We start from the raw sequence: 102,724 nt of genomic DNA, 5'->3' as shown, positions 1-102,724 counted from the left end.
TTTTTCATAGGTTTATGGAGGTCGCTAGTGCAACTTACATGCAAAGTTCAGAATTATACTGTCATATGAATTCATAACTTTCCACTCATTTGTGGCTGGCAAATAGTTATTAAAATCCATAGAAATTATATGAATCATTATGACCATAAAACACGCAATAATTCTCAGAATATCTAAATAATATTGTCGAGAATTAAAATTTTCATCTACAGCATCTTTCATATTACATAACCTTTCAAAGTTATAATATATTTTTACATCTTTAATAAAGCTATATGATTGATAAAAGTAAAACAGCTAATGCTAATATATAAAACAGTAATATAATAAAAAGAAATAAAATTACAAATAAAATGAATAATAAGTTTAAAATGTACTTATTTTTTTGTTGCCCTCTTGAAACTATACTTTCCAAAAATATTAATCCAACAATCGTTAAAATAATCCCAATTCTCATACCAGGAGGAGTATATTTTAATTTAATGATATTATTTCCTTTAATCAAAGGAACGCAAATAAAAAAATCATCAAATCTTTGTAACCTTATTTTTTCTCCATTTAAAGTGCACTCCCACCCATCGTCGGCATAAACAGGCAAAAATAATTCCATATTATCCTGATCGCATTTTAGTTCAATGAATATATTACTTTTTCCAGTTTCAATATAGAAGGAATCTGCATAACTTGGTTCCACATTTTTAAAACCATTTAAATCAAGAGCCGCTATAGTATATAATACATCAACATTTTGCTCCTGAGGAACAATCTCTATCTTTACGTGACAATCTTGGAACGTCCCTAATGAAATAATTCCATTATTTAAGTCATTTGGATACCACGTATTTTGCAAATTAGAAAAGTTAGGAATTTCTATCTTTTTTCCATTCACTATTACCTCTATTTTCTCATTTGTATATCCATAAAAATATAATTCTTTTATGCCTTCAACTGCTAAAGTATTCGTCAACAAAGAAGATCTATCGACAACAAAACTAAATATATCAGTACCTAAAATACAAGAAGATATTTCATTTTGATTTATAAATGGATTATCAGAATGCGCTTTTAATTGAACCCTTTGCGTATTGTTTATCAATATTCCCTCATTTTTAAAGGTATTCTTGAGATTATATATTTTAAATTCGCCTAAATCCTTATCTTTCTCATACAAAGAGTTATTTATATCCGTTTCAGCAATAACTGAGTCCATCCCCATTAAAATATCACTGAAAAGTGTTCCGCCCGCATCACATAAACGAGTAAACGTCTGAGCATATCCTAAAGATTTCACCGTATTTATCTGTCTTTCATTTACCAAATGAATATAATTTGATAAAGCAGGAATTGCACATATATATGGATAATTACTTTCTAATGATGAATCAATATTCTTGATTCTTTTTAATGGGTTATTAACCGATTGAGTATTTGCATAGTTATAAACTATATTTCCTATCGGTATAAAATTGTGTGATGCATGTCCTTGATTTGGTACAATAAGTGCGACTGGAATTATTACTAGTTGACAAATGACTGCTATATAATTTATTTTAGTCATTAATTTATTTCTAAAATAAGAAAAAATAATATATGTTAAAAAAGTTTGGATAAACACACATAAAGCAATCCAAAACATTCCTTTATTATCAGTTAAAATCCAATATTGGAATGGAATCATTAAAATTTCAATACAAATTATTAATAAATATATAATATAACTTTTTATTTTACGTTTCGTCTTGAAAAAATCATAATTTACAACTCCAATAGCTCCTCCAATAACTGCCCAAAATACCAACATATATCCAAATCTCATAGGGAAATTTATATAAGAGCCCATATGCCAAAACAAATTTGTACTTTCTAAGATAATTGGTAAAGATAAAAAAAATCCAATTAATATGATCAGATAATTAAATTTTTTTTCTTCTTTCTTTTTTAACCCATATATTAAGACTCCTAATGGTCCTCCAATTCCAGTAATCATCAGCCATTTACTGCGTTCTGAAAAATTAACCGTTCTCAATATTTTTATAATTGAAGTATTATTATTCATTCGATATGAACTTAATATGTGAATAGCACCAGGTAAAATAATTATACCTGTACAACAAAGTGAAGTTACTGTACAAAAAAATAACTTGCAAATAACCGACTTTATATGTTCTATGTTTTTCCTATAAAAAATAAACAAATATATTCCTGTTAAAAGGACAATATAAATTATCACCATATAACTTTGCATTATACTAATTAATAATACATATGACAAAGATATTATGTATCCTATACTAATTTTATCATTTGTTAACAATATAAATAAAAAATAATTTAACAAAGGGAAAATAAAAACGATATCTAACCACATTGGAAAAATAAAATATTGCATTGTAAAACCATTAAAGACATATAATAAACACAATATAACTTTCCAGCCAGACGGGATTCTACTGAAACACTTATTCAGAAAAAAAAGCATCGATAGCCCTATAAATACTAACTTTATTGCAATAAAAAGAGTCATAAATGTTTCTATTTGCTCTCTTTTAATAAATAAAAATAGTAAATTAAAAGGACTTAAAAAGCCATAATGAGATACTAATCCGGCCATATTACTTCCAAGACCTGTATACCAATCGAAGAAAAGCGATTTCCTCCCATGAAGAAAATCATAGACATGATAGTAAAAAGGGACTATTTGTCCCTCAAAGTCTGAAGTATCAACAGTAAAGTTTCCAAAAGGAAATATTTTTTTTATATAACATGTTACTAAAAATATAAAAATAATGCCAATACATACAATAAAATTCTCTCTAAATATTTTTTTGTTTTTGATTGATATACTATTCCTCATAACATCATAACCCCTAATTACTATAACATATCCTAATATATTTTATTTTTACCTCTCAGTTTTGAAAAAAAAGATGATAACATTTGATATTTTTGTTCCTGATACAATTCCCTACTCCTAAACAAAACCGCCTTTCTTAACTCCGGATATTTTTGAGATGTGAATTTATTAATCCGCCAAAGAGCTCGCCGCAAAAGAAAATATTCAGCCAGTCCTGATATATGGCCATTCTCCCTTGTTGCACAAAAATAAACCTGCTCCTCTTTCGCAGGTAGCAAATATCCTCTTTCCTTAAGTACATACCTATGAATATCATCAAAACGCTGATCTCTTAAATTCCCCTCACAATTAGCACACTTTCTAGACAGACTTTCTTGAGTTACTCTATAATTTTGAAGGATATTAGATAGATTAATAAAATTATGATTTTTCACAAACCTTACCCAAAAATCATAATCTTCCAAATCCTTCTTTTCCTCATCATACCTTATTTGTTCTTCATCTATTACTCTTTTACGAAGCATTACACTTCCGTTGGCAATACAGTTTCTAAAAAGCAAAGTAGCCTTTATCATTTCTGGAGACTGTGCAGTCATTATCACTTTTTGAATAAACTCACCTTTTTCATTTATAATATTATAGGAACCTCCTACACCATCAATATTAAGATGACTGTCAAGGAAATTTACTTGTAACTCCAACCTATTAGGAGGTGCTGTATCATCTGCATCCATATAAGCTATATATTCTGCATTACACAATTCAAAGGCACGATTTCGTGTAAATGCAACCCCACGATTGTTATTGTTTTTATATAAATGAATTCTTTTGTCCTTAAGAATCATAGACTCTATTTTTTCAATACTATTGTCTTCTGAGCCGTCATCTATAACAATAATTTCGAAATTTTTATAGGTTTGATTCAGTAAACTCTGTAAAGTTTCTAAAATATAATTTTCAGCATTATAGCATGGTATACATACACTAACTCGAACTTCCATCAATTCCCCCACCAGACTGCAAAAATTTCAACGCTCTCTCCAAATCTTTATCAAAAATAAATTCACTTACTATATTCCGCAAATATATATGTTTCTCACTTCCAATCTCTATATTTTTCGTCGCGTTCTTTATAAAATTATTACATAAATGTAATTTACTTAAACCAAATTTTTTAACTAAAGTAAATAAACTATCTTTTTTATCAAAAAAATAACATCCCGTTACCTTTTTATAGTTTATAAATAAAGGAATTGCAATATCTGAAAAAATAAAAGAATCTACATTAATATGATCAAATAATTCAAATAATTCGGAACATTTTTTTATACATTTAATATTAATCTTATATGGTACACCATCCATATTTTTAACAGGCACTTCTATTACATCACGATCATTTCGTCCAATATTATAAATATTTACATATACAACATCATTATCAATTCTTTTATTAAGAATAGCCCAATAAAGCATTCGCTTTACATACCATTTATTAGGACATTCATTGCTGAAAATTATAATCTTTTTTCTAACTTTATTATCTACGTGATAATAATTTCTCCATTCTTGCCTAATCCACTCATTATTACTTATATTAGAAAGTGTATTTAGAATATCAAATAATCTATTACTTTCCTTTTCTTTTGCATATGCCTTATATCTTAATTTATATATATCTTCATTGCTATTTAAACTAACATTATTAACGTTCATTCCCAATTTATTAACATAGGCATGTATCTTTGAGGAATCCGAACATTGCATCCCAATTATCTGATTACTATAATTTCTATAATCGATAAATTTGAATCTACTACTATAATCTTCTATTTCATTCTCAGTTAAATATATAAGGCCTCCCCTTGAAACTGCAGTCAAGCGTGACTGCAGTTTAACACACAAATTTATGTTAGATTTATGAATATCATTCAAGGTTTCGGGCCGCCCGGCACCGGAAATATTCCCCGAAATCACTGCAAATCCATTCTGCCTATGAGATCCCGCAATTATATTGGCTAACAACCCATAGCTGCTATACTGCGACAATATCCTGAAATTACATTCAGAAATACAAAATAATTCTTCTACATCACCTAAATTCCCATCATAACTATTTATATAATGATATCTTAAATCATATCCGAAGGCCTGCTTTGTCCAACTCAAATCATTTGAAAAAAAATAAAATTCTGCATCTGGATGGCTATCTTTAATAAATTCAATGGCAGCATAATAAAAATTCACATCATCCTGCCATCCTAATGTTACAAAATCTCCTCTCCTTACATGCACAGCCACACTAATTTTGCCTTTTATTTCTTTCCGAAAATAATCTAAAAATACTGTTTTAACCCGAAAATTAAGATTACGTATTAAACTACTCTGTACGTTAACTAACAGATTCTGATGCTCTTTTAAAGCATCAGCAAAATCAGTTTCCTCACGATCTATATAATAATCATTTTTATTACTATAATTTATCAACATATCTGCAAAATCATTATTATTGCGGACATATTTTAACCTTTTAAAATCCTTTTTTTTAATCCCTGATGTAAATACTTTACAGTCAGGCAGAGCTAAATAACACAATGAAAGTGGCCTAAAATATCCCCTATAATAATCACTGATATCCAGCCCTAATTCTGCTCCCAGAAACTCAGCTATATTATAACCAAAAATATATTTGTTTAACTGACTTGCAAATCCGCCCATAATCTTAATAATAATCATAATAATTTATCACTTTCGGAATATCCACTAAAATAATTCATTCTTTTCTTTTACAATCATACTTCCTTTTTCAACCGACAAAATAAGATCAGCTTTCTTTATTGTAGTTAAACGGTGAGCAATTATTATCATTGTTTTTAATCCCTGGAGATTTTCAATTGATTCCATAACAGCCTGTTCTGTCTCATTATCTAATGCTGATGTAGCTTCATCCAACACGAGAATATCCGGATTATGATATAAAGCCCTTGCAATACCAATTCTTTGACGTTGCCCCCCGGAAAGTCTCACACCCCTATCTCCAACAAATGTATTTAAACCATCCGGTAAAGATTCCACATACTCAAGAAGCTGTGCCTTTCGTAAAGCTTCACGTACAGCTTCAATATCAATTTTATCTTCATCAATACCAAATGCAACATTATTAAGAATACTATCATCAGATAAATAAATTGATTGCGGAATATACCCCAACATTTTATGCCACTCATGCATATGTTCAAATATGTTCCATCCATCAACCGTTATTGTACCAGAAGTCGGAGGCAGCAATCCTAATATAATATCGGCCATTGTAGTTTTTCCTGCTCCGGAACTACCTATAAAAGCTACCGTTTTTCCTTTTGGAATTTTAAAACTTACATTATTTATGACATTTACTTCCGTATTAGGATATTTATATACTATATTGTTAATGCTTACTTCTTTTTCAAATCTATACTTATTTAATGTTGCATCTTCCTTTTCTTCAATAAATGTATGTCCCTCAACATCCTTAAAATCATTGTAAATTAACTCCAACGAAGGAAGACAATACATAATATTATTAATATAAGCATTAATTTTACCAATGGATGGTAATAGGCGAAAGGCAGCTAATGCAAAGGCTGTTAATTGTGGGATAAAAGTCGTTAATTCCCCATGTCCAAAATACAACTTGAAAATAATTGCAAACAATAATCCCGACATAACAACTGTTTCTGTTATATATTTAGGAACAGTTGCTAACATCTCATTCATTTTTGCTCCTTTAATTAATTTTTTATAATTTTCTTTATAGGCACTAACAAAATATTCTTCTCTTTCTAAGACTTTTACTTCTTTAATTCCTCCTAAAGATTGATTAATCCACTGCATCAGTTTTGAATTGTAATTTTGATTTTGTTCACCCAAACGCAAAGAAATTTTTTTTGATACCTCATAATAAAGACCTACACAAAATATGAGTAATCCTGCTACAATAACTGTTATTGAATGACTGGTATGAAACAGGAACAAACCAATTGCAATACATACAGTGATTTCAGCGATAAACTGTAAAGCACCATTAAGCAATAGCATAAATTGATTAGCATCAATTTGTAAGGAACGCTGCAACTCAGCCGCGTTTTTATTTAAATGAAAGGAATAGGGTTCTGACATGTAAGTTGCTAAAAGTTGTGTTGCAATCCTCATACGTGTCTTATATGAAAAATTTAATATACTATTCTGCATAAAGGATAAATAAATATTTTTAACTATATAAAAAATTATTATTAATATAGCTACAAATGCTATTTGTCCTTGTAATGATAATATTGGAAAAATAGTGAACATATTCTGCAAAAAACTATTTGTTTGGAGTGATTCATTATCAACAATAAGCTCAATAAAAGGCATAAAAACTGTTACTCCAATCATTTCAAAAAAGCTTCCAATAATTATCAACAGTAATAACCAAACCAACGTTATTTTAGAACTCTTATCAAAAATATAATCTAATTTTTTTAACATTCTAATCTCCACATATTATAACTTTATTTAGTTATAAACTTTTTAATAGCCTTTTTTGACGTTATATATCTCATATTAATTTTATCTTGCAAACATCTCGTTTTTATAAACGTATAAATATATGGAGGAATACTAAGCTTAATATTTCCTTTATTAATAACAGTCAAAATGTCTTCACAAAATTCTTCGCTGCTAAAAGGTCTTTGAATATTTGAATCTAATAATTTATCTATATTATTTAAATATTCATTATATCTAATTTCATCCATTAATAATAGATAATCTGCTAACTCAGAAACAGTAGAAAACTTTGAATAACTTATATAACAATTTTCCGGAACAAATTCATTTATGTTTTCAGCTCCCATATATATAGGAACAATCCCTGCTGTAAGACAATCAAATATTTTCTCAGTAATATATCCTTTGACTCCATATGTGTTTTCCAATGATAATGCAAATTTATAATTACCATAAGTTTTAAACTTATTATCCACAATTCCTTTATAGCAAGGATGCTTTTTTTTGTCCCATCCAGGTCCATATAAGTCAAAATGTTCCGGATATTTATCTTCAAAATAATCTATTACCTTTATGCGTTCACTATATAACTGTTTAGGATGCTTTGATGACTTATTCCCAGACATATTAACCAGCAATTTCCGTTCACCGAATGTTTTTTCACCATAATACTTTAAAAAATAATATGGTATATTTCTTTTAAAAATTCTATTATCATCTACCAAATCATCATTCCACGTCATAATATATGGAAAAATTTTTAATAATTTTATATATCCTTTGGCTGAATTAATAGGTTTTACAACCGCCGGTTCACTACTACAATATATCATTTTATTTTGCATTCCTGCTTGTATAACCTTATTCAACCAATAATAATTCAACGTGAAAAATAGGAAACAATCAACCTCTTCTATATTTTCATACATATCAATAGTATGAATATCATGGCCCCTATCTAAAAACGCCTTGCGTAGAAGAATATGCGAATCTAAATAGTCCGCACTTTTTGGAATAAATATAGTATCTTTTATAAGACTTTCATCCCACGGAATAATTGCTATATTCACTGCACACCTCACCCTTTATTTAACAATAAACTAATTTTATTATCCAGCCATTTCACTTTTTCTTCTATTACATAATTTTCTTTGGCATAATTTTGTAATAGCTGCCCTTTTATTATACGTTCTTCCCTATTGCAACACAACATTTTCATCGCAGCAGCCATATCTTCCTGTGTATCTACCACAATACACCCCGGCATAGTGGGAGCATGTCCAACCCTGGTAGATATAATAGGCAATCCTTCTGCAGCTGCCTCACAAAGCATAACTGGATATTCTTCTTTTATGCTTCCACACACAAAAACATCAGAATCTCTTAATAAATCAGGAATACTCTCTCTTGGCTGATTATATAAAAAATCTATCTGCCTCTTTCCGTACTCTCTTTCCAACTTAGAATTCAATTCAACTACTTCTTTATAATATGAATTTTTCTTACTGCCTACAAATATAAGCCTTGCATTCTTTATTTCTGACTGATAAAACGCTTCCAAAACAAATTTTTGATTTTTGTTGGAATCATAATTTGCCACGTAAATAAATTTAACTTCTTCTCTTGCAGATTCTACTTTTACACGTTCATAGGCCGTGTTCACAAAAAACATATTTTCAACCGCATTTACGAGAATTTCACCATTACAAAGATTATGCTTCTTTGCATACCAAACAGAAATATTATTTTCAGATAAATAAGTCACTAAATCAAATTGTGCTATATATTTATAAGCATTTTTATAATACCGCATCCAATGCCAATGATATTTCAAAGCTCTAGGGCGTAAATGAATTATATCTTTTATAATGGGATAATGTTTCATTAATCCTGAATATCCATGGGTATATAATATTTTAATACAATCCATATCGTTTAGTTTATGCATGACCCAGTCAAATGGCCAAGATTGTGTACATACAACTATTAAAACCTTAGGATTATAATCCTTAATAAAAGACAGATACTTATTTTTTTCCCCAGTAAATTTACCATCAAAACTATTTATTTTTATTCTCTCAATAGAAACATTATTATATATCTCTTTTCTAAGATAATTTTCTTTTAATTCGGTTATAACTTTAACCTCATGTTTTTTAGCTAATCCTTCCGCAATATATTGCGTAACCATCTGTACGCCATTTTTATCCGGATAATAAGTATGCACGCTTATTAATATCTTCATATTTCACCCTGAGAATCTATTTTTATCCAGCTCTCACATACAATATCATTAATTTCATGATTATTAAACCATTTTTTAGGCGCTATAACGAGTTTTTCTTGTTCTGAATTAAGCCATGCTCCCCACCAGCTAAACGTACTATTCGCAATAATATTGGCCTTACAGCTGCTCATAAGAAACATATCTAAATAGCTGTTATTTCCATTGTTACATTCAACTACTTCCATATCATTTTCTTTAAACTGCATTTTTGCCCATTCACTGTCATTTGTAAATATATAAAATTTAGGATTATCAATACTTTTTCTCATATATTCAATAGCTTTTTTATAATAACAGTTCGTACATATTCCACCATAAACCCTATAATTTTCTTTGTTCAAATAATCTCCCCTGCGGACATGAATGCTAACTGAATTATCTTCATTGATTCTCAACAAAAATTTCCTACTTTTTTCATTCATTTCTTTCGGTAATCTATAAATAGATAGAATCTGTTCCCTAATATCCTTAAAATATAATTCCGATTGCCAATACCCCGACAAATAAATATCATCCAATTCAAAGATCCGAGGCTGATATCCTAAATCTAAATTCTCCTCATATATCTTTTCTTTATCCCAGCCTAATTTCTGTTTTAATCTGCTTTTTAGAGAATTTCCTTTCCCAAAACGGCTCAATTCACTATTAGATGCCACAGGACAATCAAGGTCAAATATATCCAGCTCAAATTGCCTTAAAGTCTGCACTCTATCATTATAAAATGAAAGATCATATTTTACTTTTTTTCCCATGGAAATAAATTTCTGTCCCAAAGCATATTGGAACATCTGGTTTCCAAGACCGCCGCTTATTTCAATAATTATCATAAACAATATCCTTTTGTCTCTGCACAAATAACTTCTATAATTTTGATTGAGGCAACACAATCATCTCCCCTAATTTCCTTGAAAATTCCTCCGAAGAAAAATGGGCAAATCCAGCTTCCTGATAAAATGTTATTTCTCCAAAATATATTCTGTCATTAATAGAGTAAAAATCGGTTCTCAGGCTGACGGTTCCTTCAGCGAGCTTTCGCGAACACTCCAGCATCTCCCCAAGGCTCTCCGGCTTTTCAATTTGCACCGATGGGTCTTTAGGATATTCTATTTCTTCATCAATGTACTGCCAGTCTGTTGTATATAAATTTCGTTTATGCTCGACAAATCTGCCAAAATCAACCTGAATGAGATATGGCTCTCCGCCAAATGTATATATTTTATAATCTTTCAATTCCACATGGGATTCATCCGTCATATATTTTTCAGCTATGATCCTTGGATGTATATTCTTATATGGCCATTCTCTGCTTGGATAAAAGTAATTAGTCCTTAATGTTTTCTCTAATTTTTGCTTTGCTGACTGAATATCAAAGGTGTTCTTCTCTTTGCAGATAAGGACACTTCCTGAATCATGCGTACATTTTAACACATATTGTTCCGGAAGCATAGAGAAATCGATATCATCAACGCTGTCCCATACCCCCAGTAATGGAATAAGATAGCTCTCTCCCAGTTTTTCTTCTACATATTTTCTGACTTCATATTTATCAGCCATTATTGTATATTCCGGTTTTCTGTCATAGAGCTTCAGCCATTGCAGCTTTTCATCAAAATTGTTCGGGTTTTTCAGATCGAGTTTCTCTCCCATTCTCACCTGATAAAGCATCTCTAAATATAATTTATCCGGTAAAACCCTTTCTCCCAATGCACAAATTTTACGATATATTTTTCTTCTTACAGACAAACTTTCTTCCCGCATGAGTTTCTCCCTATTTATTTTCGTGCATTTTTCTTTTCATGATTTCTGCAGTCTGTTTTGCTAAAATTGGCAAATCACTGATGGAATCACAGATGGCCGGCAGCTTAAGCATAGTCTTCATTGATTTATTTCTTAAAATCCAAGTAAACAACATTTCTTTCAAAGTTTTTTCCATTAACTCTTTACTATAAATATTCTTTTTATCGTTGGCTTTGCAAAATACATGAATCAGTTCCTGGGCCCTGCAAAAGGTTTCTGCTTCGATATTCTTATCTTCTTTTACCCACAAAGTATATACTTTACGCATATTTTCATCCAGTACTACTCCTAACCGTTCCAACTGCCTTTCACGTATACGATCAGCATTTGCAAATTGTGTACTTCCCGATTTGCTGGATACCTGTTTTTTATGTGTGCGATAATTTAAAAGTACTTCCTGCACAATTCCTATAGGATAAAATTCACTTACCCGCTGTGCAAGGTCATAATCCTGTGCGGAACGAAAGCTTTCATCATAACAAAAATTCTTGTCAAATATAAGTTCTTTTCTCATCATAAATGTAGGATGTGCAAGTACCGGCCTGATTAACATCATTATCCTCAATTTTTCAGGATTATCTTTCAGACACCATGTCATATTTTGCTCACCGAACGTCCTTGTCTGACACCCTGTCAGCATATATTCAGGATGCAGCCTCATATATTCCACCTGCTTACGCAGCCGATCAGGCATGCAAATATCATCTCCATCCATCCTGGCTATAAATTCGCCTCGACACAGTTTCAAAGCTTTATTCAAATTCATAGTTAATCCCATATTTGTCTCATTAATAATTAATTTAATTCTGGGATCGTTAAAGCTTTTTATAATTTCTACCGTTCTATCTGTGGAACAATCATCAACAATAATTAGTTCATAATCCTCAATTGTCTGATTGAAAATGCTTTGCAGCGCTTCTTTCAAATATATCTCTTCGTTATATACTGACATAATTATACTTATCAAGGGCATGGCGGAAATCATCCTTTTCTATTTATTTTATTCAGCCTGTCCCTCCACTTTGAGGGATTATATTCCATATATTCCACATCAATCACCTCATATCCAAGTGTTCTGGTGTATGTATGGATTCCAATAATCTTTCCTGGCTTTTTACCTGAAAGCTGTATATCCTCAGGAGTTATTTCAGCTTTCATAATTACATTTCCGCTTTCCATTACTTCATTGCGATCAGACATAATGATGGAATAACCATAAATACCCTCACGGCTTCTTTGCAACGGAAGCAAATCCGAATAAGGATACCCTGCGCACCGTGAAAACCAAGTATATTGTTGCACACGGTTAAATTCCGTCTCTTCACTGGCCACAAACATACCCTCTTTATGCTTCAGGGAAAAGCGGCAGAACTTTGTCATAAGATCGTTATCCTTGCTGCATTCCGAGCCTAAAAATTGAATCTCATTTTCTTTTATTTCTTTTACAACTATATCAACTATTTTTCTGCCATCTAAAAATGTCTGTTGTTTTTCCCATTCCCCCGGGAATTTAATACAATGGTATAATACTACTTTCTCCGCTGTGGAAGTTTCGGGCATCATGTAAAGTTCCTGCTTATATTGAAATATCATAGGGTATGATAAATGAAAATTTTCTTTAATAATTATTTTAGGAGTTGTCCATTCCTTTTCCTTTCTTTCAGAAAATGCAATTCTCCCAAGTCCAGCCTTTCTGTCAAAAGCCTCCATAAATATGCATTCCTTTTCTCTGAAAGAGTAAAGAAGAGGATCCGCATACCAGAATTCTTTTGATTGTCCAAAAACATGGAACGGACTTTTCGTTTCAGGAATATCCTCCTTACTTGCTCTCTGTCGAACAGCACAAGTAAATACTGCATCATAACCAATTAACTTCAGGAAAGCAGTCGTCAATCCCATCCCCTTAATTTTTCTCAGAATAGTTTTTATACCCATATACTATTACCTTCATATTCCCTGTTTTACCCGAAGAATTCCCAATATCATAACCATAGGAATCAATCGGCGCCTGATCGCAAACCAAAAAAGCTTCTGTTTCATATGGAAGCCATCTGTATTCATATTGCGAATTACTTCCTTCACATATGAATGGTTACATATTTCCCTTATCATCTGATATGTTTTCCGCACTCCAGTTTCCCTGCTCCGCAGAATTTCCTGCTTAACACAATCCATTAGGGTAATCCACAAAACCATATTTATTCTTTCACTAACAAGTTCTTCAACCTTATAGTCACAGGCATACCGGCTAAGTGTATTGCAGAAATCAATTGTCAATTCAAGACGCTTTTCCTGATAGCCTTTTGTAAATGAATCAGCCTTCAGACAATAATGGTAAAAAGGATGCGAAAGTGTAACCACTTTTTTAATATATTTACAATAATCCAAGCAAAAAAGCGTATCCTCACTAAATACCTTGCGTTCTGACAGAAATCGAATCTTATTGTTATTAATAATTTCAGTCCTGAACATTGACATACAGGCAGAAACACCTCTTAAATCATCTAACAGGGGATCATCTCCGAAATAATGAAGCAAAAAGGATGTATATACCGCATTATTTTCATATAATCTTTCATCTACTTTAGCCTTGTAAACAATCTTTCCTTCTGTATCATGCTTCACATAGCTGTAACAGCACAAATCAGCTCTACTGCTTTCCATGGTATTCCATAAAACTTCAAACGTATCCGTATCAATATAGTCATCTGAATCCACAAAAGTAACATATTTGCCCGAAACACATGAAAGGCCGGAATTTCTTGCCAATCCCTGCCCCTCATTTTTTTTGCTTATGACCTTTATTCTGCTGTCCTTTTCCGCAAATTGCCGACAAAGCTCCCCGCTTCCATCTGAGGAGCCATCATCAACTAAAATAATCTGAATTTCCCTTAATGTTTGATCTGTCAGCGATTTAACGCACCTTTCCAGGTATTTTTCCACATTATATACCGGTACAATAACACTTACCCTTGTCTCCATTACAGCTCCCATTATCATGCCATATAGTAGTATAATTCAAAATATAATAAATTCCTACAATTTCTTATTTTCACAAATATCCATGATAAAATCATAAATCCCCACAGCCATATTTTTCTCATTAAATACTTCATAAATCGTACAGGCTGCCGTCTTTCCTATCTGTTCTGCTCTCTCCGGATGTTCCAGCAGGCTTTCAATGCTTTTCTTCAGCGCCATAACATTTTCCGGTTCATAGAGCAGCGCATCGCTTCCATCTCTTACGTATTCCCTGATACTGGGTACATCAGCAACAATAACCGCTTTCCCTAATGCCATCTGCTGCTGAAGCGTCATCTGTCCATAGGAATAATTAAAACTTTTCAGAGGAAGAATCCCAAATAAACTGCCTGAAATCAAACGGATAAGTTCGATTATATTTACTTTTGCAAACACTTTAATTCTGGGATCCGCACACTCTATATCTGCATTACCTATCATATAAAGCTTGACATCTGTCTGAATCAGCTTATAGGCCTCTATTAATGTATTCCAATCTCTTTTATTATAGCCAATGCAGATAATATATTTCTGCAGCCCGCCATTTTCCTGTTCCTGATATCTGAAAAAATCCGTATCGGTTCCAAATGGAATATATCTGCTTTTTTCTAACAGCCAGGGATGACACTTCCGGTAATATTCATTCTGACATTTTGTATGATAAATAACACCATCTAATGATTTACTTGCAAACTGCATGACCCGCAGCGCCTTGCCGCTTTCCTTCGCACTGTTAAAAGCCCCGATATCAAATACAATATGTTTATATTTTCCTTTGCCAAAGAGCTTCCGTAAAAGGCACAGAACAATTCCACTCTGCATTCCATGTGAAAGTACCACATCATATCGTCTTAATCTGGGCAATATCCTCAGTGTCTGCCAAATGTAAAACCTGAGTTTATTCTGTTCAATCCCTTCCCATGCCGGAAAGGAACGGATATCTACGACATCTACGGTAACATCTTCAGGAAAATACCTGAAAAACCAGTACCTCTCTCCGTTAACAACATAATCCGGAGGCTGCCTGTCTTCAGGGGCTTCAGAGGTATATTCCACCTTCCAGTTAACCAGCATCAGAATTTTCATTTACTTATCCTTTTTTGCCTCTTTAATAAATTTGTTCTCACTCAGGCTGTATTTTCCGCCTTTAAAAATCTTGTGCTTAACTACCCACCAGCCAGGCACCCAAATATATTTATGCATAGCCGGCGAGGCACTTCCAATCATCCAACAATTTCTTGTACAGTTTCTGGCGCAATCCCTCACTTTTTCTGCCTGCTGTGAGTTCCACAGCTCATCCCACGACTGTTCTTTTAAATTTCCCATAACAGCCTTTTTTTCCATACCGTTACAGGGAATAACATCGCAAAAAGGATCAATAAAAAATGCATTTTTAGACATATCACATGGAAGCAATCTCTTATTTCCATAAATATAATTAATGAGTCCGTGATTAAAATAAGCCCTGAACCATTTTTTAGGAGAATTGCTTTTCAGCAGTTCATTAATCAGTTTTTCAAAATTTTGTGATACTTTGTATTTATCATCTATTTTATTATCAGTTTTTCTAAAATAAAATGAATTATGAAGCGTAGCCGTAGCAAATTCCATTCCCAATTCGTTTGCCTTTTCATATAAAGGAACCAGATCTTCGCAGTTCATATCCTGAACTGTCATGCCAAACCCAACATCCGGATGTCCCATTTCTACGAGTTTCTTTAATGTACCATACCCTCTGTTGAATCCGTCCGGAATTCCTCTTATTTTATCATTGGTCTCCTGAAGTCCTTCTATGCTGATTCTAATTCCCACCTTGGGAAATTCTTTGCATAAGGCTATGATACGATCCGTAAAATACCCATTTGTTGAAATTACGATTCTGTCCGACTTTTTATAAAGTTCCCTTACTATTTCGGGAATATCCTTCCTGATAAATGGTTCACCGCCTGTAATATTTGTAAAAGCCATTTCCGGCAGTTTTTTTATTACATCAAGCGTTATTTCATCCTCTGGCCTTGTCGGATCCCTGAAACAATCACACATATTACAATGGGCATTACAGCGATAGGTCACGATTACCGTTCCATATAATGTTCTTCTTGCCATCTTATTTATCTCCATAAATTTTTAAAATTTTCTCACAATACTTCTCTGCAGTATCAAATGTGACATTCCTGCAATTTTCTATATATCTGTCTGTTTTTTCTTTATTATGCCACAGTTCATATATTTTTGCATACAATTCCTGCTCATTTTTACTTGTAAATAGTTCTCCGGTTTCCCCATCTGATATGAGTTCTGGTATCCCACCTAAATTCGCTCCCAATACAGGAGTTCCGTAAATCTGAGATTCCATTACTGAAAATGGACAGTTTTCATAACACTCCGAAGGTATCACTGAGAATCTTGCCTCCCCTATAATTTGCTGAAGCTTTTCCCCTGACAAAAATCCTTTATTTGTAATATTTTCTACCTTATTAATCTCTTCTACCATCGGACCACTGCCTACAAAAACAAAGGGAATTTCCGGCATTCTCCGGCATACCTTCAGCAAAGTCTGAATGCCTTTTTCTTCCGAGTATCGGCCGAAATATACAACATAATCTTTCTTTATGACAGCTTCTGTCTTTATAGACGGTCTGTCCACAAAATTATGCATAACTATCAATTTATTTCGAATAGCCTTATAGGTTTCCAGTTTCTTCTTCAGGAACTCGCTGGGGCAGATTACACAATCTATTTCTTCATAGGTATTAAGAATATGATATAACGCATGCTCAAATGCAGCTAACAGGCTTTTAGTCCCCGAACCATGAAGACATCGGTTTTTTATGCAATTACTAACTCCATTGTCAATACACTTCGTACATATATCCCCTGTCAGCGGATTTCTCATCAGATGATTTGGACACACAAACTGACTGTCATGTGCCGTATATATAATTTTAATCTTTCTGGCCGTCTTTTTTTCAAAAGCTCTTATTTCATAAATAATTGAGGGCGTAAGCTGAAAATTAAAATTGTTGAGATGTACCACATCAGGTGTAAAACGGTTAAGCACATTTCGTATCTTTTTTCTGGCCTCCACCGAATAAATAATTTGAAAAGGATACAATAGCTTCTTTATCCGGCCTGTGTGGAAATCCATATCTGATGTATAACTCTCCGCTTCATTTCCAACAATACGGCCCTCATGCTCCATCCCAAAATATTGTACTTCATGCCCTTTTTTTTCGAGAGTCTCACCCAGCTTAAAAATATAGGTTTCCGATCCCCCATTAGGATATAAAAATTTATTTACTATCAATACCTTCATTTTCTTACTCTCTTTTTATCCATCAAACCAAAATATATGCCACAAAGTATAATTGTCACACACCAGCCGGCTATAACGCCTGCAATACCCACCGTAACAGTTCCTCTTATAAGCTCCAGCCAAATAATATTTCCCTTTAAAACATACAAATCTGTATTACCATCTGCGGTCCCTATAATTTCTCCCTGAAAATCAGCAGGTAAATTGTTTCTGTCCAGTTTTACTTTTTCTCCGCCCCAATAATCACTGATTCCCGAATCTGCATATATCGCATCCGGTACATCTGCAGTTTTATAATAAAACACCCCTACACCAAGCCCAAAAATCAGGCCCGTAATCAGGCTCAATCTCCATCCTTTTTTTACAACTCCTGAAAATTTATCTTTTATCTTTCCTATCCCTTTTAAAGGCACTGTTACATAATTCTCGGCCCAGGGAAACAGACATAATTTTTTATTCCACCAGATATCCGGCTTTTTCTCCTGCAATTCCTTCAAAATAACATAATAACACTCTCCTATAAAAATCAGTGTCAAATTCTTAAATGACAAATTTGCCATAAAAGGCTCTGACATACCTGCCACCAGAAAACCCGTCATAATTGCCAGCTCTTTTCTACGCATGAGCTTTACTTCTCTTCTTATTGTCACAAAATATCCTATCGAAATAATTGCGAATAAAATAATGCCATAATACATTAAAATATAAACATAAGAACAATCTATATTATAATCCTTATCCGGCAAATCCGTAAACCTTGTCCCAAAAAGAGAAATCCGCTGTTCCGTCAAAAAATATCGGGAAAGATTCCACCTAGTATTCATCATCTTGTTAAATATATCAAACAGCTTTCCTTTAATGAGTACCGGTCCCAATACAGAAAGCAAAGCACATACCGGATAAATGCACTGAATTAATACTTTCTCTCCTCTGGTAAACTCCTTCCGCAAATTAAAATACAGGTTGGCAAGCAGATAAACCGTAGTAAGAATCAACCCGGTATAGCTTACAGAATACAGAAAAATATAGAAGTTGCCCCCATATAATAATGCTGTTGCAATTATCAACTGTTTCCTGTTCAGGTTGGCGAGATAGAAAAAGAAAGCCAGAAGAATAACATAAGAAATATGGAGCACATTGGGATGTGGATACCCAAGGCTCCATCTGATAATATGTCCTAAACCCAATTTGGAATGGACAAGCGCGAGATCCGGTATCTGCTTTAACAAAGCCAATACAATAGTTGATAAAAATGCCACTGTCCATACTGCAGCACCTACTTTAAAAACCCTTTTTACAGGAACATGTTTCATGCCTGCAACCACCAGCACATAGATAAAAGCAGCCATTTCTCCGGAATTACGGTAAGCCAGTACTCCAAAAGCCATCAGAACGAGCATCTGCACTAGTTCACCTACAGTATGCTCAGTCAGGCACACTTTTACCACAAAACAGAAAAAAGCGGCAATAATACACAGTCTAAAGGATTTCATCCCTTCATACAGGCCAATTCCTTTGGCAAACAACATTATAGCAAAGAATAAATAATAGAATATTTCTTCTGGCCTGAAACCTGTCCCGCGTTCGGACCCCATATTATATACGGCGTTCTTCTGTTCCATTTATCTATACCTGTCTTACTTTCCTTTTTCTTTCTGCATGTAAAGATAGATTGTTCTGTCCACCACATCATCCCAGTTAAAACGGCCGCAGATATAGTCTGCGCTCTCTTTTCTATACTTTTCCACAATATCCGGTCTTGTAAGAAGTTCTTCCAACTTTCGTTTAAGATCTTCTACATTTCCTTTTTGGAAGGAGCATGCTTTATCCTGGACAACTTCCATATTCTCATCAATATCACTAACCAGGCAGCAATTTCCATAGCTCATAGCTTCCAAAAGACTGACTGCCATTCCTTCCACATCGCTTGGCAATACGAAGATATAGGAATTGGAATACAATTCTTCCAATATTTCTCCCTGTACGAATCCAGTCATTACAATGCGGGAGTCCTCCTGTGACATCGTTGTTATCTGATCCATATAATCATGAGAATGACTGCTTCCACCGGCAATTACCAGCTTTTTGTCGGTCGCAATATCTTTAAATGCATCTATCAGATAATGCAGCCCCTTTTCTGGAACAATTCTAGCAAGGAACAGAATATATTCATCTTTCTCCAGTCCGTATTTCTCTTTAATACAGTTTATCTCTTTATGTTCCGGGCATATAATACCATTAGGAATATAGCTGGTTTCCCGTCCGTATTCTTTCTGGAAATAATCTTTCATGTTCTCAGACAAAACAATCAGTTCGTCCGCATGCTTTGCCGCCATTTTTTCTCCGAATCGCAATACCTTCGATGCAAAATTACCCCATTTAGATCTCTGCCAGTCCAGTCCGTGTATGGTTGCCACAACTCGTATACCAAATAATTTGGGAATCCAAATCATTGTGCAAGGCCCTTCTGCATGAAAATGGATGATATCATAGCGTCCGAACAATGAACGGATTGTTGCCAGAAAAGAATAGACTATTGCATTCAATGAACTGCTGCTTGGCGTGGGAATCGTAAAAATCCTCACACCATTATAATATCTTTCTCTCTTTTCGTCAAATTCCTTACCGGAAACATGATAACCAAACCGGTTGTAGGCATCCACCTCACACCCCAGTTTTACCATCCTGGTCGATAATTCGTCAACCACAATTTCCACGCCGCCTTCTCTGGAAGGTATTCTTTTATGGCCAATCATTGCAACCCGCAGAGGCCTGCCCTTTTTCCCACGCGGAATCTCTTTGTCGCATGCAGATATTGGCCCAGATACATAATGTTTCCTGTCGATCCCGTTTTTTCCTTTCAGCCATTCTCTGAACAGATAAAAAACGAAGGAAAAATTAGTATCCAGATATCTTGGAAAAAGCCTCTTAGGATCCTGCCCAATACGAAACAGCCACTCCATACAGAATTCCTGCATCCACAATGGTGCTCTTTTGATAGTACCGGCATGAAAATCAAAGCCGGCGCCAACACCAAGCATAACACCGCATACTCTGCCGTCATGCGCTGCCATCCACTTTTCCTGCTTGGGAGCCCCAAGACCTATCCAAATAAAATCAGGATTGCATTCATTGATATTACGGATTGCTTCCTCATCCTCTTCTTCCGTCATAGGACGGAACGGAGGTGAATACATGCCGACGACATTCATTTTGGGATATTCTTCTGCAAGCTTTACCTTTAAGGCATCCAGCGTTTCCTGCCGGCTTCCGTAAAAATAATGCCTGTACCCTTTTTTCTCGGACAATCTGAATATTTCAGGCATTAAATCCGGCCCGGGAACCCTGCCGGCTTCTTTAAATCCGGTATGGCGCTGTACAATGGATAACGGCTTGCCATCCGGAATATTCATTGCCGCGTTGTTTTGTACCTCTCTGTATTCACCATCCCGATAAGCCGTAACCGTAGTATGCACATTAGAGACACATATATAGTGTCCCTTAAGTTCATCCAAATGCTGTTCTATATAACTGACTGTCTTTTCCATATCAGTTATATTAATTTTTGTTCCCAATATACTGCTGTAGTTCAATTCTGTTGTCATTCATTTTACCCTTAACCTAAAGATGATATTATCAGCGATGAAGCCTGTTTACCACAGCATATGCCTTATCTCTGAAAATTGCAAATAAGTACCTGAACTCTGCGGTTCCTCCAAAAAAAATCAAGAAAATCCCATTGAAAACCAGAGTAATAATAACTATCATTACGGCAAAAGAGGCAATCGTTACCTCTTTCATAAATATATTGCTGCACAGCACGCAGCATGCGGCCGCCAGTATAATGACCGCTGCATATCTGACCGTATCATAAAAATAACTTGTCGCTTTTCTTTCAAAACAGACTCTGTATATAATAACAGGCCGGATTATATTGGCCAGCAGGCCGGATACAATTGTCCCGATATAAACCCCTATCAGTCCGATTTTAATTACCAGCACTACGGAAATAACAAGATTCACCGCTCCCTGTACTAATGGAAGGTATTTATCCTGCTCAAAGACACCTGCAGCAGTTTTATAATTAGATAATACTACCCGTTCGCCCTTAAAGTAGTAGTCAATCAAAATCGCTGCAATAACAGCCCCAGGTAAAATCCATTTATCTCCAAGCCACAGTTTTATTAAAGGAGTCAACAGTATATAAAAACCCACAGCAGAAAAACCGTATATCCAGGAAGCAAAAAAACGGTAAATACAAAACATGTTGTATTGTTTTTCCCTGGACTCCGTGGCAATCAGGTTGCCAAAGCTGGATATTACAGAATTAAAAATAATATTAACAAAGTTGGATACAGAGGATATCACCATATTATAGTTATCAACCATACCCGACATGGCAACGTTGATAAACCCTGATATTATAATGGAGTCTGTCTGAAGTCTGGCCACATCCCCGACCTTATGACAGACAAGCGCCCCTGTTTTTCTTTTAATATCAGAGGTTTCTTCTTTAGTAAGTTTTTCCACATTTTTCTCTTTTAAATATGGATACTTATAATTAAGGTAAATATTTGCAAATATTTTCTGTGCCAGCTCTATAACGGAAGCGGAGATTAAGTAGCCATAAAAACTTGAGGTAGCAAGAATCACTATTGTCTGAACCAAGGTAGTCACAATTTTAGTGATAGTTATAACATTCGACTGAATATAATTCTTCTGTTCAGCATTGGACAGGCTGTATTTATACGCCACAAAATAAGAGCTTACCGTATTAAAAAGAAATATCAGGTAAAAATTTATCAAATCCTGGGTACTGTCTATTCCAATAGGATCTTTAATTATATATTTTAAAAACGGTACCAAAATCAGACCTACTGCTGCAACAATAAAAGCAATCATACGATATGCCTTTTTGTAAAACTGCATGTAAGCCTTAACCTTTTCCCTGTCACCTTTCGCAACCGGAGCATAGAGACTGAAATTTATTGCAGTGCCAACCCCTAATTCAGCCAACGAAAGCACGGACAAAATATTGGTATATGTGCTGTTAATTCCAAGAAGTGTTTCATCCAGGCGCATTATAAATACATAACGCAGGATTGCATTTAACAGCAGTGTAATTATATTACTGACGTAGCCAAACATAATATTTCTGGCTGCATATTTTACTCGTCCCATTCACTGCTTCTTTCTTTTTCAGTAGTTTTAGTATTTTATCATATTATGACAGATTATTCCACCCAAACGAGCTAATTTCCTCTCCCTCTTAATATGCACATTTTTCCTTTTTCTATAATATAACATATTACCCTAGTAATTCCAACCATAGGAAATATTCAGATTACGATTAATATACTTGCAGATATCATACGTCCCAATCATACGAGATAATAAAAAAAGTATATTGTTATGACAGTTTGCCATTTTTCAACTAAGTTTTCAGACAATTCTGCCTTCTTCATCAATTATAACCCAATTTTCCCACAATTCATGCATTCGTTCCGGCTCAGCCTGCTGGCTGTTTTTATGCTTTGCCGGTCGTATTACAATTTTTTTCTCTGTCCTGTTAAGCCTTGCCCCCCAGAAGCTGAAGGTGCTGTTGGCACAGACATTATGCTTGCAGCAACTCATTAATTCCATGTCATAAAAGCTGTCAGCGCCGTGATTCCAATCAACAACGGTATATTCCTCCCCCTTATAATGTTCGCGCAGATAGGCCGGATCATCGGAAAATAAATAAAAATGAGGATTCGTTACTCTGTTACGTATATATCCCTCCGCCGACTTGTAATAACTGTCTGTACAGATTCCTCCAAACATGGCTGCATTTTCAGGGTCCAGATAATCTCCGCGTCGGATATGAATACTGACTGAATTTTCTGAATTCATTTTATTTTTTAACATATTATTCTGAATATTATCGGTTTTAGGAAATATTATTTTACTCTGAAGGAGCGGCATAATATCATGATAATATTTTTCGCAGGCCCAATGTCCCTCCAAATATACATTGTCTAACTTAAAAATTTCCGGATGAAACATTTCACTTTCATAAAAATGCTTGTTTTTGGAAGGAAACAGTTTTCGTTCCAATTTATTAAAAAACCCTTCTTTTCCCAAAAGAGCCTCTCTCTCCTGGGGAGTGCAGGCTTCATAAGTGAGATTATCAAAAAACCTCAGCTCCAGGCTGCGTCTGGCTAATACATTTTCCTGCATAGAAGCATTGTCAAACCATGATGTATCAAGCCGTGTTTCCTTTCCTAAAGCCTTAAACTTTTCATATAAAGCATACTGCTGCATCTGGTTTCCCAAACCGCCCATAACTCGTATTACTATCATCTACTTCATTCAATCCTTCCTGCACAAAATAGTATATAAAAGCATATATGTTCAGAATATTCTGACTGTTTGCAAATATACTAACAATTTTCGCATTTTAATATTTTTACTATTCTATTATTTGTAAGTTATATGATTTCTGTTATTAATCCACAATTTTCCAACAATATACATTTATTTCTGACTAATAATACTATTTCAAAAAACAATTATATTTTGTAGCACAACTTTCAAGATATCATAATATAGTTCTGAAAATATACAATCTCATACAAAATTTCAAAAATATTCCCGCTTTTCGGGCAATTATTATTAGCGTCAGTATATTCGCACATTTTCTGTTATCCATTAATCCTGTCATACAATTCAAAGATAATCTTTCCTGCTCCACAACGGAAAACAGAGGGCCTTCTCATTACCCAGATAAGAAGTTTATTTACATTATCCTCCGGACGAATTTTATACTTATCAGCTATTGTTTTCACATGTTCAGCTTTACAAATTTTTTTCGTTCTGTCTGTGAAGCCCTTTTTGCCGCCGCGCAGTTCATTTTTAACAGCCAGCATAAGAAGGAACAGGCTTTCCTTCTCCCATTGTTCTTGCCAATCTGTAATACTCTTAGAGCTGAATATTTCTTTAATCGCGTCTATCAGAAGGCATATTCCATCGTACATTCCCGCATCATATTTGTGTACCATAGAAGCATCGTTATAAAAATAGTGGTAATGCAGCGCTTCCTTTAATATTACCACCCTCCTGCTGTCCAATAACGCCGGAAGAACAATGTTTACATCCTCTCCCATTTTAATGCCGGGATTGCAGTAAATCATATTATCCACAATCAATTCCCGGGGAAAAAGCTTCATGCACCGTGACATTGATATGGTACGCCGCTCATTTCCCAATAAATTTCTTTTAATTGAATTCTCCAGCAGAGCACCTTCATATATACCCGGCGATAGCTCATGAAAATGGCTGGTTGAATGTCCGTCTTTCTCGATCACGAAGTTTCCACAGATAACTTCTCCCGGAATGCCCGCTGCCTCCTTAAGCATCTCCTCCATCATATTGGTTTCTACCCAGTCATCACTGTCAATAAAGCTCAGATAATCCCCGGCAGACACATTAACCCCTGCCATCCAGGCCGACATCAGGCCGCCGTTTTGTTTGTGAATTACACGGATTCTTTTGTCTCCAGCCGCATAAGAATCACATATTTGAGGTCCTCCATCTCTGGAACCATCGTCCACAAGAATAATCTCAAGATTACTGTATGTTTGATTAACTATACTGTTAAGACAGCGTTCAAGATAGTTCTCTGCATTATAAACCGGAACAATCACACTTATTAGCTTTTGCTTCATTGTACTTTCCACTCCAACCTGGGATAACAGACAGAATAACAAATTTGTATATGTTAATTTAATTTTAAAAGTTATTTGTCGCAATTATATAAAAATATTGTTTTATTTTCTGATAATTACAATTTTCACTTTAATATGACTGTATTCAAAATTGAAACTATTAATCTTATTGTCTTTAATATATGTTTTATAATGAATTCAGCTTATTGTTGGTAAAGCCTTTTTAAATCTTAATACACTTTTTATTTTTAATAATTTTCAGCAAAACATACATATCCTAATTATATTTACAAAGAATACAATATTTTCTTTTATTCGTAAGTAACTCGCCTTATTAAACAGCAAAATTATCTATTGCCTATATATTGTCAGATTTTTTTCAATATTTTATGTTTATTTCTGACAATTATTTTGTTAGCCCAATATATTTATGCCTCTTCCTGTATTATAGCATCTAACCCTATACTACTTCTTTAAATGCAGCACCCTCCCCGGTACCCCGGCTACAGTTGCTCCATTCTGGTTTATAGACCGTGTAACCACGCTCCCGGCACCAATCGTAACTCCATCTGCAATCCTGATATCCCCAATGACCGAACATCCCCATCCCGCAGTCACGTTTTTGCCAAGCACAGGGCTTTTTGTTCCGGCACCGGTATTTCCCACACAGAAATTGCCTGTAACATGGCAGTTTTCCCCGATCCTGGCGTCCTCATTCACTACAATTGGGGCTATATGATAAATCAGCAGACCTTTTTCAAAACAATTTTCCGGGATTTCAAAGCCCAGCCGGTTCCCCAGCACATATTTCCTGCGGTGGTACCAGATAAATGCCGCCTTATCCCAGAACGTATTCCTGTTTTTATGATACTCCGCATGCCTTAATGTCCACAGATACTGCCATATCCTGTAAAATTTGGAACGCAGAAGCCATGCCGGCAGCCAGGAACTGTTTTCTCCCCCGAAATACAACGCCCTCTCGTATGCAAGATATTCTTTTAAATCCTTTTTGTCCTGTATCATGATATCCCCTCATGGCATAATGGCCGCATCACCTGCATCCCAGGCTTCCAGAATTTGCAAACTTCCTGAATCACCACTGCAGACTTTCATTAATTACATCAAAAACCTTCCTGTTTACCTTCCGGTAATCAAACTGAAGGGATTTTTCATAGGCTGCCTTCGCATAACGTTCATAATCCGCCACGATTTTGTCCATTGCGGAATGAATGCTCTCCACGCTTCCATCCGTAACCTCAGAATCCTTTCCGTAAGTCAGCACTTCCTTAATCCCGCCGACATCCGTGGTAATCACCGGCAGTCCCCGGCTTATGGCTTCCAGGATAATCATGGGAATCCCTTCAAACGTTGAATTCATAACAAGCATATCGGCGGCCTTCATCGTTTCCTGTACTTCATCCGGCGATACGGCACCGGCAAAATGAATCCTCTCGTTTCCGTCTGCCAGCGTTTCCAGCTGCTTACGCTCTTCACCGTCACCCAGTATCGTAAAATCGCAGCTTCTGCCATAGCTTTTAACCGCTTTAATCATAGGTCCCACGTTTTTAACGGCCGAGAGCCTTCCCGCATATAAAAAGTGTATTTTATCCTCATGCAGTTTTCTTTCTTCATAAGGATGCACCACAATAGAATTTCCCACATGCACCGTATGTTTATTGTAAACGCTGTAATTTTCCAGTGTTTCCTGTTCCAAAACAAAGATAGCCGTGCTCTTCTTTATCACATGGACCAGAAAACCCTGAAAAGCTTTTCGTATAAAAGGCGCCTTTTTAAAAAAACGTACCCGCTGCCACATATCCAGATAGGTTCCATGGGAAAAAACATAGCAGATGGCGCCGGGCCTGAGAAAACGTACTGCGCCGAAGGCCTCCGGAGTATGGATATAATTGCAGTCCTCCCTGGTTAACCCTATCAGCTTCCGATATTTCCACAATCCTTTAACATATTCCAGTCGAAGGGATTTTTTCACCTTGCTTAAATCAGCTGATGCCTGAGTCACGGCCAGAAAAGAGTATTCGCCTCCACCGTTGGATATTCTTTTAACCTTACCAACTTCGCTGGCATCACATGACACCCCTACAAGAAGAACCTCTCCTGTATGCTCCGGATATTCCTGTGAAAGGAATCTGAGAAAATTTTTTATGCTTGTCACCTGTCCGCCTACGGGATAATCCCTGTAGTTGCAGGTATCATACAATATAAGACGCGGCTTTCCCATCTACACTTCCTCCATCATCCCAAACAACCGCAGCGCAGGCCCGTCCGCCCAGGGATAGCTTCCGTATCTTTGCGGATACTGGCTGAAGCCGTCGCACTCCGCCGAACACTGCTCCACCCTGCCGTTTTTCATATGTGCGAGCAAATATTCGCCTGCACGCAGCACATTTTCTTCATAGTGACCGTCCAGATTTTCAAACTGCATCCCCCGCAGCAACGCACAGGCAATCATGGCCGTGGCAGAGGAATCACTGGGGCCATCCTGTGCCTGCAGCTGCCAGGGGAAGCTTCCGTCTTCCTTCTGAAAACCCACCACAATAGCGGACAGCTTTTGAAAATGGTCCCGCAGGAAACTAAACTGCGGTGTTTTTTCCGGAAGATAGGCCAGACTCTCAGAGATTCCTGACATCAGCCAGCCTACGGCCCTGCCCCAGCCGATAATACCGTATTTTACGCCGGTATCGCTGTCAAAACCGTGGTATGGCAGTCCCGATGCCGCGTCCATCCCGCCCTCCAGGAAGTGCACCATTTGAACGACGCTAAGCTTAACCGCCGTCGTATCCTCTGTCAGGATACCGTAACGGCATAAAAAAGGGCAGACCATACCGATACCATCGGCATAAATATGGCTTCCATCCCTTAGCCTGTAAGGAAGATTTCCCCTGGAATCCGCCGGATACTTCAGCAGGTAGGCTGCAAGGCGCTGGGCGCCTGTCATGTATTTTTCATTACCGGTTCTTTCATACAAATCAAGTAAGGGAATGCCGTTCGTTATGTTATCCACATAGTATATCGGCATTTCCTGCTTTATCCACCTGTTAAAGTATCTCTCCAACGTATTAATACTCACATTGTCTGAGGTACCTCTGCAAACTTCCGACAGTCCTCTGGCAAGCAGCGCATTGGGCCAGTAAAACCGATCCACGGGCGGTATCTGCTGAAAAAGCAGATATTTTCTGATACGCCGCTTGGTCTTTTCTTTTTTCCCCAATATCGGATAGGTGAACAGCTGCTTCGCCACATTTTGCTGCAGCGCATTTACCTTCTGGATTGTTTCCGTTCTTTGTATCAGTTCCTGTAACCGCTCCATACAGTCACTCCCCTCATTCTGCCAGTTTTCCCAGTATTTTTCCCATTTGCCTGGCACGTTCCAGATAAGCCGGCATAACCTTTTCCAACCGTGTTTTTACAAACTGTTCCTGGTTTTTAAGCCATTCAAAGCCTTCAATCAGTTCCCCCTCCTGACGCAGGCTCTGCACCGGAAGCACATAATCCTCCCAGGTGCCGAACAGATCCTTGGCAATTCCCCTGGCTTTTACCGAGTACCCTACCACCAGGGTGGGAACCAGCGATGAATAGGCCGCTATCGTGGCATGGGTTCTGGCTCCTATAAAAAAACGGCACCTGGCGATATAGCCCTTCAGTTCCTCGCAGCCGCAGTCCTCAATGAGAACTATTCGTCCGGTTTCCTTAAAGTCTTCATACAGTCGTTTTAAAACCGTTCTGTCATCATTGTTTTTCCAGACCACATGGGGAATCAGCGCCACATTCATCTGCGTGGTATCAAGAATATGCCGGATTAGCGCCCTGTAATTTTCCATGGTAATCCCCGGCACCGCTTCATTTTCCACCACCAGCGGACTCACATTCAGCCCTACCATGCCGCCCTCCGTAAAATTCTCCGGCAAAGGCTTTTTTATTGTTTCAAGAAGAAATGCAGGATCTGGTACAAGGTAGGTATTGTCCTTCAGCCCTGCATCCTGCAATGCCTGCCAGGTAATGGACTCCCGTGCTATGATGCTGCTGTAGCGCCGCATATCATCAATAATATCAGGTTCAGCCAGCAGCTCCGGTTCTATGGAACAGCCAAGCAGGACCGTTTTCGCCCCCTGACTGTTGAACATCTGGTTGGCCAGCTTTAAATCCTTTAAAAGAAGATCATAGCAATAATTATCGCCGCCGATGGAGATGTTCAGCGCCCGCAGGTTCCTGCCGCATACCTCTCCGAACCGATAGCGCAGCGCAGCCTCCGGATCATGCAAATAACGTTCCTTCAGATAATAATATACATGAATGAAAAAATTTTCCCTGATTTTCTTTTCCTCAATCAGCGTACATAAACCCTTCAGAGAATACCTTTCATCCTCCGCAGCGCTGTTGGTTACGATGATTGCAGGCTTGGGCAGCATTTTGCATACGGTATTGGCAATTGCTTCGCATCCATGATTTCCGCTTCCCGCGTGCATATACAGAACAATTTTATCTTTTTTCAACGGAGTCTCACCTTCCTGTTTTGATAAAAATCCGGCTTACCGGCGCCCTTTCCAATGGTGGTACAGCCCCAGATACAAAGACGGTGCTAAAAGAAACAAAAGCCCCTTCAGCTTATATCCCGCCGGAAGTCCTCTTCTTACCATCCGGTCCCGGGCTGCTTCTCTGGCAGCTTTACGGCATACTTCTGTATAATCTGCCATCGCCCTTCTTTCCTCTGCCGGGAGCAGTGCCAGCTTTCCGGCCGTAAGAAGCGCCGCCTGAAAAAGGCTGATATCCGCTTTTGCCGTATAATCCGGATACAAAAGCTTTATTTTTTCCCGGGCCTGCTGCCAGCAGGTTATCTGATCCATGTATGCAGGCTTAAATCCTGAAAACATGGCGCCATCATCATTGATATAGTAACAGTATTCCCTTGTCTTTATCAGGGAAACCTTCTTCAATGCAGGGAGCAGGTCTATGAGGAACAGCAAATCCTCCCCGATTGTCAGCCCTTCCTGAAAACGCGCCTCCTGAAGTATTTCTTTTCGAAAAAGGATACTCCAGCATCGGGTATTTCCGGCCAGAAGATATTCTGCCACATAGGCTTCCACCGGCATGGAGATGTGCTCCGGATATGTTTCTTCCATACCCGCCGCTTCTCCGTCTCGTCTTTCCTTATCCGCATTTTCTTTATCCGGAGGCTTTTTATCTGAGAGCTTTTTATCCTGTCTCTTCAGAAGCTGTGTGCTCTCTCCTGTTCCACAGTCCCTGCGAAACTGCCTCCGTTCCGCTTCCCCTGCCTCCTGAAAACCGCACATAGCCATATCGCTGCCGTCTTTTTCCAGGCATTCCACCTGATGCTCCAGCATTTCCGGGCACAGCCAGTCATCCGCATCCACGAAGGCAATATAGTCACCGGAGGCCTCTTTCAGCCCCAGGTTTCTTGCAGAGGATACGCCGCCGTTTTCTTTCTGGAGCAGCCGGAAGCGGCTGTCCTTTTCACAAAAGCTTCGGCAGATGCCAGTGCTGTCATCCGTGGATCCGTCGTCTACCAGCAGCACCTCCAGATCAGTCCAGGTCTGCAAAGCAATGCTCTGCAGGCAGTCGGGCAGAGGCCCGGAGGCATTATAAACAGGTATGATCACCGAAATTTTAGCACTCACCTGGCCAACTCCTCCCAGTATGCCGTAATGCGGCTGTCCCAGCCGAACCGCTTCACATTCTCATAACCTTTTCTTATCAGCTGCTGTCTGAGTTCTTCCTCCGTCAGAATCCGGTTCAAGCATTTTACGCTCTGAGCATAGTTATCCGGATCTGTGAGAAGGCCGGCATCTCCCACCACCTCAGCCAATGCCGTCCTGTCGGAGCAGACTACCGGCACCCCCAGCTGCATGGCCTCCAGCGGAGGGAATCCAAATCCCTCTATCAGGGAAAGGAACAGGAAAACCCTTGCACCGGCCAAAAGGCTGTGCATATCCTCTGAACGTTCAATATATTTATAGCAGGTCACATGGGACGCCGCCTCACTGCTGATCTCATAGCCATCTGTATTGAGGATTCCCACCACTATCAGCCTGGCAGGATGCTGTGTCTGATGATAATAGGCATCATAGGTTTTCAGCACCCCCGCCGCATTTTTGTGAGGAAGCCCTGAGGCGGCTGCATAAATATAAGGTTCCTCCGGAATCAGGGCACATTTATTCCGGGAACATTTTACTTCATTCAATCCATTGTAAATAACCCTGACCCTTTTCCCGCTGCCCGGACACATGGCATCAATCTCTCTGCGTGAAAATTCAGAAATCGTTATAATCCGATCCGCATGCTTCATGGAAGCCTTCAGCCGGCTCATAATATAGGCATTTTCCACCCGGTTTAATACGCTGGGAAAATATTTATCATAAAAGAAAGGTATCAGATCGTGAATGATAACCGTATCCTTTCCCCTGTAAAACAGCGGACGGTATCCCCTGGGAAAAAGGATTCTGTCTGCCTTATATTTACGCGCCTGAAACGGAACGATAAAAAGCTCCCATACGAGGCAGGTCAGCTTGTTCAGCGGGTTTCCTTTCATCTGAACGAAACGGATGCCGGGTATATCAAAATCCTTCCGGTTATATTCGTTCCCCAGCACAATGATTTCCTCGCAGCGCTCTCCGTTCCGGTTCGTCTCAGTCAGATGCTGGGCCAGATTCTGCGCCAGGTTGTAAATACCAATACTTTTTCCTTTTCCCTTTACCAGCTTGAAGCAGTCAATTACCAACCTCATTCCCTATACCTCTCACGCTTCTTTTTAACAGCCCGGTTCCCCGGACGTTTCTTTCCGTCCCAGAAAACGCCAGCTCTGCCACCAGTATTCCTCCTGTATATCCTGCATCCCCTCTGCAGGCGGCTTCCGGAAGCAGAGCATATCACTCCAGTAAGCCCCCAGCAGAAACAGGGCATAGTTTCTGCCCAGATATACGGAAATAAAATGCGCTTCCAGCATGGTGTACAATGCAAAGCTGAGCACCATCATGAAGCCCATATAATTCTTCTTTTTATAGCACTGCCACATCAGCATTGCGTACAGAAGCACATAAAGCGCGCCGGGGATGATTCCATACCAATAGAACAGGCGCACATAGCCCATATCGAAATACTTGATGTTTTCCGGCCGGGAGAAAAGGCGCCAGTTGCGCAGTATTCCTCCTCCGCCCTCCAGGGTATTCATGCTTGTAATACGTCCCGTAAAAAAACGGTCATATGGATAAAAAGGCCCCTCATACGGCTCATAACAGGCAATCCATATGGACAGTCCCACACAGCCAAAGAAAAGCAGAATGCCGGCAATATAAAGCCATTTACTGTCCCGAGCCTTCCTGCCATAAGTAAGAAACAGGGAAAAGGCAAGTGTAAAAACAAGAATTAATACCCCTGTCCTGGAATCCGTCGGCAGAAATAAAATGAGGCCGGCAGCAAGGAGCAGGCCATACATCCATAGCTTCATCTTCCTCCAGTACAAATATATCCCCAGCGTAACCAGTACCCAGAACATGCAGAAAAAGGCGTTAGGATGCCCCAGCCCGAAGGTATACCTTATTCCCCTGTCCCCTGCATCCACAATATACATCTGGCCGAAAATACCTGTTAAAGCCAGCGATACAAGAAGCAGGCAGCCCGACAGTGTGACGAAAAAAGCCAACTGTAAAGACTTGCGTAAATCCACATTTTTGAAGGAAGCGCAGAAAACCACCAGCCTGACTGCTTCATCCCGTCCCGAAAACAAATAACAGGTTCCGGCAATTATAAGAAAAAACAGCATCCACAGCCATTCCCTGAATGAATAACGGGTAAGGCAGATTTTGCCCAGAAAAAGCAGGAAGGTTATACGAAACAACTGCCCCTCCCATGGATTGATGTATGCACTTTTGTCCGCAATAACAATCAGAAGCTCCAGTACCAGTCCGATATAAAATAAAATCTGCCCCAACTGGTACAGCCAATCCTCCGTACATTTTTCCTTGTCCATTCATTTCTCCCTGGGAACTGGTTCCCTATATGCTAAAACGGTATCTGTCACCCTTCTATTTTCCGGATCCCCAGCTTATGCATCGCCCCATTCCAATATCCCAGCACCGTATTTTCCCAGAACCAGGATATCCCCTGTTTCAAATATTCACCGCGGGAAATCCCGCACTGTCCAGCAGTTTCCCAGCCCTGTCTGAATTTCAGTATCTGCCTTAACATATATTCCCTGCAGGCCTGGCTTTCCCTGAGCTGATATTTTTCATACATATAAAGCGTATCATTAAATTTACGCAAATCCTTCTCTTCAAACATCCCGGTATACTGCGCCTCATGGATCCCGATGGAAATCAGAGGCTCCTGCGTACAGACGAAACGGGGATTCCTGCTGAGTATTTCAAAGTACAGAAACATATCGGAGGCCCAGTTGCTCTTCTCATCAAACATTGCCCCGCAGGCCCGGTAAAGGGTCGCGCTGGGAGCGCCGATTTCATTTCCCAGAAACAGGTTCCGGTAATCCGCCGCCAGCCTGTCCGTGTACCAATCCGCCGCCGCCCTGGCATAAGCCTTTTTCCCTGGCTGCCCGCTGCCGTCTGCCAAGTCGCCCTGTACAGCCTGCTCATCCTCCGGCAGCATCACCTGCATCGTTCCGCAGAATGCCAAAGAAGCCTCCGGTGTCCGATCCAGCAGGGAAACCATCTTTTCCAGGCTGTCAGGAGCGGTAAACCAGTCATCGCTGAACATGATTTTTATATACTCCCCCTGCGCTTCTGACAGACTTTTATTCCAGTTGAAAATGTGGCCCAAAGGTTTTTCATTATGGATATAGCGGATATCTTCCCACCCGGAACTTTTAACCAGCTCCGCAATCTCCTCATTGGTGGAATCATCCGTCAGTATGATTTCCAGGTCCCGGAAGGTCTGCATACGGATGGATTCCAGAAGCCTTTTTACCTCTGTCGCATTATTATAAGCAGGGATGCATATGGAAACTTTAGGTATGTCCATCGTCCTTCCTCCCGTTCCGTATTTTTTCAACCCTTGATTTTCCGCAAAACACGTTTCGCCAAATGGCCTGTCCTGAAAATAAACCTGCGTATTCCGCCAAGCATGTGGCGCAGCCCCTTTTTTACCGGCGGTTCTTCCTTCAGAATCAGAAAGGAATACTCCTCCTGATTCTCACGTAGATATTCCGGAAAGGTTTCGTCTATCTCAACCTGGACAAAGGACGCATTTCTGCCGAAAATGTCCTTTCCATCCTTAATCCTGTCCGCCACATCGGAAAGGACCTCCGCTTTGTTATATTCCTGATGCGCCGCGCTGCGGACCTTTTCCGCCACACGTTTTTTTACATCCTTTTCCCCGTGGCCGCCCATATAGCCAAAATGCCAGCCGCCGTCCTCCACGCGGATGCCACAGGCCTTTCTTTCCGGAAAACGCAGCTCGCCCAGCTGGAGCTTCTGCTCCTTTAAAAGCGAATAGCTGCACATTTTGGATCCAATCCATTTTTTTCTGCCGGGAATCCCATCTTTGGATCGTTCTGCTTCCGGGAATTCTCCCGCATAGGAGAGCAGATTGCCGGACACCTCTTCCATGTTCAGATAACAATAGAACAGCCTCTGGGCAAAATGATAGATTTTCGTCCTGTCAAAATTCTGCAGGATTTCCTTGATTTTCTCCGGATTGGGGATTTCGTCCAGATCACTGAAAATAATAATATCCTCATCCGTACAGTCCTTCAGTCCCCTGCCCACCGCATTTTTCTGGAAGGTATCCCTGTCATGGGTATAGCCCGGCGGCGTATCATCCACCACCACATGAATGATTTTGTCCGCAAATTCCGCGAACATTTCCTTATTTTCCTCATAATACAGCGGCTTTGGGTTCCCGGAAAAGGTTTCCGTGGCCTCGCTGATGACAAACCTGTCCACCACCGGGTTCATAATATGAAGCCGCAGCTTCAGAATATCCAGTTCATTAAAAAACTGGAAACAGTCATATACCATTTTAATTTCCTCCCTTCAGCCTGCCATGCAGCCTTCTTAAGGAGTTCAGAACCGTATGCTTTTTCCTGAAATCAGGATAACCCGCATTGGTTCCATACCATTTATGAAAAACAAAGGGAGTGATCCCTTCAATTTCGGGAATCATATTTTCGTGCCCGAAGTATTTCGCCACCTCCAGCGGCGCAATCCGCATTCCCTCCGCCTCAAGAAGATGGCGGATTTTACAGCAGATAAAGCCGTCCTCATTAAAATATCCTTTTTCCCCTACCCAGGGAATGCCAGCCTTTTTCGGATAGTCCATCAGCCTCTTGCTGCGTATTCCCACGCTGTTGCCCACGCGGCAGATATTGCCGTAAATATCCCGGTAGGTAGTGTCATCGCCCGGCTTTGGCAGCGGCCAGGGCGAACCGATATAATCATAGTCCAGGAATTCGTCCCGCCACATTTCCGGATGCACCACAAAGCCATCGTAGTGCACCAGCAGGGCAAAATCCGTATGAATATAGTCTCCCATATCATAGACGGTTTTGTAATTGAACGCATCGATATTTCCCAGCCGGTCAATATGGCTGTACCGGATTCCTTTGGGCAGGAAACGCGGCTTTTTATCCGTAATGATCACCGCATCGGCAAACTCAATGCCGCGGCAGCTGTATTCCATTGCTTTCAGGGTTTCCCTGACGTTAACGCTGGTCATGGCGCAGAGGGTAACCTGCGGGAGGACCAGCTTGCCCTGGGCATTGCGGTAGCTCCTGGGTTCTTTATTTTCTGTACTCATCGCCGATTCTACCTGCCTTTCAATGCCTTCAGCCTGCGCATAACTCCCCTGGAAATTTTCCGGACTCTTGCGTTGGTATAAATGCATTTACTTTGTATTGTATAAAAAAAGGTTCTCACCTTTCCCGGACGCATATTCAGCTTTTTGTATCTGGGCGATTTATCTTTATAGGCTTCCAGTTCTACCCTGCACTCTTCATCAGAAAAGACTCTTCCCCTGCGATCCATATAATGCCAGCCGGAATAAATATTCTGCTCACTTGCCCAATAGCCATCCGATACATTATGTCTCGCCCAATATTTGGGCGCAATAATATATTGCACCGTATCACTGGTAAATGCAGGAAAATATGCAAAAGATGAGTTTGCCAGCAGAAGATACTTCGCATTTTTTAGAATGGAATAATCCTTTGCAAGATCAAAATTATATGCAGGTACTCCGGGGAGGAATTTATTAGCCTCCTTCACATCATTCGTTATGATCATAAACTCCATATCCGGATTTATCCTGCGCATATTCTTCATACCGTCAAGCCAGTATCTTTTACGCAGATACAGTTCCGGCGAATCCATATAATCAGAACAACGCAGATGAAGAATACACAGGTTATCCCTGCTGAATTCATAGCAGTCATATTCCGGCTTTACTTTAAGCCACTGCTTAATTTGGTCACGATAGGCAATATAATATTCCTCTGCCTGCATATTTCCAAACAAGAGCATATTATCCTTTACATGGAACATCTCTTCATCCGCAGCCGTGACATAGCAGCCATGCGTCATATCATGGCGGGAGCTGCCGGTAAAGATCCGATCATCCCTCTCTGAATAAACTCCTGTAAAATCTTCTTTTCCGGCCTTAACACCGAAATCCAAATCCATAAAATAAAGCCCGCAGGAACTGTGGATATTATTGGCCAGTGTTTCACTTCCCAAAATCGAAAAATCCCTTCCCTGCTTCATTGCGATACATCTGGTCGTTACATAGCAGAACAACTGATTACCCAGTCCCTGCCCTTTAAGCAATTCCGTACCAATCATGTAAATGCTTCCTTTATCTTCGCAGCCATTCATTCCTCTGAACAGTTACTCATTTTCTTTTGTAACTGTTCAGCACCTTCACAGTTACTTTCCTTCATTCCTTATACGTTAACCAGACGGTCATTCCTTTGCCCTTCCTGTCGGCGGCTGTCAGGAACGCTGCCCCTCTGTCAACGGCAAAATATCAGATTATGGCAGTTTCGCCTCCACAATCTTCCCTTTATCCACATTGTAGATAATATCACAATTCTCTATTGTCCGCAATCTGTGGGCAATGATGATAAGCGTCTTACGCCCATGGAAGCTGTTAATCGCGTCCATAATCGCAGACTCGGTATCATTGTCCAGCGCCGATGTGGCCTCGTCAAAAACAAGTATTTCCGGATTATGGTACAGCGCCCTTGCGATACCGATTCTCTGGCGCTGGCCGCCGGAGAGGCGTACGCCGCGGTCGCCGACGCTTGTTTCCAGCTGCTGGGGCATCTGCTCTACGAATTCCTTCATCTGGGCTTCTTCCAATACCTTCCACACCCTGGCATCGTCAATCTGATCCTTATCCACACCAAAAGCGATATTTTCCCTCAGAGAATCATCTGTCAGGAAGATCGTCTGGGGAATATAACCGATATGGCTCAGCCAGGAGGGGTAATTGTCAAAAATATTCACTCCGCCGCATGTAATCGTTCCTTCCTGCACCTGAAGCAGACCCATAAGAATATCAATCGCCGTTGTTTTTCCGGCGCCGGAGGGTCCCATAACGCCTACAGATTTACCGATGGGAACCCGCATGCAGGCATCCTCCAGAATCTTTTTCGTAGTGTTCGGGTAAATGTAGGTAATATTGTCCAGGCAGATGGCATCCTTTACCGGAACCGGCGCCGCATTGGCATCGTCCCTGTTCTGGTATTCTCCATACTTAGTATAATCGCTGAAATCCACATTTTCATACACATAATCCAGAGACGGCTGGAAAAAAGCGATGTTGGTCACATGGCCGTTGATCCGGTTTACGCTGGGAAGCAGTCTGGTTGCCGCAAAGGCGAATGCGGTCATCTGGGGAATCATTTCCGTCAGATTGCCTCCCCTTAAGATATACACGGCCAGATACCCCAGAACGCCGCCCATGCACAGCGTCTCAATCAACAATCTGGGCACATTATTCAAAACCGTATACTTACTGGTTACTTCCCCTGCAATCTGGGAATACTTTCTGAAATTCCTGGCAAAAAAGGATTCCTTATGAAGGATTTTTACATCCTTGATTCCATAAATGGACTGCAGGCGCCATTTTCCCATCCGACTCTGTACGCTCTGGGATTTTAATCCCATGGTGTTGAGCTTCGGCTTCATCACCCGCATAATTAACAGAGTCATGACAACCAGGATGCCGCCCATGACCACCGTCATTTTGAAGTCCACAAGCAGAAGCGTAACGCACAGGAAAACGGCTACTACCGCTTCACTGGCCAGCTGGATATATTCCATCAATATGGTAAATACCTTGGGCACGTCGCTGTCCACCGTGCGGAATACAGTAGGAATATCCGCATTCAGGTAAAATTCATAGGGTCTGTTCAGGTACTCCTCCAGCATATAGCTTACCGTGCGGAACTGGTTTCCGTTTACAAACCTGGCCTGGGCATAGGTAAGAAGCAGCAGGAAAAGGTTTTTTACCACAATGACCACAATAACCAGTAACAGCAGCAGCAAAATCAGCTGGGTATAATTCTCCCTGCTTAATTCAAATCCAAAGAACCTGCACACCTGCTGAACCGTCTCGTTTTTCAGCATACGGTCCTGATCTATAATCGCGGTAATCAGCGGAAGGATTGCGGTTACGCCTACTGTTTCCAGCACGCCGCCAATCAATATTAGGATGCCTATCATCCCGACCTTTTTCTTCTGTGCCTTGCTTAAAATACGACTCAGCTTTTTAATATTTTCCATCATATGCGTATCATTCTCTCCGTATAAATATCCCGGCATTCCCTGCCGTTCAGCCATCTGGCCGGCGCCGTCACTTTTTTCTCCGGGTTGTCGTTCAGCCATGCGCCCCACCAGCTGAAGCTGCTGTTAGCGATGATGTTATGTTTACATTTGCTCATCAGGTACAGATCCAGATATCCCGTATCCTCCGTGCTACCTTCCACCAGTATCCGGTTTTCGCCTTTAAAGTGCTCCCTCGTCCAGTCCGGATCGTTGCTGAACAGGAAAAATTTTGCCCCCGGCACTTCCTTTTCCATCCGGGCAAAGGCCTCCTGATAATACTGTTCGGTACAGATTCCCGTATAGATCCCCCCGTGGCTTTCCTCCAGATAATCGCCTCTGCGGATGTGGACGCTTACTGATGGGCAGTCTGCGATTTCTTTTTCCAGCCTCCGGTAAGCCTCCGGAAGCGGATAAGCCCCGGATTCGATCCCACGGAAGCGGTAGGCTTCCCTCACCTGCTCCCTGCAGTCCTGAAAATACTTTTCACTCTGAAAGCATCCCTCCAGCAGCGCCGGATCACGTTCCATTACCTGCGGGTCAAAATTAATATCCTTTTCCCTGTATGCCTTTGTCTTACGCCCGGTGAGCTTTCGCCGGATACGTGAGACGGGATCCAGGGAAGAATCCGTCATTTCCGTCAGCTCCTGCTTTGTGGCCCGCTCATAGGAAACCCCAAATACATCCAGCTGCTTCGGCCTCGTTCCCGGTCCCTCATAGCAGGTGATATCATCTATTTTCACGACCTTCCCCTTCGCCTTCAGACTCAGGTAAAGGGCATATTCAAACATCTGATTGCCCAGCCCTCCTGATAATTGCACAATTACCATACTGTACTTGCTCCCATCTGCACCATCTTATCACAGGCCTTAAAAAGCCTGCACATTTTCTGTCTTCAATGCCGGCGAAGCCGCTGCTTCACCGGAATCAGAAACCGTTCATTCACCCTAATTACCGCCAGATACAGCTTCGGGCTTTTCAGGAAAATTTCCATCTTTTTCTTTTCCTTTGGGTTAGCCGCCCTGCATGCATATACCCTGTCCATTTCCCCGCGATCCGTTAGCAGCCTCTCCCGTATGACTCTCCTGTACTTTTCTTTCATATCCTTTTGGGATTTTCCCAGGGCAATATAGTACAGGAGCAGCCTTTTATAGAAAAAATACCTGTGTACATCCGCCAGATCCTCTCTTCCGATGGAACGCAAAAACGCTTCCTTTTCTTCATAGGCAGGGATCTGATCCGTAAAAATACGGCTTCCCAGCCCTTCGCCCATGATACTGCCCTCCCGCTCCAGCACATAATTATAAAGCGCCAGATCCAGATAAACCGTTTTTTGGGAACGTGCCAGCAGCATGGTGGTGTACACAATATCCTCATAATACTTTCCCGTGGGGAAACGCAGCTCCCCCATCAGCTCCCTGCGGTACAGCTTGTTCCAGGCAGCGTTCTGGATGCAGATATCATCCTCCTCCATAAGAAAGGATTCCAGGGCCTCCTGGCCGTCAAAAACCACAGCCGCACCGGTGGAAGCATCCATCTCCCGGTTCCGGTAAATCTTCCGGTATCTGCATACCGCCAGGGGCGCATCGAATTGTCTGGCAGCGGAAAGCAGCTTCTCATACATATCCGTCTCAATCCAGTCGTCCCCGTCTACAAAAGCGATATATTCTCCGTCCGCAGCAGCGGTTCCGGCATTCCTGGCGTCTGAGAGGCCGCCGTTTTTCTTATGGATGACCTGAATTCTGCCATCCTCTTCCGCCAGCCTGTCACAGATGGCCGGGCAGCCGTCCGTAGCGCCGTCATCCACCAGAATGATCTGCAGATTCCGATAGGTCTGGTTTCTGAGGGAACGGACACATTTTTCCAGATAGGCTTCTATATTATAGACTGCTACTATCACAGAAATTTTATCCGTCTGTTCCTCCTCTGGTATCGGCAAAGGCGTGAATTTTTCCAGTTTCCGCAAGGCTTCCACCTCCTTCAGACAGCCAGCTTGCGTTCCGCCATCCATGCCTGGAACATCAATATATACCAGATCTGGATGCGCCACACACCATTTTCCACGAAATCCTTCCAGATGGTCCATACCACCTCCGGATTCAGCATCCCCTGGCTCTCCAGCGTCCTGCGGTCAATCAGCGTTTCCGCCCAGGCCCGCAGGGACGGCTCCTTCAGCCATTTGGCAATGGGAATGGAAAATCCTTTTTTCGGCCTGTCCATCAGCTCCTTCGGCACATACTTATAAAGCACATCCCGCAGAACCAGCTTTCCCGTCTCTCCCTGACGTTCGTACTCCACAGGAAGGCTCCAGGCGAACTCCACCACATCCTTGTCCAGCATCGGCACCCTCGTTTCCAGCGAAACAGCCATGGCCGTTCGATCCACCTTCACAAGAATATCATCCGGATGGTACATGAGCATATCCATCAGCATGATCGTGTGATTGACCTCCTTCAGGTATCCCTCAGGCATCGTAGTATATTTATAGGGCAGGTTCCCCCGCTGCTTTGCAATTTCCATGGTGAGCGGATCTGTCAGGCGGGACTGGAGATAAATATCCGCCGGATCCTTTGCGCCCAAAAGCTTTCCTTTGATACGGAAGATTTCTTTTCTGGCAAGCGGGCTGTGAAGTACCAGGCCGCTGCAGGGCTTCCTCAGAAAATAGGGGACATTCTTCATTTTGTTCCAGATACGGCTCACCGAGGCATAGGACGTATAGCCGCAGAACAGCTCATCCCCGCCGTCGCCGCTTAAGGAAACGGTTACATGCTCCCTTGTCATTTTACTCACCAGATAGGTCGGGATCTGGGAGGAATCCGCAAAAGGCTCACCGAACATAAATGCAAGCCTGGGGATGACAGCCTTGGCATCCTCCTCCGTAATATAAAGCTCCGTATGTTCGGTTCCCAGTATTTTCGCTATTTCCCTGGCCGCCTCCGCCTCATTGTACTCTGCTTCTCCCATGCCTATGGTAAAGCTTTTCACCCTTCCGCTGTTCAATGACTGCATCAGCGCCACAATGGTACTGCTGTCAATGCCTGCCGATAAAAAGGCGCCTACCGGCACATCCGCCACCATCTGTTCCCGTATGGAATTCTTCAGAAGGCGCTCCAGCTCCTGCGCCGCTTCTTCCCGGCTGCCGGTAAACAGGTTTTCCTGCCCCTTCCTTGCCGCTTCCCTCACGGACCAATAAGCCTCAAGCTCCGGCTCTGCAAAGGGCTGACGCAGCGTAAGTATGCAGCCCGGCTCCAGCTTCCGGATATTCTCATAAATAGAATAAGGCGCCGGTATATAACCATGTACAAAGTAAATATCCAGGACATCCTTATTGATTCCATTATTGAATCCGTCCAGCGCGGCAATGGAACCGATATCCGAGGCAAACACAAAGCTGCCGTTGACAAATCCATAGTACAGGGGTTTTTCCCCGATGCGATCCCTGAGAAGATAAAGGACGCGTTCTTTCCTGTCATACAAAGCGATAGCAAACATCCCCTTGCACATGGAAATGGCTTCCTTCACCCCATAATGCTCCATAGCCTCCAGAAGCACCTCCGTATCCGAACCTCCCCGGAAATGATCCACCTTTTTTTCATCCAGAAGCCGTTTCGCAATCTGTTTATAATTATAAATTTCACCGTTAAATGCAATTTCAAACCTGCCGCTGTGGGACTGCATGGGCTGTGCGCCGTTCTCGGAAAGATCCACAATGGAAAGCCTCTGGTGGCCGAAAACAACCCTGCCGTCTTCACTGGCCCAGATCCCGGAGGCATCCGGCCCTCTGTGGCGCATACGGTCATTCATTTTCCTTATGTTTTTCTCCCAGTCTGTTTTCCAGTTGCAAAATCCTGCAATACCGCACATAGGCTCACCTGCTTTCTTACGGTCTGCGCTTTTTATGCGCTGACCTGGCGGAATAATTCTTCAAATAGTATCTGTTCGGGACGGCGCATCGTCCTGAACCGTTGCAAAAAATTACTCTTCTTCCTCAATTACCTTAAACTCTTTCCGGGCTATTTTATCAAGTATGGTCTGCTTTGCGCTCTCTGTCTGTTCTTCCCACAGTTCCGCCGCCTTATCCCAGCTTTCATAGCCTTCCCGTCCCCGTTTATCTTCAAAATCATAGTGGGTACTCAGATATTCCCCCAAAAAAGCGCTGCATTTTTCCATGCCGAAGGCATTGGTATGGCCGCCGTAATCATCAAAATCCGTTTCAAAATCAATTCCCAGCTCCTCATAATAATCATTCAGATTCAGGAACCCGTAGCCTGTAGGCGCAATGATATCCGCAATATAATTATACTGGCGCTGTTTTTCTTCCGTCATGGTATTGGGGGAAACGATGAAAAGCGCATTCAGCCCCTTTTCCTGCAGACAGGAAAGCAGCTCCCGCAGCACCTCCTCCTGATCCTCCGGTATGGCCTGCCGCTCCGTTACCCAGGAAAAATCCGCAATCTCACTGGGACCTACATCATCCCTGATGACAGCGCCCTTCAGCGAATCCGGCCACTCATACCGGAAGGTAACGATCTGGCTGGGCAGCACCATGGTTTTCCAGTTGGAATGATACTTGAAAATATCAAAATAATAGGTGTAACGCGGTTCCGGGCCATCCGGATCCACCAGCGCATTAATCGTCTTAATCCTGTTCCAGGAGTATTTCATATTATCGGTCACTCCCCTGGTATAGGCCATATTCTGGGTCAGCCGCTCATCCGGCCCCAGGTACATGCGCAGTTCAAAAATGTAAAGCCCCGGATCCTGCGTTTTCTCCGCCTCCTCCACCAGATGCACCGCCGCCTTGGGCCGCTGCATGTTTGAGGACAGCGGATAACAGGTAATCCCGGTATCCTTCCAGATTTTCGGTCCCGCATAATACGGGTACACCGGGCTGGATCCGATCATAACCACATCAATCGTATCTTCCTTCTCCGCATAAAATCCCACAAAAATATCCTTAATATCACCATTCGTACGGATAATATAAGTCAGCGGTATCAGAATCAGGAAAAACCCTGCTATGAAACAAATTGTCTTAATCCATTCTTTTTTCTTCATACTACCTGTTGCTTTCTGTCAGCTGCCGCTTCCGCCCTTTTCATCGGCGGCAGACAGCTTATCTTTCTCTGTAACGGAAACTTTTTCCGGCCCTGCCTTAACAACGGTGCAGTTTTATCCAATTTCCTTCATTTTGCCGGCGGCAGGAAGGAAAGAAGATAATCCATCCAGGTCCTGTCCACATGCTCCGGCCGATACTCCTCCAGCAGCTTCGACGCATTCCGGCCCATTTTCTCCGCTTTCTCCCTGTCGGAAAGAAGAATCCGCAGCCGTTCCTCCAGCGCCTTCCCATCACCAGGCGGAATCAGATACCCGTTCACGCCATCCTCAATCAGCTCCGCAGGCCCGCCGCAGGGACAGTCCGTGGAAATTACCGGCAGTCCCATACACATGGCCTCAATCAGCGTATTCGGCATCCCCTCACTGTAAGAGGACAACACGAAAGCGCTGCTTCTGTAAATTTTATCCGCCACATCCGACACCGTTCCCGGCAGGCTGATTCGTTCCGAAAGCCCCAGCTGCTCTGAAAGCTTTATCAAAGGCTCCCTGCACTCGCCGTTCCCATATATAACAAGCCTTACTTCCGGGAAATCCGCCGCCAGCGCAGCAAACGCCCGCAGTATCATTTCATGGTTTTTATTGGCATCCATACGGCCTACCGCATGGATACAACGCTCCCGTTCCCCCTCAAACCGCTCCCTGACAAAGGACGGATTCAACGGATTTTTCAATATCACCGCTTTCTTCCGGATCCTTTCCGGGAAAAACTGCATGGCCTCCTTTGTCTGAAGAACCACTCCCGCCGCCCTGGCAAAATAAGTTTTCGCAAAGAAACGCAGCACACCGGAATAATATTCCTCCTTCGGCTCTCCCCGGACGGAAATCACCACCGGAATACGAAGGAAGCTGCTGGTCAGCAGCGCCATCAGATTATTTTTCCCAATAAAGGACAAAATTACATCCGGCCGCTCCGCTTTCCAGATACCCCGCAGCTTGAAAAACCGCCGGAAAAAGTTCACCACCCGGCTCCTGCTCTTCTTCTCCTCCGTAATCTCGCTGAATACACGCCGGATACCGGGCGACAGAGAGTATTCCCCCTGCCCCTCATACTGGGTCACCACAGTGACCTCCACGCCGTTATCCTTCAGATACTCCGCCAGGTTCACCAGGACACGTTCCGAACCGCCCTTACGGAGCGCGCTGATAAAAAGAGCAATATGCGGTTGTTTCCTGTCCTTTTTCTCACGCTGTCCTTTTCCCAACTTCACCACTCCTTAAGCCTGTCTGATATAACAGGCATACCACTGCTGAAAGGTATAAAAAGCCCATACTATCCTGGAATAATTGGAACCGCTTCCCGGCCCTCCGTCTCCCTGCTCCAGATACCTGGCAACAAACCTGCTCACATAATCCTCATCAAAAATTCCCTGCCGTCCCAGAAATCCCTTTTCGGAATACGTCTCCAGACTCTCCCGCAGCGGTCCCCGCAGCCATTTATCCAACGGCACCGAAAACCCCTTCTTTTTCCGATCCAGCATTTCACGCGGTATATAATCATAAGCGATACTCTTCAGAATCCGCTTTTTTTCCTTCCCGTCATATTTAAAAGAATGAGGCAGCCGGAAGGAATACTCCATCACATCCTTATCCAGAATCGGACACCTTGCTTCCAGCGAATATTTCATGGAAGCCCTGTCCACCTTGCACAGGATATCCCCCGGCAGATACGTATCCATATCAAGAAGCATTCTGCGGATCTGCCAGTCCTTTACCTGATAGCCGCTTTCCTGCGGATACCTGCAGTCCAGCCCGCTTCCCGGGACAAAGGCCATGGCTGTCTTCAGATAAGCCGGCGGACACACCTGCGTTTTCAGCTCCGGATCCCGGTTCTCAGACACAGCGCGCACCTTCACCGGAAGCCTTTCCTCCAGCTTCGCCCCCTTAAGCCCCGGCAGCCCCAGAACTCCATGGACAAACGCTCCCGCCCCATCCAGCCGCTGCGCCTGCGCCAGCCTGTCATACATCTGATAACCGCAGAAAAACTCATCCCCGCCGTCACCGGACAACGCCACCGTCACCCGCTCCCTGGCAAGCGCCGACACCAACATGGTAGGAATCTGGGAACTGTCTGCAAAAGGCTCATCATAATACTTCGGAATGCTTTCCACAAGCTCAAACATCCCCTTCTCATCAATATAAGCCTCCGTATGATCCGTCCCCAGATACTCCGCCACCTGCCTGGCATACGCCGCCTCATCGTACCGCTCCTCCTCAAACCCGATGGAAAAGGTTTTCACCGGTTCCGCCGAATTCTCCTGAGCAATTGCCGTCATCAAAGAAGAATCATAACCCCCGCTCAAAAAACTGCCCAAAGGCACATCCGCAATCATCCTGGAAGCCACAGCGCTCTTCAAAAGCCCCTTCAGCTCTCCCTTCGCCTCATCAAAATCCTCAACCGGCCGCTCCTGCATCCTATGATACACCCGTCCGATATCCCAATATTTCCACTTCTTCACTTCGCCCTGATGAAACCGCAGCACACCTCCCGGCTCCAGCTTATAAACATCCTTAAAAATACTATCCGGCGCATTGATATACTGCTGATACAAAAACCTGGCAAGCACATCCCTGCGAATCTCCTTCCGGAATCCCGGACAAGCCATCAAAGGCTTCAGCTCCGACCCAAAGACCAGATTACCGCCCTCAATCCAATAATACAAAGGCTTCTTCCCGATCCTGTCCCTCACCAGAAAAACCTCTTCCGACCTCCTGTCATACAAAGCGATGGCAAACATCCCGTTCATCCTGTCAATACAGGAAATACCCCATTTCAGGTAAGCTGCGATAATCACCTCCGTATCACAGTTAGACTTAAAGGGGTAGTCCGAAAGTTCCTTCTTCAATTCACCGAAATTATAAATCTCACCATTAAAAACCACACTCACACACTGCCCTGCCACACCAAAAGCAGCCTCCGAATGCATAGGCTGATGCCCCAGCTCCGAAAGATCCATGATAGAAAGCCTGCGCTGCGCAAATCCAACCCGGTACCCATCTCCCCCGACATAAATCTCCGCCCCGGAATCATTAGGCCCCCGGTGATACATCGTATCATTCATCCCCCGCAAAGCCTCCAAAGAAATATCCCCCCGGCTAACAAACCCGCAAATCCCGCACATCCTCCATCACTCCCTTCCAAACCAAACTCCTCATCCCATATCAACCATTAAAACTCATAAACACCACTTCTACACCAACTAACCCCTTATCTTTTGCCCTTATCCCTTTTGTCCTTATCCTTTTGCCCTTCATCATAGCCCCAGGCTCCCCGTCCGTCCCCGGAGGCCCCGCTTCTGTTTATCTCCTGTCTGCCGTCTGTCTGGCCGGGGCGGGGATTTTTGCAGGTGAGTCCCGAGAAAATGGAGATATTTCTTACAGACTCCGCTTTCCCTGCGGCTGCCCGCCTAAAATGGCGATGTCTGACGAACGCAGTGAGGAGTTCCGCCATTTTGGCAGCCGCAGGGAAAACGGAGCCTGTTAGAAATATCCCATTTTTGAGGCCGAACCAGCAAAAACCCCCGCCCCGGCCAGACAGACGGCAGACAGGAGACAAACAGAAGCCGGGGCCTCCGGGGACGGACGGGGAGCCGCCGCCCTACAACGAATCGCGGATGCTGGCGAAGTGCTTACACTCGTTATCGATAGTATCCATCAGCTCTGCATTACGCTCCTGAAGCAGCGTCCTGAAATTCTCCAGATTATCATGCCCCTTCTTCGTCCAGGAATAAGGATGGGTCAGAATCTGTACCCTGTCATATCCCAGCAGCGTTTCTTCATCCGGCACCCCATAATTCCACCTGTGCTTGGCGTCGGAAATATATTTTACATGAAGCGGCGTATCCGCTGTTACATTTTCTGAAAAGGTGAAAAATTCATCCTGATAAGCATTGATGATACCGGGAAATTTGATATTCTCCCGAAGCACATCCGCCGAAGGCCTGTGGATGGAAAACTCTGTGATTTCAAAGCCCAGCATTTCACTGAGCACATGAATTTCCTGCAGTATCTTCCTGCGCACCAGTTCCATATCAGTCAGGCCGTTCAAAGCGAAGTGGAGGCCGATAACATGTCCTCTTTCATGCATATATTTAATCATATCCATATTTTTCTTGGACAGGATATTGTAGGAATTGTTCGTCCACTGGAAGAAATAAGTGGAAGTAAAATCCATGGAAAGCTCCAGCTTGGAAAGCGCAAAAGCACGATCCACACTGAATTCCACATCATGACGCATGATAATAAATTTATCCTTTTCCTGCGCCTGCCTGAAATTACAGGCCCTGCCGCTTTCTTTGATAATTCTTATGATCTCTTTATAATCCGCATAGGAAAACATACTTTCTTGCACCTCTCTGTCCGCCTTTACCGCAGGCGGGAATCTTTTCGTATCTCTCTTATGTCCGCAGCCATACCAGTTACAGCTGCCGCACAGGCAGCTGTCAGTGTCTGCATACCGATTCTATATAATCCTGCCACTGTTCAAAAACCGCCTTGCTGTTGGCAATTTTACGGATATCCCGGGCCTTGCTTCCAAGGCGTTCCGCCAGCTCGGGATTTTCTATCAGACGGCAGATCCCCTCCGCCATCGCGTCCTCGTCCTTAATTGGCACTAGAAGGCCGTTTACCCCATCCTGTATCACGGTCCTGGGACCGCCGCAGGGACAGTCAGTGGACACAATGGGAAGCCCCAGAGCCATCGCCTCCAGCAACGCATTGGGAAGCCCCTCCCAGTCAGAGGAAAACGCAAAAACAGAAGCGTTCACCAACTGCCTCTCCAGGGAATCACTGGCCCCCATCAGGAACACATAAGCTTCGGCTTTTCTTTCGGCAATCAGCTGCTCCAGAAGCTCCTTCGTGCCGTCCCTGGAATCGCCGCCGTATATTTTAAGTACATAGTCGGGATGCTTCTGATGCACTTTATCAAAAGCACGGATCAACATAAGCTGGTTTTTGAAATCCACCAGCCTGCCTGACTGCACCACTTCTTTTACCCTTGTTTCCGGTTTGGGAATATCCAGATATTTATTATTCAGCGGATTCAGTATGATACGTGATTTCCGCTGTACCTTGACCGGGAAAAAATCCCGCTGCCCTTCCGTCTGGAACACGCAACCTGCTGCCCTGGGAAACAGAAGAGGGATCTGGATTTTATCATCCCATTTGTCATAATGCCCAACAGGATCCGTTCTGACCGAAACAATGACCGGGATTCCCGTTCCCAATGCAGCCGTTATAGCGCGGTAATTCGCCTTATGGCAGAACGCCACCACCACATCCGGCCTCACCTTTTTTATAAAAGCCCGCAGCCTCTTCTCACGGATTCTCAGCTTGGCGATTCTGCCCTTGCCCTCTTCCTCCGCATTCAGGCCCACATGGACTCTTGTAATACTCTTATCAATACGAAATTCATTTTCCGCATACCATTCCGTAGCGATATAGACCTCGTAACCCTCAGCCGCAAACTGGTGGGCCAGATTGGTAATAACCCGCTCAGCCCCGCCCTGTTCCAGGCTGTTTATGTGAAAGATTATTTTACGCATATTTGCTCCCATCCGTGCACCGGCTGCTCCTACATTAACATTCCGGGAAGATCCTGCCCATCCTTCATGAGCAGAATTAACACTTCCTTAATTTGGGTACACAAATTCAACTTAGTTTACCACATTAGAAGGGAGGTTACAAGGGACTGTTTTCAAACAAACGCCTGTTTTGCCTCATTTCTGTGTGTATGAACAACAGCTCCTTTCAGGGCCTGATACCGGGTTATTACTGAAATGCCTGACGTTTCTTTGCCTCTGAAATCAACTAAAAAGCGGATACCGGCATGCTTCATGCTGTGGTATCCGCCTGCAGGCTGTCTCTATTCCATTCCGCCGTTTTATCTCCTGTGCAGCGGGGCTGAGTCAGTCATTGTTTTTATTGCTGTTTTCTCCGCCAGGGCCATCTTTCCTGGGCACCTCATCAGGAATGACATCCTGCGTACTGTCATCGGGCAGCGGCAAATCCACTTCGGGAATATTGCCGTCGTCATATACGCTTAAGTTCTTCGTTTTGGAACCGGATAAATTCTGTCCATTCTTGTCCATACTCTTTCCGCCTTTCTGTTTTGGGAATAGTATGTCCGGTTTGGTTTTCTTTATTCCGCACTGCCCACCCACATTTTCCGCAGGCTGCAATGGCTTCCCTCACGGACCGCCGACCCAATGCAGCCATATAAGTATGGATTATCATTATCTTCATACTCCAGCAAAACCTTACCATCTATTGCAGCCGTTATGTGATTTCCTTTTACCCGGACAGCCAGACGATACTCCTTCTCCTTTTCCCAGGGAAAGCATGCTTCACATAGCAACCGATACCCATTGTCATTTTTTAGGAGCCCCACTCTGCCCTCTGGAATCAGACCGAAGGCATAGGATCGCAACGCGCCCTGTACTCTGACCTGCAGCAAATGAATCTCACCTGTATGGGCGGTAAGAAATCCTTCCGCCATATAATCGGTCCAGTTCCATCCTCCCGTATAGGCCTCCCCGAAATCACTGCATGACAGGTGAAGCCTTCCCTGCTCCAGGGTAAGCCTTCCCTTCAGCCTGGTAAACTGGCTGATTTCCCGATGCAGCCCGGGCCATACTTCCACTCTCTCCGAAGCAAAATCAATCCCATAGGACGGCGTACCATCCCAATACAGATCGTCCAGATAACAGCAGAAATCGTCTCCCTCCTCTGCCGTTCCTGTGAGGAAACAGACTCCGGCTTCGTCCAGCAGCTCCCCATCCAGCCCGGGAATCGTCCAGCTTAAGGCCTCCCAACATCCCGGCGTAATTTCCTTCCAGCTTCCATAATAATACCTGCTGCCGTTATCACCATGCACATACAGACAAGCCTTTACACCATACTCCTCTCCGGTTACTCTCACCGCAGCATGCAGTGTCTGTCCCGGATATATCAGCGGTGAAAAAGCGGGATCATAACGACTGTCATGGAAATCAGCAGGACGGCAGTAGGTCTTTTTATAAACCATTACCTTTTCCCCTCTGGCCACCGGCTTTATAACACATTTCAAAGAACGACTTCCGGAAAATGCGGTCTCAATTGTATTTAGAAGAGTGCCTTCTCTCTGTGAAAAGCTCCCACCATCATCCATATTACATACTTTCATTCGGATGGCATGCGTGGATCCGGGATATTCAAAATGGCAGCTGTCCATACGTTCTTCAAAAATCTGTTTCCACGGCATTGGAACCTCTTCCCCGGCAAGCTTGTACGCCTGTCTGGCAATATAAGAGGCGCCATAAGGGATATCCATAATATTTAAAGAACCAATAACACTGGAGCATGCAAGAAAATCATGTACCGGTTGCCTCCATTTTCTGCTGTCTATTACATTAAGTCCTCCTCTGACTCCCATAATTGCCGCCACATTTCCCACATTACAGTCCGTATCCCATCCGCACATGGTACAGATATTGATCGTATCTGAAAAATCACCCTTCCCATACAGCAATGCAAGAATCATCACTGCAATGTTGGGTATGATATGACAGACTCCGGGATATTTATCATAGCCAAAATTGTTGAAAATATATTGGAAACATAATCTCCAGCCGTTCTTTTCCTTCTCCCAAAAGGCCATAACCGCCTTCACTGTTTCCGCATATTCACAGTCCTCCGGCAGAAAGGACAGACCCTTCCTGATAATTTTAACGATATCCTTCTCAACAAAAGCATAGCTGATGCACACCGCAACAAAAATCCCCCCATAAACACCATTGCCATCATGGGTGACGCTGGCGGCCTTCCGGGCCAGTGATGCCGCAAGCGCCGGATTTCCCGGCGCTGCCAATCCCCAGCTGTCGATAAAAATCTGTCCGCCTATCTGTTCTGCCGCCGTCCTCCCATTCTGCCTGGCACTACCGCTGCGGGGCGCAGTAATCCCGTGGCGCAGGTTCAGGTAGGCAGTATGCTCTGTTGAAACCCCATATCCGCCCCACCAGAAAAATCCATGTTCATAAGGCGCATAATTCAGCAGTGCTTCCGCCACATCCTGCGGCGTTATAGCCTCTTCCTCTGTTTTTCCGCAGTCCTCCAGGGCACGTATCAGAAAGATCGGGCCGTTACTGTCATCATCTGCCGCAAAATCCCGGTAATCTGCCAGATACCCGTTTACTTCTCCATAAACGGTACGTATTTTTTCGTAAGTCCAGCTTTCCACCGGTGCGCCCAGACGAATACCTATAATTTTTGCCAGCCAGCCCGCGTATATTTTTTCTATAAAATCCTGCTTCATCTATTTTCCCCTGTCTTCAAGGCAGCCCATTTTCAAAAAGGCATCCCTGAATATTCTGTCTCTGTTAACTTCCTTTATATTGCCAATCAGATGCCTCGTGTAATCTCTGCTCCAGGTCAGTTCATCCGTTATTATGGGTGCTGTGGTTATTTCCCTTATGCTCCAGTCCTTATCCATCAGGCATCCCACTGCACCGATATCCCAGATGGTCTTTCCCCAGGCAAAATGCTCCTTCCCATATGCCTTAACAATGGAAATCAGATAATCACACAGGTCATTCCTGTTTCCAAGACAGCTTTCCAGCTCCGGTACACTTGTCAGCATATGCGAAGTGACATAATTACATGGCACATGCAGGAGCGGTACTCCTGAATCAAAAATTACCTGCGCCGCTTTCACATCCTGATAAACATTATAGGTATTTGGCGATTCGGTAAAATCATTTCCGGCAAGCCATACTATAACAATACGTTCCCTGATCTCCGGGTTCAAAAGCAGCGCGGATGCGATATTGGTCCCGGCCCCGATTCCAATCACATACAGCGGATTGTCAGATGAGTAGCACATCGCGCGCTCCGCCAGGTCCAGAGCCGCTTTCGATTCCACAGGAATATCTTTCCCTGGCAGGTAAGAACAGGAGCCTCTTTTTACCTCGCAGCATCCCTGTTTCCCGCATAGCTTCATAATCCGCAGGATCTCCTGATAGCTCATTTCCATCCCTGCCGCAGGATCCTGTGTTCGTTCATTCATGGCAAAAGGCGCGGCATAGATTGCTTTTACCTGAAAACGTTCCGGAGACAAAAGCAGATAACTGACTGCAAAGGGATCATCCACCTCCGTTGCCGTATCCGTATCCAAAACGGTATCCAATATTCCTTCCCGCCATTCCAGCATCTGCAGACGTCTGCTGTCGCTTATACTCATACTTTTCATATATTTTCTCCTACTATTGCTGTGTTTTAAATCGTTCTTTCTGTCAAAAAAGCGCGGCCGGCTTACCGGCAGCGCTTTTTACTTAAGCTTTTATTCCGGAGCTCATTGCCCCCTTCACAAATTCCTTCTGTGTGCAAATAAAGAAAAGAATTACAGGGAAGGATAACAGGACAACGCCGGCCAGTGTCAGGTTCGTTTTTTGGAAATAAGTCATATTTACGGTCTGCAGCCCTACAACAAGCGTATATTTATCCACTTTGTTAATAAATGTGGCAGGAACCATATAGGAGTTCCAGGTTCCGGTAAAATTCAGAATCGCAATGGATGCAAACAACGGCTTTGATATGGGGCAGACAATTCTGGCAAATACTCCCGCATGGCTTAATCCGTCAATTCTGGCCGCCTCCAGCAGCTCTCCCGGCACAGCGAAGAAAAATTGTCTTGCCATGAATAAAAACATGGTCTGTGATAGAAACGGCAGTGTAATCGCCCAGATGGTATTATGCATGTTCAGCCTGGCAAGCTGTATATACATCTGTATCATTGTCAACTGAAACGGCACCATCATGGATATCAACAATGCGCCGAAAATTATCTTTTTCCCCGGAAATCTCAGCTTGGCCAGGGCGTATCCCGCCATGGTGGGGAATATCAGATTACCCGCCACCACAATCGCCGTAGAGGCAAAGGTATTCCAGTACCACCTCATTATGGGATATTTTGTAAACAGCTCTTTAAAGTTATCCAATGTCCATACACTCACAGGCGCCCATGTCTGCACATACCGGTACGGCAGCAGAGAGTTGTAAAACACATACAATATAGGAAGCAGGAATATCAGTGACAATCCGATAAGGACTGTATATAAAACAACCTTCAGCAGTTTCTTTTTCATGATATTCACTCTCCTTCCTTACTGATAAACATCCGGATTAAGGACAGCAGGAAGATGATAGCAAGAAGCACCATGGCCGCTGCACTGCCGTAACCCATGTCCATATAACTGAAAGACTGCTGGTAAAGGAAGGTAACCACCGTACTCGTAGAACCGGCGGGCGACCCCAGCGGGCTTTGTTTCGAAATTGCAGCAATCTGGTCAAAAATCTGAAATGCATTGATCATACCCAGGGTAATCACCAGATAAGTGGTCGGCTTAACCAGAGGCAGCGTAATATACCAAATCGCCTGCGCTTTGTTGGTTCCGTCTATTCTCCCGGCTTCGTAAAGCTCAGCCGAGATATTCTGGAGTCCGCTGATATACAGTATCATGTAAAAGCCAATTTGCTGCCATACGTAAATAATAATAACCAGAAGCAATGCGTATTTCGTACTCGTAAACCAGGTGGTGTTATCAAAACCAAACAGCGTAAACAGCCTGGTCCCAATCCCGTCCTTGATAAAAAAATACATAAAGAATATACTGACTGCCACGGAAGAGATTACATATGGCATATAATAAGTCGTGCGGAAAAAGGTTTTGCCTTTGATATTTCCGTCCAGCAATACTGCAATCAGGAAAGCGATCACTGCAATCAGCACAACGACAACCGCCGCCATCAGGAAGGTATGCTCCAGCGCCTTGATAAAATCTTTATCCTGGAACAGCCGGATAAAATTGTCAAGTCCGATAAATCTGGTGCGCTCCGGCGTTATAAAGCTGTAATCATAAAAGCTGAGCCGCATGGATTTTACCGCAGGTATAAAAAACCAGTAAATCCACATAAACACAGCTGGCAGAAGGAAGCATACCGCCGTAAGAACCTCCGGTTTTTTATACCTTTCCCGGTATTTCTTCTTATTTTTGTTCATTGTAAACACCCTCTTTACCGGGAAGCCATTTATTCTGCGCCATATTCTGCCGCCAGCTGTTCTACAATATCCTGTCCGGTCATCGTCGAGCTTTCGTCAAACATGGTTTCCTGCATCAGATTAATCAGGCTGTCTGCAAATTTCTTGCTCTGGGTCGGATAGCTGAAAGGCGTGGAAGAATCAAGATAGCTTACCAGGTCAGCCAGCGCCGGGACTTTTTCTTTATAAAGGTCAAAGTACTCTACCTTGGCCGGGATTACTTCCGTCACATCGACTACTGCTTCATATAATTTATCTCCGCCTACGGCATAGCTTATGGCCTTGGCAACCTCTTCCGGATGCTTGGAATTCTTAAGGGCAACCAGTGCCGCAGAATGACATGTTCCGCCGCCGTTCCCGTTTCCGCCTTTCGGTACGGGCAGATATTTCAGTTCAATATCCGGAGCTTCGGATGCAAAGCTGGCCTGATACCATGCGCCGCCGGTGGAAAACAAAGCGGACTGCTGGATCATAACCGCCCCGTCCCAGCTTAGGCCTAACTCGGTGGGAGTAACAATATAGCCTTCCTTATAGGCATCAATCAGGAACTGAAGCGCTTCCGCATTTTCCTTTGCACCGATATTTTTACCGTAATCCCAGCCGCCGCCGAAGGAAAGGGCAATATTGGTCAGATGGTATTCCTGAACATTCAGGCAAAGGGCAGGCATATTATGTTCTTCTTTAACCTTTTTGCAGATATCCAGAACCTCGTCCCATGTCGTGGGATAATTATCTCCCAGGCCGAACTCATTCCACATGCTGTTATTTACAATAAATACGCCGGGATTTAATGCATAGGGAATTCCATAAACTACATTATCAATTTTCCAGGCATCCATTGCCTTTTCCCAGGTTCCCTCAAGGCTGATAACGCCGGAATCCACATAATCTGTCAGGGGTTCAAACAGTCCCTGCTCAATATACTGCAGATAGTGTTCATTGGTACAGGATATGATATCCGGAGCTGTTCCCGCCGCTATCTGGGCAGGAATATTGTCCCAGAAATCAGAATCACTGGGGTATTTCAGAAATTCTATTTTAATGCCCAAATCATCTTCAATTCCTTCAAATGCCTTTTCCAGACGCTGGGATTCGTCATCCGACCATATTCCTATTGTAAGGGTAACCGCCTCCCCGGTATCATTCTTTGCTTCCACCACCGCTGCCTGTGTTGTCTGTTCCGTGCTTTCGGATTCCTGTACGGTATCCTTTGCTGTCTCTGCGGTTTTCCCGTCAGAAGCCCCACAACCAACTGTTCCTAAAAGCATTGCAGCGCATAATACGCTTCCCAATACTTTTGTTATGAGTTTTTTCTTCATAATCTGCTCCCTCCAATTATTTTTCTTTATCCTTAAGGTACCGGTCCTTATGCATTAATTATATTGTCGGCAACGCCATTTTCCTATTTCCATATTTATCAAATAGCAAAACATTTTGTTCCAGGGACGAAAAAAAGAAACTGTCGTCCGGCCCCTCCCTGCAAAATCTGCCGGCAGCAATTTCTTTTCTTCAAAATTTTGTCTTATTATTCTTTTTTTTGTTCAGCTTCCCTGATTTCTATATTCAATAGGAGTGATCCCCTCCTGCTTCTTGAATGCCATATGGAATGCGGTTGTAGAGGTATAGCCCACCTCTGTTGCAACCTCGTATATTTTCTTATTCGTGTTTTTCAGCAGTTCTCTGGCCTCTTCAATCCTCAGCTGGTTAATATAAGCCGGAATGTTTTTTCCCATATGTTTGTTAAAAATCCGGCTGGCATAGCTTTCACTCAGTTCAAGATATGCCGCAATATCGCTCAGCGAAATGTCCTGCCTGTAATGCTCCCTGATGTAATCACACGCCCTGCGGACCAGCCAGTTCGTACTCTGATCTGTTTTTTCAGGAATAACCGAATCCAGCCAGATATAAACCTGGGATTCCATCTCCTCCAGGCTTTCCTGTTTTTGCAGTATTTCCAGTATCTGTGCATCCTGCCAGTTACGTTCCTGCGCCTGCAGCAGCTTCACGATGTCCTGGCAGAACACCCTGATACGCTGCGGCTCCGCAATCTTTCCGTTACGGATCTCCTCAAAATACTCCTGCATCCTTTCACGGATTTCTTCTGTTTTTCCATCCACGACACATTCCTTCAGGCTGTTTTCGATTTCGGTTAATTTTCCATCAAACTCTCCGGCTTTCAGATAATAATCTCTTAAATCCTCATAAAAATATACCGTTTTTTTATCGAAAAAGCTCCTGTCAAGCATTCTGTATGCCTGATTCCATGCCTCTCTGATTTTCTCTTCACCATAATGTAAGCTGCTCACGCCGATAATCATATCCAGATCCAGATAATTCTGCACTATATTGTAAATATGGGGGATCAAACGTCTTACGCGCATATGAATCTCCTGCATGCTCCCGGTATCGGAAAAACTGATAAATATCCCCACTGTTTCCTTTGTATACTGAATCACATCATACTCCTGATAGTGCTGCAGCGCCTGCTCCAGAATGGAATAAAACGAGCGGTAAAATAATTCCATTCCCTTTTGTTCATAGCGTCTTTCTATCTTTTCCATATCCCTGATTTTTCCTGCTATGGCACAGAAACAGGAGGTACGAAACGTAAGCTCTTGCGTCTCTCCGAAGGAAAAGCCTTCTATTTTCTGCCGGAGATATTTTTCCGCCATCATTTTCCGGTTTCGCGGCTCTTCTTCTTCCGGCCGCCTGTTAAAATCCAGACGCAGAATTGCACTCAGTATGCTGCTTTCATTCAGATTTGATTTCAGCACATAATCGTCAGCGCCTCCGCGGAGGGCCTCCCTCACATATTCAAATTCTTCATAACACGTAAGCATAATGACTTTACCGGAATATCCCTCTTCCTTAAGCCGGTTCAGAACCTGCAGACCGTTCATCCCCGGCATATTAATATCCAGAACAATCAGATCAGGCTGATATTTCCGGGCCATCTGAAGACAGCTTTCACCATCGGAGGCCTCTCCTATGATTTCAAAACCGTTTTCTTCCCAGGCGACTGCATGAATGATCCCGATTCTGACCAGTACCTCATCATCTACGATTAAAACCCCTATTTTCCTTTTCATATGCTACCCGCCTTGCTGTTCATGACTTCTCCCTTGCCGGAATCCTCACTGTTACTTTGGTAAAACAGCCTTCTTTGCTGTCAATCCGAATGGCATACTCCTGTCCGTAAGTCAGTTTGATCCGTTGGTTTACATTGTATATGCCAATTTTATTCAGACGTTTTTCCGATTTTCTTTCGATGTTAAGTATTTCATCTATTTTTTCCCTGGAAAGCCCTTTTCCATCATCCGTCACGCAAAGGAAAAGATTTTTTTCCTCCAGATGGATGTCTATTTTAACCGTTGCACATATATCGTTATTGTCAAAGCCATGCAAAACTGCATTTTCAACCAGCGGCTGAAGAATAAAGCGCGGTATCTCATATTGCATGGTTTCTTCCCGTATATCGAAGATAAATGAAAAGCGTTCAAAATACCTGAAATTAAGTATTTTGATATAGTTTCTGATAAATTCCACTTCTCGTCCCACATTCACGAATTCACTGGTGTCCTCCGCCACATAATTCAGGACCTTTACCAGGGCGTCAATCATCTGCGTTACCTTATCGGCGCCCTGCAGCTCGGAAAGCCACCGTATGGAATTCAGCGGATTGTACATAAAATGCGGATTGATCTGGGACTGCAGCGCCAGCATTTCCATTTCCCTTTTTTCTTTTTCTTTTTCTTTTACCTCTTCAAACATGGCATTAATCCGCTTTACCATATGATTGAATTTCTGGGAAAGGATTTTCATTTCCCCATAAAATTCTTCTGTCTGCAAAGAAAGGTTTCCTGATTCTACCGATTCCATGGTGCCAATAAGGCGGAAAACAGGCTGTGTGATTGTATTTGAAATCTTGATGCTTACAAATACCAGAAAAATACCCAAAGCCAGCATTACAGCAACCGCCAATATAAAAGTATAGGCAATATTTCTGACCGCGTCTCCAATCGGGACAAGCTGGTATATCTTCCCATCCATATAATTAAGCTTCGTCATCGCCAGATAATAGGTCTGGTTTCCAAAATATACCTGGTACAGCTTGCCTTTTTCCTTGAATTTCTCAGAGTTCTTTTCAAGAAAATCCGTGATGCTTCCCTTATTTTCCTCACCGCCCGGAAGAATCAGCTTCCCGTTTTTATCCGATACCGCTATGATGCTTTCACTGTATTCAGAAGCATCCCATAATTTCGCAAAGTTATCTACAGAACAGTCTATCACAATCATTCCCAGATATTTTCCGGTATCCGGATCCAGAATTCCCCTTGCCACAGAAAGGACATCCCACTTCATTGCCACGGCTTTTTCCTCATGCACTCCAATGATGAATGGCTTTCCATTTCCTTCCTTAACCTCCTGAAACCAGCTTTCCTCCTCAACTCTGTACGCCCCTGCCGCCGATTGATTCGTTCTGTACGCGTAATAATTCATATTGGCAGGGAAAAGCCAGACAGCATCAATTTGATTATGCATATAGTAAACATGTTTATACAGCTTCGGTCCGATGGCATTCACATCATTAATCTGGCTCACTGTTCTTTTTTCCGTCTCAATGCCGTCATAGTCCTTCCGTAGTATTTCCATAATATCGGAATCCAGATAAGGAAATTCGGAAAGCTTTACCATGCTGTCAAAATAGTTGTCTATGCTCTTCTTTATTTGATAATTACTGCTGTAGATAGATTTGCTTATACTCTCCTTTATCAAATGCTTCCACAATGTACCCAGCAGCAGAAACATAACCATAAGTGTAATACAAATAATCAGCAGGTAACCCAGCAATATCTTCTTTTTAATCGAAAGATTTTTTATCCTGATCGATTTCATTTTCCTCACCCGTTTTTAATGATATCATTCGTTTTTTTATTATACATCATTCAGTGGTATCAATTCTACTTTTTTGTTCCCCCTTATCCTGCACCCTCCATGATAAAGTCCAGAATTTTCTGTTTGCCGCCAGGCATTCCTGTCACGTGGAGTTGAGGCTGAGGTGGTATATGAGAACAGAAAGGTAACCGCCTTCCTGGTTACCCTGAAACCTTCGTCTACAAAAAACACCGTCAGAAAATTGCAGAAAAGATAAAAAAAAGATTTGTATACATCCTGCAAGATAAAAATGAATGCCTGCCGGGTTACAAATTGCAAACCCGGCAGGCATTCTTCATTTAATTAATTGTTTGGCTGCTTCACAGCCACTGTAAAATCCACTCCAAATCGCTCCTGAAGACGGGTTTTGGTACACCTGAATTACTTCCCATAATCAGAACTTGCCGCACAGACATGTACAGCAAGTACGCTACCCTGATTGAATACCTGCTATTTATCTTCCGCAGTCTCCTCCGTCTCTTTCCCGGTATCCTCCACAGATATTTTCCCTCGCTGCGGCGCTTTTTTCCCCCGGGTATATTCCAGGATATCCCCCGGCTGGCAGTCCAGCACATCACAGATAGCATCCAGTGTTGAAAACCGCACCGCCTTAACCTTGCCTGTCTTCAGATTTGACAGGTTTACGTTGGAGATTCCCACACGGGAAGCAAGCTCGTTCAGAGATATCTTGCGATCCGCCATGACGCGATCCAGTCTTAGTATAATTGCCATAATTTCACTCCCATTTATTATATGGTCATATCAGAATTGCTTTGGTATTTATAACCATAGCGCATGAGGAGCGCCATGACAAGGATTAATAATCCGATAATTAAATAGTCTCCATTAGCCAAAAAATGTCCTTTGACAGAAAATATCTTAAAAGCAGCTTTATATCCTTTAAATCTTGGAAAGATAAATGCAGCAGCAGTAACTAAAACTCCTATAGCAACACCCAGTCTGTATAATGCACTATTAAAAGGTCTCTTACTAATAGCAATCGAAACAAGCATAATAAAACACAATAAAATTATAGAATAAAATAGCAAGTTATTTAATTTTTTTGTAAACTCAAATGGTTCTGTTATATTAGTTACCTCCTGACGCCAATGAACAATAAAATAAAAGAAAAAAACGGAATTAATACCAGACAAAAAAATACCAAGGCCCAGCAGTATCTTAAAGCCCAATGTTAATCGTACCGGTTTCTCTGCTTCTCTGTAAATAATAACAGAATCCTGACTGTTTATTTCGTCACTTTCAAAAGGTTCTATAATAACTCTCTTATTTTCCAGTTCATTAATTAATATTTTCTCATCCTTTTCTTCCTTCATCTTTTTTCCTCCGTTCCTATGTAAATAAACAGCGCCGATAAATGTTCCCTACGTGTCAAAGGCCGTGTATCCACACCACCGTTTTCATATCTGCTTTTTCTTTCTATCTCACTTAAACAATATCATACAGCATTACATTTTACAATAAATATTTAATGTTATTCATTAAATATATTATGATTTAAGTAAAACACTTTATATTTTTCTTCTCCACTCCCCGCTGAATAACTATGTAACCGCTTTTAATATCACCACTGTCATCTTTATCCACATTCATCGTAAAAGGCTTGTCTGTCAGAACTGTTACAATCCTTTTCCCTTTACCGCCATTTTTCTTTGCACTCCCCGCAATCCTGTGATAAAGTACAGATAACGCAGTTGTACACGCATCCCATGCAGTGACCAAAGGCCGTAAAATTGCCTTCGGGTTACAGAAAATATCCCGGACCTGTAATTAATAATTTGGGATTTCATGTATGGAGAAACCCAACATCTGCCCGATATCACAAAAAAGCTTTACAGAAAGGACCAAAAAACCCCATGAAAAATTCAGAAGACCTGCGTCGTGCGCTTCGTGCCATCGACCATAAAAGCTATCCTGCCTACAAGGACTTAAAAGGAAGCTATTCCTTCGGCAATTATGTCTTATCCATTGACCATGTCCAGGGGGATCCCTTTGCCTCTCCGTCCCGCCTGAGCATCCTTGTTGACGGAAAAACCGCGGGATTTCCTGCCGGGCTTTACGATACCCGCTATAAAAGGGTTGCGCTACAGGACTACCTGAACCGACTTTTTTACCAGGAGATCGAAAAGTATACCTTCAAGGCCAAAGGCTCCGGCAAAAGCGGGCTGATCAGTGTCAGCCGCTGCGGCCAGGAAATTCTGGAGCGGTCCGCCGTAACCATCAACCCGGAAAACGGCGGCCTGTTATTCCGTTTTGCCGCTGGTTTTCCGGCCAATGGAAGGACTATCAACGCGTCACAGCTGGAACGCATTCTCTTTGATTTCCTGCCGGCCTGTGTACAGACGGTCTGCTTTTACAAAAAGCTCTCCCCCGCCAGGGTACAAAGCGTCATCCATCTGGCTGAGGACCAGCATTATATCCGCACCCAGCTGCCTACCCTGGATTTGTGTGCGTTTGTAGCCAATGGTTCCATCCTTCCCAGGCAGTCCGGGGTATCGGACCGCCCCATGAAAGAAGGCATTCCCTTCACCTCCCCCTCTTCCATGGAAATCACACTGAATCTACCCCATCATGGGCCGATTACCGGCATGGGCATCAGGAAAGGAATCACCCTGATCGTAGGCGGCGGCTATCATGGGAAATCCACTCTCCTTGAGGCTCTGGAGCTTGGCGTATACAACCATATCGCAGGCGACGGCAGGGAATATGTCATCACTGATGACAGCGCCCTGAAAATACGCGCGGAGGATGGCCGCAGCATCAAAAAGACGGACATATCCATGTTCATCAATAACCTTCCCAACGGAAAGGATACCAAAGCCTTCTATACGGAGGATGCCAGCGGAAGCACCTCACAGGCCGCCAATGTCATAGAAGGCATGGAAAGCGGAACCTCACTTTTCCTGATAGACGAGGACACCTGCGCCACTAATTTCATGATACGCGACGAGCTGATGCAGCGCGTGGTCTGCCGGGAAGAGGAGCCTATCACTCCCTTCATTGAACGCGCCCGTTTCCTCTATGAAAAATGCGGCATTTCTTCCGTAATCGTTGCCGGAAGCTCCGGTTCCTATTTTTACATCGCAGATGCGGTAATCCAGATGGATCGCTATGTTCCCAAAGACATCACCGCTTTTGCCAAAAAAGAAGCCGCCCTCTACGCCTCCCGCAATCAGGAAACACCGGAAGCGGGAATGCCCCAGCTGCTCCCTGATCCCGAACTGCCCTCCTTCCGCCGCACTCCCGGCTATCGTCCGGAGCTTCGCAGGGATGAACGTCTGAAAACCAAGGTCCACGGCCGGGAAAACATTCAGATTGGACATGAGGACATCGACCTGCGCTACCTGGAACAGCTTGCCGATTCGGAACAGACCGCCGCCCTTTCCTATATGCTTGCCCTGGCGGAAAAAAGTATGTTTAACGGCCAGACCAGCCTGCGTATGCTTGTGGATTCCTTTCTTTCACTGATTGAAAAAAAAGGCCTGTCCGCACTGGCCGGCTCCGGCTATCTGCCCACGGATCTGGCGGTTCCCAGACGGCAGGAAATCTTTGCATGCTTTAACAGATACCGGGGATTGAAATTATAATTTTTTATAAAAATGTATTCAGGCAAATAATAAGAAAACTGCGGTATCCATCTTTTTCAGGTGGATACCGCAGTTTTTTCAGCCGCAAACAGCGGGAATTTACAAGCCATTACAATTGAATTTTACCTTTCACACATCCTCCGCCATCCCGCGGAGCTGTTCCACATAAGCTTCATTGGAAAAGCAGGCCGCCCTCTTAAGCGCCGCATCAGCATATTTTTTATGCAGCTTCTGATCCGTCAGCAGGCGCAGCATCTGTTCCGCCAGAAGTTCCTCTTCCTGCGTAATCACCCTGGCATCCAGATTTTTCTGCGTTTCCAGGTTGGGAATCAGAATACCGTAGTCTCCGTCCACATATTCTTCTTTTCCCACATAAGCCTCAAAATCATCCATGAGGATCTCCGCCGGCCCGGTCATGCAGTTGGTAGAAATCACCGGCTTGCCAAGGGCCATGGCCTCCACAAGCACATTGGGAAAGCCTTCGTTTAAGGAAGTCATCACATAAATACTTCCCAGCTTCAGCCACGGGAAGGGATTCTTCTTTACCCCCGGGAAGCTTACCGCATCCGAAATCCCCAGCGCCTCAGCCAGCTTCCAGTACTCCAGGAAATCACCCTCTCCCACAATCACCAGCCGGGAATCCGGCAGCCTGCGATGAACCAGGGAGAAGCTTTTTACCAGATGCCAGAAGCCCTTTACATCGTCCTCGCGCCCCATGGACACCACCACCGGCCCGCAGTCCTGAAAAGGAAGTCGGCTTTCCTCCTCCTGCGCCCGTTCCTCTTCCTCTTTGATATCAAAAGGATTATAAAGCGTAGAGGTAGTCTGACAGTCGAATTTTTCCCGTATTTCTTTCTCAATCGTACGGGAACAGCTGATTATCCGATCCGCTCTGCTACAGAAAAGCTTCAGAAGCCTGGGATTTCCCATATCCATATAGCTGCGGACACCGCACCAGGTCTTTCCACGGGATCTGGAAAACACATTTACCAGATTGGCTGTGGGGCCGAAGCTGTATGCAATATCGATTCCCAGATCCTTTTTCAGTGCGCTTACCCTCCGGCTCCTGCGGAATACATTGCGAATCTTAAGCAGCTTTCCCTCCGCCGCCCCCATATGCAGGTCGATCACATGGAGCCCCCTGATATCATAAGCAATATCCCTGGCACTGAAAATCACAATATAAACTTCATAAAATGGCTCCAGCAGGCGCGCAGTAGCTACGCAGACCCGTTCAAAGCCTCCCTGATGCAGCATAGGTACAATAAGCATAACTTTTTTCTTCATTAACATTTCTCCTGGCAGATGTTAAAATCCGGCTGCGGCAAAATCCTGGCCCGACCGCCGCAATCCCGGCCGCCTTTTCCTTGACGTCTATTTTTCCTGCAAATATATCTCTTCCAGCAGCTTTACCTGATCCGACACATCAAAGCCGGCCTCCCTGACTGCCTGCGCCATTTGCTCCCGCCTGTAATTCTTCCGTAAAAGCACATTTTCAGCCCAGTCTCCGGCTCCCATGGAAAGGGGCTTCGCCTCGGCCAGTTCTGTAATGAGCACCTCCGGCGTTACGCTGTCGGATATCAGGCACCGCAGCCCGCAGGCCTGGGCCTCAATTACCGATCCCGGAAGGCCTTCAAACAGGGAGGGAAACACAAAGAAATCCATCGCCTGATAATAATCGCTCACCTTCCCCTGGTTTCCTGTGAAAATCACCTGCTCCAAAACGCCCAGCGCCGCCGCCTTTTCCTTCACCTGTTCCATCAGGCCGCCCTCGCCCACCAGCAAAAGCCTTGCCCCCGGCAGTTTTTTATTCACCGCTGCAAAAACATCCAGAAGAAACAGGTGATTTTTCATATGGCCAAACCGTCCCACATGGCCTATCACGAAAGCATCCTCAGGGATCCTGAGGCTGCGCCGCATCCGCTCCCTGATCTTCTCATCATAGGCAAAGGCCGGCGCGTCGATGGCATTGGGAACCGTCTTCACCCGTCCCTCATCCCACATTTTTTTTCCAAACACCGCTTCTCCCGCCAGTTGGGAGCAGGTCAGACACATATCTGCCTTTTTCCCCAGATTTCTTCTCAGGAAACGGGTCAGCTTCCCCTTAAGCCCCGGATCCACTCCAGCGCTCCTTGCATGGGCAATCGTCAGCGGCACGCCGGATTTCTTTGCGATCGGCAGATAAATGGACGCCGTGCTTGTCATATGTCCGTGCACTGCCCTGTAGCCGGGATGTTCCCTGAAAAAATCCTTCCAGGCCCTGCGGTAGGCCGGCCAGTTTATCACCCGGAACCTGGGGAAACGGTAAATATGCCCTCCCAGACGCTCGATTTCCTCGTCAAAAAAACCTTTTTCCCCGGTGTGGACGGCAAAATCAAACTGTATTCTGTTTCTGTCCATGTGGCGGTAGCTGTCCATTACCCGGCTTTCCGCGCCGCCCAGGCTGGTTCCTCCCAGAACCTGAAGCACTCTCACTGTTTTCATTCCCGTTTTCTGCGCCTTTCCTACTTTCCTAATTTATATGTCTCTGGTACGTGTTCCTTCACGATGACACCCCTGCACTGTACACTTTTTACAGCAGCACCCTTTACAGCATCACTTTGCTGTGCCCCTCTTCACGTGTCTCTCTTTACAGTACCACCTTCATAGCCCCCTCTTCACAGCCTCACTCCGTTCAGGAAAGCAGCTTCACCAGGATCCGTTTGCAGGAAGCCTGTATATATTCTGCAAGATTTCCTGCAAAACCGCGTTTTGTGACAGGAAGCGCCAGCAGCTGACCATAGGAAATAAACCGATCCGGATACTCTGCAAGCATTCTTTCATACCAGCCGATTTCCGTCTCGCTCATTCCGTTGGCGTGGATTACAAGGGTAGTATAGCCTTCCCTGTCCTTAAAACAATCTTTTTTACGGCTGGATATGGGGAGGAAGGTCAGCCCCTCCCGGGAATAGGGTGCTTTTCCGAAACCATCGGTAAGGTATCTGAAACCGCATTCTCTCAGCGCCTTCAGCGTATTCCTGTCAAAGGTATGCCCCGGCGCCATAAAAATATCCGTCCGGATCCCCTTTTCCTCCAGTATTTTTTTCCCTTCCTCAATCATGCTTTTCTGTTTTTCATAAGGTACGCCTGCATACTCGGAAAAGCGGTTCAGGGGAAAGCATCCCCCTTTTTGGGTGGTATACCGGTGATACTGCCCATGCTGCGCAATTACCCAGCCCTGCCCGCGCAGCTTACCAAGATACTCCCAGAAGTCTTCCCTGGGAGGATCCATACGCAGATTTTCATCCCGGTTATCCGGCACCACGCCGATCAGAGGGCAGATACCGTGCCTGTCGAACAGCTCCTTCAGCGCCAGAAAATTTTTCCAGTTCATATCTGCCGTAATATCATCCATTCGAATCGCAATTTTCATACGTAACCCTTTCCTAACTGTTCAGTCGGGCCGGCCTTAAGAGGCCAGAAACAGTAACCGTTCAGACGGGGCTGGACCGTTACCTGAAACAGCCACGCCCTTATATGACCGCCTTACTCCAGCCTGTCTCCCGGAAGCAGCCTGCGGCCGCATTCATATTCCTCAATCAAAAGAGAACCGTCCACTGTGCGGACTATCAGCTTTCCGTCAATGCTGTCTATGATTTCTCCCGGCGCATAAGCGGAAAAATCCATGATTTCGTCAAAGGGATGGACACTCCATACCGTAACCCTGTCATCCCCGCACAGGCAAAAGGCTCCGGGGAAGGGGCGGGTCACGCCTCTGACCAGGTTATAGATATCCCTTGTTTTCCCATGAAAATCGATTTTCCCGTCCGCGGCAGTCCGTTTGTTGTACCAGCCGCTGAAATCCCTGGACTGTCTGTTTATGGTAATCCCATCCTTCCTGTACGCTTCCAGAAGCTTCTGAATCAGCCGCTTGGAGGCCAGGATGTTTTTGTACTGCAGCGTACGGATGGTATCATGAGGATTGATGGAAAACATTTCATTGGCAAACACATTCGGGCTGTCCGGGTCCGCATCATACTGAAACAGATTCAGGATAAACCGGGTGTCCCCGTTGATAACCGACCAGTTCAGCGGAGAACGCCCCCGGCCGTAGGGCAGATAACCGCAACTTCCGTGGAAGCCGAAAATACCGTGTGCAAACCGATCCAGCACGGACTGGGGAATCAGCCGCTGCCAGCCCATGGAAATACCGATTTCAAATTCATTCCCATCAAAGAACCGGACCGTTTCTTCATCCTTCAGTCCATAGGAATGGGTTTCGAATACAGGGATTCCATACTTTTCCGTTAAAAAACCCAGTCCCTGGTAGCCGGAAACCTGGTTTCCGGAAAGCACGTCGGGATGGATGGTCACCACCAGATCCACAGGACATATTTTTTCATGGATAAAGGTCACGATTTCCGCCGTGGTATCCTTTACGCCGAATATTACCACTTTATATTTCACTTATCCGTCCTCACCTTTCCAAAACAAACGGGACCAGACTGCCTTTCCAGGCAGCCAGTGGCCCCGGCTGTATTTATTTCAGATTCTCTTTATACCAGTCAATGGCAAGCTTGATTCCCGCTTCAAAATCATAGTCAGGGTCATATCCCAGATTGGTTCTTGCCTTGGTGATATCCGCATTGGAATCCCGCACATCCCCTTTTCTGGCCGGCCCGAATTTCGGTTCAATGTCCTTGCCCAGCGCCTTGCACAGATAATAATAAATGTCTATCAGGAATTCTCTTCCGCCGGAACCGATATTGTAAGCTTCCCCGGCAGCTTCACTGGAAGCCAGGCAGGCCTTCAGGTTGGCTTCGATAACATTATCAATGTAGGTAAAGTCACGGGACTGTCTGCCGTCCCCGTTAATCGTAGGCACTTCATCATGCAGCAGCTGCTTTAAGAACTTGGGGATAACGGCCGCATACATGCCGTCCGGGTTCTGTCTGCGTCCGAACACGTTGAAATAACGCATGCCGTAGGTATCCAGCCCGTACAGCTTCTTATAAAGCTTCCCATACTCCTCATTGGTGCGTTTAGTGAGCGCATAGGGAGAAAGCACCTCGCCCTCAATGCCTTCCTTTTTGGGAAGCGCGGGGTGGTCGCCGTATACGGAAGAGCTGGAAGCATATACGAATTTCTTTACGCCGCTTTCCCTGGCCGCTTCCATCATGTTCAGCGTTCCGCCGATGTTGTTCTGCTCATAGAAAATGGGCATTTCAATGCTCCTGGGAACACTTCCCCAGGCTGCCTGATTCAGCACGTAATCCACGCCGTCGCAGGCTCTGCGGCAGATCTCCAGATCCTTGATGTCACCCTTAATGAAAGTATAGCCCGGACGGTCAAGGAACATCTCCACGTTTTCCTGCTTTCCGGTGGATAAATCATCCAGGCATCTTACCTGATACCCCATATCCAGAATCGCTTCACAGAGGTTGGAACCGATAAAGCCCGCGCCTCCAGTTACAAGAAATACACTGTCTTTGTCAAACTGCAAATGTTTATAACCCATTTTCCTATCCTTTCCTTTTCCGGCAGCTGTCCGGTATCCTACAGTTACCTTTTGCCTCAGTATTCCTGCGGCCGTTCCGGCTTTCCTGCCGCTGCGGCTGCACTATATTCCATAAACCGGCGCCTTCTTAAAGTCTCCAGTAGATATAATCCTGTGTAAGATAATCCTTACGGTCCAGGATACCCTTGATATCAACAAGCACCTTCTTCGCATGCTCAGGTTTGAAATATCCGGCGATATCCTCCCTGGTCATGTGGCTGAATTCTTCATGGGCCACAGCGATGACAAGCGCATCCAAATCCTTCACTTCACTTCTGTCTGCCAGCTTCACGCCGTACAGTCTCTGCGCTTCCTGTGCATCCGCTGTTTCATCCACAATCACAGGCTCAATTCCGTATTCTCGAAGTTCTTTAACAATATCAATGACCTTGGTATTTCTCGTATCCGGGCAGTTTTCCTTGAAGGTAAAGCCAAGAATGGCTACTCTGGCAGTTTTTACCGCAATATCCGCCCTGATCAGGTTCTTCACCACGTTCTCCGCCACATATCTTCCCATATCGTCATTGATCCGGCGGCCGGACAGAATGATCTGGGAGTGGTATCCCATTTCCTCCGCCTTATAGGTAAGATAATAAGGATCCACGCCGATGCAGTGTCCGCCCACCAGGCCGGGGAAGAACTTCAGGAAATTCCATTTGGTTCCCGCCGCCTCCAGTACGGATTTGGTATCTATGCCCATCTTATTGAAAATTATGGAAAGCTCGTTCATGAAAGCGATATTGATATCCCGCTGGCTGTTCTCAATTACCTTGGCAGCCTCCGCAACCTTTATGGAATCTGCACGGTAAACTCCCGCCTCTACCACAAGCTCATATACCTTTGCAATCTGATCAAGTGTCTCTTCATCCATACCGGAAACGATCTTTACAATGGTTTCCAGACGGTGCACCTTATCGCCGGGGTTAATACGCTCGGGAGAATAACCCACCTTAAAATCAACGCCGCACTTCAGGCCGGATTCCTTCTCCATAATCGGTACACAAATATCCTCCGTAACTCCCGGATAAACGGTGGATTCAAATACGACAATGCTTCCTTTTGTCAGGTTACGGCCCACCGTACAGCTGGCTCCTTCAACGGGACGAAGATCCGGCGTATGATCGTCATTTACCGGCGTGGGAACCGCTACAATATGGAATTTTGCTTCCTTCAGCTTTGTTTCATCGGAAGTAAATTCCACGTTCGCCTGCTTAATCACATCATCCCCCACCTCTCTGGTAGGATCAAAGCCGGCCCTGTACTGCTCCACCTTCTTTGCATTCAAATCATAACCGATAACTTTGATTTTTCTGCCAAAGGCAACGGCAATGGGCATCCCCACATAGCCAAGCCCCACAAGAGAGAGCTTTTCTTCTCCGTTTACAAGTTTTTCATATAATTCCATCTGTGACCTCATTTCCCGAATCTGTTTCATTCGTATCTGTCTGTTTTATGGATAAAATTTATTGTAAAATCATTGATTACGGTCTATCCGCCATCCGCTGCAAAAGCTGCAACGTGTTTACTTCATCCCCGCGGTCAGCTCTTCCAGATAAGCAGCCACCACAAAATTCCTGTCGAACCTCTCCTCCACGAACCTGCGGCCGCACAGTCCCATTTCCCTGCGCTTTTCATAAGGAAGGCTGAGGAAATGCTCCAGCGCCTCTTCCAGGCTGTCCGCATCCTGCGGTGCAAAGGCCAGCCCGCTGCGGCCTTCCTCAAAGGTATCCAGGCATCCCTCCACCGCACTGGCAAGCACCGGTCTGGCGGTTGCCGCCGCTTCCAGAAGCACATTGGACATTCCCTCGTGATAGGAGGGATGCACCACTGCCTGGCATTCCTTTAAAAATTCAGGGACATCGTCCCGATAGCCGTAGTAGCGGATGGCGCCTTTCTCCTCCAGTGCTTTCACACGCGGCTCATAAAGCTGCCTGGTTTCCTCTTCATAGGCTCCCAGTATCTGAAACAGGGTGTCCGGATGCCTTTCATGTATCCTTTGCGCCGCTGTCAGCAATTCTTCAATTCCTTTATCCTTCATAAGCCGCATAATAGAAACAAACCGCACAGGCGTATCCGCCGGGTATTCCTGCGGCAGATGTTCCTTCAGGTTTACGCCGGAGCCCGGAATCACCCTCGTCTTTCCGGTGACGCAGCCCCTCTGAACCAGGAAATCCCGGTTGCCCTGATTCTGGAAAAAAACACAGGAAGCCTTTTTCAGGGCTGTCCTGTACATGAGGACAATCATTTTCTGCAGCACACCTCCATGCTCCAGCGTAGTGCCAAGCCCCGTCACATTGACCAGGTAGGGTGTTCCTGTGAGCCTTGCCGCAAGCCCTCCGTAAATATTCGGTTTTATCGTATAAGTCAGCACCGCCGCGGGGCTGTGCGTCTTTATCAGCCTCCGGTAAAACAGCAGCAGCTTCATGTCCTTAAACGGATTCATGCCGCGCCGCTCAAACGCGGTGGGGATGTATTCACAGCCCAGGGCCTTAATCCGCTCCACATATCCGGTATCCGGGACAGATACAAGGACATGGAACCCTTTCTCCATGAGCGCCTTCAGAACTTCCTTACGGAAATCATAAAGCCCCGAATCGCTGTTGGACAGTATCAGTATGGAAGAAGCCATGGCTTTCTCCTTATTTTCCTATTTTTTGTCTCCGTTCGGTTATCCGGACACCAAGCTTCACCCTTACGGCAAATGCGCCGGCCTGCCGGACAGTTACAATTTCCGAATCATGATCTCATTATATTTCATCATGCAGATATTTTCTTCGTAATCGCCGATATTCTCCTCATTGGCCGCTCCCTCCAGATTACGGATAATCTGCGCGGGCACATTGACGCCGCAGGCATACGCATGGGGATAGCCGCCGCCGAAGCGGGGATTGACCTCGGAAATATAGTACGTTCCGTCCACCTTAAAAATATCTATGTCAATAATACCACAAAATCCGACGGATTCAACGAATTTTTTTATAAGGCCAAACAGTTTCGCGTCTTTCACCGAAACGGATTTATCCGTTTCTCCTGCGCGCATTTTTACTTTTTCCTTGACAAAAATTGAAGTTACCTTTCCCGTAAGCATATCAACATACACATCCGCGCCATATTCCGTGCCGTCCATGTATTCCTGGATCATCATGTCCTCATTATGCCTGCAAAGCAGCTCCACTTCTTCCCGGCAGGTCACTTTATTGATATTGATGCTGGCGCTTCCTTTGGCTGGCTTCACGAAAACAGGATATGCTATCTCCCCCTTCTCCACCGCCCTCTCAAACTCCTGCAAATCCATAAAGCAGCGTCCTGTGGGGATTCCAAGCTCCGTCAGCTTTTCAAACATCCGGTATTTATCAAAGGATATGGCAACCGCCTCCGCCGGGGATATAATGGGCGTTGTTCCAACGGCTAAAAATTCCTCCCTGTGCTCCGCCAGCATTGTCAGCTCCGGATCTATCAGGGAAAAGACTCCTGTAATTTCCTTCTCCCGGCAGATATCCAGAATTTTCTCCAGATATCCCGGCTCTGTAATCCGGGGTACGAGGATTGCTTCGTCAGCCTCATATATCGCCGGGGCCAGCTCGCTGCAATCCGTGGCGTATACTCTGCCCTTTCCTTCCAGCTCCTTCCGGAAATACTGCACCACCTTATTTCTGGTTCCTGCGCTTAAAATTAATATATTAATCATGCCTGCTTTTCCCTTTCCTGCCTTTTGCTGCGGATTTCAGCCAGATTTCCTTCCGCTGCGGAGGTATCCTCCGCCACCTCGCTGTGATCAAATACCACCATTACCGTTTTCCACAGGACCTTTAAATCCATGGCCAGGGAAAGCTTCTTCACGTATTCCACATCCTTGGCCAGACGCTTATCCCAGTCCAGGAAATTCCGGCCCGATACCTGGGCCAGGCCAGTCAGGCCGGGCCGCACCGTATGGCGCAGCTTCTCCTCCTGTGTATACCAGGGAAGATAGGAAACCAGAAGCGGCCGGGGACCGATGATGCTCATGTCCCCCTTCCAGATATTAAAAAGCTCCGGCAGCTCGTCCAGGCTGGTGGCCCGCAGCATTTTACCGAATTTCGTAAGACGTTTGGCGTCAGGAAGCAGATTCCCCTGGGCGTCCCTCTTATCCGTCATGGTGCGGAACTTACAAAGGGTAAATATTTTTTCATCCTTTCCCGGCCTTTCCTGGTGAAAAAGCACGGGGCTTCCCAGCTTGATGCGCACAAGGACCGCCACCACAAGAAGGATGGGGCTCAGAAGTATGATCGCTATGGAAGAAAGAAAAAAATCCAGAAATCTTTTGCCGAATTTCCTGTAAAACATTGTTTCCTCATTTCTCTGCTGCCCGGATGCCGCATAGCTGCCGCCTTTTTTCAGAACACCACAGCCACTGCCGCGGTCCGTAAAATGCGACCTGCAAGCTTCGCATCCCTTTAAAACAGGTTTCTGATGGTATTTATAATGAGTTCCATATCCTCCGGCGTGTTCTTGATATCGCTGGGAAGACAGAAGCCCTTCTCAAAAATACGTTCTCCCACGCTGCCGTTCTCCTGCAGTGTAATAAAATCGGCATCGGCAAAGACCGGCTGCAGGTGCATGGGCTTCCAGATAGGCCGGGATTCAATATTTTCCGCCTCCAGCGCATCCATGGCCATGTTGGGCGTCACGCCGCTTTCCGGTGCAATCGTCATACAGGAGAGCCAGTTATTGGCGTCCCCGTCGGGATTCAGGGGGTTCATTGCAATTGCCGGGATGTCGGCAAATGCCTCTTTATATTGTCTGTAAATTTCCTGTTTTTTCTTTTTATGCTCCTCCAGATGAAGCAGCTGGCCTCTGCCGATACCCGCTACCACATTGGACATCCGGTAGTTAAAGCCAATCTGGGAATGCTGATAGTGCCTTGCCTTATCCCTGGCCTGGGTGGAAAGGAAGCGGGCTTTTTCTATTGCTTCACCGTCCCTGGAAACCAGCATGCCGCCGCCCGAGGTGGTGATAATCTTGTTTCCGTTAAATGAAAAAATGCCGTAATCCCCAAAGGTGCCGGTCATTTTCCCCCGGAAGGTAGAGCTTAAGGATTCCGCCGCATCCTCGATAAGCGGTACATGATGGGCATCACAGATTGCGCGGATTTCATCAATTTTCGCAGGCGTCCCGTAAAGATGGGCGCAAATCACCGCTTTTGCCCCGGGATATTTTTCAAAAGCCTTTTCCAGGGCCTTAGGGTCCATATTCCAGGTATCCTCCTCCGCATCGATGAAAACCGGAGTCCCTTTTTCATAGCATATGGGATTACAGGTGGCGGAAAAGGTGAGGTCGGAAGAAAATACCACATCCCCCGGCTGTATCCCTATCAGGCGCAGCGCCAGATGGATTGCCGCTGTTCCGGCGCTGAGCGCCGCCGCATATCCGCAGCCTGTGTACTCCTCCATTTCCTTTTCAAAAGCATTGACATTGGGGCCCAGCGGGGCTACCCAGTTGGTGTCGAAGGCTTCCTCCACAAATTTACGCTCTTCTCCATGCATGGTAGGAGAAGAGAGAAATATTTTTTTCTTCTGCATTACACTGTCTTTGTCCATATTTATTCCTCCTGGTAGTTTTGGGAAGCAAAATGCGAGCTCTCTGCGAGCGGAGGATTTTCCTCCTGACTATCACAGGTCTGCCTCGGGAAGCTTTATTATTCAGCAGCCTTCCAGCAGCTCTATCATTCCCAGCCGGCTGTTCATAAGGAATACAACCCTGCGGTTTCCAATGGCCGGCGCCGGCGTGGGCTGGTCAATCTGCACATAGCCGTTCGCCGCGAGCCGCTCCAGATCCTCCTGAAAATCGGTACATTCATAGCAAATATGGTAAGGCGCGTTCTTATAGGTCTTCAGCAGCCCGGAAACCACGCTGTCAGGGGCATTGGGGCTTACCAGCTCCACCACATACCCATCCTTTTCCAGGAACAGGATATCGATTTTACGATGTGGATCCGGGGTGATTTCCCCCAACCTGACATAGCCCAGCTTTTCAAATTCCTCCGCTGCCTTTTCCAGCTTTTTTACAAGATATCCAATATGGTGAACCTTCATTTATTTTTCCTTTCCATAGCGGTTCGGTTAAGTGGACCGTTACAGGCATCCGGCATTAAAACTATCGCGTGGCGGGTCGGATGCTTGCTGCCGCCAATGCACTGACCTGCTGGAAGTTACTGTTTCACTTCATTTTCCGCCGCATTCTGGCCATACACATAGGTAGGCACAATCTGCGCCACAAGCGGCCTGATGTCCGCGATTTCATCTTTGGAGGCATCCTCCAGCTGCTTGAGCTGAATAAAAAATTCCCTCTCATCCAGCTGTATCGGGCGGCCGATATGAATCAGCCGGTTGTCCGTATCCTGCATTCCTTCCTCATCCATAAGAAGCTCTTCATAGAGCTTTTCTCCCGGGCGCAGGCCGGTAAACTCGATTTGAATGTCCTCCCCCAGCTTATAGCCGGAGAGCCGGATCAGGTTCTTCGCCAGATCCAGGATTTTTACAGGCTCACCCATATCCAGGATGAATATTTCCCCGCCCTTGGCATAGGCGCCCGCCTGCAGCACCAGGGAAACCGCCTCCGGTATGGTCATAAAATAGCGGATGATATCAGGGTGGGTCACCGTTACCGGCCCTCCGGCCGCTATCTGCTTTTTAAACAGGGGAATCACGCTGCCGTTGCTGCCCAGCACATTGCCGAAGCGGACGGCCACGAACTCCGTGTCATAGTGCTTGTTAAAGGTCTGTATGATCATTTCGCAGATCCGCTTGCTGGCCCCCATGATATTAGTGGGGTTCACCGCTTTGTCCGTGGAAATCATGACAAATTTTTCCGCGCCGTTCAGAGCGGCGGCCTGCGCCGTTTTCCAGGTTCCGAATACGTTGTTCTTAATCGCCTCATTGGGGCTGACCTCCATGAGCGGCACATGCTTATGCGCTGCCGCATGGTAGATAATATCCGGCCGGTACGTCTCAAAAATGGAATTGATACGCTTCGTATTGCGGACCGAAGCAATGAGGACGGTCAGCTTCAGCTCAGGAAAATTCTGCAGCAGCTCCTGCTGAATATCATAGGCATTATTTTCATAAATATCCACAATTACCAGATGCGCCGGTTTATGGGATGCCACCTGACGGCAAAGCTCGCTGCCGATGGAACCGCCTCCGCCGGTTACCATAACCACCTTATTCTGCACATAGCTCAGGATGGAATCCAAATCCACGCGGATAGGCTCTCTTCCCAGGAGATCCTCCACCTCCACGTCGCGCAGCTTGCTCACGCTCACTTCACCGTTGACCAGCTGGTACATGCCAGGCAGGGAACGCAGCTTACAGCTTGTTTCCTTGCAGATGTCCAGGATATCCCTGATTTCCGTACGGGGCGCTGAGGGCATGGCGATAAAAATTTCATCAATATCATACAGATCGGCGGATTCGATGATTTTATCACGGCCGCCAACCACCTTGATTCCCTGGATGAACTGGCCCATTTTCTGTTTATCATCATCGATGATGCAGCGGATGACCATGGTGCTGTAATTGCTTGTGACAATTTCCTTGATCAGCGCGTTTCCGGCTTCCCCGGCGCCTATGATCATGACGGAAATGTTATTTTTCTTGTTCTGCAGCCTGTGCTTATGGCTTCTTAAAAACCGATAAGAAAAACGGCTGACAAAGGTAAAGCTGATAAGCATGAACAGATACATAAAATAGTAGCTGTCCGGCACCGGCTTGCCCGACACCTTGAAAAGATTCAGCCCCACGCCGGAAACCACGGCGGAAAGGAAGCAGGCCATGACCAGGCTCTGCATTTCATTTTCCCCGGCAAAGGCCCACAGGCTGTGATACAGGCGAAAGAGATAGAAAATCCCCATGGTCAGCAGGATATTCAGCGGAAGGAAATTCCTGATGGGCATCAGGAACTGATCCGGAATCTCATCCAGATGCATATCATACCGCAGCAGGATCGCCAGAAAGCTGGAAGCTGTCACGCTCAGGATATCATATATGATGAGCGCGGTCCTGCGGTAAAACAACTGATAATTAAAATGCTGTTTTGTCTTGTTCTCTTTATCCTTCATTATCGTTTACTCTTTTCTTTTTCTTAACTGTCAGGCAGCCTTTTAAGTTACTCTACACTTTCTTTTCTCTGCGGAATATAAGCAGCGGCGCCAGTACTGCCATGGTGGAAAAGCCCAATGGGTTGCAGGGATGGAACAGCCATTCCACCAGCCCCGCCACGGCAAATGCCAGGAATATGGCAAGGGGCAGGGCCGCGTAAGGGTCGGCGCTGTCTTCCCTTTTTTTCCTGCCTGCCCAATAAGCGTAACGGAACATCTGCATCAGGCTGACAGCCCCCAATATCAGATAGACCGCACCGGTAATCAAGCCGTGATCGTGGATTACCTGCAGATAAGTATTATGCGCATGGACACTGAGGGAGCCGTCCGCAAGCTCCACGCCCATTTCATCATGGCCGGTCAGGTTCCAATGGGAAATGTAACGTTTGAAAATCTCAAAGCGGCCGTTGGAGTAATCCTCCTCCGTTTCCTCCGGGCCGTTTTCCGAAGCGGCATCATCGGATGCTTCCGCCCCGACGGCGCCGTCTGCTGATGCCAGCATAGTTGATATCCGGCTGACCTCCAGGCGTCCGCCAGGCATGGATTTGCTCTCTTCTTCAGCGGATGCCATAAAGGTATCCACGAATTTCCTGACAATACTGTGCTCTTCCCCGAAAAGCTTCACATCCATGCAGTAGGCAAAACGGGGGAAGGTGATATAATTTTCAGAGTCAGCCGGATCGCCCTTATGCACCGCCCACTCTTCTTCATTTGCCTCCAGTTCAAAAATATAGGGATCGTCATACAGCGGCGGTATCAGGCGCACCGCCGAATAGGTAACCGGGAAGCAGGCAAGCACGAGGACGATCGCAAGCCCCGTTTTTGCCAGGAATACGGGTAACCGTTCCCGATAACAGACGAGGGATACAAAAAGGAGAACCACAATGCCCATTACCACCGCCGCCAGATATCCGGTACGGGAAAGCGTCATCAAAAGCAGCGAAACCGCCATGCCGAATAAAAGAGCCGTTGTCCAGCAGGTATAAAGCCTGCGTGATTTATGGTACTGCATCAGCAGCTTCACAAACAGCGCACAAATTATCAGCGTCAGATAAGCCGCTGTAACAGTAACCGTATGGAATACAAAATTGTAGCGGTAAAAGCCCCAGGCACGGATCGGCCTGCGCAGCACGGCAAATACCAGGGCACAGAAAAAATTCAGGATGATACCGTTACAGAAAATCCCCAGAAACCGCTCTCTTTTCTCCCAGGACAGATAAAAAACATAAAAAAGGCCGAAAGCTGCCGACAGATAAATCGGCCAGCCTCTTGTATTGCGGAAAATCACCAGCAAGGCGAAAAATACTGCAACAAGCCCCGCGTAAGGAAGGAACAGCTGCTTCCAGGCCGGCTTCTTTTTCCATAAAAGCAGGATGAGCTGAATGACCACCAGCCCCACAGTCACAAACAGAATGGCATTTAACCGGGCGAGCCTGTCCAGCTCCTCTACGCCGGCATACGGACGGTAATACAGCCAGCCTGCAATGGAGGAAAGCGCAATCCATATCAGATTCCCCCAATGGAACACATATTTTTTACTGCACATGGTAAGCAGGACAAGGCAGAAATAAATCAGAACCTTTCTGTAGGCATAGTCCTGATAGATATTATACATCGCATTTACATAATCAATACAGCCCCACAGCGCTCCGGCCCAGAAAAGGCACTGCAGCCAGTCCATTCCCCTGTCCAGAAGCGTTTCCCTGATGGGCGGAAGGAGAGGCGCTATACTGTCTCTCCTGGCATTGACCACGTAAAGAAGCAGCGCCGTCAACACAAGGATGCCAGCCGTATAAACCATTTTGTCAGCCCTGACGCCCCCATAATAATCCATAGGATAAACAGCAGCCAGCCCGGCTGCTGCGCCGATTATGAGCAGAGGGTTGAAAATCCTGCGGAAAACCCATTGTACGCGTACTTCTTTTCCCTTTTTCTTTTTTCTGGCGGAGTTCTCCACGAGAAGTATCAGGAAACCGGCAAGGAGTGCAATCATTGCCGCCGCAGCGGCTTTTTTCCCAGGGCTCCATTTATCTTCGTACTGGAAACGCATAATAATATTGTTTCCCACCTGCTCCTGATTAGACTGATCGCTTCCTACATAATAATAATTTCCGTAAATGCCCAGTCCGGACTCAGCCGTATTCTGACAGCCAAAGCTTATGGGCTTCTCCGGATGGCTGATCTGCCATACATAGGCCCTGCCCCGTACTGTCTGGAATTCTACGGGAACGGTAAAGAAGCCGGGTGCTTCATAAGCATCCAGCGCTACATTCCTGGAAAAGACCGTTTCTCCCAGTTCATCCGATATTGTGAGATTTATTACCTTCCGGGAGAGGTCTTCCATGGCATATATACTGATTTTCTCCAGATAGCCGCCGTCCGCTATGAATACCTGCTGAATTCTGGAATCCTGAGCAATGATCTGAGAGGTTCCTGCCGGAGTCTCATTCCCTGTAATTTGGCGGGTACCGTCAAATATTCCCAGAGGGCCTGCGAGCAGTATCAGAACTGCGGCATAACATAGTACAATGTATTCGATTGCACGGGATTTCTTTAACTTTCTGTTCATTTATTATACCTGATGGTTTATAGGTTAATTGGTAACTGTCCAGTAACTTCACAGTTACGATTTATTAATTCCTGTTAGTATAGCATAATTTCCCCGTACTTACAACATATGCCAGTACCGGGAGGGCCAGCCAGAATATGAGGACATAGCGTACCAGATAAGTCGGCCCAAGTATTACAGTCAGCCAGTTTAATATCGCCGGGAGGAAGGCCAGTACGGTTTTATATTGTTTCCGGCGCATGAGGAAAAGCAGACCGGACAGGTATACAAGGAATAGAAATCCCGGGGAGAAAAGCATGGAAACGACCGGGACCTTCTGCTGGAACAATTCCAGGCTCAGCCTGCGGAACCATTCGTTCAGCAGAGGGATTTTGCTGTCACGGGTGCCTGGCAGTTCCGTTTCAAAGCCAAAATACGAGCTGTCCTCATAAGTATAGGTAAACACAGTATTTCCCCGGTATACATCGATCACCGCATCCGGGTACCAGAAGCCGTAGGAGGTCAGCAGCCAGGCGTTCAGATAGACGGCAGGCGCTTTTTTGCCCACGGACCACCACAGCCTCCAGTACCGGGTCGGATCCGCCTTATACGCTGCATTGTTAAAATCAATCTTCACACTGTCAGACAGCTTCGGCGTATATCGTTCCAGCGCTTCCCGGGGCAGTACCTCCAGAAGCACGGACTTTTCTTCCTCTGTCATCACTTCCGGGCTGGTGGTATATACACGGGCCAGCTGCTGAATCGGCACAGTGAGCATTTCCTGGTTTTCCTGCACCTGCGCATGCAGCACAAACGCAAGTCCGTTTGATACAAGCAGATAAAGAAGCAGCGCTGTACAGGCAGTCGCCGCCGCTTTTACCCGGCAGTTTTTTCCGGCACAGAGGATAATTACAGGAATCATTAACAGCAGGATATAAAAACCGTTGTGACGCATGGCTGCCATGGAAAACAGGGACAGCAAAAGCAGCGCCGTTTTATTCTGATCCGAAAAGAACTCTGCTTTCTCCCTGAAAAGCCTAAGGAGCAGGACTATGGTTAAAAGCATCCCCGCAGAATACAGGGTATCCTTTGCGGAGCAGAGCACATACATCTGAATGACAGGGAAAAAAGCGAAATACAGCACGCCTGCCCTGCGAAGCCACACAGGCGCCCTGTTTTGTCTGAAATAAGACAGGATATACGTAAAACAGCCTGCCATCAGCAGCATCTGAAAAACCATGTAAAGCGCAATTCCCGCATTATAGGATGCAAATATTTTATTTCCCAGGCTGATAATACCTCCCAGAAGCACTACATGCAGCAGCGGATGATGGGTGGTGAACCGGCGCATGGCCACCTGATTAAACTCATCCTGGGCATCATATACGAAAAAGCCGGGATAAACGGCCAGCAGCACAATTCCCCATACCAGCAGGAAAAACAGGAATATATAAAGCGTTTCCCTTTTTATCCCTGCTGCTTCTTGTTCCTGTTTTCCATATCTTCCGGCATCTTCCAGGATTCCCCACAGCCCGTCCGTGAGCAGCATAAAAAATAAAAGCAGAAATGGCATGGCCGCCCACATATGCCAGTCCGTCAGCCAGACATAGCCCAAAGCTTCCAGCCGGCTGCCCAGACAGCATGCTGTCACCAGCACAAGTGACATGAGAAAGGACCAGATGCTCCTCGCTCCGTTCCAAAGCGACCTGTGGATTACCGGAAAGCAGAGCAGGAAAACAAGCACGGAAAGAAAGCTGTTGGAAAAATCCAGCCCTTTTCCCGAAGAAATCAGCATCTGCGGAAGACAGATCACTCCCGCCAGAGTAACTGCGGCAGATATGAATTTTTTCTTTCCTTCACTCATACTCATTTTCATTTTCCTCAGTCTGTGAGGCAGCCGCTTTTATTCCCGCGAGCAACGAGCCAAGTAGCCATGCTTGCATGGATATTTGGCGACTGCCGCGAGGGTCAAATACCCCGCTGCTCTGCAGCGCTGCAAGTTTGATACCCAGTTGCTTGCAGCGGGGTCTTTGATTTGCGCGGCTGCCGGATGCTGCTGCCTGTCCCCGCCGCGGGGTTCCTGCCCCGGTTAATTGTTTCCCGGCCTGGTCCGCCCCGGCCCGTTCTGTTCCTGTTCCTTCTGTCCTGGCCCCTGTCCCGGCCCGTTGCACAGGCCGTCCTCAGGCTTGTGCATCTCCTCGCCTACAATTTCCCGCACCACATACTGCGGCGCATTGTTCATACAGATATACATCCTGCCGATGTACTCGCCCACAAGCCCCACCATCAGCATCAGCATACCGCCGATAAACATGATCGCGGACATCAGCGAGCTGAAGCCGATGGGAACCAGCGGATTCACCAGCTTTTTGATAATGGTATACAAGCCGTACAAAAAGCCGAGAAACGCGCAGCCGGTGCCGATCATGGTGGCGAGCCGCAGCGGTTTTTCACTGAAGGCGGTAAAACCGTTAAACCACAGCCCAAGAAGCTTTCCCAGGGTATAGCCGGATTCGCCTGTTTTTCTGTCACGGTGCTCCACCGTAACATTTTTTATATTGCGTGTGGCGCGCAGGACAAGGCCGATCACATAAGGATAAGCATTCTGATAACGAAGCATCTCGTCCACAATAAACCTTCTGGCGGCAAAAAAGCTGGAGACATACAAATCCGACGGCTTACCCAGCATGAATTTCAACATCAGATCATTGACCCTGCTGCCGAAATTGCGGAACGCATTATGGTGCTTATGCTCATATCTGGCATACACCACATCACTGCCCTCCTCCAGCCCCTGCAGTAAATCCCCAATGGCATCGGCGGGCGTCTGGCCGTCATCGTCCATGCACACCAGATAGTCTCCCTTTACCTGATGGAAACCGGCCATCAACGCAGCATGCTGGCCGAAATTCCTCGCCAGGTTTACACCGCATATATTTTTATGCTTCTCGCAAAGCCTTCTGATTACCTCAAAGGTATTATCCGGAGAACAATCGTTGACAAGAATAAGCTCCCAGCGGTATTTGTCCTTCAGATTGTCCATCTCCCTGCCGATATCCGCCACAACACCCTCCAGCATTTCGGCCGAACGATAGCAGGGAATTACTATGCTTACCAGTTTATTCATGAAATCTTCCCATCCGCCCGCCATACGGCAGACTTTTTTGTTTTTATCTGTAACAGTCTAGCGGTCCGCACTGTTACTCTTATCTGTTTTCGGGATACAGACGGGCCATCAGTATCAAATCACGATAACCGTCCCCGGTTTTTATCTCATCCCTGAGCAGCGCCTCCTTTTCGAAGCCCGCCTTTTCATAGCTTCTCACCGCGGCCGTATTGTCCGCAAATACCCGCAGCATCAACTTGTGAAGCTTCAGGCTGCTGCCGGCATATTGAATCGCGGCCCGACCCGCAAGGGTTCCGTAGCCCTTCCCCGCCGCATCCTCTTCCCCGATAAAAATACCGTACTCCGCCTTTTTATTTCCGGTATCGATATCCCGGAAGTAGACGCTGCCCACAGGCCTGTCCCCTTCCGTCTCACACAGGATGAACTGTACCACCTCTCCGGCGGCCACCTTATCACGCATCCAGGCCAGGTGTCCCTCTTTGGTAAAAGGCTTCTGATAAATAAAATTCTTCCTCACCCGGTCCGTATTGCGCCATTTTACAATGTTTTCCGTATCCTCCAGCGTGATCGGCCGCAGATATACCGGCCCCAGATCTATTTTCAACTGTTCAGTCATTTACCTCTTCCTCCCTGTGCAGGCTGTATATCACCAGACCGGAATCCGCCGCCCCGATGACCTCCTTGGGTTCAGCCCGCAGTACGGTCCCTCTCCTGCCGAAATAATCCGTCAGCCAGTCAAGGCTCTGCCCCGTTTCCGCCACCAGATATACATTTTCCCCTTCCAGGAGCGCCTGTCCCAGGGAGGCATATCCAAAAGCCTTCAGCTTTTTCTCCGCCAGCGGGCTCTTGCAAAGCCAGCCGCCCAGCAGATCATAATTTCCGAGGACGCACTCACCATCCCGGAACATTTTCTCTGAGAATTTTACGGTGGAGTACACATCTGCAAGAAACAGGTTTTCCGGATGGCTCTGATAATACGCCCTGGCGGCGATATCCGTACGGTTAATTTCCTCCCGCGCCGCATATTCCTGTACCGTGCGGGCAAAAGTGCGGGGCAGGATGGAGAGCGCGGTGACAAGCAGAAGCGCCGCCGTTACAAAGACCGGATTCAGCCAGCGGTACGGATTACGCACTTTTTCCAGTTCCTCCTGCGCAGCTTCATCCGCCGCCCCATTTTTGGTAAGATACATAAAAAGCAGCGCCGCCAGCATCACGATTTCCACAGTATACAAAGGGTGGCTGATCCGCTCAGGCACCCGGTTGCGGAGTATCAGGTACATCCACAGAATACTGCGCACACCGCCGAACGCAAGCAGCTGCCAGATAACGCCGGCGCGCCTTTTCAGGAAAGCCGTGAGCAGCAAAAGCACTGCAAGTGCCGCCTCCGTAAGAAGGAATGGCATTTCCACAGCCGCATCGAAATCCAGACCCGGCATATTCTGGAGCCTGGCCTTATACAGCCAAATTCCTTCCTTTAGCGTCTTCCCGAAATAGCCTTCCTTTTCCCGGGAATACCCGCTTATTTTCTCCATAAGAGCCGCATCAATGCTGTCATCTATCCCGTAATTATAATTTTCCAGCAGCGCGCCCTGCGTCTCGTCCAGTCCCAGAGAGGTATAAAATTCCTGATTTTCTTCAAACTTCAGGATTGTTTCTGTTTTGAAGTCATAAACCTCCGTCCTGGCATCAAACAGCCGGAAAAATTCTTTCCATTCCCCGCTGCCATAGGCAGCCGTATTGCTCACCTCGCCCAGAAGCAGCCCGATAAGGATCAGGAAAAAAACACCCACATAACAAAACGCATTATATCTTGTAAAAACAGGACGTTCCATCCCCCATTTCCAAAGGCCGGCCACACTGGCCAGCGGCAGAAGCAGCATCATCATTTCCGGGCGCAGCAAAAACGCCAGCACACACAACAGGACCGCCGGCAGATTCCTTTTAACAAAACAGCCCCAGCCGTTCTCTTTCCCGGAGCGCGCCTGCATGCCCGGACACGCCGCCGCTTCCCCGGTCAGGAACCAGAAAATCCCCGCGGCTCCCAGCAGGCCGCTGGTCACCGTATACTGCACAAAAACCAGATGAGGAAGCAGAAGGCCGGCAAAAAGCAGGCTCTCCAAAAGGCACAGAAGGACTTTTCCCACTGTTTTCTTCCCATACCTCATGCTCCGGTACAAAATCAGATACAGACTGCCAAACTGACAGAGGCATAAAAAGATGCCATATACATAGGAGGTATGAAACACCTTCACAAGCAGGCTCAAAAGCAGACTGAGCGGATAGAGCATCTGCACATTGCGGCTTTCCGGGACGCCTGTGTACACACCCGCAAGGATATCCTTCATCAGCACATCGTCATTCAGCGAATAATAGTAATCAAACCGAAGGCTGGTAAAAAGAAGAAGCGCCAGGGTAAACAGCAACGGCAATATCCAGTTTTCCCATTTACGGTAAAATTTTACCTGTTTTTCAGAAACCATAGAATTCCTTTACTTTTCCGGCAATAAAGCTCACCTGATCCTCCTTCAGCCCATAGTACATGGGCAGGCGGAGAAGCCTTTCGCTTTCCCTGGTGGTGTAACGGTCTTCCCCGTGGAAACGGCCGTATTTCAGTCCCGCAGGCGCGGAATGAAGGGGAATATAATGGAACACCGCAAGAATGTCATTTTCCTTCAGGAAATCAATAAGTGCGGCACGTTCTTCCAGATCCGCATTTTTGATATAGAACATATGGCCGTTCTGCACACAATAATCAGGGATGAAGGGCAGCTCAATTCTGCCCGCCTCTGCCAGAGGTTCCAGCTCCCGCCAATATTGGTTCCATAGGTTCAGACGTTCCTCATTGATAGCATCGGCCATTTCCAGCTGGGCATACAGATAAGCCGCATTCAGTTCGCTGGGAAGATAGCTGGAGCCGTAATTCTGCCAACGGTATTTGTCCACCTGTCCTCTGTAATACTTGCTCCTGTCCGTTCCCTTTTCCCGGAAAATTTCAGCATCCTCAATGTCCTTTTCATGCTGGATCAGAAGCGCGCCGCCCTCTCCCATGCTGTAATTCTTGGTTTCATGGAAGCTGAAGCAGCCGAAATCACCGATGGCTCCCAGCGGCTTTCCCTTATAGGAAGCCATGATTCCCTGGGCCGCATCCTCAATCACATACAGGTGATGACGCGCCGCGATGTCCATTATGGTGTCCATTTCACAGCCCACGCCCGCATAATGCACGGGAACGACAGCCTTCGTTTTTTCAGTTACAGCCGCTTCGATCAGCGTTTCATCAATATTCATGGTATCGGGACGGATATCCACAAATACAGGCACGGCTCCCCTGAGCACAAAGGCGTCCGCCGTGGATACAAAGGTATAGGAGGGCATGATAACCTCGTCTCCAGGCTGAATGCGGGCAAGCAGCGCCGCAAGCTCCGTGGCATGGGTGCAGGAGGTAGTAAGCAGGCACTTGCGTGTGCCCGTCCTTTCCTCAATCCACTCACTGCATTTTCTGGTAAATTCCCCGTCGCCGCAGATTTTCTGGTTTTCCACGGCCTGCCGGATATAGTCCATTTCTTTTCCCGTAAAGGGCGGTACGTTGAACCGAATCATAGCTGTCGCCTTTCTTTTTTTTATTCTGAATCAATATTATAAATCAGATAGCCTTCATTTTCAAAAACCGGAATATAATTTTCTTTATCAAGCCAGCCCATAAGCGCCTGCATTTTTTCACTGTTCCCGGGAAGCTCTCCATTTTCCTTATAGAAGATGACCACAGTCCCTTCGCCAAGCTGCTCCAGCTCCTCTTTCATCTGTTCTGCCGGATAGGTGTCCAGATCCGGCCAGGCATGGGTGAGTCCCGGCGGCATATCCAGAAGGAAATGCAGTCCCGGCGCATTGCCAAAGGTAATAAGCGGCCGGCCTGAAAGACCGTTCTGTCCTGCATATCCTAACAGACCTGTCAGCTGGTCCGCATTGAGGCTGCGTGTCTTCATCCCCTTCAGTATATAGGAATTTTCAATTTTTGCATCCCTTTTTTCACCATAAATGCCGTCGCCGAAGGCAAAATGGCTGTGAAAGCCCATTCCCTGGATCAGAACCATTCCCGCCACCATAACGGACATGGCTGTCACAGGAAAAGCCTCAGGCTTTCTTCTCATCCGCCTGATATATTTTCCCAGCATCCAGAGTGTAAAAGGGGCTGCCAGAAACAGGCAGTTCAGATTCGGCATGGTATCGTTATTGCTTCCTATGGGGAGCACCGCCACCGACAGCAGGATAATCAGCGCCAGCAGCCTGTCCCTCCGGAAAAAACGGCTGTTTCCGATACATACGACACAGCTGATAAGCACAAGGTACAGAAAGAGCATTCCCCATTCATAGATGCTGCGGTAATTATAATAGGTAAAGGTAAACATCCCCCTGCCCCAAAACAACCGGATCAGCACCGGAATGCACAGGCAGTATATAATCTTTCCCGCCGTGTGAAAACGTTTGGGAAGAATATGGAAAAAAATCCAGCCCGCCAGCACACACACGGCAATTACCATCAGCCACACCATGGTTTTGCCATAGGCCGCGAAAATAGAGGTAATCATGGAAAACGGCGAATAGCTCTCATCCGTCGCCGTATACCCGGCCAGGCTGCCGAACATTCCGAAATAGGCCCCCGGGCCATATTGGATGCATATGACAAGGAAAACACCAAGGAAGCCCGCCAAAAAGCCCGCGACACAAAAGCCTGCCTGTTTCCACATCTCCTGCGCGCTTTTACCGCAAAGCTTTCCATAGAAAAATACGGCAACAATCAGAAGCGCTTCCGCAATGTTCGGAGTGCGCACCATCACATTCAGCCCCAGACAAACGCCCGCCCAGATGAGCAGGCCCGGCCTGTTCCAGATAAGCCCCCTGTATAATAAAATACATACCGCCAAAAACAGGAAATAGGTAAGATAATTATATAAAATCGTCGTCGGACACCAGCAGAAGCTGATGGCAATGATCTCCCCTGTAAAAACCACCCAGGCCGGCATTTTCCCCTTCAGGAAATAATAGGAAAGCAGCGCCATGGCACTGATAACCAACCTTGTATAAAAGCTAATGCCCAAAAGTGTGCCGCCGAAAGGAAGCTTCATTAACAGCCAGCCAGCCACATTGGCAAGATAGGTTGCAATCGCCCAACTGCCCTTAAGCTCCGGGAAAAACCGGAAGTTGGTGAGGCTGTACATCGGATCCGACACATCAATCCCCTGATTTACCCACAGCAGCGGGTAGATCAGCAGCAGACAGGGAAATATGAATTTTTCCAGAATTTTTGTCAGTTTTTTTCTTTTATCCATTGGTATTTCTATCCCCATATCAATCCTGTTACCGTGAATCACCCTTTCTGCCTTCCCATGCTGTCATCAATGCGGCGGATGGCCTCCCCGCATTTTTTCCCGAAGGAGGTCTTTGCAAGCAGGCGCTCCGCAAGCAAAAAGCATTTGCCCCGAACCAGGTCAATTGCCACTGCAAGAAGGAACACAAGCAGTACGCTCTCCGTCATCTGCATCAGATAACCGCCCAGATGCTCCGATGGCGTCCCGATAATCCAGCCGGTCCACCTTGCGCTGATATCCATGTGCTCATGGATCAGGTATACGCCGAACATCCCCGGAGACAGGCGGCAAATACAGCGTTCCAGCTTTTCCGAACGGATGCGCAGACCGCCAAAGGCCATGAACAGCCCCAACGCCCCGGTAAGGCAGAAAATGAAATTATAGTGAAAGGGTACCGTTACATAATATTCCAGCGCCCCGGTCCTTGCACATACCACAAGCGCAGCCAGGGTGATTCCCGCCACGGCCGCGCAGGAGCCGAAATAGACAAGCGCACCTCTCTTTTTTTCCTGAAAAAAACGGATTCCGTACCTCCGTATATAGGCCGCCGTCAGATAAAGGAAAATGAACCAGCCGAAATCGTAGCCGTACCGGTCCGATGAAAATAAAAGGATGCTCACGCTTTTCCCAAGGCTGAAATAAATCAGCAGTCCCATGAGCGTAATCCGCAGCTGCTTCTGCGTCATGGCCCCGGCCGCTGCATTCAGCACCGGGGAAAACAGATACATGACCACATAAGCAGTCACAAACCAGTAATGCCCCGCCTCCACCGGAAACAGGCACTGCCAGATATGGTATATCTGAAAAGCCTCCCCGGCAGGCAGTACCCCGGCGAGCACCAGCACTGGAGGAATCAGCAGTGTATAAAAGAGCACCTGGAACAGCAGCCTGAGAAGCCGCTTCAGGGAAAAGCCGCTTTCCGATAAAAAATAGCCGCTGATAAGGACATAAACATTGACCGCAACAATACAGAAGGACTCCACAAGAACCGCCGCCGTACCTCTTGCCCCCGGCATCTGCCCCGCTTCAGGAAGCCCTCCCGTATGGGAAAGGAAATGCATGGCAACCACCATGAGCATGGCTGTCATACGCAGTAATTCAAAATTAGCCTGTCTCTTTTTCCCTGCTGCCACCGCTTTCTCCTTTCCGCCCTGAACAGTAACGTTATCTCTCCCTGCCGATCTGTCCGTTTTCCACCCGGTAAACCATATCGCATTTTTCAATCGTCTGCAGACGATGCGCTATAATAATGAGGGTTTTCCTGCCATGGAGACGGTTGATGGAGTCCATAATCGCCGCTTCCGTCTCATTATCCAGCGCAGAGGTGGCTTCATCCAGCACCAGTACCTCAGGATCCTCAAACAGTGCCCTGGCAATACCGATACGCTGCCTCTGCCCGCCGGAAAGACGGATTCCCCGCTCCCCGATTCCCGTATCCAGCCCCTCCGGAAGCCCTCTCACAAATTCATCCAGCTGCGCTTCCTTCAGCGCCTGCCATACCTTGGCATCATCAATGTCCTCATCCGGCACGCCGAAAGCAACATTCTTTCTGATAGATGCATCAATCATGAAAATAGTTTGAGGAATATAGCCGATATTTTTCAGCCACTCCTCATAGTGTTCCCTCACTTCCACGCCGTCAGCCAGGATCCTGCCCTCCTGGATATCCAAAAGCCCCAGAAGGATGTCAATGATTGTCGTCTTTCCGGCGCCCGAGGTGCCTACCACGCCCACGGAGCAGCCCACAGGAATTTCCATCTGTGCGTGGTCAAAAATCAGAGCCTCCGAGTTGGGATATTTATAAACAATATCCTGCAGTTCTATTTTTGACAGGACAGGAAGCTTGGGAACCTCCTTTTTCCTGCGGTAATTCTGCTCGTCATAATTCACGTTCCCGTCATTGATATCCTGCTGCAGGTTATCGCTTACCCCCATGAAAAAGGGCTCAAAGTAGGAAATTGAGGTGAGATAGTTATTGATGCGGTTGGCGCTTGGCAGGAGACGCATGGCCGCCACTGCAAATACGCCGATTTGGCTCAGCATCTGGGTGACATCCTTTCCCGCCGCAATCTGCAGGATCAAATACAGCACCAGCCCTGCAATACATACCGTTTCTATCAGCAGGCGGGGGGTTGCGTTATAGATATTATATTTCTGCACCGCCCCCACGTAGCCCGCGCCGCACTTGGAATATTCGTTTATAAAATAATTTTCCTTATTGGCAATTTTGATTTCCTTGATTCCCATAACGGACTGGTCAATCCATTTATACAGGCCGCTGTAATATTCCTGGTTTTCCTCTCCCGCCCTGATCATAATGGGCTTGAGAATCCCTTTAATAATAAGAAGCACCACCACAAGCAGCGCGGCAATGGTAAGAATCATCACCGGATCCTGGGTCATCAGCACCACGATCAGGACGACGAACATGATAATTTCACTGGTCAGCTGCAGCGAGGAAAGGATCAGGCCGTACATATTGTTCACATCCGAGGTGATGCTTCGCTGGATCACGGAAGTGTCCGCGTTCAGATAATATTCATAGGGACGCTCCATGAAATTAATCATCATCTTACGGGAGGTGGCAAACTGATTCGTGTATACAAAGCGCAGCTGAATTACATTCTGAAAATAAAGAAAAATATTTTTTAACACAAATGCTGCGATAATGGCCAGCAGCATGATTATGGTAAACTGCCCGGTGCTCTCCATGCCGAGGAAACGGTAGATATCTCCCAGATACCCATCCCCGGTCACAGCCGCAGGATCCAGTAGCGTGGTGATCACAGGGATGACCAGGCCGATGCTGCAGGCCTCAAGAAGGGCGCCGATAATCATCAGCACCACAATCCCGCCCATCTTGGCCTTCTGTTTTCCATCCAAAAGGATGTTCATTTTCTTTATGATTTTTCTCATCGCAATACCTTAATCCTTTATCTGCTCATTCTGCCGGTGTATTTCCGGCGCTTCGTATTTGTCCATGAAATCCTCCCCCAGAAAGACGGTTTCCTCTGCAAAACCGATGGAGGTGGGCACGGTGAATACGGAGATCACCTTTTTCACATGGATATCCGGAAGAAAATTCATCATTTCCATAGGGAACTTCCCGGATAACACCACGCAGCCCGGAAAACATTTTTCATAATCCAGCAGGTCTCTGGGATGGGGCTTTAAAATGATCTGCATTCCTTTTCCGTAAAGCTCTATAATATCACGGAAGATCCGTTCTCTCGTTTCCAAATCACAAAGCGGCTCGGTCAGTATCAGAATTTTATTTTCATGATTCTTCCCTTCCGTCAGCTGTTTTACCAGCCTTTCCCTGTCCTCCAGGAAAATTCCCAGCAGGCAGCTCTTATCCTCCGCTGTCAGACGCTGTGTCAGCTTTTCCCTGGAGCATTCCACATATTTGGGGCAGGGATACTCCAAAACGGAAATATCATTCACTTCCATATCGATACAGTATTTTCCCCAGCCGTTCTGTATGAAAATCAGATTGAGGGAGGCGAGAAAGGCCTTCAGCCTGAAATGTCCCCTGTTATCATATCTGGCCGTATCATAATAGCGGATGCAGTCCAGCCCGTCCTCCATGGCATGATACCTGATTTTCTTCCAGCTTAAATAATATCCTATCGGATCGGAATCACAGAATACATAAATGTCCTTATATGCCCTGAAATCCACCGGCACAAAAGGCTCCTGAAGCTTCCCCAAAAGCTTGCAGAAACGGATTCTTGCCAGCATGTTCAGTACCAGGTTTCCCCGATCCGTGTGGTACTTTTTCAAAACAGGAAAAAAGCCCTCCTCCTTTTCCTCAAAAACAAAAACCTGCCGGAAAAGACCGGAACGCTCCGCCCTGGCCTTCAGATTCCCAAAATCATTGGACATCGTACTCAGCACCAGGCAGGCCTGTCCCCTTCTGTCTCCGGGCAGGTTTAATTCCTTCAGACAGGCAATATATACATGATAAAAAGTGTGGCAGACATAGATTCTCTCATTCATGCCGCTGCTCCTTATAAAAAAATATCATTATATTTTACCATACATTACCTTCAAAAAGCAAATTTAGTAATAGTTCAGCCTTCGGTCGAACTGTTACCGCATCCGCCCATTATAAGTCGCCTTCGGCGAGGGGCGGATGCCTGCTGCCACCACGTTTTCTCACGGTTTGTGCAGTGAATGCACAAACCTTCCTGAACTGTTACCAAATTTACCCTTTTGTTTCCTCACAGGTTTTAACAACCCACACACCCTCTATCTGTTTCACGCAGCCGTCCGCCGGATAAGCAGGCATTTCCTGATAATCCTTCGTCTCCTTAATGGCCTCGACAGCTTCCTCGCTTACCTCCGGCATTTCCACGCCAATATAGGTCTTCATGAAATTATAGCGTACGCCGCTGGTAAGGAGCCCTGTTTCCTTCGCCACGCCGGATAAATCCGTAAACCTGTCGCCATCCATGGAATAGCTTCCCAGCAGATCAGGTGTCTCGCTCAGGCCATATTCCCCTATCAGCGCAAAGGGGTCGCCCGGCTGATAGCCTGCTGTGGCTTCAATCCTTTCCATGATACGGTTGTAATATGCATAGGATCTTTCATAGGCAATTCCCATCCGGAAATAGGCCTGGTTTGTCACAACAAAATTCTGGTAGCCCACCAGCAAAAGAACCGCCGCAACCACATAGCCCAGTATCCTGCCTGCCCTCACCTTTCCCGCATCCGCCAGGAACAGGCCGGACTGGGTATCCTGGCTTTTTTCCAGGAGGGCGGCAAGAAAGGTATACAGGATATGGTATTGGTAGAGCATCAGCATGCTTATGCTGGCATCCGGCGCCATAATAATGATGGAACCCATGGCCAGGGGCACCATCATGGCAAGAAAAATGTACAGGATGGCGCTGCCTGAATTTTTATAGATTTTTTTCCTGATAAAAAAGGCGATGACCAGGCCAGCCGTAAGGAGGCAGGAAGCCACATTCAGCGCCCAGGCGGCTGCAGTCACAAAGGAAAAGGGCTTCAGAATAAAATACTGCACCACCCATTTGTAGGAACGAAGTATCAGCCTGGGAAGACGGATTAAATCAATTTTCCCCATCTGATCCAGGCCGTTATAGGCATCCAGCTGGGGATATACGATTCTGGAAACAATCGTATAAATAACGACGGAAATGCAGGCCACGACAAAGGCCTTAACCCCTCTTCGGAAAACATCGGCAGTCCGGCTGTTTTCCTCAAGCATATCCAGGAAAAGCCCCATTACCAGAATGCCCAGCGCCAGGCACAGATATGCCTGATAGATTCCCATGCTCAGAACCAGGCAGACTATCCCTGGCAGGAAACCGAAGCGGTATTTCCTAATCAGCCACGCACCCGCACAGGCCAGCAATATACCCACGGCATAGCAGTCCGCGGTAAACATGAAAGTAAACAGGCTGCACATGCTGGGGAAGGACAGCATCATCAGCGGAATCAGGACCGCGGAGGTTGTGCTTTTAAGATGCAGCGTGGAAAGGACAAAGCAGGCGGCGGCGGAAATCAGGACAATGGAAAAAATCCCGCTCAGCCAGGGTACGCTCCAGATCCCATCCAGCGGATTGACATATTTCAGAAACCATCTGCCAAATTCCGAGCCGACCGCATACCCGCCCACATTGTTGATGTCATCCCAGTTCGGCAGCTTATTGGTCAGCATATAGGCATGAGTTATAATTCCCCACAGGATTCCGGAAACCAGGCAGCACCTGATATGGAAGGGGATTTTTAATAATATTTCTTTAAGGGTATCTCTATTTTCATTCATAGCTGTTTTTATCCTTTCCCGTCAAAACTAACCCTGTTTCTTCACCATCCCCACAATCACCCCATCAACCGCCTCATATTCCATGCGTGTATCAATACAGTTCCCCTCGTCAGCCGCCTTATAAATATACATCGTATCCTCCCGCGGATTAATCAGCGACTCCACCAAATCCTCCACAGCCTTTGTCCTTATCGTCTGGCAGGCGGTATTAAAATAATTAATCGTCATGCCATTTTCAGCCGCATATGCACTCAGGTCATTCAGTAAATCCTCGTCATCCAGGCCCACAAAAACCATATGCTTCTTATCACCCTCCCGGGCCCACGTATCCCACTTTTCATCCTCCAGGCGGCTGTCGTAAGCAAACTCGGTTCCAAACTGCACCTGTCGCTGCATCAGCTGCCATTTTCCGTCGGCAATCTGCAGGACGGCAAAAATCACCAGAAGAACCGCAGCCATGGTTTCCCATGGCATTTCCTTCTCCATCCATACAACGCTGCCAAGAATTATCAGGTACAGCACCGGCCAGATAAACCTGCCGCAGCAGCTGATTCTCTGCCACAGAGAGGATAGCCAGGCCGGAAGCTCATAGTTCCAGATCAGACTGCTTCCACAGGCGGCCTGAGGGGAAAGAGCCACAGAAAGAGAAATCATTGCCAGTATCAGAAATGCAACACCGTTTTCGCCCCAGTCAAAACGAAGATGAGTCAGCTTTTTTTCTTTTTTTATAAATACCTTATAAATGGTATGTATCAGACAGGCTGCGGCCGCCACAATCAGTGTAAGTACAATTCCGGTACCAGGAAAGGCCAGCCCTTCTGAGGGATTTGCACCGTAAACCGGAAGATCCAACAGATACTGAGACCACCCCTGCGGATTCCACAGGCCATTCAGATTAAAGCTGGACTGTCCGAACTGAGACGTATCCGGCATATGATTGTGGGAAAAACCTCCCAGCAATGCTACAACTCCAACAGCAGCTCCCAGGTATGCCAGCAGTGCAAGGATATCCTGCCTGATTTTTTTCCTCCGCAGCAGATCGGAAAGCAGAAAGCTGAGAAGGACAAAACCGCACATAGGGATAAAATACATCTGTATACTTCCCGTCAAAAGCCCGGCAATTCCCCAGGCCAGCACTAGCCTTTTTTCGCTTATTTCCATTCTGCGGATTCCCAGATACAGAGAACACAGCACCAGCCACTGGGCGCCCAGAGCCAGGTTCAGGGACATCTGCCCCAGCATCGCAGGCGTAATTACAAAAAGAAGGCTGCCCACAATTGCTTCCGCTTTCTTTTTTACATAATGATAAATCAGAAGCGCCCCAAAAGCGCCCTGGGCGCCCATACAAAGCATGGCCCAGATACCAAAATACTGGAATCTATCCGGCAGAACCGCCTTGAATATTTTAAAAAATACGGCAAACAGAGGCACGGAATCCGTAAAAATAACGGATACGGTATTAGGATAAGATGCATTATCCATCAGCCCAAAAGGAAAAAACCAGTCACTGTTCCTGAAAAAGCACCAGCCCAGATAATTCTGAGTCAGATCCCCGCCACCGAGGAGCCAGTCCGTATAGGTGACATTCAGTACATGAACCCCAAATATACAGATAAACGTAACAATTCCAACCAATGTGCCAAGTATCCACACATTGTTCTTTTTCCAATAATTTAAACCGGCCTGCACAGTAACCTTCATACCTCCCTGTTTCCGGCTTTCCATGTACTTCAACGTGGTAAAGTATCATGTGCCGTTAACTGATGCAAGTATAGCACTTTTCAGGATTGCAGGCAAATAAAAAACAAGTCTTCTCTTTTTTCCTGTAACAGTTCAGCCTTCGGCCGAACTATTACTTTTTCCTTTACCGGATTTATTCCAGCAGGTATAATAATAAAAGAAAATAAAAGAGGATAATTTAATATCCGTTTTTGGGAGACTGTTAAATGGAGACTGGGAAAAAAGGAATTCTCATCCGAACAGATGGTAATCAGGAAATAGCGACAGGGCATCTGATGCGCTGCCTGTCTGTTGCGCAAGCATTGAAGGAACGGAATCTTCCTGTTCTTTTTGCGGTCGCTGATCACAACAGCGGACAGCTGCTCCGTTCTTTTATGGCTGGGGGAGAAAATTTTCCCGTGATATGTCTGGATACGGACTACCGCAATCCTGCCGATGAACTGGACAGGCTTTGCACTGCCGTTTTTGAAAATAATATCGGCTGTGTGCTGATAGATTCCTATTTTGTTACCCCGCCGTATCTGGAGGGGCTTCATAAGGCAGCGAAAACTGCTTATATTGACGATATCTATTCCTTTGATTATCCGGTGGATCTGATTATAAACTATGATGCCGCTCCTTCGGCGGATTTTTACAGAAACTGCCCTTACAAACTGTTGGGGCTGTCTTATACTCCCCTCAGGAAACAGTTCCGCGGCCTTCATCCGGAAGTAAGGCCGCAAGTGAGGGACATTCTTATTTCTACCGGGGGCACCGACCCCTGTGGTGTGGCGGAACGTCTCATAAACAGGCTTCTTTGCCTCCCCGGGGAACAGGAAATATGCTATCATATATTGGCCGGTCCCATGCATTCCGGCCGCGCCGCCCTGAACCTTTTGGCAGATGGGAATCCAGCTATCAGGCTCTATGAAAAGGTTTCAGATATGGCGGCATTGATATGCCGGTGTGATCTTGCCGTTTCCGCGGCCGGAACAACATTATATGAACTGTGTGCCGCAGGAGTCCCGGCCGTCAGCTTTACTATGGCAGATAATCAGCTGACCGGAGCCAGGGATATGGAACGTTTTGCCGGAATCCCTTATGTTGGCGATGTGAGGACTGCGACTGATTTTATAGAAAAGCTGGCGGAAGCCATTATTTCTCTGAGCAGCAGCTATGATAACAGATATTTCCTGGCACATTCCATGCATAAAATGGTTGACGGAAATGGAAGCGTAAGAATTGCGGAAGGGTTGGAAAAGCTATTGTGTTCTGAGGCTTCGCATGTATAATATATGTAGATTCATTTTCGATTTCTATTGGTTATATTAGTGCGAATGTACAGTGCACATTAATTTGCCTGCAGATTCGCACCTTATTTCATATGGTCATTATCCTATTAAGTATGTTTTAAAATACGAGATTGATTAATTCTTAAATAATTTTAATTATAAGTAACAATTTATATATAAAGTGATTCTTAAAATTTGTTATATTTTGCTGTCGAGGCTTATACAGCCTTGTGGATTGAAATGCTCTTATTGGCAGCCATCTTATAAAAGCGGTGTCCGTCGAGGCTTATACAGCCTCGTGGATTGAAATAATTACGATGCCGGGATATTACATCCAGTAAATCATCGAGGCTTATACAGCCTCATGGATTAAAATAAATTATGGAGGAAAAGACGATGGAAGAAATCAACTCGAAGCTTTATAGTCTCGTGGATTGAAATTATATTCAGAAAGCAATTGGTACGAATTAATGTCTAGTTGAGACTATACAGCCTTATAGATTAAAATACCTCAAAAGGAGTAAAATAAATATCATGAAACAAGCCGCCATACCACCAGAAAAAAAATCCGTTGCCATCATCACCGCCAGAGGCGGCAGCAAGCGGATTCCCCATAAAAATATCCGTGACTTCTGCGGAAAACCGATTATCAGTTATTCTATCGAAGCCGCGCTTTCGTCAGACGTCTTTGATGAGGTCATGGTTTCCACGGATGATGAGGCAATTGCTTCCATTGCCAGGAGCTTTGGAGCCGCAGTCCCCTTCATGCGTTCTGCAGAGTCCGCAAATGATTATGCCTCCACGGATGATGTAATCGCCGAAGTCCTGAGGACCTATGAAGCCGGCGGCACCCGCTTTGACCGGTTCTGCTGCATCTATCCCACCGCCCCCTTTGTGACGGCGGAAAAACTGAAAAATGCCATGGCACTTCTTGACCAGGCCGAATCCGTCATGCCGGTAGTTGCGTTTTCCTATCCGCCACAGCGGGGCATTATTCTGGAGAACGGCCGAATCCGCCGCAAATACCCGGAATTTCTCACCGCCCGCTCCCAGGATCTGGAAAAAATGTATCATGACTGCGGACAGTTCTACGCCTGCCGTACGGATGCCTTCTTCCGTGACGGCACAACTGACGTGGATGACCTCGTCCCCATGATCATGCCGGAAATGGAAGTACAGGATATCGATACCGAAGAAGACTGGGCCATTGCCGAATTAAAATACCGCAAAATGCAGAACCTGAAATAAATCCATCAGTGATACACGGAGCGACACCGCTGACCTCTGCGACAGGAAGAAAGGAAAACCAATGAATTCTGATACACTGCAGACCCCCTATTTTTACATCCGGGAAACCGGCCTGGATACGGATGCAGCCATCCTGAAGGAAGCCCTCTCCAAAAACTGGGGGCCGAATCATCTCGTGGGCTATTCCGTAAAAACCAATTCCCTCCCCTGGCTGCTTCAATATATGAAGGGACAGGGCTTTTTTGCAGAAATCGTGTCCGACACGGAATACCGCCTCGTTAAAAAGCTTGGCTTTGACAATGCCCATATGATTTATAACGGGCCGATTAAAGAAAAAGAAATTTTTAACTCCATTCTTCTTGACGGCGGATATATCAACATAGATTCCACAGAAGAACCCATATGGCTGGAGGAATTAAGCGCAGCTTACCCTCAGCGTAATTTTTCTGTTGGCGTACGGGTAAACTGTGATATCGCCGCCCTTTGTCCGGAGGAGGTACTGGTGGAGGAAGAAGGCGGCCGCTTTGGCTACTGTTATGAAAACGGAAGGCTGGAGGAAGTTATTTCCCGCATAAACAGGCTCCCCAATGTCAAAGTCGCCGGTCTGCACCTGCATTCCTCCACCCAGTCCCGCACTGTATCCGTCTATGCCGCGCTGGCCAGTATGGCCGTAAGGATAGCGGAGGAATATAATCTGGAGCTTTCCTATGTGGATATGGGAGGCGGTTATTTCGGGGGGCGGGAGGACAAGCCGGATTACCGGGATTATTTTTACGCCATCTGTAAGGAGCTGCGCAGAAAATTCGATCCCACGCGTACCACGCTGATCGCTGAACCCGGCGTATCCCTGATCTCCAGGGCTACGACATTCGTCACCTCTGTAAAAGATGTGAAGGAAATCCGTAACCATTCCTTCCTCATCACTGACGGCAGCCGTACAAACCTGAACCCGCTTGTCACCAGACATGTTTATCCCCACCATATGGTTTATGTGGATGAGCCTGAAAAAAGGCCCGTAATAAAAAGCCAGTGGGTCACCGGCTTCACCTGTATGGAGTATGACCGTCTTTTTGAAATCAAGGACGGTCCAGCCATGAAGCCCGGGGATAAGGTGGTATACGACACCGCCGGCGGCTATACCATGTGTTTGAATCCGCTCTTCATCCATTATTTCCCTCCCGTTTATGTGGAACATCGTGACGGCACGCTTTTTAAAACCCGTGACCAGTGGGATGTGGATGAATTTATGCAGAAAAATTATATCGAAGAAAGGGATTTCCATGAATAAAGAGTTTACTATAGGTTCCCACTCCGTGGGAAATAACGCTCCCGTTTTTATCGTGGCGGAGATGTCCGCCAATCACCTGCAGGATTATGGCCGGGCGGTGGAAATCATCCATGCCGCCAAAGAGGCCGGCGCCGATGCCGTGAAGCTTCAGACCTACAGACCTGAAACCATTACCCTGGACAGCGAGGCATCCTGTTTTCAGATAACACAGGGAACTATCTGGGACGGCACCACCCTTTATAAACTTTACGAAGAGGCTTATACTCCCTGGGATTGGCAGCCGAAGCTGATGGAAGAGGCGAACCGCCTGGGAATGGAATGCTTCTCCTCTCCCTTTGATTTTACGGCTGTTGATTTTATGGAATCCATGAATATGCCCGCCTATAAGCTGGCTTCCTACGAAATCAACGACATTCCCCTGATACGCAAAATCGCACGCCTGCATAAGCCTGTGATTTTTGCCACGGGCATCGCCCATCTGGAGGATATTGAACGTGCGCTCCGCGTCTGCAGGGAAGAAGGAAACGAAAATGTGGTTCTGATGAAATGTGTTTCTTCCTATCCCACGCCCTATGAAGATATTAACCTGAACATGATACCAACACTGGGCAATATGTTTGACTGCGTTATGGGCCTGTCTGATCACAGCATGGGAACCGCGGTGGCATCCGGCTCCATTGCTCTCGGCATAAAAATGGTGGAAAAGCATCTGACGCTGCGCCGCAGCGACGGCGGCCCCGACGGCGCGTTCTCCATGGAACCGGAAGAATTTGCCGAAATGGTAAAAAATATCCGCATCATGGAAAAAGCCCTGGGCAGCTCTGATTTCCATTTAACGGAAAAACAGGAAATTGAGCATGAAGGCTCCCGTTCCCTTTTCGCTGTTAAGGATATCGCCAAAGGGGAAGCCCTGACTCCGGAAAATGTCCGTTCCATCCGTCCCGGAAACGGCCTGCATACCATGTATTATGAACAGATTCTCGGGCAGCACGCAGCGCGCGATATCAGCAGGGGTACTCCCCTTGCCTGGAATCTGATTACGGATTAAAGCCGAAACGAAATTTTATAATCCAAATTTCCCCTAAAACGCCCTCCGGGCGCATTATGACAACAGGGTCTTACGCGGAAAACGGAGGCCCTGTCTGATTTTCGGCAGTCATTTTACCGCCAGAAAAATCTGTGGCAGAAAATTGCCTAATCCTCCACAGCTTCCGGGGATTTCGGCTAGTTTCCGGACACAAAAAAGCGTGCGGCCTTCAACTGGATTTACACAGTCCTGCCACACGCTGTAGTTATTCTATATTTATTCTTCCCGTTCTGTTCAAAGGTAATTTTTCACAAAGTTCTCCGAGAACTCTGCGAAATACTCTTCTGCCTGCTTCTTTGACAGAGAGAACCTTTTTTCTATCTTACTGATAATCCTGTCCTTGCCGACTCCCTCCTCCAGATTATCCACCACAAAAATACGAATACCCTCCGTCAAACCGGCTTTTCTGCCGTCTTCCTTACCGGCTTCATATCCATCCTCGTAAAATTCCCCGCTCAGGCTCTTCATAACCTTTTCTTCGTCATATTCCGTTAAAAGTGCATTCATAACCTCAGCCCTCCTCCGGCTTAAAAATTCGGCAAGGATCCCTTCCTCAATACACTGTTCCATTGCCACCCGGATCGCCGCGGCAGGCTCCATAGCCCTCAGGTTCTCCCTGACGCGTTCAATGAAAACAGCGTATTCCTCCAGCCTCCTGCACCGTCCCATCAATTCCGTATTGTGCCCCGCATTGATATTCAGCATACGGACACGCACTTCCAGACAGGCCATATCCTCTCCCTGCATAAATGCATCCGACAGCTTCAAAACCGATGTATCCGGCATCCTGCTCTCCCCATTGTAAAAAATAACATATACCGGCGAGGGAATCCGCAGCAGCCTTGTGGAATAAATCATTCTGTCGTGGAAAAAACGTTTATACAAATCGGAAAAGTAAAACAGTCCCCGCAGCGGCATATTGGGATTTAAGGTACTCTGATGTTCAAATAACCCCATTCTTCCGTCCAGAAGGAAGGAAATATCGTTCTTCATCCCCATATAAATCACATCATCGAGGGTGGTGATCTCCAGGGCGTCCGGATCAGTATAGCATTTTTGGCATAATGCGTTATACAGCTCCAGCAGGTCACTGCGCTCCGAAAATAACAATCGGAACAGGCGGTCCTTATATTGTTTCTGGGGTTTTGGGGTCAGTACTGCTTCTTTTGTCTGCATGGCAATTGCTCTCCTTGAATATTGTATTTTTCAAGAAAAAATCGCTTCCGCAAACCAAATCATAATAAATATCAAAAGGGATTTCTATAAGAATATTATAAAAGAAAGTATGGAACATAGCAAGATAAAGTAAACAAATCCACAGAAGATGAAATAAGAAATGTTATGTAGAAGTAATTACAGAAGCGACTGCTTCCTGAAAGTAATTCTATTTTGGCATTTTTCCCTTCCCCTGTCAATAGGGGGGAGGACGGTTCGTGTCCTTCCGGCGGGGGCGGTTCCGAAGGGGGCCTGCTGTCCTGGTATCCGGTGAGGGGCTTTGGAGGGCGGGGGGCGGCTGTGAGGGGGTGTCACGGATGCTTAT

The 102,724-nt window shown here is 45.2% G+C and carries 78 protein-coding genes and 1 pseudogene; 5 read left to right on the top strand and 74 right to left on the bottom strand.

Annotated features, from left to right (window positions below; translation table 11 throughout):
- Nucleotides 1-271: 271 nt before the first annotated feature.
- The 49 genes and pseudogenes from DXC51_RS20140 to DXC51_RS19885 all read right to left on the bottom strand — a co-directional run bounded on the left by DXC51_RS20140 (nucleotide 272) and on the right by DXC51_RS19885 (nucleotide 61,774).
- On the bottom strand, nucleotides 272-2,854 hold the full coding sequence (locus DXC51_RS20140; RefSeq protein WP_117545244.1) for a YfhO family protein: 2,583 nt from the start codon (nucleotides 2,852-2,854) through the stop codon (nucleotides 272-274).
- A gap of 32 nt (nucleotides 2,855-2,886) precedes the next feature.
- Nucleotides 2,887-3,855, bottom strand: a complete 969-nt coding sequence (locus DXC51_RS20135; protein WP_025488526.1) for a glycosyltransferase family 2 protein — start codon at nucleotides 3,853-3,855, stop codon at nucleotides 2,887-2,889.
- Nucleotides 3,839-5,590 carry an alpha-1,2-fucosyltransferase gene (locus tag DXC51_RS20130; RefSeq protein ID WP_117545243.1) on the bottom strand — a complete coding sequence of 584 codons (1,752 nt, stop codon included), beginning with the start codon at nucleotides 5,588-5,590 and terminating at the stop codon, nucleotides 3,839-3,841. Before DXC51_RS20130 ends, DXC51_RS20135 begins: the two co-directional genes overlap by 17 nt.
- Nucleotides 5,591-5,617: 27 nt before the next feature.
- Complete coding sequence (locus DXC51_RS20125; protein WP_025488524.1) at nucleotides 5,618-7,363, bottom strand: ABC transporter ATP-binding protein; 1,746 nt, start codon at nucleotides 7,361-7,363, stop codon at nucleotides 5,618-5,620.
- Between the two features lie 23 nt (nucleotides 7,364-7,386).
- Nucleotides 7,387-8,454: a glycosyltransferase family 10 domain-containing protein gene (locus DXC51_RS20120; protein WP_207660869.1), complete on the bottom strand. Its 1,068-nt coding sequence runs from the start codon at nucleotides 8,452-8,454 to the stop codon at nucleotides 7,387-7,389.
- An 8-nt stretch (nucleotides 8,455-8,462) separates the two neighbouring features.
- Complete coding sequence (locus DXC51_RS20115; protein ID WP_117545242.1) at nucleotides 8,463-9,629, bottom strand: glycosyltransferase family 4 protein; 1,167 nt, start codon at nucleotides 9,627-9,629, stop codon at nucleotides 8,463-8,465.
- Nucleotides 9,626-10,498 carry an alpha-1,2-fucosyltransferase gene (locus DXC51_RS20110; protein ID WP_117545241.1) on the bottom strand — a complete coding sequence of 291 codons (873 nt, stop codon included), beginning with the start codon at nucleotides 10,496-10,498 and terminating at the stop codon, nucleotides 9,626-9,628. The genes DXC51_RS20115 and DXC51_RS20110 overlap by 4 nt, the downstream gene beginning before the upstream one ends.
- 34 nt (nucleotides 10,499-10,532) lie before the next feature.
- Entirely contained in the window at nucleotides 10,533-11,429 is an 897-nt protein-coding gene (locus tag DXC51_RS20105; protein WP_117545240.1) for an ATP-grasp fold amidoligase family protein, read from the bottom strand.
- A gap of 10 nt (nucleotides 11,430-11,439) precedes the next feature.
- Nucleotides 11,440-12,420 (bottom strand): glycosyltransferase family 2 protein, encoded by a 981-nt coding sequence (locus DXC51_RS20100; protein WP_278336989.1) that lies wholly within the window; start codon nucleotides 12,418-12,420, stop codon nucleotides 11,440-11,442.
- A gap of 29 nt (nucleotides 12,421-12,449) precedes the next feature.
- Nucleotides 12,450-13,403: a glucosamine inositolphosphorylceramide transferase family protein gene (locus tag DXC51_RS20095; protein ID WP_117545238.1), complete on the bottom strand. Its 954-nt coding sequence runs from the start codon at nucleotides 13,401-13,403 to the stop codon at nucleotides 12,450-12,452.
- A 12-nt stretch (nucleotides 13,404-13,415) separates the two neighbouring features.
- Complete coding sequence (locus tag DXC51_RS20090; RefSeq protein ID WP_235930607.1) at nucleotides 13,416-14,450, bottom strand: glycosyltransferase family 2 protein; 1,035 nt, start codon at nucleotides 14,448-14,450, stop codon at nucleotides 13,416-13,418.
- A 54-nt stretch (nucleotides 14,451-14,504) separates the two neighbouring features.
- Nucleotides 14,505-15,575 (bottom strand): glycosyltransferase family 4 protein, encoded by a 1,071-nt coding sequence (locus tag DXC51_RS20085; protein ID WP_117545236.1) that lies wholly within the window; start codon nucleotides 15,573-15,575, stop codon nucleotides 14,505-14,507.
- Nucleotides 15,576-16,595 (bottom strand): radical SAM protein, encoded by a 1,020-nt coding sequence (locus tag DXC51_RS20080; protein WP_025488516.1) that lies wholly within the window; start codon nucleotides 16,593-16,595, stop codon nucleotides 15,576-15,578.
- 1 nt (nucleotide 16,596) lies between these two features.
- Nucleotides 16,597-17,805 (bottom strand): glycosyltransferase family 4 protein, encoded by a 1,209-nt coding sequence (locus DXC51_RS20075; protein ID WP_117545235.1) that lies wholly within the window; start codon nucleotides 17,803-17,805, stop codon nucleotides 16,597-16,599.
- Nucleotides 17,802-18,551 (bottom strand): hypothetical protein, encoded by a 750-nt coding sequence (locus DXC51_RS29305; protein ID WP_147332382.1) that lies wholly within the window; start codon nucleotides 18,549-18,551, stop codon nucleotides 17,802-17,804. Before DXC51_RS29305 ends, DXC51_RS20075 begins: the two co-directional genes overlap by 4 nt.
- Before the next feature lie 891 nt (nucleotides 18,552-19,442).
- Nucleotides 19,443-21,410, bottom strand: a complete 1,968-nt coding sequence (locus DXC51_RS30480) for a WecB/TagA/CpsF family glycosyltransferase (protein WP_330413857.1) — start codon at nucleotides 21,408-21,410, stop codon at nucleotides 19,443-19,445.
- A gap of 31 nt (nucleotides 21,411-21,441) precedes the next feature.
- Nucleotides 21,442-22,986: a lipopolysaccharide biosynthesis protein gene (locus tag DXC51_RS20055; protein WP_117545233.1), complete on the bottom strand. Its 1,545-nt coding sequence runs from the start codon at nucleotides 22,984-22,986 to the stop codon at nucleotides 21,442-21,444.
- 261 nt (nucleotides 22,987-23,247) lie between these two features.
- Nucleotides 23,248-24,147, bottom strand: a complete 900-nt coding sequence (locus DXC51_RS20050; protein ID WP_021636935.1) for an alpha-1,2-fucosyltransferase — start codon at nucleotides 24,145-24,147, stop codon at nucleotides 23,248-23,250.
- A 341-nt stretch (nucleotides 24,148-24,488) separates the two neighbouring features.
- The gene (locus tag DXC51_RS20045; protein ID WP_021636936.1) at nucleotides 24,489-25,511 is read right to left on the bottom strand and encodes a glycosyltransferase family 2 protein; all 1,023 of its coding nucleotides are present in this window, start codon (nucleotides 25,509-25,511) and stop codon (nucleotides 24,489-24,491) included.
- A gap of 465 nt (nucleotides 25,512-25,976) precedes the next feature.
- Nucleotides 25,977-26,534: an LbetaH domain-containing protein gene (locus DXC51_RS20040; protein ID WP_021636937.1), complete on the bottom strand. Its 558-nt coding sequence runs from the start codon at nucleotides 26,532-26,534 to the stop codon at nucleotides 25,977-25,979.
- A gap of 70 nt (nucleotides 26,535-26,604) precedes the next feature.
- Complete coding sequence (locus DXC51_RS20035) at nucleotides 26,605-27,750, bottom strand: glycosyltransferase family 4 protein (protein WP_021636938.1); 1,146 nt, start codon at nucleotides 27,748-27,750, stop codon at nucleotides 26,605-26,607.
- Entirely contained in the window at nucleotides 27,751-28,839 is a 1,089-nt protein-coding gene (locus tag DXC51_RS20030) for a glycoside hydrolase family 88 protein (protein WP_021636939.1), read from the bottom strand.
- Between the two features lie 13 nt (nucleotides 28,840-28,852).
- The gene (locus DXC51_RS20025) at nucleotides 28,853-30,022 is read right to left on the bottom strand and encodes a polysaccharide pyruvyl transferase family protein (RefSeq protein WP_021636940.1); all 1,170 of its coding nucleotides are present in this window, start codon (nucleotides 30,020-30,022) and stop codon (nucleotides 28,853-28,855) included.
- Nucleotides 30,023-30,058: 36 nt separating this feature from the next.
- Entirely contained in the window at nucleotides 30,059-31,165 is a 1,107-nt protein-coding gene (locus DXC51_RS20020; RefSeq protein WP_021636941.1) for a glycosyltransferase family 2 protein, read from the bottom strand.
- Entirely contained in the window at nucleotides 31,162-32,271 is a 1,110-nt protein-coding gene (locus DXC51_RS20015) for a glycosyltransferase family 4 protein (protein ID WP_021636942.1), read from the bottom strand. Before DXC51_RS20015 ends, DXC51_RS20020 begins: the two co-directional genes overlap by 4 nt.
- Before the next feature lie 24 nt (nucleotides 32,272-32,295).
- Nucleotides 32,296-33,513 carry a hypothetical protein gene (locus DXC51_RS20010; protein ID WP_021636943.1) on the bottom strand — a complete coding sequence of 406 codons (1,218 nt, stop codon included), beginning with the start codon at nucleotides 33,511-33,513 and terminating at the stop codon, nucleotides 32,296-32,298.
- Between the two features lie 47 nt (nucleotides 33,514-33,560).
- Nucleotides 33,561-34,517: a glycosyltransferase family 2 protein gene (locus DXC51_RS20005; protein ID WP_021636944.1), complete on the bottom strand. Its 957-nt coding sequence runs from the start codon at nucleotides 34,515-34,517 to the stop codon at nucleotides 33,561-33,563.
- A gap of 26 nt (nucleotides 34,518-34,543) precedes the next feature.
- Nucleotides 34,544-35,515, bottom strand: coding sequence for a glycosyltransferase family 17 protein (locus DXC51_RS20000; protein WP_021636945.1), 972 nt, complete (start codon nucleotides 35,513-35,515; stop codon nucleotides 34,544-34,546).
- A 1-nt stretch (nucleotide 35,516) separates the two neighbouring features.
- Complete coding sequence (locus tag DXC51_RS19995; RefSeq protein WP_021636946.1) at nucleotides 35,517-36,293, bottom strand: DUF5672 family protein; 777 nt, start codon at nucleotides 36,291-36,293, stop codon at nucleotides 35,517-35,519.
- A gap of 8 nt (nucleotides 36,294-36,301) precedes the next feature.
- Entirely contained in the window at nucleotides 36,302-37,333 is a 1,032-nt protein-coding gene (locus DXC51_RS19990; RefSeq protein ID WP_025488500.1) for an O-fucosyltransferase family protein, read from the bottom strand.
- A gap of 189 nt (nucleotides 37,334-37,522) precedes the next feature.
- Complete coding sequence (locus DXC51_RS19985) at nucleotides 37,523-39,382, bottom strand: ABC transporter ATP-binding protein (protein WP_243003239.1); 1,860 nt, start codon at nucleotides 39,380-39,382, stop codon at nucleotides 37,523-37,525.
- Nucleotides 39,280-40,149 (bottom strand): alpha-1,2-fucosyltransferase, encoded by an 870-nt coding sequence (locus DXC51_RS19980; RefSeq protein ID WP_025488498.1) that lies wholly within the window; start codon nucleotides 40,147-40,149, stop codon nucleotides 39,280-39,282. Before DXC51_RS19980 ends, DXC51_RS19985 begins: the two co-directional genes overlap by 103 nt.
- A 65-nt stretch (nucleotides 40,150-40,214) precedes the next feature.
- Nucleotides 40,215-41,285: a glycosyltransferase gene (locus tag DXC51_RS19975; protein WP_162162443.1), complete on the bottom strand. Its 1,071-nt coding sequence runs from the start codon at nucleotides 41,283-41,285 to the stop codon at nucleotides 40,215-40,217.
- A 14-nt stretch (nucleotides 41,286-41,299) separates the two neighbouring features.
- Complete coding sequence (asnB, locus tag DXC51_RS19970; protein WP_025488496.1) at nucleotides 41,300-43,183, bottom strand: asparagine synthase (glutamine-hydrolyzing); 1,884 nt, start codon at nucleotides 43,181-43,183, stop codon at nucleotides 41,300-41,302.
- Nucleotides 43,184-43,294: 111 nt separating this feature from the next.
- Nucleotides 43,295-44,377 (bottom strand): hypothetical protein, encoded by a 1,083-nt coding sequence (locus tag DXC51_RS19965; protein ID WP_025488495.1) that lies wholly within the window; start codon nucleotides 44,375-44,377, stop codon nucleotides 43,295-43,297.
- Nucleotides 44,378-44,505: 128 nt separating this feature from the next.
- Nucleotides 44,506-45,639 carry a glycosyltransferase gene (locus DXC51_RS19960; RefSeq protein ID WP_025488494.1) on the bottom strand — a complete coding sequence of 378 codons (1,134 nt, stop codon included), beginning with the start codon at nucleotides 45,637-45,639 and terminating at the stop codon, nucleotides 44,506-44,508.
- A 12-nt stretch (nucleotides 45,640-45,651) separates the two neighbouring features.
- Complete coding sequence (asnB, locus tag DXC51_RS19955; RefSeq protein WP_025488493.1) at nucleotides 45,652-47,556, bottom strand: asparagine synthase (glutamine-hydrolyzing); 1,905 nt, start codon at nucleotides 47,554-47,556, stop codon at nucleotides 45,652-45,654.
- Nucleotides 47,557-48,032: 476 nt separating this feature from the next.
- A complete protein-coding gene (locus DXC51_RS19945) occupies nucleotides 48,033-48,785 on the bottom strand; it encodes a polysaccharide deacetylase family protein (protein WP_242991300.1) in 753 nt (250 codons plus the stop codon).
- 91 nt (nucleotides 48,786-48,876) lie between these two features.
- On the bottom strand, nucleotides 48,877-49,977 hold the full coding sequence (locus DXC51_RS19940) for a glycosyltransferase (RefSeq protein ID WP_025488491.1): 1,101 nt from the start codon (nucleotides 49,975-49,977) through the stop codon (nucleotides 48,877-48,879).
- A 363-nt stretch (nucleotides 49,978-50,340) separates the two neighbouring features.
- Entirely contained in the window at nucleotides 50,341-50,523 is a 183-nt protein-coding gene (locus DXC51_RS19935; protein ID WP_025488490.1) for a hypothetical protein, read from the bottom strand.
- A gap of 50 nt (nucleotides 50,524-50,573) precedes the next feature.
- Nucleotides 50,574-52,724: an ADP-ribosylglycohydrolase family protein gene (locus tag DXC51_RS19930; protein ID WP_025488489.1), complete on the bottom strand. Its 2,151-nt coding sequence runs from the start codon at nucleotides 52,722-52,724 to the stop codon at nucleotides 50,574-50,576.
- The gene (locus DXC51_RS19925) at nucleotides 52,725-53,657 is read right to left on the bottom strand and encodes a nucleoside hydrolase (protein ID WP_044914617.1); all 933 of its coding nucleotides are present in this window, start codon (nucleotides 53,655-53,657) and stop codon (nucleotides 52,725-52,727) included. It abuts the gene before it with no gap.
- Between the two features lie 82 nt (nucleotides 53,658-53,739).
- A complete protein-coding gene (locus DXC51_RS19920; protein ID WP_025488487.1) occupies nucleotides 53,740-54,552 on the bottom strand; it encodes a carbohydrate ABC transporter permease in 813 nt (270 codons plus the stop codon).
- A gap of 5 nt (nucleotides 54,553-54,557) precedes the next feature.
- Nucleotides 54,558-55,466 (bottom strand): carbohydrate ABC transporter permease, encoded by a 909-nt coding sequence (locus tag DXC51_RS19915; RefSeq protein WP_021633666.1) that lies wholly within the window; start codon nucleotides 55,464-55,466, stop codon nucleotides 54,558-54,560.
- A gap of 29 nt (nucleotides 55,467-55,495) precedes the next feature.
- Entirely contained in the window at nucleotides 55,496-56,824 is a 1,329-nt protein-coding gene (locus DXC51_RS19910) for an ABC transporter substrate-binding protein (RefSeq protein ID WP_025488486.1), read from the bottom strand.
- A 222-nt stretch (nucleotides 56,825-57,046) separates the two neighbouring features.
- Entirely contained in the window at nucleotides 57,047-58,594 is a 1,548-nt protein-coding gene (locus DXC51_RS19905) for a response regulator (protein ID WP_025488485.1), read from the bottom strand.
- A gap of 19 nt (nucleotides 58,595-58,613) precedes the next feature.
- Nucleotides 58,614-60,401 carry a cache domain-containing sensor histidine kinase gene (locus tag DXC51_RS19900; protein ID WP_025488484.1) on the bottom strand — a complete coding sequence of 596 codons (1,788 nt, stop codon included), beginning with the start codon at nucleotides 60,399-60,401 and terminating at the stop codon, nucleotides 58,614-58,616.
- A gap of 570 nt (nucleotides 60,402-60,971) precedes the next feature.
- Nucleotides 60,972-61,172 (bottom strand): annotated as a pseudogene (locus DXC51_RS19890) (helix-turn-helix domain-containing protein); the annotation flags it as partial.
- 17 nt (nucleotides 61,173-61,189) lie between these two features.
- The gene (locus DXC51_RS19885; protein ID WP_025488481.1) at nucleotides 61,190-61,774 is read right to left on the bottom strand and encodes a DUF2975 domain-containing protein; all 585 of its coding nucleotides are present in this window, start codon (nucleotides 61,772-61,774) and stop codon (nucleotides 61,190-61,192) included.
- A 540-nt stretch (nucleotides 61,775-62,314) separates the two neighbouring features.
- Here DXC51_RS19885 and DXC51_RS19875 point away from each other — a divergent pair.
- Nucleotides 62,315-64,045: an ABC-ATPase domain-containing protein gene (locus tag DXC51_RS19875; RefSeq protein WP_117545232.1), complete on the top strand. Its 1,731-nt coding sequence runs from the start codon at nucleotides 62,315-62,317 to the stop codon at nucleotides 64,043-64,045.
- Nucleotides 64,046-64,174: 129 nt separating this feature from the next.
- Here the strand turns inward: DXC51_RS19875 and DXC51_RS19870 are convergent, their stop codons facing one another.
- From DXC51_RS19870 to DXC51_RS19755, 24 genes are all read right to left on the bottom strand, one after another.
- Entirely contained in the window at nucleotides 64,175-65,332 is a 1,158-nt protein-coding gene (locus tag DXC51_RS19870; RefSeq protein ID WP_025488478.1) for a glycosyltransferase, read from the bottom strand.
- Between the two features lie 87 nt (nucleotides 65,333-65,419).
- On the bottom strand, nucleotides 65,420-66,529 hold the full coding sequence (locus DXC51_RS19865; RefSeq protein WP_117545231.1) for a glycosyltransferase family 1 protein: 1,110 nt from the start codon (nucleotides 66,527-66,529) through the stop codon (nucleotides 65,420-65,422).
- A 190-nt stretch (nucleotides 66,530-66,719) separates the two neighbouring features.
- Entirely contained in the window at nucleotides 66,720-67,457 is a 738-nt protein-coding gene (locus DXC51_RS19860) for a DUF2334 domain-containing protein (RefSeq protein WP_117545230.1), read from the bottom strand.
- Between the two features lie 113 nt (nucleotides 67,458-67,570).
- Nucleotides 67,571-68,491, bottom strand: a complete 921-nt coding sequence (locus tag DXC51_RS19855) for a methionyl-tRNA formyltransferase (protein ID WP_117545229.1) — start codon at nucleotides 68,489-68,491, stop codon at nucleotides 67,571-67,573.
- Nucleotides 68,492-68,564: 73 nt separating this feature from the next.
- On the bottom strand, nucleotides 68,565-69,542 hold the full coding sequence (locus DXC51_RS19850; RefSeq protein ID WP_117545228.1) for an SDR family oxidoreductase: 978 nt from the start codon (nucleotides 69,540-69,542) through the stop codon (nucleotides 68,565-68,567).
- Between the two features lie 127 nt (nucleotides 69,543-69,669).
- Entirely contained in the window at nucleotides 69,670-70,986 is a 1,317-nt protein-coding gene (locus tag DXC51_RS19845) for a nucleotide sugar dehydrogenase (RefSeq protein ID WP_117545227.1), read from the bottom strand.
- A gap of 117 nt (nucleotides 70,987-71,103) precedes the next feature.
- Nucleotides 71,104-72,210 carry a glycosyltransferase family 4 protein gene (locus DXC51_RS19840; RefSeq protein WP_117545226.1) on the bottom strand — a complete coding sequence of 369 codons (1,107 nt, stop codon included), beginning with the start codon at nucleotides 72,208-72,210 and terminating at the stop codon, nucleotides 71,104-71,106.
- Between the two features lie 93 nt (nucleotides 72,211-72,303).
- Nucleotides 72,304-73,269, bottom strand: a complete 966-nt coding sequence (locus DXC51_RS19835) for an ATP-grasp domain-containing protein (RefSeq protein WP_117545225.1) — start codon at nucleotides 73,267-73,269, stop codon at nucleotides 72,304-72,306.
- Complete coding sequence (locus tag DXC51_RS19830; RefSeq protein ID WP_025488471.1) at nucleotides 73,266-73,904, bottom strand: sugar transferase; 639 nt, start codon at nucleotides 73,902-73,904, stop codon at nucleotides 73,266-73,268. The genes DXC51_RS19835 and DXC51_RS19830 overlap by 4 nt, the downstream gene beginning before the upstream one ends.
- 110 nt (nucleotides 73,905-74,014) lie before the next feature.
- Entirely contained in the window at nucleotides 74,015-75,157 is a 1,143-nt protein-coding gene (locus tag DXC51_RS19825) for an aminotransferase class I/II-fold pyridoxal phosphate-dependent enzyme (protein WP_242991298.1), read from the bottom strand.
- Between the two features lie 102 nt (nucleotides 75,158-75,259).
- Complete coding sequence (locus DXC51_RS19820) at nucleotides 75,260-75,652, bottom strand: VOC family protein (protein WP_021633635.1); 393 nt, start codon at nucleotides 75,650-75,652, stop codon at nucleotides 75,260-75,262.
- Between the two features lie 116 nt (nucleotides 75,653-75,768).
- On the bottom strand, nucleotides 75,769-77,676 hold the full coding sequence (locus tag DXC51_RS19815) for a polysaccharide biosynthesis protein (RefSeq protein ID WP_025488469.1): 1,908 nt from the start codon (nucleotides 77,674-77,676) through the stop codon (nucleotides 75,769-75,771).
- A gap of 52 nt (nucleotides 77,677-77,728) precedes the next feature.
- On the bottom strand, nucleotides 77,729-80,284 hold the full coding sequence (locus DXC51_RS19810; RefSeq protein WP_025488468.1) for an O-antigen ligase family protein: 2,556 nt from the start codon (nucleotides 80,282-80,284) through the stop codon (nucleotides 77,729-77,731).
- Between the two features lie 64 nt (nucleotides 80,285-80,348).
- Nucleotides 80,349-82,133 carry a DUF6020 family protein gene (locus tag DXC51_RS19805; RefSeq protein WP_117530740.1) on the bottom strand — a complete coding sequence of 595 codons (1,785 nt, stop codon included), beginning with the start codon at nucleotides 82,131-82,133 and terminating at the stop codon, nucleotides 80,349-80,351.
- 219 nt (nucleotides 82,134-82,352) lie between these two features.
- Nucleotides 82,353-83,390 carry a glycosyltransferase family 2 protein gene (locus DXC51_RS19800; protein WP_025488466.1) on the bottom strand — a complete coding sequence of 346 codons (1,038 nt, stop codon included), beginning with the start codon at nucleotides 83,388-83,390 and terminating at the stop codon, nucleotides 82,353-82,355.
- Between the two features lie 79 nt (nucleotides 83,391-83,469).
- Nucleotides 83,470-84,006 carry a UDP-4-amino-4,6-dideoxy-N-acetyl-beta-L-altrosamine N-acetyltransferase gene (gene pseH, locus DXC51_RS19795; protein WP_025488465.1) on the bottom strand — a complete coding sequence of 179 codons (537 nt, stop codon included), beginning with the start codon at nucleotides 84,004-84,006 and terminating at the stop codon, nucleotides 83,470-83,472.
- Nucleotides 83,999-85,870, bottom strand: coding sequence for a hypothetical protein (locus DXC51_RS19790; protein WP_025488464.1), 1,872 nt, complete (start codon nucleotides 85,868-85,870; stop codon nucleotides 83,999-84,001). The genes pseH and DXC51_RS19790 overlap by 8 nt, the downstream gene beginning before the upstream one ends.
- The gene (rffA, locus tag DXC51_RS19785; RefSeq protein WP_025488463.1) at nucleotides 85,860-86,990 is read right to left on the bottom strand and encodes a dTDP-4-amino-4,6-dideoxygalactose transaminase; all 1,131 of its coding nucleotides are present in this window, start codon (nucleotides 86,988-86,990) and stop codon (nucleotides 85,860-85,862) included. Before rffA ends, DXC51_RS19790 begins: the two co-directional genes overlap by 11 nt.
- A 20-nt stretch (nucleotides 86,991-87,010) precedes the next feature.
- Nucleotides 87,011-88,717 carry a hypothetical protein gene (locus tag DXC51_RS19780; RefSeq protein WP_147331844.1) on the bottom strand — a complete coding sequence of 569 codons (1,707 nt, stop codon included), beginning with the start codon at nucleotides 88,715-88,717 and terminating at the stop codon, nucleotides 87,011-87,013.
- Nucleotides 88,718-88,755: 38 nt separating this feature from the next.
- Nucleotides 88,756-89,889 carry an acyltransferase gene (locus DXC51_RS19775; protein WP_146045267.1) on the bottom strand — a complete coding sequence of 378 codons (1,134 nt, stop codon included), beginning with the start codon at nucleotides 89,887-89,889 and terminating at the stop codon, nucleotides 88,756-88,758.
- Nucleotides 89,890-89,920: 31 nt separating this feature from the next.
- Nucleotides 89,921-91,672, bottom strand: coding sequence for an ABC transporter ATP-binding protein (locus DXC51_RS19770; protein WP_025488460.1), 1,752 nt, complete (start codon nucleotides 91,670-91,672; stop codon nucleotides 89,921-89,923).
- Nucleotides 91,673-91,681: 9 nt separating this feature from the next.
- Nucleotides 91,682-92,755 (bottom strand): glycosyltransferase family 52, encoded by a 1,074-nt coding sequence (locus DXC51_RS19765; RefSeq protein ID WP_021633622.1) that lies wholly within the window; start codon nucleotides 92,753-92,755, stop codon nucleotides 91,682-91,684.
- 208 nt (nucleotides 92,756-92,963) lie between these two features.
- Nucleotides 92,964-94,550, bottom strand: a complete 1,587-nt coding sequence (locus DXC51_RS19760; RefSeq protein WP_102287485.1) for a glucosyltransferase domain-containing protein — start codon at nucleotides 94,548-94,550, stop codon at nucleotides 92,964-92,966.
- A gap of 27 nt (nucleotides 94,551-94,577) precedes the next feature.
- Nucleotides 94,578-96,251: a DUF6311 domain-containing protein gene (locus DXC51_RS19755; RefSeq protein ID WP_102287484.1), complete on the bottom strand. Its 1,674-nt coding sequence runs from the start codon at nucleotides 96,249-96,251 to the stop codon at nucleotides 94,578-94,580.
- 245 nt (nucleotides 96,252-96,496) lie between these two features.
- Here DXC51_RS19755 and pseG point away from each other — a divergent pair, with 245 nt between their 5' ends.
- The 4 genes from pseG (at nucleotide 96,497) to pseI (ending at nucleotide 101,145) form a co-directional block, all read left to right on the top strand.
- Nucleotides 96,497-97,561: a UDP-2,4-diacetamido-2,4,6-trideoxy-beta-L-altropyranose hydrolase gene (gene pseG, locus DXC51_RS19750; protein ID WP_081745260.1), complete on the top strand. Its 1,065-nt coding sequence runs from the start codon at nucleotides 96,497-96,499 to the stop codon at nucleotides 97,559-97,561.
- Between the two features lie 534 nt (nucleotides 97,562-98,095).
- On the top strand, nucleotides 98,096-98,809 hold the full coding sequence (gene pseF, locus DXC51_RS19745) for a pseudaminic acid cytidylyltransferase (protein WP_025488453.1): 714 nt from the start codon (nucleotides 98,096-98,098) through the stop codon (nucleotides 98,807-98,809).
- A gap of 61 nt (nucleotides 98,810-98,870) precedes the next feature.
- Nucleotides 98,871-100,097: a type III PLP-dependent enzyme domain-containing protein gene (locus tag DXC51_RS19740; RefSeq protein WP_025488452.1), complete on the top strand. Its 1,227-nt coding sequence runs from the start codon at nucleotides 98,871-98,873 to the stop codon at nucleotides 100,095-100,097.
- Complete coding sequence (gene pseI / locus DXC51_RS19735) at nucleotides 100,090-101,145, top strand: pseudaminic acid synthase (protein WP_025488451.1); 1,056 nt, start codon at nucleotides 100,090-100,092, stop codon at nucleotides 101,143-101,145. Before DXC51_RS19740 ends, pseI begins: the two co-directional genes overlap by 8 nt.
- 273 nt (nucleotides 101,146-101,418) lie before the next feature.
- Here pseI and DXC51_RS19730 read toward each other — a convergent pair whose 3' ends face one another.
- Complete coding sequence (locus tag DXC51_RS19730) at nucleotides 101,419-102,360, bottom strand: RpnC/YadD family protein (protein WP_117530734.1); 942 nt, start codon at nucleotides 102,358-102,360, stop codon at nucleotides 101,419-101,421.
- Nucleotides 102,361-102,724: the final 364 nt, after the last annotated feature.

The sequence above is a fragment of the Eisenbergiella massiliensis genome (assembly GCF_003435485.1).
The sequence above is the reverse complement of the archived record's forward strand: the minus strand, read 5'-3'. Positions and strand labels throughout refer to the sequence as shown.

Coding starts and splice junctions, on each gene's coding strand:
- DXC51_RS20140 (WP_117545244.1), bottom strand. CDS start 2,854: ATGAGGAATAGTATATCAATCAAAAACAAAAAAATATTTAGAGAGAAT.
- DXC51_RS20135 (WP_025488526.1), bottom strand. CDS start 3,855: ATGGAAGTTCGAGTTAGTGTATGTATACCATGCTATAATGCTGAAAAT.
- DXC51_RS20130 (WP_117545243.1), bottom strand. CDS start 5,590: ATGATTATTATTAAGATTATGGGCGGATTTGCAAGTCAGTTAAACAAA.
- DXC51_RS20125 (WP_025488524.1), bottom strand. CDS start 7,363: ATGTTAAAAAAATTAGATTATATTTTTGATAAGAGTTCTAAAATAACG.
- DXC51_RS20115 (WP_117545242.1), bottom strand. CDS start 9,629: ATGAAGATATTAATAAGCGTGCATACTTATTATCCGGATAAAAATGGC.
- DXC51_RS20110 (WP_117545241.1), bottom strand. CDS start 10,498: ATGATAATTATTGAAATAAGCGGCGGTCTTGGAAACCAGATGTTCCAA.
- DXC51_RS20105 (WP_117545240.1), bottom strand. CDS start 11,429: ATGCGGGAAGAAAGTTTGTCTGTAAGAAGAAAAATATATCGTAAAATT.
- DXC51_RS20100 (WP_278336989.1), bottom strand. CDS start 12,420: ATGTCAGTATATAACGAAGAGATATATTTGAAAGAAGCGCTGCAAAGC.
- DXC51_RS20095 (WP_117545238.1), bottom strand. CDS start 13,403: ATGGGTATAAAAACTATTCTGAGAAAAATTAAGGGGATGGGATTGACG.
- DXC51_RS20090 (WP_235930607.1), bottom strand. CDS start 14,450: ATGGAGACAAGGGTAAGTGTTATTGTACCGGTATATAATGTGGAAAAA.
- DXC51_RS20085 (WP_117545236.1), bottom strand. CDS start 15,575: ATGAAAATTCTGATGCTGGTTAACTGGAAGGTGGAATATACCTCTGAA.
- DXC51_RS20080 (WP_025488516.1), bottom strand. CDS start 16,595: ATGGCAAGAAGAACATTATATGGAACGGTAATCGTGACCTATCGCTGT.
- DXC51_RS20075 (WP_117545235.1), bottom strand. CDS start 17,805: ATGAAGGTATTGATAGTAAATAAATTTTTATATCCTAATGGGGGATCG.
- DXC51_RS30480 (WP_330413857.1), bottom strand. CDS start 21,410: ATGACAACAGAATTGAACTACAGCAGTATATTGGGAACAAAAATTAAT.
- DXC51_RS20055 (WP_117545233.1), bottom strand. CDS start 22,986: ATGGGACGAGTAAAATATGCAGCCAGAAATATTATGTTTGGCTACGTC.
- DXC51_RS20050 (WP_021636935.1), bottom strand. CDS start 24,147: ATGATAGTAATACGAGTTATGGGCGGTTTGGGAAACCAGATGCAGCAG.
- DXC51_RS20045 (WP_021636936.1), bottom strand. CDS start 25,511: ATGAAGCAAAAGCTAATAAGTGTGATTGTTCCGGTTTATAATGCAGAG.
- DXC51_RS20040 (WP_021636937.1), bottom strand. CDS start 26,534: ATGATACAGGACAAAAAGGATTTAAAAGAATATCTTGCATACGAGAGG.
- DXC51_RS20035 (WP_021636938.1), bottom strand. CDS start 27,750: ATGGGAAAGCCGCGTCTTATATTGTATGATACCTGCAACTACAGGGAT.
- DXC51_RS20030 (WP_021636939.1), bottom strand. CDS start 28,839: ATGGAGCGGTTACAGGAACTGATACAAAGAACGGAAACAATCCAGAAG.
- DXC51_RS20015 (WP_021636942.1), bottom strand. CDS start 32,271: ATGAGGTTGGTAATTGACTGCTTCAAGCTGGTAAAGGGAAAAGGAAAA.
- DXC51_RS20010 (WP_021636943.1), bottom strand. CDS start 33,513: ATGGACAAGGAAAAATGTACGGAGGATTGGCTGTACCAGTTGGGGCAG.
- DXC51_RS20005 (WP_021636944.1), bottom strand. CDS start 34,517: ATGGACATACCTAAAGTTTCCATATGCATCCCTGCTTATAATAATGCG.
- DXC51_RS20000 (WP_021636945.1), bottom strand. CDS start 35,515: ATGGTATATGACTGTTTCCAGTTTTTTAATGAACTGGATATTCTGAAG.
- DXC51_RS19995 (WP_021636946.1), bottom strand. CDS start 36,293: ATGAGTACAGAAAATAAAGAACCCAGGAGCTACCGCAATGCCCAGGGC.
- DXC51_RS19990 (WP_025488500.1), bottom strand. CDS start 37,333: ATGATTGGTACGGAATTGCTTAAAGGGCAGGGACTGGGTAATCAGTTG.
- DXC51_RS19985 (WP_243003239.1), bottom strand. CDS start 39,382: ATGGCTGAACGACAACCCGGAGAAAAAAGTGACGGCGCCGGCCAGATG.
- DXC51_RS19980 (WP_025488498.1), bottom strand. CDS start 40,149: ATGGTAATTGTGCAATTATCAGGAGGGCTGGGCAATCAGATGTTTGAA.
- asnB (WP_025488496.1), bottom strand. CDS start 43,183: ATGTGCGGTATTGCAGGATTTTGCAACTGGAAAACAGACTGGGAGAAA.
- DXC51_RS19965 (WP_025488495.1), bottom strand. CDS start 44,377: ATGAAGAAAAAAGAATGGATTAAGACAATTTGTTTCATAGCAGGGTTT.
- asnB (WP_025488493.1), bottom strand. CDS start 47,556: ATGTGCGGGATTTGCGGGTTTGTTAGCCGGGGGGATATTTCTTTGGAG.
- DXC51_RS19940 (WP_025488491.1), bottom strand. CDS start 49,977: ATGCGTAAAATAATCTTTCACATAAACAGCCTGGAACAGGGCGGGGCT.
- DXC51_RS19935 (WP_025488490.1), bottom strand. CDS start 50,523: ATGGACAAGAATGGACAGAATTTATCCGGTTCCAAAACGAAGAACTTA.
- DXC51_RS19930 (WP_025488489.1), bottom strand. CDS start 52,724: ATGAAGCAGGATTTTATAGAAAAAATATACGCGGGCTGGCTGGCAAAA.
- DXC51_RS19925 (WP_044914617.1), bottom strand. CDS start 53,657: ATGAAAAGTATGAGTATAAGCGACAGCAGACGTCTGCAGATGCTGGAA.
- DXC51_RS19920 (WP_025488487.1), bottom strand. CDS start 54,552: ATGAAAAAGAAACTGCTGAAGGTTGTTTTATATACAGTCCTTATCGGA.
- DXC51_RS19915 (WP_021633666.1), bottom strand. CDS start 55,466: ATGAACAAAAATAAGAAGAAATACCGGGAAAGGTATAAAAAACCGGAG.
- DXC51_RS19910 (WP_025488486.1), bottom strand. CDS start 56,824: ATGAAGAAAAAACTCATAACAAAAGTATTGGGAAGCGTATTATGCGCT.
- DXC51_RS19905 (WP_025488485.1), bottom strand. CDS start 58,594: ATGAAAAGGAAAATAGGGGTTTTAATCGTAGATGATGAGGTACTGGTC.
- DXC51_RS19900 (WP_025488484.1), bottom strand. CDS start 60,401: ATGAAATCGATCAGGATAAAAAATCTTTCGATTAAAAAGAAGATATTG.
- DXC51_RS19885 (WP_025488481.1), bottom strand. CDS start 61,774: ATGAAGGAAGAAAAGGATGAGAAAATATTAATTAATGAACTGGAAAAT.
- DXC51_RS19875 (WP_117545232.1), top strand. CDS start 62,315: ATGAAAAATTCAGAAGACCTGCGTCGTGCGCTTCGTGCCATCGACCAT.
- DXC51_RS19870 (WP_025488478.1), bottom strand. CDS start 65,332: ATGAAGAAAAAAGTTATGCTTATTGTACCTATGCTGCATCAGGGAGGC.
- DXC51_RS19865 (WP_117545231.1), bottom strand. CDS start 66,529: ATGAAAACAGTGAGAGTGCTTCAGGTTCTGGGAGGAACCAGCCTGGGC.
- DXC51_RS19860 (WP_117545230.1), bottom strand. CDS start 67,457: ATGAAAATTGCGATTCGAATGGATGATATTACGGCAGATATGAACTGG.
- DXC51_RS19850 (WP_117545228.1), bottom strand. CDS start 69,542: ATGGGTTATAAACATTTGCAGTTTGACAAAGACAGTGTATTTCTTGTA.
- DXC51_RS19845 (WP_117545227.1), bottom strand. CDS start 70,986: ATGGAATTATATGAAAAACTTGTAAACGGAGAAGAAAAGCTCTCTCTT.
- DXC51_RS19840 (WP_117545226.1), bottom strand. CDS start 72,210: ATGGCTTCTTCCATACTGATACTGTCCAACAGCGATTCGGGGCTTTAT.
- DXC51_RS19835 (WP_117545225.1), bottom strand. CDS start 73,269: ATGATTAATATATTAATTTTAAGCGCAGGAACCAGAAATAAGGTGGTG.
- DXC51_RS19830 (WP_025488471.1), bottom strand. CDS start 73,904: ATGTTTTACAGGAAATTCGGCAAAAGATTTCTGGATTTTTTTCTTTCT.
- DXC51_RS19825 (WP_242991298.1), bottom strand. CDS start 75,157: ATGGACAAAGACAGTGTAATGCAGAAGAAAAAAATATTTCTCTCTTCT.
- DXC51_RS19820 (WP_021633635.1), bottom strand. CDS start 75,652: ATGAAGGTTCACCATATTGGATATCTTGTAAAAAAGCTGGAAAAGGCA.
- DXC51_RS19815 (WP_025488469.1), bottom strand. CDS start 77,676: ATGAAGGATAAAGAGAACAAGACAAAACAGCATTTTAATTATCAGTTG.
- DXC51_RS19810 (WP_025488468.1), bottom strand. CDS start 80,284: ATGAACAGAAAGTTAAAGAAATCCCGTGCAATCGAATACATTGTACTA.
- DXC51_RS19805 (WP_117530740.1), bottom strand. CDS start 82,133: ATGAGTATGAGTGAAGGAAAGAAAAAATTCATATCTGCCGCAGTTACT.
- DXC51_RS19800 (WP_025488466.1), bottom strand. CDS start 83,390: ATGAATAAACTGGTAAGCATAGTAATTCCCTGCTATCGTTCGGCCGAA.
- pseH (WP_025488465.1), bottom strand. CDS start 84,006: ATGACTGAACAGTTGAAAATAGATCTGGGGCCGGTATATCTGCGGCCG.
- DXC51_RS19790 (WP_025488464.1), bottom strand. CDS start 85,870: ATGGTTTCTGAAAAACAGGTAAAATTTTACCGTAAATGGGAAAACTGG.
- rffA (WP_025488463.1), bottom strand. CDS start 86,990: ATGATTCGGTTCAACGTACCGCCCTTTACGGGAAAAGAAATGGACTAT.
- DXC51_RS19780 (WP_147331844.1), bottom strand. CDS start 88,717: ATGGATAAAAGAAAAAAACTGACAAAAATTCTGGAAAAATTCATATTT.
- DXC51_RS19770 (WP_025488460.1), bottom strand. CDS start 91,672: ATGAGAAAAATCATAAAGAAAATGAACATCCTTTTGGATGGAAAACAG.
- DXC51_RS19765 (WP_021633622.1), bottom strand. CDS start 92,755: ATGAATGAGAGAATCTATGTCTGCCACACTTTTTATCATGTATATATT.
- DXC51_RS19760 (WP_102287485.1), bottom strand. CDS start 94,550: ATGAATGAAAATAGAGATACCCTTAAAGAAATATTATTAAAAATCCCC.
- DXC51_RS19755 (WP_102287484.1), bottom strand. CDS start 96,251: ATGAAGGTTACTGTGCAGGCCGGTTTAAATTATTGGAAAAAGAACAAT.
- pseG (WP_081745260.1), top strand. CDS start 96,497: ATGGAGACTGGGAAAAAAGGAATTCTCATCCGAACAGATGGTAATCAG.
- pseF (WP_025488453.1), top strand. CDS start 98,096: ATGAAACAAGCCGCCATACCACCAGAAAAAAAATCCGTTGCCATCATC.
- DXC51_RS19740 (WP_025488452.1), top strand. CDS start 98,871: ATGAATTCTGATACACTGCAGACCCCCTATTTTTACATCCGGGAAACC.
- pseI (WP_025488451.1), top strand. CDS start 100,090: ATGAATAAAGAGTTTACTATAGGTTCCCACTCCGTGGGAAATAACGCT.
- DXC51_RS19730 (WP_117530734.1), bottom strand. CDS start 102,360: ATGCAGACAAAAGAAGCAGTACTGACCCCAAAACCCCAGAAACAATAT.